Raw genomic sequence first — 115,343 nt, 5'->3', positions numbered from 1 at the left:
CGGCCCGTACGTCGGCGCCCGCGGCCACGGCCGCGTCGATGATCAGGGCGCTGGTGATGCCCGGGATCGGGTCCTCGCGCGCGGGGTAGATGTCGAGGACCACGGAGGCGTCCGCGAGGCCCAGGGCCTGGCCCATCTCCTTGCCGAGTTCCTGCGTGCGGGAGAAGAGGTGGGGCTGGAAGAGGACGAGGATGCGCGAGTCGCCCGCGGAGGAGCGCATCGCCTCCAGGTCCGCGGTCATCTCCGTGGGGTGGTGCGCGTACGAGTCGATGACCTGGACGCCCGCGGCCTCGCCCTTGAGCTGGAGACGGCGCTTGACGCCGGTGTACGAGCCGATGGCCGAGGCGAGGTTGTGCGCCGGGATGCCCAGCTCGATGCCCGCGGCCAGGGCGGCCACCGCGTTGTGGGCGTAGTGGCGGCCGGGGACCGAGACCGTGAAGGTCAGGAACTTGCCGTTCAGGACGACCGTGACCTCGCTGGTCAGGCCGCGCGGGGTGATCTTGTGGATGCGGAGGTCGGAGCCCTCCGAATCGCCGTACGTGACGACCTTCAGGTCGCCCGCGTCGCGCACGCGCTTCGTCAGCTCCGCCGCGCCCGACTGGTCCGCCGCGATCACCAGCGTGCCGCCGGGGACGATCTTGCCCGCGAAGGTCTCGAAGGACTCGTAGATCTCGTCCATCGACGCGTAGTTGGCGTGGTGGTCGAGCTCCACGTTCAGGACGATGGCGACCTCGGGCGCGTACTTGTGGAAGCTGCGGTCGCTCTCGTCCGCCTCTGCCACGAAGATGTCGCCGTCGCCGTGCAGCGCGTTCGAGCCCGGCGCGTCCAGGTCGCCGCCGATCGCGTACGACGGGTCGAGGCCCAGGGTGGAGAGGGTGACGGCGAGCATCGACGTCGTGGTCGTCTTGCCGTGCGTGCCGGCCACCGCGATCGGACGCAGGCCCTCCATGAGGGAGGCGAGCGCGTCCGAGCGGTGGACGACCGGAATACCGAGGTCGGTGGCGCGGGCCAGCTCGGGGTTGTCGGCGCGGATCGCGGAGGAGACGACGACGCAGGTGGCGTCCGACGCGAGGTGCGCGGCGTCGTGGCCGATGTGGACCGTGGCGCCCAGGGTCCGCAGGGCCTCGGCCGTGGCCGACTCCCGCGCGTCGCTGCCGGCGACCTTGGCCCCGCGCTGGGCCAGGATCTTGGCGATGCCCGACATTCCGGCGCCGCCGATGCCGATGAAGTGCGGTCGGTCCATGGCGGTGGGCAGGCCGGGTGCCATACGTGTGTCTCCCCAAGATCCAAGAGTTACGGCAGATGAGCGGCTGAGCAGGGTACGCGCAGCTGAGCAGGGCCCAGACTATTGCCTCGGGCGGACACCGGGCACATCTGAGCCCCGCCTGCCCCCTGCCGGACGCCGCCGGGCTCAGTCCTTCGCGTGGGAGAACAGCTTCAGGACCGGTACGCCCACCTTGTGCCGCGCCCGCGAGGCCCAGTCCCGGTGGAAGAACTCCTCCACGTAGTGCGGGTCGGTCAGCACGATGACCTCGTCCGCGTTCGACTCGTCGACCAGTTGCTTGAGCGCGTCGAGCGGGTGGTCCTCGATCAGCTGGCCCGATGCCTCGCAGCCCGCCGCGCGCAGCGCCGTCAGCGAGACCTCAAGGGCCTTCTGCGCGGGGGCCGTGGCGTCCTGCCCCTCGGGAACGTCGCCTTCCTTGGCCGCCTCGTCGAGCTCCCCCAGAGCCACGTCGTCGATGGCCCGGAGGAGGCGGTCCGCCTGATCGCCGCGGGGCTGGAGCAGCACCCGGAAGCTGACCGTCTCGTCGCCGTGCAAGGTGGTGACGAACTCCACGTCGGCGGACGTCAGGGCCTTCTCGATCATCAATACGCTTGTGAACACGACAGGCGCCCTTCTCATCCGTGGGCTGCCGAGTGTCTGTCTCGACAGCCCCTGCGGAAACCATCCTGCCCCGTGGCCGCACGGGGTCTGCGACTTTTAGTGTGCCCAGCGGAAGCGAAACGGAACGGCCGATTCCGCTGATTGTCAGGTTCGACGGTATCGGGTGAAGAGGAACCCGGCCTCCTCCAGTACGGAAGCCAGTACGAATCGATCCGGCACCGCCAGCGCCGACCCCCAGGCGATCCGCTGCGCGTCCCCCGCGGTCAGCATCGGGGACACCGTCAGACAGAGCTCGTCCAGGGCTCCGGCCGCCACGAACTGGCCGAGCAGCCGGGGTCCGCCCTCGGTGAGCAGCCGGGTCAGGCCGCGTCCGGCCAGGGCGGGCGCGACCCGCTCCGGCTCGACCGCGGTGCCCTCCCCCGCGACCACCACCACGGCGCCCGCCTTCTCGGCCGCCGCGACCCGGTCGGCGGGCGCCGCGGCACCGGTCACCACGAGCGTGGGCACCAGCGGCGAGGTGAAAAGCGGAAGGCTGAAATCCAGGTCGAGGCTCGCGCTGACCACGGCGATCGCGGGCGCCACCGTCTGCCCGGCCGCCGCCCTGCGCTCCGCGAAGGCCTCACGCGCGCGTGCCGGTCGGTAACCCTCCTGGCGGACCGTTTCGGCACCGACGACCACGGCGTCGGCGACCGCGCGCAGGGTGCCGAAGATCCGCATGTCCGTGTCGTTCGAGATGGGGTGCGAGCGGCCGTCGTGCTGGGCCGCCCCGTCCAGCGTGGACACCATGTTGGCGCGCAGCCAGGAGGTCGCGTCCGGGGGGTAGGCGTACGCGTCGGCCAGCTCCCCCAGCCCCCACTCTCGTACTGATGTTTCGTCTGCTCGTACGTACGTTTCGTCTGTCTGGTCGGTCACAGGGAACAGGCGTCGCATGTCCAGCAGTCTTGCACGGCGCTTAGAGTTAGGAACCGTGTCGTCCTCCACCGCCGCCCCCGGGCAGAGCCCCATAGCCGAAGCGGCTCCCCTGTCGCTGTGCGCCCGCGAGCCCCATGTCCCCGCCGACCGCCTGGTCGCCGAGATGGTGCCGCCGCCGCGCTTCGACTCCGTCCGCTTCGATACGTACATCCCGGACCCGAAGCAGCCGAGCCAGACCGAGGCCGTGCGGGTCCTCAGCGGCTTCGCGGCCGGGCTCGGCGGGGCGCACGCCTCCGGAGCGGGCAAGAAGCGCTGGTTCGGGCGTGCCAAGCCCGCGGCGCCCACCGGCCCCCGCGGTGTCTACCTCGACGGCGGCTACGGCGTGGGCAAGACCCACCTCCTCGCCTCCCTCTGGCACGCCGCGCCCGCGGCGCCCGAGCAGAAGGCGTTCGGCACCTTCGTCGAGCTGACGAACCTGGTCGGCGCACTCGGCTTCCAGCAGACCGTGCGCACCCTCAGCGGCCACCGGCTGCTCTGCATCGACGAGTTCGAGCTCGACGACCCGGGCGACACGGTGCTCGTCTCCTCGCTGCTCGCGCGGCTCGTCGACGAGGGCGTGGCGCTCGCCGCCACCTCGAACACGCTGCCGGGCAAGCTCGGTGAGGGGCGGTTCGCGTCCGCCGACTTCCTGCGCGAGATCCAGGGCCTGGCCACCCACTTCAAGTCGCTGCGCATCGACGGCGAGGACTACCGCCACCGGGGTCTTCCGGAAGCTCCCGCTCCGTACTCGGAGGCGCAGGTCACGCAGGCCGCGTACGCGACCGAGGGCGCGAGCCTCGACGACTTCCCGCAGCTGCTCGACCACCTCGCGCGCGTGCACCCCAGCCGGTACGGGGCGCTCACCGACGACCTCCGGGCCGTCTGCCTCACCGACGTGACGCCCGTCCCCGACCAGTCGACCGCCCTGCGCCTGGTCGTGCTCGCCGACCGCCTGTACGACCGTGAGGTCCCGGTGCTCGCCTCGGGTGTGCCCTTCGACCAGTTGTTCAGCGAGGAGATGCTGAACGGCGGCTACCGGAAGAAGTACTTCCGGGCGATCTCCCGGCTCACCGCACTGGCACGGGACGCGAAGAGCCTCGTAAAGCCGTAACGACTCACCGCTACGCGCGTGGTTCCCGCACGCCTAGGCGCGTGGTACACACATCCGGTCATGTTCCTGTCCGCCAGCAGGAGGTCGACCTTTTATGTCCACGACACGACGTCAGGTGCTAGCCCGTACCGGTGCGGTGGGTGCGGGAATCGCCTTCACCGGCGCCCTCACGGAACTCTTCGCGGGCAGCGCCGCCGCGCAGGGCAAGGCCGGATACGGGCCGCTGGTGCCCGATCCCGCCGGGCTGCTCGATCTGCCGAAAGGTTTCCGCTACAAGGTCCTCTCCCGGGAGGGCGGCGACCTGTCCTCCGGTGAGGGCAAGGTGCCGAGCAACTTCGACGGCATGGACGCGTTCCGCGGCAAGCGCGGGGGCGTGCATCTCGTCCGCAACCACGAGAACCGCCACAACGGAAGAACCCCCGTGCCCACGGTCAAGGGCCTCACCTACGACCCGATGGGCAAGGGCGGCTGTACGGCGCTCGCGCTCGACCGCCACAACAACGTCCTGGGCGAGCGCGTCGCCATCGCCGGCACCGCGGTCAACTGCGCGGGCGGGCCCACTCCTTGGGGCACCTGGCTCACCTGCGAGGAGAACGAGGACAAGGCCGGCACGAACGGCTACACCAAGGACCACGGATTCATCTTCGAGGTCGACCCCGTCGAACCGCACCGCACCGGAGCCGTGCCGCTCACCGCGATGGGCCGCTTCCAGCACGAGGCGATCGCCGTCGATCCCCGGCGGGGCGTGGTCTACGAGACCGAGGACGCCTTCCAGAAGCCCTTCGGCCTCTTCTACCGCTTCCTGCCCAAGAAGCCCGAGGGCGGCCGCGGTTCGCTCCGCGCGGGCGGCAGGCTCCAGGCCATGCGCGTACCCGGCGTGCCCGACCTGTCCGCGATCCAGGAGACGGGCGCGTCCTTCGACGGCATCGAATGGGTCGACGTACCCGACCCGCTCGCCGTCCAGACCCCCATCCGCCTCCAGGACTTCGGGCCGAAGGGCATCACGCACGCGCAGAAACTGGAGGGCTGCTACTGGGGCGGCAGCTCCGTCTACTTCGTTTCGTCCTTCGCGCACAGCGCGGAGGGCTCGGCAGCCGACCACTTCGGGCAGATCTGGCGCTACGAACCCTCGAAGCGCCGTCTCACCCTCGTGATCGTCTTCGGCCCGGACACCGACATCCAGCTGCCCGGCGAGTCCCCCGACAACATCTGCCTCGCGCCCAGCGGCGGCCTGATGGTGGCCGAGGACGGCGGCGGCGCACAGCACGTGTACGGCGTGACGCGCCGGGGCGAGGTCTACGCGATGGCCCGCAACCGGCAGAACATCGGCACCCCCGAGGAGCCCGAGTGGGGCGAGTTCGCGGGCGTCTGCTTCTCGCCGGACCGCGACACGATGTACGTCAACTGCTACACCCCCGGCACGACGTTCGCCATCACGGGCCCCTGGCACCGGACCTGACGGCCCCTCACGCGACCTGAGGGTCCTTGACGGGGTGCGCGGTGGTTTGCCGCCGCGCACCCCCGCACCCCGCCCCGCACCCCGCGACCCGCCGCTAGGAACCGATCACCGGGTAGTGGTCGGACAGGTTGGTGTACGTGTACTGCTGGCCCCAACTGGAGACCGTCCAGGGCGCGCTCTGCTCCTTGACCACCTCGTTGCGCCAAGTGGCGGGGCGGGCGTGGCCCTTGCGGTGCAGGACGTAGTCGAGGTCCTCGCGGGGGTCGTCCGGGTAGCGCTCGGACGCGATGGAGTTGTCCTGGGTGTCGAAGGAGTACGGGTGGCCGCCGCGGCCGTCGGCGGGGGCGAAGTTGCCGTCGGCCAGCATCGAGGCGTACTCACCGCTGTGGGAGTCGACGTTCAAGTCGCCCGCCACGATGACCTGTTCACTCGCAGGGATGTTCTTCGCGGCCAGGAAGGCGTCCATCTCCTTGAACTGCAGGGCGCGCGTCGCGGCCGCCTCGCCGGAACCGCAGCCCGGGTCGGTGGACTGGGCGTGGGTGCCGACGACGTGCACCTTCGCGCCGTCGACGTTCAACTGGGCATAGACGAAGCCCTTGTTGGAGTACGAGTCGGAGCCGCAGGCGTCCTTGTAGACGTACTGCTCCTTGCGCACGATGGGCCACTTGCTGAGGACGGTCACCCCGCCGTCCTCCGGGGTCACCGAGGAGTACGCGCCACCGGTGGCGTCCCAGCCGCTCTTGCTGCGGCCCATGACGGGCGTCTGATGCGGGTAGCGGGCCGCCGCGGTGGCCTTCAGCGCGTCGGACGAGGAGTTGTCGAACGCCTCCTGGAGGACGACGACGTCCTTGCCCTGGAAGAAGTCCGCGGCCGGTATGGCCTTGGCGCGGTGGTCCTGGCCCCAGTTCGGGTAGAGGGTCTTGCTGAAGAGGAACGCGTTGTACGAGAGCACCTTGAGTGCGGGAGTGTCGACGGAGGCGGCAGGCGCGTCGGCGGCGGTCGCGGCCGGCGCGACGGCGGTGAGCGTGGCCGCGGCGAGCACGGTGGTGATCGCGGCGGCGTGAGTCCTGCGCAGCGCTGGGTGCGGCACTGAATCTCCTGATGGTGGGGGGTTGTTGGGGGCGTGCACGTGAAATGCGCGTGCACGCGGTGAGTGCGGTGCACGCGGTGTGGCTGATGGGGCGCCGCACATCCAATCAGCCGTGATTACTTCTGGGGATACGTCACGTGAACAAAGAACCCGCGTCGGGGGAGCAGTGATTTTGTGTGTCCCGCCAGGACGGGACAGGGCGCGACAGGACGCAACAGGATGCGAACGGCTGGGCCGACCCGGTGCTCACAGGTCGGCGAGCGCGCTCTCCACCGTGTCGAGCAGCGCCTGCCGGTCGTCCTGGACGCGGGCGAGGACCCGCAGGCCGTAGTACGTGCTCTGCACCCGGCGGGCGACGGTCCGCGCGTCGGCCGTCGACCGGAGCTCACCCGCGCGCCGACCGGCCGTCACGACCGCGCACAGCTCCTCCTCCACCAGGTCGAAGTTGCGGCGGACCGCGTCCTTGACCTCCGGGTCGAGCCCGCCGATCTCGACGGCCGCGTTGATCGCGAAGCAGCCGCGTCCGTCCGCCTCGTCGAGATCGGCGTCCAGGGCGTGGACCATCATGTCCCGCAGCCGCTCCTTGGCCGTGCCTTCACCCCGCAGGATCGCGACCTGCTCGGCAGTGCTCGTCTCGTGGTAGCGCCGCAGTGCGCGCAGATAGAGCTGACGCTTGCCTCCGAAGGTGTTGTAGAGGCTGGAGGGACCGAGACCGGTGCTGTCGCAGAGCGCGCGGGTCGAGGTGCCCTCGTAGCCGTGGCGCCAGAAGGTGTCCATGGCCGCGGTGATGACGCGGTCCTCGTCGAACTCTCGTGGCCTGGCCATGGACCCCAGAGTACGGGTTTTGGAATACGCGTACAAAATACCGCGCCCGCCGTTCTCGCTTCTCGTTCCCCGCTTCGGCTACGCGAGGGCGCCGATGCCCTCGATCTCGATCAGCCAGTCCGGATCGGCGAGTGCTGCGACCTGGACGAAGGACTCCGCCGGGAACGGCGGGGCATAGAACCGCGCGCGGAGAGCCGCGAAGGCGTACTGGTGTGCGATGTCGGTGACGAAGACCGTGATCTTCACGGCCTTGTCCAGACCGGACCCGCCGTTCGTGAGGACGGTGTCCAGATTGGTCAGCGCCCTGTGTGCCTGGGCCTCGAAATCCCCGGCGCCCACCGTGACGCCACGCTCGTCGACCGGCGCCTGCCCCGAGGCGAACACGAGATCGCCCACGCGGATGCCGAGCGATATCCCGGCGGAGGCGTACCAGTCGGGGTCGGCGGTGACGCGGGTGGGGGTGTGGGTTGGGGTGTGACTGAGGGTGTGGCCAGTGTGGCCAGTGTGGCTGGGGGTCGCGGGGGTGGACGTCATGTGATCACTTGCCTCTCGCATCGGATGACTCGTCTCTCGCATCGGATGACTCGCCTCTCGCATCTGGCTCGTTCTTCTCATCGGGCTCGTCTTCCTCATCGGGCTTGCGTCACAGGGGCGCGCGTACGTTCCACCGGCTCCGCCACGCCGCCCCGCTCCGCCCGCTCCAGCCGCCAGGCCCAGAGCACCGCCCCCGTCCCGGCGGTGGCGAGCGCGGCGCCGACCCAGGCCACGGAGGCGTAGCCGAAGCCGGCGTCGATGGTCAGGCCGCCGAGGAGCGGGGCCAGGGTGTTGCCGACGTTGAACGCGGCCGTGTTGGTGGCGCCGACCAGCGTGGGGGCGGCCGGGGCGAGGGTGAACACCCGTGACTGCAGGGCGGGGTTGGTGACGTAGCCGACGAGACCCAGGAGGAACACCAGCACGATCACGACGCCCACGGAACCGGCCGTCAGCGCGAGCAGCGCGGAGAACACGGCGAGTGCCCCGAGCCCCAGGCCGAGGGTCCGCAAGGGGCGGGCCTCGGCCGTGCGTCCGCCGATGGCCAGGCCCACCATCCCTCCGACGCCGAACAGGGCGAGGACCGCCGGCACCCACCCCTCGGGCACTCCGCTCACGTCGGTCAGCAGCGGGGCGAGATAGCTGAAGGTGACGATGACCGCGCCGAAGGCGAAGGCCGTGACGGCGTACGAGAGCCAGAGCTGGGGCCGCGCCATACCGCGCAGCTCCGCCTTCACCGACGTACGCCCGGCCTCGGACCGGCCTCCGGGGACGACGAGCAGCGTGCAGACAAGGCTCACCAGGGTGGCGGCGGCCACCGCCCAGAACGCGGCACGCCAACTGGAGTACTGGCACAGCAGGGTGCCCGCCGGCACGCCGACGACCGTGGCCAGCGTCAGGCCGCCCGCGACCACGGCGACCGCCCTGCTCTTGGCGGCGGGCGGCACGAGGGCGACCGCGGTGGCCACGGCCACGCCCCAGTACCCCGCGTACGCGAGGGCGCTGACCACACGCGTGACGAAGAGGACCCCGTAGCCGGGCGCGAGCGCGCCGATCACGTGGGCGACGACGAAGGCCGCCTGGAGAACGACCAGGGTGGTCCGCCGGGGCCGGCTCAGGGTGGCCACGGCGAGCAGCGGCGCGCCGACGACCATGCCGATCGCGAAGGCTGAGATCAGCAGCCCCGCGTCCGGGATCGACACGCCGAGGTCGGCGGCCATGCCCGGCAGAAGGCCCGACAGCATGAACTCCGAGGTCCCCTGGGTGAAGATGCCGAACCCAACCACGTACACCGCAGGCGGCATTGCTGCTCCTCCTGATCACGAGACTCTTTTTGGAGCACCCGCTCCAAAATCGACGATCAGGACGCTAGCACATTCTGAATCGATCGCTTCAAAATGTGCGCGGCTCGGCGCTCGGCGGATCAGCGGCTGGTGGGCGCTACTTGCCGCACATGGGGACGAGCTGCTTCTCCTCCTCGGTGAGGTCGGGGCCGGGGGAACTGCCGCTCCCGCTGGTCTCGTTGCTCTCCGCGGCCCGGCGTTCCGCGTTCTTCTTGCAGGCCGACGCCTGCACAGCGAGCTGCTCGACCTTGGCCTTCGCCTCCTCGCGGGAGCCCTCGGCGATGACCGACTCGACCTGCTTGCGCTGGTACGGCGGGAGGTATTTGAGTTCGATCTCGGGGTGCTCGTCCTCCACCTTCGACAAACTCATCCAGCCCAGCTCCTGGGTGACTCCCCTGTAGAGCGCGACATGCCCGTCGTGGGCGCCTACGTAGTACCGCGTCTGCGCCCACAGGTAGTAGCCGCCGTACAGGCTGCCGATGAGCGTCAGGACCGCCGCGATGGCGAGGATCATTCCGCGGCGGGACTTACGGGGGACCCTCGCCGTGCCCGAGCCGTCGGCGCGAGGACTGCCGACGGAAGGACCACCGACGGGAGGACCACCGACGGAAGGACCGCCGACGGAAGGCAGCGCCGCCACCACACGGCTCTCCAGCCTCTCCGGCCTCTCCGGCTCCGGCCGGATCCTCGGCGCGGGTGGCGCCAAGGGCGCAGGTGGCGCGGACGGGGCGGCCGCCGCGAGCAAGCCCAGCGCCTGCGCGACGGTCGGGCGGTCGTCCGGCCTCTTCTCCAGCAGCCCCAGGATCAGGGGCGCGAGACGGCCCGCGTACCGCGGCGGAGGGACGAGTTCGTGCGCCACCGCGTACTGCGAGCCGACGACGGTCGCACGGCGGAAGGGCGACACGCCCTCCACAGCCTCGTACAGAGTCGTCCCGAGGGAGAACAGATCGCTCGCCGCATCACCCCTGTGCCCGCGAGCCCGCTCCGGGGAGAGGTACGCCACCGAGCCGATGACCACTCCGGTGCCGGTCAGCCCCGCATCGGCCTCGCTGAAGGCGATCCCGAAGTCGGTGAGCAGGACCCTGTTGTCCGCGCTCACCATCACGTTGGCCGGTTTGATGTCACGGTGCACGATGCCCACCCGGTGCGCCGCCTCCAGCGCCCTCAGGACGGCCGTGGCCACCACCTCGACGGCATCGACCCCCAGCCGCCCCTGACGGAGGCGGTCCTGCAGGGTGGCACCGGTGACGAGCTCCATCACGATCCACGGCACACCGTCCACGATGACGACGTCGTGCACGGTGACGATGTTGGGGTGGTCCCGCAGCCGTGCCGCGTTGCGGGCCTCACGTATGGCGCGCTCCAGGCGGTGTGCCCGGTCCACGGGCGACAGCTCCCACGGCAGGAACAGCTCCTTGACGGCGACGTCGGTCCGGAGCTGCTCGTCATGGGCCCGCCAGACACGGCCCATACCGCCCGCCCCCAGAGTCCGGACGAGCCGATAGCGACCACCGATCAGCTCCCCGGGCTGCGCCCCATGTGTCACGGCCCTCCTCCGCTCACTGTCCGCGAGGACCCTCAAGCTGCCAGCAGAATAGCGGCGCCCCTGCCTGAGATGGCCGAACTCGCTTACGTGGCAGGGGAATTGATGACGTCCGTGCCACACGGGCAATCGCCGTCTCGGCAGTAACTTCCCTCACCCCCGCACAGGGGAGGCGGGACCGGCGGTTCGGCCGTCCGGGGCGGCGTGGAGCGGCACGGGCCGCACCTCACCATTTCATCCTTTTTATGTCGATACGTTCGCCGGATGATCACCCCGACACGAACACTGACCGCGCCGAGACCGGCCACGCGGGGACGGAGGGCGCCGAGGGCACAGAGGCTCACCGTCGGCCGCGTCCTGAGCGCCCTCGCCCTCCCCCTCGCCCTGACCACGCTCGCAGCCTGCGGCACCGACCCCGCGCCCGGCGGCCGCGACCGGGCCGAGCGCCCGACCGTGAGCGCGTCGCCCCGCCCCGCGACCCTCGCCCCCGGCCCCGCCGGCCTCACCCCCGTCTTCAAGAACGCCCCCCGCACCCCCGCGTCCGGCTCCCCCACCGTCGCCCTGACCTTCGACGCCGACATGACGGCCGACCAGGGGCCACGTGCCGCGGCGGGTGAGCGGTTCGACAATCCGGCACTGGTGTCGACCCTGCGGCGCCTGAAGGTGCCCGCGACGTTCTTCATGACGGGGCGGTGGGCCGAGGAGTACCCGGCGCAGGCCAAGGACATCGGCCGGGACCCGCTCTTCGAGGTCGCCAACCACTCGTACAGCCACCACGCCTTCACCGACCGCTGCTACGGGCTGCCGACCGTGCCCGCCTCCCGTATGCGCGACGACGTGGAGCGCGCCTTCGCCGCCTTCCGCAAGGCGGGCGTCGAGCATCAGGTGCCGTACTTCCGCTTCCCCGGCGGCTGCTACGACAACCGGGCGCTGCGCGCGATCGCCCCCGGCGGTGTCACGGCCGTGCAGTGGGACGTGGTGAGCGGCGACGCCTTCGCGACGGACGCCGGCGCCGTGGCCCGGCAGGTACTCGACGGGGTGCGTCCCGGTTCGGTGGTCGTCATGCACTGCACGCGCAGCGCGGCACCCACGACGGAACGTGCCCTGCGGACGATCGTCCCGAAGCTGCGCGAGCGCGGTTTCCGGTTCGTGCGGGTGTCGGAGCAGATCAAGGCGGCGGGCGCGCGGCCCCAGGATCCAGGGTTCTAGTCTGGCGGGCATGGACGACACCGCCGGGCCCGCCGCCACCAGCGACTCCGCCGACGCCACCGAGCCCGCCGGCCCCGCCGCGGGCCCGTTCGCCGAGTGTGTGCTGTGCCGGGAACCCACCGAGTATCCGGAGACGCACAAGGGCGTGACGCTGTGCCCCGTGTGTGAGTGGCACGAGGCACAGCGCACGGCCTGCTCGGGCTGAGCCGCCCACCGCCCTCTCCGACGTCCGGGCGTACTCAGCCCCTGCGCGAGGCCAGCCCGCAGACCGCTGCCACAGCCACCGCCGCGAGCGCCGCCGCCCCGGCGACCGGCAGCACCGACACCGGCACCACGCCCTCCCGCGACCCGGAGACGAGCCCGGTCATGACCGCCTTCGCGGGGGACCCGGTGGTCACCAGGGAGAGCAGCGAGGCGAGCAGCATCACTGGGATCGCCCGGCCCGGCGAGCGCATCAGCGGCCAACTCGTGACGGCGCCGATGGCGGTGCCCACCAGCGCGCTCACGAGCATCGCGAGCAGCCCGCCGCCGCTCGCCGCCAGCCGGTTCACCGCGATCCGGTGATCCGTGCTCGCCGGGTCGCTGATCACGGCCACGACGAGCGTGGCGACGGCGCCGAGCACGGCCGTGGCGAGGAACGCGGACAGCAGACAGGCCAACTGGGCGCGCCAGGGACCGGCCGCCGCAGCCGAGCAACTGCGGGCGGCAGGGGGCTCGTTGGTGACGCAGATCCGCACCAGCCAGGCGGCGACGGGCAGCAGCGCGGCGGCGGCGTACGCGAGGGAGTCGAGGATCGGCTGCCCGCTCTGTACGCCGACGGCTAGGAACGCGGCGTACAGGATGACGGGCGCGAGCCAGCGCTGGGAGCGCAGGAGGAGGGCGGACTGATAGCTCAGCAGGGCGTTCATCGCTCGCCCACCTCGCTCGCCTCGGGAAGCATCTCGCTCGTCGCGGGAAGCACCTCGCTCGCCGCGGGAGTCACGTCACTCGCCGAGGGGCCCGACGCTGCCTCCCCCCGTACCGACACCACATGCCACGGCGGGCGAGCCGCCAGCAGTGCGCGCAGTGCGATGTCCGAGTGGGTCGACGCCACCGTCAGTCGCAGCGCCCCTTCCGCGGAGTGCCCGGTGACGGTGCCGGGAAGGGAGGGCGGTGCGACGCCCGGTGGCCCCTGCGCCTTGATGACGGTCGCGGGTGTCCCCTCGGCGGCCGATCCCGGTGAAGTGCTCCCAGCGGTACGGGCGTTCACCGACGAGCCGACCACCGCGTACGTCGCGTCGACCGCCCCCGAGAGCCGCCGCGGGTCATGGTCGACGAAGACGACGGCGCCGCCCTCCGCGACCCGCTCGGCGACAGCCCGGTCGAGTTCGTCGCGGGCCGCCGCGTCCAGGCCCGTCCAGGCCTCGTCGAGGACGAGCAGCTCCGGGCCCGCGAGGAGCGCCTGGGCCACGGCGACCTTCTGGCTGCTGCCCTTGGAAAGCTCCGACAGGGGCGTACGGGCGTAGCTCCCGGCCCCGAAGCGCTCCAGCCACTCCTCCGCGTCCCGCGCGGCCGCGCCCTTGGCCAGGCCGTGGATGCGGCCCATGTGCGTGAGGTAGCCGACGGCCGTGAACGGCAACGCCGCGGGGAAGCGTTCGGGGACGTACGCCGTGCGCGGCCGACCGACGACGCGGCCCTCGGTCGGGGCGTCGATCCCGGCGAGCAGCCGCAGCAAAGTCGACTTGCCGGTGCCGTTCGCGCCCTCTATCCGCACCAGCGTGCCCGCGCGTATGCCGAAGCTGACGCTTCTCAGCACCCATGGCCCGCTCAGCGCATAGCGCCGCCCCGCCCCGTCGAGCCGCAGCACGGCCCCCACAAGATCACTGTCCATGCCGCCATCCTCGCGCAGGTGTCCGACGCCGCGGCAAGGAACGGGCTCATCGGGCAAAGCCCCTGACCGGCCCGATCTTCCGCCTGGCAGACTGGACGCGTGAGCAGCGACCAGACCGCCGGGAACTCCCAGCCGCAGGACACCCCAGACCCCCAGGACAGCCCCTTCCGCACGGAGAAGACGACACGCGACGAGGCACCGCAGTACGTACTGCCGCTGGTGGCCCGCATCGAGCGCGCCGAGCCTCCGCACCGTACGGACGCCCTGGAGACCGCGGCCCGCGCGGTGCTCGTCATGCTCGGCGACGAGCGGTCCCTCGGCGACGGCGAGTGGGCGCAGGCCATGCGTGACTGGCAGGACGCCAGGATCCGCAAGGTGGTCCGGCGGGCCCGCGGCGCCGAGTGGCGGCGGGCCGAGGCGCTGCCCGGCATCACGGTCACGGGCAAGTCGGCGGAGGTACGCGTCTTTCCCCCGGTGCCGCTGGACGGCTGGCCCAAGGACCTGGCCCGGCTCCAGGTCTCGGGCACGGACCTGGACGACCCGGAGGCGGTGCCGCCCGCGGACGCGACCGCGCCGGTCCTGTGGATGAGCCCCGATGTCGACATGTCGGCGGGCAAGGCGATGGCGCAGGCGGGGCACGGCGCCCAACTCGCCTGGTGGGAGCTGTCGGACGAGGAGCGCGTGGCCTGGCGGGACGCCGGTTACCCGCTCTCCGTGCGCACCCCGGGCGCCGCGCGCTGGAGCGAACTCGTGGCGAGCGGCCTGCCGGTGGTGCGGGACGCGGGCTTCACGGAGATCGCCCCCGGCTCCTGCACCGTGGTCGCCGACCACCCCGCCCTGCACTGAGCCGGCCGGACACGGCGTCGAGGAGATCCACATGGCGAGCGAGCCCCGTGTGAGTGTGAGCGCCGGTGCTGCCGGTGCGGCCGGTGCCAAGCTGGACGGGCGCGTCGAGCGCGGCAATCAGACCCGGCGTCTCGTCCTGCGCCGTACGGTCGACATCGCCTCGGTCGAGGGCCTGGACGCGCTCTCCGTCGGCCGTCTCGCCACCGAGCTGAAGCTCAGCAAGAGCGGGGTCTTCGCGCTCTTCGGCTCCAAGGAGGAACTGCAGCTCGCGACCGTACGCGCGGCGGGCCGCATCTTCCTGGACGCCGTGGTGGAACCGGCCGGGCAGTCGCCGCCCGGCCTGGAGCGCGTACGGCAGTTGTGCGCACGCTGGCTCGACTACTCGGAGCGGCGGGTCTTCCCCGGTGGCTGCTTCTTCCACGGGGTGATCGCCGAGTTCGACGCCCGCGAGGGTGCCGTGCACGACGCGCTGGTCCGTGCCGACCGTGACTGGACCGGCCAGGTGGAGCGCTGCGTCGCCGAGGCGCGCGACACCGGGGAACTGCTCCCGGACACCGATGTCCCCCAGCTCGCCTTCGAGCTCATCGCCCTGATGGAGTCGGCGAACGCGCACTCGGTGCTGCACGACGAGCCGCACGCCTACCGCAGGGCGTCCGTCGCGATCACGACACGACTGCGCGCGGCGGCGACCGACCCGTCGCAGGTGCCCCAACTCCCGTGAGCGCCCGCCCGAATACCCTCCGCCGCCCAACCCGGCAGTGGGGCAATCCGGCACGCGAAACAAGTAGCACGACCGTTCGTTTAGATTTACGCTCCTTGCATGCCTTCACCCATCCCGCGCCGTTCACACCACGGAAAGTGAGCAGTGACCCCCGAATGACGGACCTCATCGCACATGACCTCATCGCACTCGACCGCGCCGCCCTCCAGGAATCCCTTCGCGTCCTGCGCGCGGCCCGCGACGCCGACTGGGCGCGCCCCTCCCCCTGCGCCGGCTGGACGCTGCGCGACCTGGTGGCGCACATGAGCGCTCAGCACCACGGGTTCGCGGCGGCGGCTCGCGGATCGGGCGACGCCCGTACGTACTGGATCGCGCCGGATCTCGGACGCGACCCGGTCAGGGTCTACGAGGAATCGGTGCGCCACGTGCTGGCCGCGTTCGCCGAAGAGGGCGTCATGGAAAGGGGGTTCACGCTTCCCGAGATCGGCGGGACGTTCACGGGGCGGATCGCCGTCGGCTTCCATCTCCTGGACTACGTGGTGCACTCCTGGGACGTGGCGACGACCGTCGGCGTCGGTCTCGAACTGACCGGACCCGTCGTGGATGCCGCGCTCGCCATCGCCCGCCGGGTGCCGAAAGATCCCGAACTCCGGGGACCCGGCGCGGCGTTCGCTCCGGCCCTGCCAACCCCGGAGGACGCCTCGCCCCTGGAGGAGATGCTGGCGCTCCTGGGGAGGTCAGCTACGTCACACGACGGCCGGGCAGAGCGTTGAACATCACGCACGCATCTTCCGTATCCCCTGGTACCAGGAAGTAGCTTGCCTCACGGCAGGTTGACGGGCAGGTCGACGGGCAGGAAGGCACGGCACATTGCGGCGCATCAACGGCACGGCTCTGATCATCGCGGCACTCGTGGTCACATTGGGCGCGCTCGCGTTCCCCATGTGGTCCTACGCCGACCGCTCGGGCACCGGGCAGGCCAATCTGGCCGCCGGTTCCGTGGCCACCCAGTGGGGTCCCCTCTCGGCGGCCGACCGCGATCTCCTGGTGAAGGTGCGGCTGGCCGGGCTGTGGGAGTTGCCCGCGGGCCAGCAGGCCGTGGAGCGCGCGCCGACCGAGGCGATCAAGGAGGCCGGTGACCACCTCATCGTCGGCCACACGGACCTCGACAAGCGGGCCCGCGCGGTCGCGGCGCAGCTCGGCGTGGAGCTGCCGAACCAGCCGACCGCCCAACAGCAGGGCTGGCTGCAGGAGTTGACCGAGGCCGAGGGCATGGAGTACCAGCGGAAGTTCGCGAACCTGCTGCGGGTCGCGCACGGCAAGGTGTTCAGCGTGATCGCGCAGGTGCGCGACAGCACCCGCAACACGCTCATACGGCAGCTGGCCAGCGACTCGAACCAGACGGTCCTCGACCACATCACCATGCTGGAGGCCACCGGACTCGTCGACTTCGACGACATCGCCAACGGCGGCGCCGCGACCGCGACGGCAAGCCCCAGCGGTCCGCCGCCGCCCTCCGGCGTCCCCCCGGTGCCCCCGGCGGCGGGCCCGACCGGCGATGTGTCCACGACGTCACGGCCCTCCCCGGCGCCGCCAGGCGAGGTCAACACGAACCGGCCGGAACCTCAAATGTAGCTCTGAACGTCCCTCCTCAGGGGTTCGGCCGCTTCGGCCGGGGCCATGACTCCTGCACATGTTCACAAGACACGGGCGCGACGCGGGGTCTTGGCGGAGGAGGGGGATCATGAAGCATCTGGGGACCGGAATCGGGTGGCGTCCGGAGATCGCGGACGCCGTGGAACGGATGCCCGGCATCGACTGGGTCGAGGCCGTCTCGGAGAACCTGTGCCCCGGGCACCTCCCCGATTCCCTCCTGCGGCTGCGGGAACGCGGGGTCACGGTGGTGCCGCACGGCGTCTCGCTCGGCCTCGGCGGCGCCGACCGCCCCGACGAGACGCGCCTCGCCGCGCTCGCCGAGCGCGCGCAGGTACTCGGCTCGCCGCTGGTCACCGAGCACATCGCGTTCGTACGCGCCGGGGGCCCGCTGACGGCCTCGCAGCCGCTGGAGGCGGGTCATCTGCTTCCGGTGCCGCGCACCCGCGACGCCCTCGACGTGCTGTGCGAGAACGTGCGCATCGCGCAGGACGCGCTGCCGGTGCCGCTCGCCGTGGAGAACATCGCGGCGCTGATCTCCTGGCCCGGCGAGGAGATGACGGAGGGGCAGTTCCTGTACGAGCTCGTCGAGCGCACCGGCGTACGTCTCCTCATCGACGTCGCCAACCTCCACACGAACCACGTCAACCGCGGCGAGGACCCGTCGAAGGCCCTGGACGAACTGCCGGTCGAGGCCATCGCGTACGTCCATGTCGCGGGCGGCTTCGAGCGGGACGGCGTCTGGCACGACAGTCACGCCCACCCGGTGCCCGAGCCGGTCCTGGCGATCCTGTCGGACCTGGCGAGCCGGGTGAGCCCGCCGGGCGTCCTGCTGGAACGGGACGAGAACTTTCCGGCGCCGAAGGAGCTGGAGCGGGAACTGGAGGCGATACGGGAGAGGGTGCGGACGAAGGCTCCCGCATCCGGTGAGTGTGCTTCCGGCACGGCGCGGGACGCCGGGGAGGGGCCCGACGCGACCACGGCGCCCCCCGCCACCCCCGACATCGCCCGTCAGCGGCTCGCCCTCGCGCAGACCGCGCTTCTTTCCGCCCTGGTGGCCAGGACGCCCGCGCCCGAGGGCTTCGACCGGGCCCGGCTGGCCGTGCAAAGCCGGGCGTTGACCGGCAAGCGGGCGGACGTCGTGGCGAAGGTGGCGCCCGAGTTGCCGGAGATCCTCGGCGAGCGCTATCGCGCGGAGTTCTTCGCGTACGCGCAGACGCGGCCGATGACCGGCGGCTACCGGCGTGACGCGCTGGACTTCGCCGAGCGGCTGCTGCTCGCCGGGCTGCCCGAGGACGCGGAGGCGCGGGGCAGGCTGACCCGGTGGTGGCTCGACCGGTCCGGACCCGCTCCGCTGGACGGGCGGCCGGTGACCCGGTGGCTGCGGGCGGCGCGGTTCGCGCTGCGCCGAGGTTAGAGGAGGCGACAGCCGTGGAGATCCTCTCCATCTGTTTCGCCTTGCTGGTCGCGGCCTCGTCGGCCGCTCTCCTTGTCGGTGTCTCCCGCATTCGGCAGGCCGGGCCGCCGCGGTCCGACGCCCGGCACGGCGCGGTGTTCGACCCTCTGGAAGCCGCCTTCCTGGGCGGCGGCCCCGGCCGGGTCGCCGACGCCGCGATCGCGGCCATGCACGAGGACGGGCGCCTGGTGGTCGCGTTCCCCGGCGTCGTCGCGCTCCGGTCGGCCGAGGTCCGCAACCCGGTGGAGGGCGCGGTGCTCCAGGCGCACGAGGCCGCGCCGAGCGGCGCCCTGCACTGGCTGCGCATCGGCGTGATGCGCAGCCCCGCCGTGCAGGCGATCGGCGACACGCTGGCCCGGCGCGGGCTCATGGTGCGCCCCGAGACCCTTGACCGCCTGCGACGCCGCAAGAACCGGCACAACGCCCTGAGTCTCGTCGGGTTCTTCCTCGTCATCGGGGTCATCGCCGTCGAGGACGGCGACGGCCCCTCATGGGATCCCGTGAGCGCGGCGACGATCCTGCTGATCGTGGCCTGGGTGCTCGGCGCCCTGGTCGGTCTGCTCGCCGGCCGCGTCACCCGCACGCGCGTGACCGCCACGGGCCGGACCGCTCTCGCGGAGTACCGCGCCGCGGGCGCGCTCGCGCCGGGCGCCGCGTACCGCGTGGCCGTCGAAGGCCTGGTCGGCGTCCTCGACCCCGACCTGCGCGCCCAGCTCCAGGCCGCGCACCGCGTGCGGCCGGGACGTACGGCGGCGGCATCCTCGTCGTACGCGAGCTCCGGCACCGGCACCATCGCGTGGTGCGGAGGCACGGGAAGCGGCTCGGCGTGCGGCGGCGCGAGCTGCGGCAGCTCCGGCGGCGGCTGCGGAGGCGGGGGCGGTTCCTCGTCCTGCGGCGGCGGAGGGGGCGGCGGCTGCGGGGGCGGCGCAGGGGGCAGCTCCTAGGCGGCCACCCGCGCACCGGCCGCCGGGGCGCGGGCCCGCATCCGATGCCCCTTACCCGTACGGCAGTTGACGTACTCCGTGCCGTATGGCGCAGGTCCCTCTTCGTGGCGCACTAACGTGCGGTGCCGCAACAGGAGGCGTCATGCGATCCATCAACGGCACCGGCCTCATCGTCGCGGGGCTCGTCGCGACGCTGGCCGCGCTGCTCTTTCCCGTCTGGTCGTACGAGGACAGGTCGGGCACCGGCCAGGACATCCTCGACGCGGACACCGTGTCGACGGAGTTCGGCCCGCTCTCCGCGCTCGACCGGGACTTCATCACGAAGGTGCGGCTCGCGGGCCTCTGGGAGCTCCCCGCAGGACAGCAGGCCGAGGCGCGCGGCACCACCAAGGCGGTGCAGACGGCGGGCGAGCACCTCGTCGAGGGTCATACGTTCCTGGACGCGCGCGTACGCGAGGTGGCGACGCGGCTCAACATGGAACTGCCCAACCAGCCGACCGCGCAGCAGCGTGGCTGGCTCGACGAGATGAGCGACGCGCACGGCGGCGCGTACGACGAGAAGTTCGCCAACATTCTGCGCGCCGCCCACGGCAAGGTCTTCTCGGTGGTCGCCGAGGTCCGCGCGACCACCCGCAACTCGCTGGTGCGCGCGCTCGCGGACGACGCGAACACCACCGTCCTCGACCACATCACGGTCCTCGAAGGCACGGGCCTGGTCGACTTCGACGACCTGGCGCGCGACGCGGCGTCGGCGGGCCCCGTCCCGGTGACCCGCTCCCCCGCCCCGCCGGGGCCTACCGAGTCCCCGGCTCCGGCGACCCCGGTCTCCCCCTCCCCCACCTTCTCGCTGCCTCCACCGGCCTCCCGCCCCAAGCCGAAGGAGGACAGGGAGCCGAAGGAGGACAAGGGACCGTCGAGTAAGGACAAGGGGCGCGACAGCGGCAAGGCGAAGCCCGAGCACCGCAGCAAAGCGGAACGTTACGTACCCGCGATCCCGCGTCCGCATGCTGAATGACCCATGGCGCCGCGCCCGCCCCTCGCATAGAACACCGGCATGTTCTGGCTTCCGCTCCTTCTCGTGGCCTGGGTCGTGACGGGCCTGTCCTGCGCCCGGCTCTGCCTCACCGCGTACCGCGCCGCCCGGCCCGACGCGTCCCCGGGGCAAGGCCATGAACTGACGCTCTACGAAGCCGCGTTCCTCTCCGGCGGGCCGGCCCGCGTCACCGACCTCACGCTGGTGTCGATGGCCCGCGCCCGGCGCCTGCTGCTCGCGCACACCGGCTGGGCGACGGTCGTCGACCCGGTGGGCGGCGACGACATGGAGCGGTCCGTCCTCGGCGCGATAGGGCCCGGCGGGCAGGCGCCGATAGCGCCGGTGCGCCGGGCGGCGGCCGGCGCCGACGCGATGCGCGCCCTCGCCGACCGTCTCGTCGCGGCGGGCCTCGCCCTGCCCGAAGGCTCCTGGTCGGGGATCGCGGGAGCGGTCCGGCAGGTACGGGCGACCGCCGTCGCGGTGATCGCGCTCGGCGCCGTCGCGCTGCTGATGCCGGCCCAGGAGCCGCGGGAAGAGGTGCTCGTCGCGCTCTGGTTCGCGCTGCCCTTCACCCTGAACGCGAGCTGCCTGGCTGTCGCCCGCTTCGAGATCCACCCCTACCCGCGCTGGGCCTCTCCCGCGGGCCAGCTCCTGCTGAGCGCCCTGCCCGCGCGCGGCGGCTCCGACCTCACCGCCGTCGCCGTACGCGGCACCCGCGCCCTCGCCGACCCGGAACTCCGTGCGGCCTTCGCGCACCGGGACACGGCGCATCGGGGTCATTGAGCCCGACACGCCCGACACCGGCGGGGCGGTGCTTTACTTCGCCCATTACCAAACGAATCATCCCTTTTGTTCGAGCAACGCACGGCCGAATGAAGGGATGAAGAGCGATGAGAGCAGCAGCCGCCCTCTACGGAACCGCTGGATCCTTGGTCCTGACCGCACTCGTCGCCGCCCCCACGGGAAGCGCGTCCGCGGCCGACACCACCCCGTACCCGGAAACGCAGGGCACCCATATCGCGGCCCAGCGCGCGCAGGCGGCCGGCCTGCGCTTCGCCGCCTGCCCGAAGGCCGAGGGCCTGCCCCCCTCGGTCAAGTGCGCCACGGTGACCGTGCCGCTGGACTACGCGGACCCGAGCGGCAAGCAGATCCGGCTGACCGTCAGCCGCTCCAAGGCCACCGAGCGGGCCGAACCTCGGCGCGGCAAGTCCGTCAAGCGGCAGGGCGCCCTCGTGTTCAACCCCGGCGGCCCCGGCGGCTCCGGCATGTACTTCCCGATGGTCGGCATGCTGCCCGAGTGGAAGCGCATCGCGGCGGCGTACGACCTCGTGGGCTACGCCCCGCGCGGTGTCGGCCGCTCGGCGCCGATCTCCTGCCAGGACCCCAAGGAGTTCGCCAAGGCCCCGACGCAGTCGCCGACCCACCCCGACACCGCCTACAAACTGCAGCGCGTCAAGCAGGCGAAGGCGTACGCGGAGGGCTGCGTCAAGCGTTCCGGCAAGGCCGTGCGGCACTACACGAGCCTGAACAACGCCCGTGACCTGGACGTGCTGCGGGCGGCGCTCGGCGAGAAGAAGCTGACCTTCATGGGCGCCTCGTACGGCACCTACTTCGGCGCGGTGTACGCCTCGCTCTTCCCCTCACACGTGCGCCGCATGGTCTTCGACTCGGCGGTCAACCCCGACCCCGCGCAGATCTGGTACCGCAACAACCTCGACCAGTCCGCGGCCTTCGAGCGGCGCTGGGCCGACTTCCGCGCCTGGGTGGCCAAGCACGACAAGACGTACCACCTGGGCAAGACCCCCGAAGCGGTGCTGCGCAGCTACGAGAAGGTGCGCGACAAGCTGGCGGCCAAGCCCGCGGGCGGCAAGGTCGGCCCCGGCCAGCTCCAGTCGGCCTTCCTCCAGGCCGGGTACTACGACGACTACTGGCCGGCGCGCGCCTCGGCGCTCTCGGCGTACGTGAAGGGCAATCCGAAGCCGCTGATCGAACAGGCCGCGCCCGAGCCGAAGGCGGCCAAGGAGCAGGAGAACGGCAACGCGGTCTACACGGCGGTCGAGTGCAACGACGCGTCCTGGCCGACGGACTTCAAGACCTGGAACCGCGACAACTCGATGCTCGCGCGCGTGGCGCCCTTCGAGACCTGGGACAACGCCTGGATGAACCTGCCGTGCGCCTACTGGCCCGAGACCCGCAGGCAGCCCCTGGACGTCCGCGCCACGGCGGACGAGCTCGCCCCGACGCTGATCCTGGCTGCCGAGCGGGACGCGGCGACCCCGTACGAGGGCGCGCTGGAGCTGAACCGCAGGCTGGGCGGTTCGGTCCTGGTGACCGAGCGGGACGCGGGCACCCACGGCATCGGCGCCGGGCCCAACAAGTGCGTCAACGGCCACATGGAGGCCTACCTCCTCGAGGGCAGGCTCCCCGTGGAGCGCGCGGCGTGCGCGCCCCACAAGGAGCCCGAGCCGCTGTCCGGCGCGCGGGCGGCGGCTCTCCCCGAGAAGCACTAGCTACCGGCTACAGGGCGCCGAGACGCTCCAGCGGGAACGGCGGCTGGGCCAGCGGCCGCACCGCGAGCCGGGTCAGCGGCAGGGCGTTGTCGTCGCCCGCCGTGCGATTGGCGTGCAGGACGCCGCAGTGCGTGCACCGATGGACGAGAACCCATTCGCCGTCTCCGCGTACGGAGATGGCGAGGGGTTCCATCCGGGCGCCGCAATCCGCGTCCCGGTCGCCGGGGGTGTCGTCGAGGTGACGGCTCCACAGGCAGTTCGGGCAGTGGTTGCGGTGGTCGGTGCCGGGTGCGGTCATCGATACGTCGAGACCGCACTGCAGGCAGCGGAAGGACTGGGCGCGCGCCTCAGTGCGGGCCCGCCGGGAGGTGTTGCGGGACATGGGGTGGATGACTCCAGTGCGTCGCGGAATTGGCTGGCTTCGAGCTGATCCGCGGGGCCCTGGGCATACATTCACCGTTCTCTCTGTCCTTGGCTTCGACCTCTCGATGAAACCCGCACCGGACAGGGCGCGGCAACCGAATTAACGGCGCTCCGAATGACCTAGGCGAGGCCCGCCACGAGGTCCGCCACGGACTTGCGGCGGCCGGTGTAGAACGGCACCTCTTCGCGGACGTGCATACGGGCCTCGGAGGCGCGCAGGTGCCGCATGAGGTCGACGATGCGGTACAGCTCGTCCGCCTCGAAGGCGAGCATCCACTCGTAGTCGCCGAGCGAGAACGAGGCGACGGTGTTGGCGCGCACGTCGGGGTAGCCGCGGGCCATCATGCCGTGGTCCTTGAGCATGCGGCGACGGTCCTCGTCGGGCAGCAGGTACCAGTCGTAGGAGCGCACGAAGGGGTAGACGCTGATGTAGTCGCGCGGCGTCTCGTCGGCCAGGAAGGCCGGGATGTGCGACTTGTTGAACTCGGCGGGGCGGTGCAGCGCCATGTTCGACCAGACCGGCTCCAGGGCGCGGCCCAGTTTGGTGCGCCGGAAGAGGTTGTAGGCCTCCTGCAGCTCGTCGGAGGTCTCGGCGTGCCACCAGATCATGACGTCGGCGTCGGCGCGCAGGCCCGACACGTCGTACGTGCCGCGGACGGTGATGTCCTTGGCGGCGAGCTGGTCGAACAGCTCCTGGACCTCGTCGGCGTAGCCGGCGCGGTCCTCGGGGAGCAGGTCCTTCAGCCTGAAGACGGACCACAGCGTGTAGCGGATGACCTCGTTGAGGTCCTTGGCCTTCTTGCCCGCGTTCGGGCTCTTGGCGGGGGCGTCGTCACTCATGGCCCTATTCTCCTCCGCCGCCGTGCAGGCTCTGCACCGGGTTGCGGGTGAGCTCCTGCACACCGGCCAGGTCACCGCCCAGCTGGTCGACGGCGGCGTAGGCGCTCGCGATGCACGCGGGGATGCCCACTCCGTCGTACGCCGCTCCGCACACCGCGAGGCCGGGCAGCTTGCTCACGTGCTCGCGGACGCGGGCCACGCGCGCGTGGTGGCCGACGGGGTACTGCGGCAGGCCGTCGTGCCAGCGGGTGACGCGGGTGGCGACGGGCTCGGCGTCAAGGCCTGTGGCGGCGCGCAGGTCGCGGCGGGAGAGCTCGACGAGCTCGGCGTCCTCGCGCTCGAGGATCTCCGTCTCGCCGTACCGCCCCACCGATGTGCGCAGCACAAGGAGGTCGGGGTCCTCATCGGCGATCCAGCCCCACTTGCGTGAGGCGAAGGTGGACGCCTTGATGGTGTGCCCGTCGACGGGCGGCACGAGAAAACCGCTGCCTTCGGGGAGGTCGGTCTCACTGCGGCGGTAGGCGAGGGTCATCAGGGCCATGGAGGCGTACTCCACGCCTGCGAGCTCGGCCGCGGCGGCGGGGGCCTCGACGCCGAGGAGCGCGGCGGCGGCGTACGCGGGCACGGCGACCACCACGGCGTCGGCGTCGATGGTCTGCTCGCCCGTGCCGACCTGCCAGCCCCGCGCGGCGCGGCGCAGCTCGGTGACCGGCGACCCGGTGCGGATCTCGCCGCCCCGCGCACGGACCGACTCCGCGACCGCGAGCGGCAGTTGGCCGACGCCGCCCTCGATGCCCATGAAGACGGGCCCGGTCTGCTGATTCCGCGCGGCCCTGGCCTGGATGGCGCGGACGCCCTCCGTGAGGGAGTCGTGGGCGCGGGCGGCCTCGAAGAGCTGCGGGACCGCCGAGCGCATCGAGATGCGGTAGGCGTCGCCCGCGTACACCCCGCCGAGCAGCGGTTCCACGAGGCGGTCGACGACCTCGCGGCCGAGGCGCGCGGCCACGTACTCGCCGACCGCGACGTCGTCGCCGACCTCGGTGGGCGGCAGGTCACGGTCCCGCTCGATGCGCCGGAGCCCTTCGTCGGACAGCACTCCGGACAGGGCCGACGCGTCGCCGGGTACGCCCATGACGTGGCCCTTGGGCATCGGCCGCAGGGCCCCGCGGGTCCAGATCGCCGCGGTCGCCGTGGCGGGCGGCTGCAGCCGGTCGGCGAGGCCCACCTCGCGGGCCAGGGCGACGGCCTCGGGGCGGCGGGCCAGCATCGACTCGGCGCCGAGGTCGACGCGGACGCCCTCGATCTCGCCGGGGAGCAGCTTGCCGCCGAGCCGGTCGGAGGCCTCCAGGACGGTCACGCGGGCGCCGGTGCCGAGCAATCGGTGGGCGGCGGCCAGTCCGGCGATCCCGCCACCGATGACGACGACATGGCCCGTTCGTGTGTCCGTTTCGCGCATGCCTCCACTCTACGAGTCGCGCTTCACGGGTCGCGCGAGTCCCGACCGTGACCCCATCGGGACCGGTCGGCAACCATCGTTCTGCCCCTCCCCCGCGTCAAAGGAGCATCAGTCACCACGACCTTCGGGGGTACGCCGAGATGCACGCGTCCAGCGAAAGCACGTCAAGGCACCGCACGGTCCAGGCGTTGTCGGCTCTCCTGCTGGCCGTCGCCCTCGCGCTCACCGGGTGCTCCGCGGGCGGCGACTCCGGCGGCGACAGCGACAAGGCGGCGGGCAGCGCCGCCCAGGAGGGGGCCGACGCGGGCGGAAACCGGGACTCCAAGGGGGTGGGCGGTGGCCAGGCGGACCAGTCCGGCAAGAAGAAGCCGCCCGAGCTGACCGGCACGCACATCATCCGCACCGCCACCCTGACCGTCCGCGTCAAGGACGTGCCGAAGGCCCTGGACGAGGCCCGAGCCGTGGCCGTCGACGCGGGCGGCGTCGTCGGCGACGAGACCACGGACCGCGACGGCCGCGGACACGAGCGCTCCCGCGTCGTGCTGCGTGTCCCGCAGGACCGGTACGACGAGGTCCTGACGTCGCTGGAGGGCACGGGCAAACTGATCAAGCGCAAGGCCGAGGCGCAGGACGTGACCGATCAGGTCGTCGACGTCGAGAGCCGGATCAAGTCGCAGCGGGCGAGCGTGGCGCGGGTGCGGGAGCTGATGGACAAGGCGACCAAGCTGAGCGATGTGGTCACGCTGGAAGGGGAGTTGAGCTCCCGCCAGTCGGAACTGGAGGCGCTGCTCGCCCGGCAGTCCTCGCTCAAGGACCGTACGAGCATGTCCACCATCACGCTCTCGCTCAGCGAGACGGCGGTGAAGAAGGCGGACGCGGACGACGACGACCCGACGTTCGTGGACGCGCTGGCCGGCGGCTGGAGCGCCTTCGTGACGATGCTGCGGTGGGTGGCCGTGGCCCTCGGCGCGATCCTGCCGTTCGTGGCGGTGGCGGCCCTGCTGTTCCTGCTGTGGCAGCGCCTGGTGCGGCCGCGGCTTGCGCGGCGGCCGGCTGTGGCGACGGCTCCCGCGGTCCCGGAGCGGAAGGGCGAGGGCAAGGGCGACGACGACTAGCGGCCCGTCAACTGCCGCCGGGTCGTAGCGTGTCCGTATGAGGAGCGCGAAGGAACGACTGGTGATCATCGGGGGCGACGCGGCGGGCATGTCCGCCGCGTCGCAGGCACGCAGGCTCAAGGGCCCGGAGGAGCTGGAGATCGTCGCGTTCGAGCGCGGCCACTTCACCTCGTACTCGGCCTGCGGCATCCCCTACTGGGTCGGCGGCGACGTCCCCTCGCGGGACGAGCTGATCGCGCGTACGCCCGAGGAGCACCGGGCCCGCGACATCGACCTGCGGATGCGTACGGAGGTCATGGAGATCGACGTCGAGGGCGCCCGGGTCCGCACCAGGGACCTGGAGTCCGGGGCCGAGTCCTGGACGGCGTACGACAAGCTCGTGATCGGCACCGGCGCCCGGCCGGTGCGCCCCTCCCTGCCCGGCATCGACGCCCCCGGCGTGCACGGCGTACAGACCCTGAACGACGGCCAGGCGCTCCTGGACACGCTGGCGGGCACGGAGGGCCGCAGGGCTGTCGTCATCGGCGCGGGGTACATCGGCGTGGAGATGGCCGAGGCCCTGATCCAGCGCCGGTACGAGGTGACGGTCGTCAACCGTGGCTCGGAGCCGATGTCGACGCTCGACCCGGACATGGGCCGCCTCGTCCATGACGCGATGTCCGGCATGGGCATCGAGATGGTGAACGGCGCCGAGGTCACCAAGATCCTGACCGGTGACGACGGCCGGGTCAGGGCGGTGGCCACCGAGGACGCCGAGTATCCGGCGGACGTGGTGGTGCTCGGCATCGGCGTGCGCCCCGAGACGGAGCTGGCCCGCGCGGCGGGTCTTCCGCTCGGCGAGTACGGCGGGCTGCTCACGGATCTCGCGATGCGGGTGCGCGGCCACGAGAACATCTGGGCGGGCGGCGACTGCGTCGAGGTCCTCGACCTGGTCTCGGGCCGCGAGCGCCACATCGCGCTCGGCACGCACGCCAACAAGCACGGCCAGGTCATCGGCTCGAACGTGGGCGGGAGTTACGCGACGTTCCCCGGTGTCGTCGGCACGGCCGTCAGCAAGGTCTGCGACCTGGAGATCGCCCGCACGGGTCTGCGCGAGAAGGAGGCGCGGGCGGCGGGACTGCAGTACGTGACGGTGACCATCGAGTCGACGAGCCGCGCGGGCTACTACCCCGGGGCGGCCGTGATGACCGTGAAGATGCTCGCCGAGCGCCTCTCGGGACGGCTGCTCGGCGTCCAGATCGTCGGCCGCGAGGGCGCGGGCAAGCGCGTGGACATCGCCGCCGTGGCCCTGACGGCCCGGATGACGGTGGACCAGATGACGGCGCTCGACCTCGGCTACGCCCCGCCGTTCTCACCGGTCTGGGACCCGGTCCTGGTGGCGGCGCGCAAGGCGGTCGCGGCGGTGCGGGCGGCGGCCTAGGACCGCGAGGGGCGGGTCCGCACCGCGGACACGCCCCTCCCCCGCTCCTCACCCATCACATTCAGGCGAGATTTTCAGCCAACTACGAGCCAGCCACGAGCCGACTATGGGCCGCTCACGCAACGACCACGAAACGACTTCGTCAGCGTGCGGTCCGCGTGTGGACATGCTCCACGAGCCGCGTCAGGGCGTCGGGGTCCGTGGTCGGCAGGACGCCGTGGCCGAGGTTGAAGATGTGCCCTTCGAGACCGGACGCGGCGTCCAGGACCTCGTCCGTCTTGGCCTCGATCGCCTCCCGCGTGGAGAAGAGGACCGCCGGGTCGAGGTTGCCCTGCAGCGCCTTGCCGGGACCGACCCGCCGTACGGCCTCGTCCATCGGCACGCGCCAGTCGACGCCGACCACGTCGGCGCCCGCCTCGCCCATCAGACCGAGCAGCTCGCCCGTACCGACACCGAAGTGGATGCGCGGGACGCCGTACGGGGCCACCGCGTCGAAGACCTTCCGCGACGCGGGCATCACGGAGCGGCGGTAGTCGGCGGGGGCCAGCGCGCCCACCCACGAGTCGAAGAGCTGCACGGCGCTCGCGCCCGCCTCGATCTGCACCTTGAGGAAGGCGCCGGTGATCTCCGCGAGCCGGTCGAGCAGGTCGGCCCACAGCTGCGGGTCGCCGTACATGAGCGCCTTGGTGTTCTCGTGGTTGCGGCTCGGACCGCCCTCGACCAGGTAACTCGCGAGGGTGAAAGGCGCTCCGGCGAATCCGATGAGCGGGGTGGACCCCAGCTCGGCCGTCAGCATGCCCATCGCCTCGGTCACGTAACTCACGTCGTCCGGCGTCAGGTCCCGCAGCTGGGCGAGGTCGGCGCGCGAGCGGATGGGGTTCGCGACGACCGGGCCGATGCCCGGCTTGATGTCCAGGTCGACGCCGATGGCCTTGAGGGGGACCACGATGTCGCTGAAGTAGATCGCCGCGTCGACCTTGTGGCGGCGCACCGGCTGCAGCGTGATCTCCGTGACCAGCTCCGGCATCATGCAGGACTCCAGCATGGCCGTGCCCTCGCGCACCTTGCGGTACTCGGGAAGTGAGCGCCCCGCCTGCCGCATGAACCAGACCGGCGTGTGCGGCACGGGCTCACGCCTGCAGGCCTTCATGAAAGCGGAGTCGTACGTCGCTGCATTCTGCTGGCCCGCGGGGCTCTGACTGTTGTTGGCACTCACGCGGAAAGTCTCGCACGGGCCCGCGCGCCCCCCTGCCCCGAGGGACACCCTGCCTTGACCGGGGCCCCTCTCACGGGTGTCTCTCCCTGCGCGAAGCCGCCGTTCCCCTTAATCTTCCCCGCATGGCTGCGGCTCAGGGACAACGGTCGGACGGCGCTGGCGAGATGGAAAGTACGGAGGGGAAGGTGGCGGATTCGGCTCCGTTGCCCTTTCGCGCGGCGGTCGACGCGCTGCGGGGGGCACGGCTTCGGCCCGAGATCGAGATCGACCCGACGCGGCCGCCACAGCGCCTCGCCCCGCATGCGTACGCCCTGGAGGCGGCGGTGGTCGAGGACGACGAGGATCTGGCGGACGGACGGCTCGTCCTGCTGCACGATCCGGCGGGGCACGACGCCTGGCAGGGCACCTTCCGCCTCGTCACGCTCGTCCGCGCGGAGCTGGAACCGGAGATGGCGGCGGATCCGCTGCTCCCCGAGGTCTGCTGGTCCTGGCTGACGGGCGCGCTGCAGGCGCGCGGTCTGGCCTGCGGCGAGCCGAGCGGCACCGTCACGCGTGCGGGCTCGCACTACTTCGGCGGTCTCGCCGAGCGGCCGCCCGCGTCGCAGATCGAGATCCGGGCGTCGTGGACGCCGCGCGAGGGGCACGGCGGGGTGCCGGACACGGCGGCGCATCTCGCGGCGTGGTGCGATCTGCTCTGCCAGATCGCGGGGCTGCCGCCGGTGAACCAGGGGCACGGAGGCGACGGCTCCGTGGTGTCGCTGCCGCAGCGGCGGGGGCCGCAGACGCCTTGACGGGCGGCGGGGCGTTTTTTCTCGAGTGCCCCCGAACAACACCTAGAGCAGCCCCGAACAACACCGAACGGCCCCGAACGGGTTCTGGACGGACACCGGACGATCACGCGGATGAGCGATTCTGAACGACTGCGATTCGGGTTGATCTTCGGATGATCGATCGCATGTCCGAATCGCCCGAATTGTTACTCACCAAATCGTGATCATTCTCTAAAGGCGGACGGGTTTGATGCCGAAGAGGTTGGTGACCTTGAAAGCACGGTTCGTCCCGGCTTCATCCCCGAGCCGGTTCAGTCCCGCACCCCAGGAGGCCTGGTGTCCGTTCTCCTCGAGCAGCCCGCAAGCCTGGTCGCCTACCGCCCGAACAAGCCGACCGCCATGGTCGTCGTGGCCGACCCGCGCGTCCGCTCCACCGTCACCCGCCACCTGTGGGCCCTCGGTGTACGCGACGTGATCGAGGCCTCGTCGATCGCGGAGGCTCGTCCCCGCATCGGCAACCCCCGGGACATCTGCGTCGCAGACGTCCACCTCCCCGACGGCTCCGGCCTGACGCTCCTATCGGAAACCCGCGCTGCGGGCTGGCCGAACGGCCTCGCCCTCTCCGCAGCCGATGACATCGGTGCCGTACGCAACGCCCTCGCGGGCGGCGTCAAGGGCTACGTCGTCACCGGCACCCGCAACAACGTCGGTCTCCCCACCCGCCCCGGCGCCGCGCCCATCGGCTCGGCCGCCGCCCGAATGCACCGCCGCCCGCCGGGCGCACCCAGCCACCCCGGTGGCTACCGAGAGCTGTCCGGCCGTGAGGTGGAGGTTCTCCGCCTCGTCGCGGAGGGTCAGTCGAACAAGGCCATCGGTGTCTCGATGGGGCTCTCCGCCCTGACCGTGAAGAGTCACCTCGCCCGCATCGCGCGCAAGCTCGGCACGGGTGACCGCGCCGGGATGGTGGCGGTGGCCCTGCGCACCGGAATCATCCACTGACTCATTTACACCCCTCGCGCGCCCGTCGACGGAACGTTCCGTCGACGGGCGCTGTGCATACACAGATACCCTTGACAGGTGACCGACGCCCAAGAGACCGCAGCAGACAGCTCACTGCGAACCACCGGAGGCGGCCCTCCGGACGACGTCGAAACGGCGCCGATCCCTTTGGACGAGCCGCGTGATGGCATCCCCCCGGTGGTCGCCGACGAGACCGCCCTCGCAGAGGTGATCGCCGCGTTCGCGGCAGGCAGTGGCCCCGTGGCCGTGGACGCCGAACGCGCGTCCGGCTATCGGTACGGCCAGCGTGCCTATCTCGTGCAGCTGCGCAGGGAGGGCGCGGGCAGTACGTTGATCGACCCTGTCGCGTGCCCCGATCTGTCGGGGCTCGGCGAGGCGATCTCCGGGGCCGAGTGGGTCCTCCACGCGGCCACGCAGGATCTGCCCTGCCTCCGCGAAATAGGCATGATCCCCACCAGCATCTTCGACACGGAGCTCGCCGGGCGCCTCGCGGGATTCCCCCGGGTCGGCCTCGGCGCGATGGTCGAGGGCGTGCTCGGCTTCGTCCTGGAGAAGGGCCACTCGGCGGTCGACTGGTCGACGCGGCCGCTGCCCGACCCCTGGCTTCGCTACGCGGCGCTGGACGTCGAGCTGCTCGTGGACCTGCGCGACGCGCTGGAGAAGGAGCTCGACCGGCAGGGGAAGCTGGAGTGGGCCCGCGAGGAGTTCGACGCGATCTCCTCCGCGCCGCCGGCGCCGCCGCGGGTCGATCCCTGGCGGCGTACGTCGGGCATGCACAAGGTACGGCGCCGTCGCCAGATGGCGGTCGTACGGGAACTGTGGACCGCCCGCGACAAGGTGGCCCAGCGGCGTGACGTGTCGCCCGGCAAGGTGCTCAGTGACGGTGCGATCGTGGAGGCGGCGCTGGGGCTTCCGCCCAACGTGCACGCGCTCTCCGGGCTCACCGGCTTCGGGCATCGCATGGGGCGCCGTCAGCTCGAGCAGTGGCAGGCCGCGGTGGACCGGGCCAGGGCCCTGCCCGACTCCGAGCTTCCGCAGCCCGGAGCGGCCGTTTCCGGGCCCCCGCCGCCCCGCTCCTGGGCGGACCGCGACCCGGCCGCCGCGGCCCGCCTCTCCGCGGCGCGGGCGGCGGTCTCCGCCCTGGCGGAGGAGCTGAACATGCCCCAAGAGAACCTGATCACTCCGGACACGGTCCGCCGCGTCTGCTGGGAGCCACCGGCGCAGGTGGACCCGGAGTCGGTGGCCGAGGCCTTGGCCGCACACGGCGCCCGGCGGTGGCAAATCACCCAGGTGACCCCGGCGCTGGTGACGGCACTTACTTCGGCTTGAGCTGGGGTGGGGGTGGGGTGGCCGGGGTGCCGCGTGGCCGTTACGGGGGCTTCGGTCGACCGGTGGCTTTGGTGGGCGCCGGGGGCCGTCATCTGGGTGGGGTATGCGTGCCGGGTGCGGACTGGTTCGTTGGGGGTGGCCGGGGGTGGAGGGGTGCGCGGCTGCTCCGGGGAGGGGTGCCGGTCTCGTCAAGCGACTGCGGACTGGCTCGTTGAGGGCACCCGGGGGCGGGGAGGTGCGCGGCCGCCCGGGGATGGGTGCTGGTCTCGTCAAGCGGGTGCGGACTGGCTCGTCGGGGGTGACCCGGGGGTGGCAGGGTGCGCGGTCGGCCCGGGAGCGGGTGAGGGTCTCGTCGAGCGGGTGTCTCTCGGACCCGTCCCATCCTGGTTGCGTTGCCCCCTTCGCGGACCTCTCGCCAACCACCTCGTCACGATCTCTCGCCGGAGACTCTCGCGTCAGCCCATCAGCCAGTCGCCAGGTGGGTTACGGAGGGTGCGGGATGCAGCAAAGTCCCGCGAGAAGGAGGCCTGAGGGCGCGGTTCGTGGGACTTCATTGCAATCCGCGCCCGTGGTGCATCGGAAGGGCACGGGGCGCATCGGGAGGGTCGGTGGGTCGTGCATCGGGAGGGCTCGTGGCGCATCGGGGCCTACGCGACGTAGGAGCGCCCTTGACGCCCGGGCCGGAACCACCAACCTCGCGACACCGGATGGCCCCCGGCGCCCACCGAAGCCACCGGCCGACCGAAGCCCCCGTAGCGGCCACGCGGGACCCCCGCCCCCGCCCCAAGTGTGACCTTCGCAACCCCGTAGCAGCGCGCGGCAGCTCTTGGCCGCATAGTTACCGGCAAGTAGCATGGGGTGTGGAAGCGCGCCGGCAGGCGCACCCGCACCCTGGAGGAGAGCCATCGTGCCTCGTACCGTCAGGGACGTCGTCTTCGTTGATGGCGTCCGCACCCCGTTCGGCAAGGCGGGCCCGAAGGGCATCTACCACGAGACCCGTGCGGATGACCTCGTCGTCAAGGCCATCCGGGAGCTCCTTCGCCGCAACCCGGCCCTCGACCCCGCCAAGATCGACGAGGTCGCCATCGCCGCGACCACGCAGATCGGCGACCAGGGTCTGACGCTGGGCCGCACGGCGGGGATCTTGGCCGGGCTTCCGCAGTCCGTGCCCGGGTACTCCATCGACCGCATGTGTGCGGGTGCCCTGACCGCGGTGACCGCCACCGCCGGCTCCATCGCGTTCGGCGCGTACGACGCCGTCATCGCCGGTGGCGTCGAGCACATGGGCCGCCACCCCATGGGCGAGGGCGTCGACCCGAACCCGCGGTTCGTGAGCGAAAAGCTCGTCGACGAGTCCGCCCTCTTCATGGGCATGACCGCCGAGAACCTGCACGACCGCTACCCCACGATCACCAAGCAGCGCGCCGACGAGTACGCCGTGCGCTCGCAGGAGAAGGCCGCCAAGGCGTACGCCAACGGCAAGATCCAGCAGGACCTCGTGCCCGTCTCCGTACGGCGGACCAACGAGGAAGCCGGTGAGACCGGGTGGGGGCTCGCCACCGCCGACGAGCCGATGCGGCCGGGTACGACCCTGGAGAGCCTCGCCGGGCTGAAGACGCCGTTCCGTACGCACGGCCGCGTCACCGCCGGTAACGCCGCGGGCCTCAACGACGGCGCCACCGCGTCGATCATCGCCTCCGAGGACTTCGCCCGGGAGAACAACCTCCCGGTCAAGATGCGGCTTGTCTCGTACGCCTTCGCGGGTGTTGAGCCTGAGGTCATGGGCTACGGGCCTATCCCGGCCACGGAGAAGGCCCTCGCTCAGGCCGGGCTCTCCATCTCCGACATCGGTCTCTTCGAGATCAATGAGGCCTTCGCCGTGCAGGTGCTCGCCTTCCTGGAGCACTACGGCATCGCCGACGACGACGCGCGCGTGAACCAGTACGGCGGCGCCATCGCGTACGGCCACCCCCTCGCCTCCTCCGGCGTGCGTCTGATGACGCAGCTGGCGCGGCAGTTCGAGGAGCAGCCGGACGTCCGCTACGGCCTGACGACGATGTGCGTCGGCTTCGGCATGGGCGCCACCGTCATCTGGGAGAACCCGAACCACAAGGACGCCGGAGGCGACAAGTGAGCAGCTCCACCAGCTCCACCACGGAGCTTCTGAAGGGCGCGGCCGAGCTGTTCCCGGACGAGGTCGTCACGCAGGCGCACGTACGCCACCTCGACCTGCCGGCCGGCGCCGGGCGCTTCGCGCTCATCACGCTGGACAACGGCTTCGACCACACCAAGCCGACCACCTTCGGCCCGGGCTCGCTCGCGAACCTGAACGCCGCGATCGACCAGGTCGAGAAGGAGGCGGCCGAGGGCACGATCGTCGGTGTCGGTGTCACCGGCAAGCCGTTCATCTTCGCCGTCGGCGCCGACCTCAAGGGCGTCGAGATCCTGAAGCGGCACGAGGACGCGCTCGCCATCGGCAAGGGCGGCCACGAGGTCTTCAAGCGGCTCTCCGGACTCGCTGTTCCGTCCTTCGCGTACTACAACGGTGCCGCGATGGGCGGTGGCGTCGAGGTCGGTCTGCACTGCTCGTACCGCACCGTCTCCAAGGCGCTCCCGGCCTTCTCGCTGCCCGAGGTCTTCCTCGGTCTCGTACCGGGCTGGGGCGGCTGCGCGCTGCTTCCGAACCTGATCGGTGCCGACAAGGCCGTCTCGGTCATCATCGAGAACTCGCTGAACCAGAACCGTCAGCTCAAGGGCAAGCAGGTCTTCGAGCTCGGCATCGCCGACGCGCTCTTCGAGGGCGCGGACTTCCTGGAGCAGTCGCTGCTCTGGACGGCCTCCGTCCTCAACGGCTCGCTCACGGTGGAGCGCCCCGAGATCGACCGCGGCGAGGCCTGGGACGCCGCTGTGGCCCGTGGCCGTGGCATCGCGGACTCCAAGGTGCACGGCGCCGCCCCGGCCGCCTACCGCGCCCTGGAGATCATCGAGGCCGCCAAGGACGGTGACCTGCAGAAGGGCTTCGACGCGGAGGATGTCGCGCTCGCCGACCTCATCATGGGGGGCGAACTGCGCAGTGGCATCTATGCGTTCAACCTCGTGCAGAAGCGCGCGAAGCGGCCTGCGGGTGCGCCCGACAAGAACCTTGCGCGTCCGGTCACCAAGGTCGGCGTCGTCGGTGCCGGTCTGATGGCCTCGCAGCTCGCGCTGCTCTTCCTGCGCCGCCTTGAGGTGCCGGTCGTGCTGACCGACATCGACCAGGCGCGCGTCGACAAGGGCGTGGGCTACGTCCACGAGGAGATCGACAAGCTCCTCCTCAAGGGCCGCGTCAACCAGGACAAGGCGAACCGCCTGAAGGGGCTCGTCTCCGGCGTGCTCGACAAGGCCGAGGGCTTCTCCGACGCCGACTTCATCATCGAGGCCGTCTTCGAGGAGATCGGCGTCAAGCAGCAGGTGTTCGCGGAGGTGGAGGCCGTCGCTCCGGCGCACGCCATCCTCGCCACCAACACCTCTTCGCTGTCCGTCTCCGAGATGGCGTCGAAGCTGAAGCACCCCGAGCGGGTCGTCGGCTTCCACTTCTTCAACCCCGTCGCGATCCTCCCGCTCCTGGAGATCGTGCGCGGCGAGCAGACGGACGACGCCTCGCTTGCCACGGCCTTCGGTGTCGCCAAGAAGCTGAAGAAGACCGCGGTCCTGGTGAAGGACGCCCCGGCGTTCGTCGTGAACCGCATCCTCACCCGCTTCATGGGCGAGATCCAGAACGTCATCGACGAGGGCACCCCGGTCGCCGTCGCCGAGAAGGCCGTCGAGCCGCTCGGTCTGCCGATGTCGCCGCTGGTGCTCCTGGAGCTGGTCGGCCCCGCCATCGGTCTGCACGTGTCGGAGACCCTGAACCGCGCCTTCCCGGAGCGCTTCACGGTCTCGCCGAACCTCGCGGCGGTCGTCAAGGCCGGCAAGCGCGGCTTCTACGTCTACGACTCCGGCAAGCCGGAGCTGGACCCGGAGGTCGCCGCTCTCCTCAAGCAGGGCGACACCGTCCTGACCGAGGAGCAGACCCGCGACCGCGTGCTCGACGCCGTGGCGCAGGAGATCGGCCTCATGCTCGACGAGGGTGTCGTCGCCGAGGCGCAGGACATCGACCTGTGCCTGATCACCGGCGCCGGCTGGCCCTTCCACCTGGGCGGCATCACGCCGTACCTGGACCGTGAGGGTGTCAGCGAGCGCGTCACCGGCAAGCGGTTCCTGGCGCCGGGCGTGGCCAGCGTGCCCGCGTAACACCTCCGCATACGGGCGATGCCCGGCCGCCCGAAAGGACGGCCGGGCATCGCCCGTTGTGGCGGTCGTACGGCTACACGCGCGTCCACGCGCCGAGCGCGAGCCCCGACTCCGCCTTCTGCCGCGCGAGCCGCAGGGTTCCGTCGAGGCCGATGGTCGCCATGACCACGCGGCCTTGCGCGTCCAGCGCCAACGCCGGGGAGCCCAGGCAGGGTTCGCCGGTGGCGGCCCACCACGCGCCCGCCTGTTCGTCCTGGGTGGGGTAGGCCGCGATGACCGGGCGGCCGTCGGCGCCCCGGTGGGCGAGGACCGTGCAGTCGTGGCCCTCTATCGTCGCGCGCAGGGCGGCCGTGGGGCCCGGCTCCGGGGCTCCGCCGAGCGGTCGCGCCTCCTCGTCGTCCGAGCGGTGCGCGAGGACACCCCGGCCGCGGACGTCGGTGGCGTAGTACGTGAGGCGGTCCGGGGCCGTCTCCAGGGCCGTGCCCGAGCCGGGGGCCGGGGGCAGCGGGATGTCGTCGGTGCGCTGGAACTCCGCGCCCTGCTTCTCCTGGGTCCAGTGCAGCGTCTTGTTCTCGGCCGGTCCGAAGACCTCCACGCGGCCGGTGGAGGTGGCCAGCGCCGTGATGCCGTCCAGGACCTCGCGGACCTTGAAGTCCTTCCAGCCCTCCCACTTGCCGCCCTTGCCCTCGCGCCGCAGCCGGACGCTGTTCACCGCGTCGCGCACGAAGACGTGGACCGTGCCGGAGGCGTCCACGGCGGCGGTCGGGGCGCCGAGGTGCGGGGCGCGCTCGACCATCTTGGTGTGCGGGTTGCCGAGCGAGCGCCAGTCCATGAGCGGGCGGCCCGACTGGTACTGGACGGCGTGCACGACGTCCACCTCCGTGCCGCCGCCGTCCTTGGGCACCTTGCGCAGGGCAATGAAGTGGACGTACCCGTCGACGCCCTGGGCCAGGGTCAGGTGGGTCAGGTCCGGCGTCTCGAACAGGTCGGGGCCCGTCCAGTCGGGGCCGCCGGGGCGGGTCTCCGTCCAGCGCAGCAGGCCGTCCGCCGAGCGGGCGTAGGCGGTGAGCCTGCCGTCCTTGCCGCGCAGCAGCCAACGGGCGGTCGCGAGGGTGCCGCTCGCCACGTGGACGGCGGCAAAGGCCGTCGGGCGGGAGGATTCCCGCTCGGGTCTGGGGGCGGACCTCTGCGGCATGACTCGGCGCGGACCTTCCTGTGGGCGTGCGTTTCTCCGGCTCGATCAGTCTACGTTTGCGGTGTGCCAGGGTGGCGCCATGAGAACTCTCCTCGTCGTGGACGCCGCCAACGTCGTCGGCTCGGTGCCCGACGGCTGGTGGCGCGACCGGCACGGGGCCGCCGAGCGGCTGCGAGACCGCCTCGTCGCGTACGCCGACGAGGGCATCGCGGGGCATCCGGGGCCGCTGGACGTCGTGCTCGTCGTCGAGGGCGCCGCCCGGGGCGTCGAGTCCGTCGAGGGCGTACGCGTGGTCCCCGCGCCCGGCAGCGGCGACGACCGCATCGTGGAACTGGCCGCCGAGGCCGAGGGCCGCCCGTGCGTGGTGGTCACGGCCGACCGCGAGTTGCGGCGCAGGGTGGGCGAGTGGGGCGCGGAGTCCGTGGGCCCCCGGACGGTACGCGACGGTTGACCTCTCCGCGGCTGCCTCGCGCCCGCCGCCGTCATCGCTCGCCCCGTACGTACACCACCGCTCCCCCCACCCGCGCCACCGGCTCGTACCCGACGGCCAGGACGCGCCGCAGGGACGGCATCCTCTCCGGGGCGAAGGGCTTGCCCCGGGAGTCGTCGACGACGATCGCCGGTGGGTGGTCGGCCAGTTCCCGGCGGAAGACCTTCCACGAGCCCTCGACGGCGTATCTCTCGCCCACCTGCGGCCCGTTCCTGCCCCCGCTGTAGTTGGTGAGCAGCCCCGCCGTGAGGTAGCGGCTCGCGGGCGGGCGGTCGGCGAGCCAGTACGCCTCCGGGTGTATCCCCCAGAACAGCACCCTGTCCTGGGGTGACGTCAGCGCCCGTACGGTCTCCGCGAGGCGCGTGGCGTGCGCCAGTTCGGGGCGCGGCGCCAGCATTCCCCAGGTCAGGAAGAGCGCGCACGCCCCCGCCGAGACCGAGACCGCCGTCAGGGTGCGCTCGCGGGGCAGGATCTGGAGCGCCGCCGTGCCCAACAGGGCGAGGGGCGGCGTCAGTTGCAGGTAGTAGTGGCCGAAGAAGTGGAAGCCGACGAGGACGGCTCCCGCCGATGAGGCGAGCCAGAGCCACAGCTCCGTCGAGCCGGTGCGGGCGATGCGCAGGACCCGCAGGACGGGCGGGATGATCCCGGCGCAGGCCGCGGCGAGGATCGCCGCGTTGGTCAACCCGCGGAAGAGCACGTGGAGTTCGGAGCCGGTGAAGGATGCGTAGGCCCCCGACCCCGTCACCGTCCAGAACAGGAACCCCGCGGGGTCCGTGACCGCGGCCACCGCAAGGACGGGACCGCACAGCCCGATCCCCAGGCGCAGCAGGTCCCTTCGGGCGCCGCCCGCCTGCCACAGCAGCCACACCACCGGCACCAGGACCGCTCCCCCGGTCTGCTTGACCAGGAACGCGCAGGCCACCGCGGCGCCCGCCGCTCCCCAGCGGCGCCGGTCCGCGCACCAGAGGGCGGCCGCGGTGCACGGCAGCATGAAGACCTCGAAGGTCGCCGCCTGGACGTCCTCGGGGTTCAGGCCGACGGAGACGAGAAGGTAGAGCACGCCCGCCGTACGGCCCGCGCCGTCGCCCCAGCGGCGCCTCGCGACACAGACGAGGAGGACGGCGGTCAGGAGCTGGGCCGCGACCGCGAGCACTTTCAGCGGGAGCAGCGTCGCGTCGCCGAAGAGCGCGAACGCCGCCTCGTACAGCCAGGGGACGAGCGGTGGCTTGCGGTCGACGACGGTTTCGTAGAGCTCTCCCCCGTCGGCCAACATCCTTGCCTGGACGGCGAGATAACCCTCGTCCGGGCTCCACAGCGGCCACCGGAAGGAGGGGGCGCGGGTGACGCAGGCCAGTGCGGCGAGGAGTGGCAGCAGGCGCGGCCAGTACGGCGTGGGGGTTCGCTCCGTGCGCGGGCGGGGCAGCCGCGGCCCGTGTACGGAGCGTGGTGATGCGGAGGGCTCGGCGAGCATGAGGTGCACGCTATCCGGCCCCGCAGTTCCCGTCGGAACGGGACATACGGGGCCGGACGATTGGCCGGAAGTCGACCGGTGCGATTACCGGACGTCACCGGTGGACTGCTGCTTGCCGAGCCGGCTGTGCGTGCGCCCGTACACGAAGTACACGACGAAGCCGAGCGCCATCCAGATGCCGAACCGCAGCCAGGTCTCGGCGGGCAGGTTCAGCATCAGCCACACCGAGGCCGCCACCGAGAGGATGGGCACCAGCGGCACCAGCGGGGTACGGAAGGCGCGGGGCAGGTCGGGGCGGGTGCGGCGCAGGATGATGACGCTCAGGGCGACCACGACGAAGGCGAAGAGGGTGCCGATGTTCACCAGCTCGGCGAGTTCGTCGAGGCTGGTGAAGCCCGCGAGGATCGCGATGAGGACGCCGAGCAGGATGGTCGGGCGGTGCGGCGTGCGGTACTTCGGGTGGACGTGGGAGAAGAACCGGGGCAGCAGTCCGTCGCGGCTCATCGCGAAGAAGACGCGGGTCTGGCCGAGCAGCAGGATCATGCAGACGGTGGTGAGGCCGACGGCGGCGCCGAAGCTGATCACACCGCCGTAGAAGGGGTGCCCGGTGGCCTTGAAGGCATCGGCCAGCGGGGCGTCCACGGAGAGTTCGCTGTAGTGCTGCATGCCCGTGACGACGATCGACACGGCGACGTACAGGATCGTGCAGATGAAGAGCGACCCGAGGATGCCGCGCGGCATGTCCCGCTGGGGCAGCTTGGTCTCCTCGGCCGCGGTCGCCACGATGTCGAAGCCGATGAAGGCGAAGAAGACGATGGAGGCCGCCGTGAAGATGCCGAGGACGCCGAAGTTGGTGGGCTCGTAGCCGAACATCAGCTGGATGAGCGGGGAATCGATGCTGTTGCCCGCGGTCACCGCCTCCGCCTTGGGGATGAAGGGCTTGTAGTTGTCGGTGTCGATGAAGAAGGCGCCCGCGATGATCACGATGAGGACGACGGCCACCTTGATGGCGACGATCACCGTGGTGACGCGCGCGGACAGCTTCATGCCGAGGACGAGGACGACCGTGAGGACCAGCACCAGCGCGGTGGCGAGGATGTCGAAGCTGAAGCCCTCGGCCGCATCGGGTCCGGAGAGCGCCGCGGGCAGCTCCCAGCCCGCGTTGTCCATCAGCGAGCGCACATAACCGGACCAGCCGACGGCGACCACCGCCGTGCCGAGCGCGAATTCGAGCACAAGGTCCCAGCCGATGGTCCAGGCGGGCAGCTCACCGAGCGAGGCGTACGAGAAGGTGTACGCCGATCCGGCCACCGGCACGGTGGAGGCGAACTCCGCGTAGCAGAGCGCCGCGAGGGCGCAGACGACACCGGCGACGGCGAAGGCGATCGCGGTGGCGGGCCCCGCGGTCTCCTTGGCCACCGCCCCGGTCAGCACGAAGATGCCGGTGCCGATGACGACGCCGACACCGAAGACCGTGAGGTCGAGGGCGGACAGCGACTTCTTGAGCGCGTGCTCCGGCTCCTCGGTGTCCTGGATGGACTGCTCGATGCTCTTCGTTCTGAAAAGGCTGCTTGCCACGGACGTACCTCCACGCTTGTCGTCCTCGACATGATCGAGAGGGCGAGTACCCCGTAGGCCGTGGCGCGAGCCTATTCACGCGAATGGGCCGGTTCCACCACCCGTACAGGGTGTCGGAACCGGCCCATCGGCGGTGCTCGTTGACGTCAGTCGCGCGCGGGCTCCCCGGCTTCGACGGAGTCCACGGCGGCCGTGCGCTCGAACCGGCCGTCCAGCTTGGCGACCAGACCGGTGACCTGGCGGGAGATGTCCGGGGCGGTGAGCCCGATCTCGGCCATGACCTCCTTGCGCGAGGCGTGGTCCAGGAAGCGCGGCGGGATGCCGAAGTCACGCAGCGGTACGTCGACGCCGGCGTCGCGCAGGGCCTGGGAGACGGCCGAGCCGACGCCGCCGGCGCGGGAGTTGTCCTCGACGGTGACGACCACGCGGTGCTGCTCGGCGAGCGGGGCGAGCGCCTCGTCGACGGGCTTGACCCAGCGGGGGTCGACGACCGTCGTCGTGATGCCCTGCTTGTTCAGGAGGTCGGCGATCTCCAGGCACATCGGCGCGAGCGCGCCCACGGAGACGAGCAGCACGTCGGGCCGGTTGGTGCCCGCCTTGCGCAGGACGTCCATGCCGCCGACCTTGCCGACGGCCTTGACCGCCGGGCCGACCGCGCCCTTGGAGTAGCGCACGACGGTCGGGGCGTCGTGGACCTCGACGGCCTCGCGCAGCTGCAGGCGGACCTGGTCGGCGTCGCGCGGGGCGGCGATGCGCAGGGTCGGCACGCACTGCAGGATCGACATGTCCCACATGCCGTTGTGCGAGGCGCCGTCCGTGCCCGTGACGCCCGCCCGGTCCAGGACGAAGGTGACGCCGCACTTGTGCAGGGCCACGTCCATCAGGAGCTGGTCGAAGGCGCGGTTGAGGAACGTCGCGTACACCGCGAAGACGGGGTGCAGGCCGCCGGTGGCCAGGCCCGCGGCGCTGACCGCGGCGTGCTGCTCGGCGATGCCGACGTCGTAGACCCGGTCGGGGAACGCCTTGGCGAACTTCTGCAGGCCGACCGGCTGGAGCATGGCGGCCGTGATGGCGACGATGTCCTCGCGCTCGTGGCCGAGCTTGACCATCTCCTCGCCGAAGACGGACGTCCAGTCCATGCCGCCCGCCGCGATGGGCAGACCGGTGTCGGGGTGGATGGGGCCGATGCCGTGGAAGTGGTCGGCCTCGTCCTCCTCGGCGGGTTTGTAGCCGCGGCCCTTCTCGGTGATGCAGTGCACGATGACCGGGCCGCCGAAGCGCTTGGCGCGCACCAGGGCGGACTCCAGGGCCTCGATGTCGTGGCCGTCGATCGGGCCGACGTACTTCAGGCCGAGGTCCTCGAACATGCCCTGCGGGGCGATGAAGTCCTTCAGGCCCTTCTTCGCGCCGTGCAGCGTCTCGTACAGGGGCCTGCCGACGACCGGGGTGCGCTCCAGGAGGTCCTTGCCGCGGGCCAGGAAGCGTTCGTAGCCGTCGGTGGTGCGCAGGGTCGCCAGGTGGTTCGCGAGGCCGCCGATGGTCGGGGCGTACGAACGCTCGTTGTCGTTGACGACGATCACCAGGGGGCGGTCCTTGGCGGCGGCGATGTTGTTCAGCGCCTCCCAGGCCATGCCGCCGGTGAGCGCGCCGTCACCGATGACGGCGACGACGTGGTCGTCCTTGCCCCGCACCTCGTTGGCCTTGGCGAGGCCGTCGGCCCAGCCGAGGACCGTCGAGGCGTGCGAGTTCTCGATCACGTCGTGGTCGGACTCGGCGCGCGAGGGGTAGCCGGAGATGCCGCCCTTGGTGCGCAGCTTGGCGAAGTCCTGGCGGCCGGTGAGCAGCTTGTGCACGTAGCTCTGGTGGCCGGTGTCGAAGAGCACCTTGTCCTGCGGTGAGTCGAAGACCCGGTGCATGGCGATCGTGAGCTCGACCACGCCGAGGTTGGGGCCGAGGTGGCCGCCGGTCTTGGACACTGCGTCGACGAGGAAGGCGCGGATCTCGCCGGCCAGCTGGTTCAGCTCCTCCGGGCTGAGCCGGTCCAGATCGCGCGGTCCCCTGATGCGGGTCAGCAGCGGCACCCGTGCCTCCTTGCAGTAGAGCTGTTCAAGCGTTGACCGGATTGTTGCCGGGCCTGTTGAGTCTAATGTTCCGCCGTCGCGGACGGCGTCCGGGCCGTGAGTTCCGCATCACGCGATCGGCGGTGTTTGGACCCCGCACAGAGAGCTGCCCGGCACCGCTCCTTTGCGGTGCCGGGCAGCTCTGCTCTGGGTTCTGGCAGGTCAGGCGCGGCCTGCCGTCTTCTGGGTCTTGCGCGTCACGGAGTCGATCACGACCGTGGCGAGCAGTACGCCACCGGTGATCATGTACTGGACCGGCGTCGCGATGCCTTCGAGCGCCAGGCCGTACTGGATCGAGGTGATGACCATGACACCCAGGAGGGCGTTCCAGGTGCGGCCGCGGCCGCCGAAGAGGCTGGTGCCACCGATGACGGCCGCCGCGATGGCGTTCATCAGGAGGTCACCGGTGCCGGCGCCCTGGTTGGCCGCGGCGATCTTGGAGGCCATGAAGAGGCCGCCCGCCGCCGCGAACGTACCGGCGATCGCGTAGACCGACGTACGGATCAGGGTGACGTTGATGCCCGCGCGGCGGGACGCCTCGACGCTGCCGCCGAGGGCGAAGACCTTGCGGCCGTAGCCGGTGCGGCGCAGCACGAAGTCGGTGCCGACCAGGACCACCAGGAAGAGCACCAGGGCGAGGGGCAGGCCCTTGTACTGGTTGAACATGATCGCGGCGGCGAAGGCCACCACGGCCAGGACCACGGTACGGACGATGATCTCGCTCAGCGGCCTGGACGGGACACCGGCCGCCTCGCGGCGGCGGCTGTCCAGGAAGGAGGAGAGGAAGAAGGCCACGACCGCGACGATCGCGAGGCCGTAGGCCGCGGCGACGTCCGTGAAGTAGTACGAGGTCAGCTTGGCGATCAGGCCTTCGGAGTCCAGGTTGATGGTGCCGTTGTCACCCAGGATCTGGAGCATGAAGCCCTGCCAGAACAGCAGGCCGGCCAGGGTGACGGCGAACGCCGGGGCGCCGATGCGCGCGAAGAAGAAGCCGTGGATGGTGCCGATCACGGTGCCGGAGAGGATGGCGACGATCAGCGCGATCCACTCGGGCGCGCCGTGCGTGACGGCGAGCACGGCGGCGACCGCGCCCGCGACACCGCTGACCGAGCCGACCGACAGGTCGATCTCGCCGAGCAGCAGCACGAAGACGATGCCGACGGCGATCATGCCGGTGCCGACCATGGCCACGGAGATGTTGCTGAGGTTCTCCGCGGTCATGAAGCGCGAGTTCATCGAGGCGAAGATCGCCCAGATGATGACGAGGCCCGCGACGACCGGGATGGAGCCCAGGTCACCGGCGCGCATCTTGCGCTTGAACTCGGTGATGTAGCCCGCGAAGCCCTGCTCGCGGACGAGGAGGCGCGGGTCCACCGCGGTGACGGCGTCGGCAGCGGCCGCCGGGGCGTCGACGGGTGCGTCGTCCGGCGTGGAGGTCTTGTCGATGCTGCTCACTTCTGGGCCTCCCCATTGCGCGCCGCGCGACGGGTCACGGCATTGTCCGTGGCGCCCGTGATGGCGGAGATGATCTCTTCCTGCGAGGTGGACTTCACGTCGAAGACGCCGTTGTTCCGGCCGAGCCGGAGCACCGCCACCTTGTCCGCGACGGCCTTGACGTCCGCCATGTTGTGGCTGATGAGAATGACCGCGTGGCCACGCTCGCGCAGCCGCTCCACCAGGTCGAGGACCTGGGCGGTCTGCTCCACGCCGAGTGCGGCGGTGGGCTCGTCGAGGATGACGAGCTTGGGCTCGCCGAGCATCGAGCGGGCGATCGCCACCGTCTGGCGCTGACCGCCGGAGAGCGAGGCGATCGGGATGCGGACGCTGGGTATGCGGATCGACAGCGTGGTGAGGAGCTCGCGGGCGCGGCGCTCCATCTCGACCTCGTTGAGCACGCCGCGCCTGCGCAGCTCACGACCGAGGTAGAGGTTGCCGACGACGTCGATGTTGTCGCACAGCGCGAGGTCCTGGTAGACGGTCGCGATGCCCAGGTTCTGGGCGTCGTGCGGCTTGTTGATCGATACGGCCTTGCTCTCCCACTCGATGACGCCGTCATCGATGGGATGCACGCCGGCGATCGTTTTGACCAGCGTGGACTTTCCTGCGCCGTTGTCGCCGACCAGGGCGACCACCTCACCGGCGTGGACCTCAAGCTCGACGTCGGTGAGCGCCTGGACGGCACCGAATCGCTTGGAGACCCCGCGCAACGCCAACACGGGCGTAGCGGACACGTGAACCATCTCCTTCGCCGCCTGACCGGCGGGAGGTTGAACAGAAGAGAACGAGAAGAACGAGAAGAACGAGAAGAGCGAGAAGAACGCGAGAACGGAATGACCGAAAAGGCCGGTGCGCGACTGGAGCGCGTTTCTGTCCGGCGCCCCGCCTAGAGCTGCGGGGCTGTTGGAACGAGGCGCCGGACAGGGCCTCAATGGCGGTGAAGTCCCGGGAGGAAGCGGGGACTTACCTCAAAGCGGACTTACTTCAGACCGATCTTGCCGCAGTCGGCCTTGTACTTGGCCGTGCAGATCTCGTCGACGGTGTAGATGCCGTCCTTGATGACGGTCTCCTTGATGTTCTTGTCGGTCAGCGAGACGACCGGCACGAGCACGGTGGGAACGTCCTTGGCGGTGGGGCTGTCGACGGTCGTCTTGGCGATCGAGTCGAGCTTCTCGCCCTTGCCGAGTGCGACGGCCATCTCCGCGGCGACCTTGGCCTCCGCCGGGTAGGACTTGTAGACGCTCATGAACTGCTCGCCCGCGACGATGCGCTGCACACCGGCGAGTTCGGCGTCCTGACCGGTGACCGGCGGGAGCTTGCTGATGCCGGCGGCCTTGAGGGCGGTGATGATGCCGCCCGCCATGCCGTCGTTCGCGGAGTAGACGCCGTCGATCTTGCCCTTGCCGAGGGCCGAGATCGCGCCCTCCATGTTGGCGTTGGCGTTCTCCGGCTTCCACTCCTTGGTGTCGTACGACTTGCCGACCTTGACCTTGCCCTTGAGCACCGACTCGGCGCCCTTCTTGAAGAGCTTGGCGTTCGGGTCGGTGATCGCGCCGTTCATCATCACGATCTGGCCGCCCTTGGCCTTGTCCCCGAGGGCCTCGAGGAGGGCCTTGCCCTGGACGCGGCCGACCTCTTCGTTGTCGAAGGAGGTGTACGCGTCGATGGGGCCTTCGGCGAGGCGGTCGTACGCCACGACCGGGATGCCCGCGTCCTTGGCCTTCTTGACCGAACCGGCGATGGCCTTGGAGTCCACCGCGTCGACGATCAGCACGTCCACCTTGTTGGTGATCATGGTGTCGGCCTGCTGGTTCTGTACGGTCGCGTCCTGCTTGGCGTTGGCGTAGGTGACCTTGGCCTTGCCGTCGGTCAGCTCCTTGATGTGCTTCTCGATCAGCGGCTTGTCGAACTTCTCGTAACGCGCGGTCTGGTTCTCCGGCAGGAGCAGACCTATGTTCAGCGCGTCGCCCTTCTTCGAGCCGGAGCCCGCTTCATCCTTGTCACCGCCGGACTCCTTGGCGCTGCCACAGGCAGCAAGGGTGACGGCCATGGTGGTGGCGGCAACGGCAACGGCGGCACGACGCATACGCGTGTTCATTCGGGAACCTCCCTGACGTGGCCGCGTCGTTGCGGCCGAGGTGGCTCGAAGTCAACTCGGCCGCCACACCAGCGTCAAGGAGTAAATCCTTAACGAGATGACAACGGTGCCATGCGTTATCTAAGTGAAGGCAGGTGCGGTGGCGGGCAGAGAGCCGTCCAAAAGGGTCGAATCGCCCATCTCGCTGAGTGCGAGAGCCAGCGCCCCGAGCACCTCCGCGCGGCCGCCCAGGGCCCCAGGAAGGACGGAGAGCTGCCGGGCGGCGCTGGGGATCGCGTAGCGCCCCACGGACTCCCTGATGGGCCCCAGGACCAGCTCACCGGCCTCCGCGAGGTCGCCGCCGAGGACGACCCTGCTCGGGTTCAGGAGGTTGCAGAGGTTCGCCACACCGCTGCCGATGTGACGTCCGACGTCGGCGATCACCCGACGGCAGCCGGGATCGCCCTCGCGCGCCAGGGCCACCACGCGCTCCATGGTCAGCTCGGTGCCGTGGCTGGACTGGAGCAGCGGCAGCACATAGCGGGCCGCCGCGAAGGTCTCCAGGCAGCCGCGGTTGCCGCAGCGGCAGACCGGACCCGACTCGTCCAGGGTGATGTGCCCGATCTCGCCGGCGGTTCCGCCGGGACCCCGGTAGATCCGCCCGCTGATCACCAGACCGGCGCCGACGCCGCTCGCGACCTTGATGTACGCCAGGTCCTTGACCCCGCGGCCGCTGCCCCAGACCAGCTCGCCGAGCGCGCCGAGGTTGGCGTCGTTGTCGACGTGCACCGGGACGCCGAGGCGGTCCTTGAGCTCCTCCGCGGGCTTGGTGCCGGTCCAGCCCGGCAGGATCGACGTCGAGCCGAGCGTCCCGGACTCCACGTCGATGGGCCCCGGCACGCCGAGGCCGATGCCCGCGATCTTCGCGCGGTCCACACCGGTCACCCCGATCAGCCTGCTGACCAGCTGTTCGGCGCGGTCGAAGCCCTGTGCGGCCGACGCGTCCACGTCCAGCGGCTCGGACTCCTCGGCGAGCACCTGGTGGGCGAGGTTCCCCACCGCCACGCGCAGGTGCGTATGACCGAAGTCCACGCCGATGACGATGCCCGCGTCGCCGCTGAGCGAGACGCTGCGGGCCCTGCGGCCGCCTGCCGAGGTGGGCGTGACCTCGACCGTTCCGCCGTCCTTGAGCTCCCGGACGATGTTGGAGACCGTGGCCGCGGACAGTCCCGTCGTCCTGGCGATCTCCGCCTGAGTGAGCGATCCGGCGAGCCGTACGGCACGTACGACCCGCTCGAGATTGGCCCGGTGCAGCGACGACTGCGACCCCGGAGTCTCCATTGACTCAGCCACCCTTTTCCGTATGACGTAACAGCGACCTCGCTGCCCGTACAAGTTGTGAACTCCAAGCTCTGCTGAACGGGTTGGCGCAGTCAAGTCCTTGACCCAAATCGGCACTCTTGAACAGCCGGACAGGCCGGGTCCAAGTGGCGAGGATGCACCCCAAACCACCCAGACCCGGCCTGAGAGGGCCGATCCGTTACTTGACCGAGCCCGCGGTGAGACCCGAGACGACGTGCCGTTCGATGAAGGCGAACAGCACGATGACCGGCACGATCGCCACCACGGAGGCCGCGAAGAGGTAGTTCCACTCCACGGTGTAGGCGCCGATGAAGTTGTTGATGCCGACGGTCAGCGGCTGCTTGTCGGGCTCGGTGGTGAGCGTGAGGCCCATCACGAACTCGTTCCACGAGGTGATGAAGGTGAAGATCACCGCGGTCACCACGCCCGGCAGCGCGAGCGGCAGCGTCACCTTCACCATGGCGCCGAAGCGGCTGGTGCCGTCCACCATGGCCGCCTCCTCCAGCTCCTTGGGGATGGAGCCGATGTAGGCCGTCAGGATCCACACCGCGAACGCGAGGTTGAACGCCGCGTTCGTGATGATCAGCGTCCAGACCGAGTTGAGCATGTCCAGCTGGTGGAACTCGCGGTAGAGACCGACCAGGAGGGCGGTGGGCTGGAACATCTGGGTGACCAGGACCAGGAGCAGGAAGGCCTTGCGCCCGCGGTAGCGCATGCGCGCCGTGTAGTACGCGGCGGGCAGCGAGACCAGGAGCACCAGGAGCGTCGCCCCGCCCGCCACGAGGAGGGTCACCTGCAGGTTCTGGCCGAGCTCCGACTCCTTCCAGACCTCGATGAAGTTCGACCACTCCAGGTTCTGCGGCAGATACGTCCGGTCCCGCAGCTCCTCCTTGGGCCGGAGCGCGGTGATCACCATCTCCAGGTACGGGGCCAGGAAGATCGCCGCGAGCGCCCAGGCGACCACGGTGATGACCAGGGTGCGCGGCCGGAACGTGCGCTTGGCCTTGGGCCGGGGCGCGGGACTCTTCGGGGACCCCGCGCGGGTCTGGGTCGCGGTGGCCATCAGTCCTCCTCGTTCCATCGGCTGACCTTCAGGAAGATCAGCACGAGCACGACGACCATCGCGAAGTTGACCACGGACATGGCGGCGGATTCACCGATGTCGGTCTCCTTCAGCTTGTACATGAACACCATGGTCGTGGAGGTGTCATAGCCGGGACCGCCCTGCGTCATGGCCCAGATGATCGGGAAGGAGTTGAAGACGTTGATGAGGTTGATGACCACGCCGACCAGGAACGCGGGCCGCAGCATCGGCAGCGTGATGTGCCGGTACGTCTGCCAGGGGCTCGCCCCGTCGATCCGCGAGGCTTCGTAGACCTCGTGCGGGATGGTCTGCAGACCGGCGAGCAGCGTGTACGTGGTGAAGGGCAGCGACACGAAGATCGCGACGGCCATCATCCAGGGCCAGGCCGTCTCCGGTTCGCCCAGCCAGTCCTTCGACTTGTCGATGAGGCCGAGGTCCAGCATCAGCGTGTTGAGCACGCCCGCCGTCTGGTTGAGCATCCACTTGAAGCCGATGGCGGTCATCAGGACGGATGCCGCCCAGGGCGCGATGAGCGCCCAGCGGGTGACGGTGCGGCCGGGGAACTTCTGGTTGAAGAGCTGGGCGAGGGCCAGCGAGAGCAGCATCGTCACGCTCACGACGACGACGGTCCAGATGACCGTCCAGAGCAGGACCGCCCCGAAGTCGCTCTCCTCGAAGAGCTTCTTGTACTTGTCGGTCCCCGCGCTGCCGCGCACGATGCCGGCGATGGAGATGTTGAGGAACGAGGTGCGGATCAGCTCGACGACCGGCCAGATGACCACGGCGAGGATCAGCAGGATGACGGGCGCTATCCAGGGCAGCGGGCCGAGCCGGGCGATGCCGCTGCGACGGCTCACCGGCCTGGGTGCGCGCCCGCTCCGTCCCCGGCCGGCGTCGGCCGGGGGCGGAGGGGCCTTCAGTGACACGACGACTCCTTGTGTACGGAGCGAACGGGAGCTGGCTGCCTGCTACTTGGCCTCGGCCGCCGCCGCTTCCGCCTTCTTCTGCAGGTCACCGAGGACCGCCTTGGGGTCATCGCTCGCGGCCTTGCCGCCGGTCTTCTTCATCTCGGCAGAGATGACGTCCCACGCGGTGTCGCCGAGGGGGTAGAACTTGGCGTTCGGCAGGACCTCGAAGAACGGCTCCAGGTCCTTGTGCTTGCCGTTGGTCTGCATCTCCTTGAGCGCGTCCTGGGTGACGGGCATCAGGTTGTACATCTCGTCGAACTCCAGCATCTTCTTGGAGTACGTGAAGTCCAGGAACTTCTTGACGCCTTCCTTCTCGGCGCCGCCGTCCTTGAACGCCATCATCCAGTCGGCCACGCCGAGGGTGGACTCCAGCGGGCCGTCCTTGCCGGGGATCGGCGCGACGCCGTAGTCGACCTTGCCCGCCTTGGCCATCTGGATCAGGCTCGGGTGGCCGTTGAGCATGCCGACCTTGCCGGCCGCGAAGTCGGCGAAGGCCGTCTTGCGGTCGGTGGAGGCGGGGTTGGAGTACGTGAGGCCGGGCTTGACGAGGTTCTTCTGCAGCCATTCGAAGGTCTCGACGTTCTGCGCGCTGTCGAGCGTGTACTTGCCGCTCGCGTCGGTGTAGCCGCCGCCGTTGCCGAGCTCCCACATCATCGTCTCGCCCTGGGTCTCCTCGGGGCCGAGCGGCAGGGCGTACGGGGTGTCGGCGGCCTTGGAGGACTTGATCTTCTTGGCGGCCGCGGCGACCTCGTCCCAGGTCTTGGGCGGCGTCTTGACGCCCGCCTTCTTCAGGACGGCCTTGTTGTAGAACATGACGCGGCTGGAGGAGACCCACGGGATGCCGTACTGCGTGCCCTTGACCTCGCCGGCCTTGGCGAAGGTGGGTATGAGGTTCTCCTGCGTCTTGGGCGAGAGGACCTCGTCGGCCTTGTAGAGCAGGTCGTCCGCGACCTTGTCGGCGTAGCCGCCGGTCTGCAGCAGGTCGGGCTGGTCGCCCGCCTGGATCATGTTCTTGACCTGCTTGTCGATCTCGTTCCAGTTGATGACCTGGACGTCGACCTTGTAGCCCTTGTTCTCCGCCTCGAAGTCCTTCTTCACGCCGTCCCAGTACTTCTTGGAGGCGTTGGAGGCCTTGTCGCCGTAGTCGGCGGCGACGAGCTTGATGGTCTTGCCGTCGCCGCTGTCGCTGTCACCGCCGCACGCGGTAAGTCCCATGGCCATCGCGAGCGTTGCCGCACCGGTGGCGATCAATCGATTCCTCATGCTGTTCAACCCTTCGACATCGGTGTCGACTTGAACGCGGGCAAAGGTCCCCCCGCGGCGCCGTGGGGCCGACATTACTCACGGCCGGAATTGGCACAACAGGCCTAGACCACTTTCGTGGCCAAGCTGAAATCACCGGCGATCAGGGTCACTTGAGAGCACCCGCGGTGAGCCCGGCCTGCACCTGACGCTGGAAGACCGCGTACACGACGAGCACCGGCAGCATGGCGATCGTCAGGCCCGCGAAGAGCGCTCCCCAGTCGCCCCGGTAACCCTGCGAGACCGCCAGCGAGGCGAGCCCCTGCGGCAGCACGTACCTGCCCTCCTCCTCGTTGTTGAGCAGCAGCGGAAGCAGGTACTGGTTCCACTGGCCGAGGAAGTTGAAGATGCCGATGCTCACCAGGCCCGGCTTGGCCATCGGCAGCATGATCTGGAAGAACGTGCGGGTGTGCGAGGCCCCGTCGACCATCGCCGCCTCCTGGACGCCGGTCGGCAGCGTACGGAAGAAGGAGGTGAGGAAGAAGGTGGTGAAGGGCAGCGAGTACGCGATGTACGCGATCATCAGGCCGGGACGGGTGTCCAGGAGCCCGAAGTTCTCCATGACCGCGAAGAGCGGGACGAGGGCGAGGATGACCGGGAACATCATCCCGCCCGCGAAGAGCATGAAGATCAGCCGGTTGCCCGGGAAGGTGAAGCGGGCGATGACATAGGCCGCCATCGAGCCGAGCAGCATCGTGCCCGTCAGTGAACCCGCCAGGATGATCAGCGAGTTGAGGGCGTACTGCCCGATGCTGGCCGTCGTCCACGCGTTGGTGAAGTTCTCCCAGTGGAAGGACGTCGGCCAGCCCATCGGGTCGCTGAGGATCTCGACCGAGGGGCGGAACGCGGTGAGGGCGACCCAGACGAGGGGGCCCGCCGCGAGCACCACCCACAGGACGAGGAAGGCGTGCGAGAAGACGTTGAGGGTCGCTCCGCCGGCCGAGTCGCCCTCTTGGCGCGGTACGTCGGCGGCGTCGGTGCGGGGCGCGGTGGTCGTGGTCATGATGCAGTGGCTCCCGCGGTCTCAGTATTCGATCCGGTCGCGATTCCCGATCCTCATGACGATCAGCGAGAACGCCATGCTGAGGACGAGGAGGACGACGCCGATGGAGGTGGCATAGCCGTACTGGCCGTCCCGGAACCGTTCGTAGAGGAAGACCGGGGTCACCTTCAGGACGTGCTCGGGCACCATGACCAGGACGATCGCGAACGAGTCGAGCGCCTGGATGCCCATGTAGATCCAGCCGGTCCGTACGGTGTCCCAGATCAGCGGGAGCGTCACGCTGAAGAAGGTCCGCCCCCGGCCCGCTCCGTCGAGCAGCGCCGCCTCGTAGATGTCCCTGGGGATCGCGCCCATCGCGGCGGAGAACAGCACCACGTAGAAGCCGACGAAGCTCCAGGAGAGCACGATCATCACGGCGATGAGGGCGAGCGAGCGGTCACCGCCCAGCCAGGCGGGGCCGTCGATGCCCACCTTGTCGAGACCGCCGTTGATCAGGCCGCTGTTGGTGTTGAAGACGCGGCCCCAGACGACGGCGATGATCGCGACGGACAGGACCTGCGGGAAGAAGTAGACGATCTTGTAGAACGACGAGCCCGCGACACCCGCGATGGCCTGGCCCTTACGGTGCCGGCCACCCGACGTGATCATGTACGCGAAGAACATGCCGAGCACGAGCGTGAGCAGCGGGGCGACGATCGCCAGCGTGATGCTCACCTCCAGGGACTCCCAGAAGCGCTCGTCGTTCCACATCTTCGTGAAGTTGTCGAAGCCGATGAAGTTCGCCACCGGCCCGCCGGACCAGTCGGTGAACGAGTAATAGATCGCCTGGACGAAGGGCGAGATGACGAACAGGGCGTAGAACGCGAGCGGCAGCGACAGGAAGCCCACGATGAAGCGGTACTTGTCGAGCGTCCGGTAGCGCCGGTCGTAGCGCACGCTCTGCGGGGTGAAGCGGGGCGGCAGGAGCACCGCCAGGAGGAACAACAGCCCGTTCGGCGCCTTGGGCGTCCGGTCCGGTGCCTTCTTCGAAGGTGGGGAATCGTCCACCCGGGTGTCAGTCTTCACGCCACTCCGCCCCGCCTCGCTCACGTGCCCGTGTTCTCGGTCGATCCGCCGCTGATCAGGACTTCTTGACCTTGACGACGTCAGGGTCCTTGAGGATCCGGGCCGCGGCCTTCTCCATGATGTCCATGGCCTGCTTGGTGCCGATCTGGCCCAGCATGAACTTGGCGATCATGTTGTTGAAGTCCTCGCGGAACAGCTCGTTGTACCAGTCCATGTGCTTCGCGATGACGACGTTCTTGCCGGCGGCCTTGATCGCCGCCTGCACGCTCGCCACACCGTGCGGCATTTCCTGGCCGTCGATGGCCCCCTTGACCACCGGCAGAGCGGAGAGCTCCTTGAAGTTGTTCAGGGCGGCCTGCTTGCTGTACATCGCCCGCAGCCACTCCAGGCCGCCCTGCCGGTTCTGCGCCTTCTCGGGAACGACGTAGAACTCACCGGCCGGCGCGTTGATCGTGCCGAACGGCATCTTGTCGCCCGAGTCCAGTGACGGGCTCGGGCCGAACGACATCCCGAAGTCCTTCGGCGTGGTGTCCTTGGCCTCGTTCTCCACCCAGGAGCCGTTGGGCACGAAGACGCACTTGCCCTCCTTGGTCCAGGCGGTCTGCATCTCCGTGTGCGCCTCGGTGCCGTCGAAGCCGGTCAGGACGTACTTCTTGGCGACCAGTTCCTCCCATGCCTCGAAGACGTCCTTGACCGCGTCGTTCTTCCAGGCGCCCGGCTCGAGGTAGTCCATGGCCGTGGTGATCTCGCGCCCGCCGCGCTGCGCGAACATCGTGTAGATGCTGAAGAACATGTACCGCGGGTGGCCGCCGGGGTAGCTCCAGCCGTGGATGCCCTTGGCCTTGGCCTTCTTGCAGACGGCCAGCATCTCGTCCCAGGTCTTGGGGTACTCGGAGTCCAGGCCCTCCTCGAGGAGCTTCTTGGAGTAGAAGGTGCCGTAGACCGTCAGCGAGATACCGGCCTGGAAGGTGCCAGGGCCACCGAAGTTGCCGCTCGCCTCGACCGCCGGTTCGAGGATGTCGCGCACCTTGACGTTCGGGTCGTCCCACGACGGCGCGTCGAGCAGCTCGGTGAGGTCCGCCACCTGCTTGTTGGAGACCAGCTTGCCGGGGTTCATCTGGTCGGCGCCGGAGTTGTTGATGACGTCGGCCGTCGGGTTGCCGCGGACGATCTTCGGCTGCACCTGGGTGGCGATCTTCGTCGTCGACTTCTGGCCGGCGTCCGAGTCCGGGTACCGCTTCTTGTACATGTCGGTCACGAACTGGGCGTACTTGTCGCCGTAACCGCCGTTGAAGACGACCACGGCGAGCGCGGCGTCTTCCTTCACACCGAGCGGGTTCTTCTTGGACTTGTCGCCCTTCTCCGCCTTGTTCTCGTCCCCGCCACCGCTCGCGCAGGAGCTCAGGGCGCCCACGGCCGGCACTGCGAGAAGGCTGGTGGCCGCCGCCCTCTTCATCACGTCACGACGGTTGATGCTGGTGGATCCCATGCTCAAGTCCTCGCCTTCTCCAGGACTCAGGCGGCGTACGGGGCTCCCGACAGCTCGCCAGTGGCGAAGGGCCCGACACCGCGGGTCAGTTGAAGCTTTCGTGGTGCGTTGCGTGCGACAACTACATGGCAAGGGCTCGCACCCGCCACTCAGGGTGCCGATAGGTATAGTCCACTTCTCGGCAGCAGAGCAAGATCGAACGCAGCTTGGGCCAGCAGTCTTTCCCGAGTTGAGACCTCGCGGAGACACGGCCTGGTTCGTTCACGGCGTGAGCAAATTCAGCCGACGCGAACGGCGGCGTCCGGGACCCGCCGCCGCTCCCCGGCATTGATCTTCCACGGCACTCACTCGCACCTCATTGGACTTTCTCCCCGGTCCCCTTGGACTTTCCCCCGAGTCTCCTCACCCCTGCCGGCTCCCCCGACGCTTCCAACAGCCTTGACACCACCCACCACTTGCCGCCCTACTGGACCCTGAGCAGCGACTTGACAACGTTGTCCAACTCGCAAGAAGGGGTTCGGGGATGCCGCGCAGATCACGCAGGCCTCGCTTCAGACACCATCGTTCGGCCGCGGTCCTCGGAGCGGCCGCGTTCACGCTCGTCGCGACCTCGCAGGGCGCGGCGGTGGCCAAACCGGACGCACCGCCCAAAGTCGCGCGGGAGTTCGTGTCCTCGTTCGAGGAGGACGACGCCCAGCCCGACTGGCTGAACACCGTGGACACCGGCGCCGACGGCAAGAAGCGGACCGCCGGCGTCAACGGCGCGTTCAGTGCGGGCATACCCGGAAGTGTGAACGACCACGTCACGGAGGTCCGCGCCAGCGGCGAGAACTCCGGCAGCGGCGAGGTCAAGGAGAACCTGGTCGACGGTGAACCCACCAGCAAGTGGCTCACCTTCGCGGCCACCGGCTGGGTGGAGTTCGACCTCGACGAGCCCGCCAAGGCCGTGACGTACGCACTGACGTCGGCCAACGACCACGACGAGCGCGACCCCAAGGACTGGACCCTGCAGGGCTCCACGGACGGCAAGGACTGGAAGGTCCTCGACACCCGCAAGGGTGAGACGTTCGACAAGCGTCACCAGACCAAGAAGTACGACTTCGAGAACGGCACGGCGTACGCCCACTACCGCCTGGAGGTCACCGCCAACAACGGCGCGTCCGACGCCCTCCAGCTCTCCGACGTCCAGCTCTCCGTCGGCGGCACTGAGGCGCCCGTCCCCGAGGACATGCTCTCCCTCGTGGACCGCGGCCCCAGCGGCTCCCCGACCGCGAAGTCGGGCGCCGGGTACACCGGCAAGCGCGCGCTGCGCTACGCGGGCACCCACAAGGTGGACGGCCGCGGCTACTCGTACAACAAGGTCTTCGACGTGAACGTCTCGGTGCGCCGGGACACCGAACTCTCGTACCGGATCTTCCCGTCCATGGCGGAGGGCGACCTCGACTACGACGCCACGAACGTGTCCGTGGACCTGGCCTTCACCGACGGCACCTATCTGAGTGACCTCAAGGCCGTGGACCAGAACGGCTTCGCGCTCTCCCCGCAGGGCCAGGGTGCCGCGAAGGGCCTTTACGTCAACCAGTGGAACAACGTGGCGTCGCGGATCGGGCAGGTCGCGCGCGGCAAGACCGTCGACCGGGTGCTCGTGGCGTACGACTCCCCCAAGGGCCCGGCGAAGTTCCGCGGCTGGGTGGACGACGTCTCCCTGAAGGAGAAGGCCCCGCCGAAGCCGAAGGCCCACCCCTCGGACTACGCGGACACCACCCGCGGCACGAACTCCAGCGGCGCCTTCTCGCGCGGCAACACCTTCCCCGCGACCGCCGTCCCGCACGGCTTCAACTTCTGGACGCCCGTGACCAACGCGGGCTCCCTGAGCTGGCTCTACGACTACTCGCGCGGCAACAACGCGGACAACCTCCCGACGATCCAGGCGTTCAGCGCGAGCCACGAGCCGAGCCCGTGGATGGGTGACCGGCAGACGTTCCAGATGATGCCCTCGGTCGACAAGGACACCCCGTCCGCGTCCCGGACCAAGCGCGCGCTGCCCTTCAAGCACGAGAAGGAGACGGCACGCCCGCACTACTACGGCGTGACCTTCGAGAACGGTCTGAAGGCCGAGATGGCCCCGACCGATCACGCGGCGATGATGCGGTTCACCTATCCGGGTGACGACGCAAGCGTCATCTTCGACAACGTCTCGGAGAAGGGCGGTCTCACCCTCGACAAGGAGAGCGGAGTCGTCAGCGGCTTCTCGGACGTCAAGTCCGGGCTCTCCACCGGCGCGACGCGTCTCTTCGTGTACGGCACCTTCGACTCGCCCGTGACGGCCGGCGGCAAGCTCGAGGGCGGCGGTGGCGGCGACGTCACCGGCTACCTCCGCTTCAAGCCCGGCAAGGACCGCACGGTCAACCTGCGCCTGGCAACCTCGCTCATAAGCCTCGACCAGGCCAAGGCGAACCTGAACAGCGAGATTCCCTCCGGCACGTCCTTCGAGCGCGTGAAGAACCGCGCGCAGAAGAGCTGGGACGACATCCTCGGCAAGGTGGAGGTCCAGGGCGCGAGCGAGGGCCAGCGGACCTCGCTCTACTCCAGCCTGTACCGGCTGTACCTCTACCCCAACTCCGGCTTCGAAAAGGTCACTTCGGCGGACGGCAAGTCGAAGTACCAGTACGCGTCGCCCTTCTCGCCGCAGACGGGTCCCGACACCCCGACGCACACCGGCGCGAAGATCGTCGACGGGAAGCCGTACGTCAACAACGGCTTCTGGGACACCTATCGCACGACCTGGCCCGCCTACTCGCTCCTCACGCCGAAGAAGGCGGGTGAACTCGTCGACGGCTTCGTGCAGCAGTACAAGGACGGCGGCTGGACGTCCCGTTGGTCGTCGCCCGGCTACGCGGACCTGATGACGGGCACCTCCTCGGACGTGGCGTTCGCCGACGCGTACGTCAAGGGCGTGGACTTCGACGCGAAGGACGCGTACGACGCGGCCCTGAAGAACGCGACGGTCGTGCCGCCGAGCAAGGGCGTCGGCCGCAAGGGCATGGAGACCTCCCCCTTCCTCGGCTACACCTCCACCGAGACCCACGAGGGCCTTTCCTGGGCGCTCGAGGGCTACGTCAACGACTACGGCATCGCGCGCATGGGCGAGGCCCTCTACAAGAAGACGGGCGAGAAGCGCTACAAGGAGGAGTCCGAGTACTTCCTCAACCGCGCCCGCGACTACGTGCACCTCTTCGACGACAAGGCGGCGGGAGGCGGCACCGCGCCGGGCTTCTTCCAGGGCAAGGACAAGAAGGGCGACTGGCGCGTCCCGTCCGACAAGTTCGACCCGCGCGTGTGGGGTCACGACTACACCGAGACGAACGCCTGGGGCTACGCCTTCACCGCCCCGCAGGACTCGCGCGGCCTGGCGAACCTGTACGGCGGCCGCAAGGGTCTCGGCGACAAGCTCGACACGTACTTCGCCACTCCGGAGACCGGCTCCGCCGAGTTCGCGGGCTCCTACGGGGGCGTCATCCACGAGATGACCGAGGCACGCGACGTACGCATGGGCATGTACGGGCACTCCAACCAGGTCGCCCACCACGCCGCCTACATGTACGACGCGGCCGGTGAGCCGTCCAAGACGCAGGAGAAGGTCCGCGAGGTCCTCTCCCGCCTCTACACGGGCAGCGAGATCGGGCAGGGCTACCACGGCGACGAGGACAACGGCGAGCAGTCGGCCTGGTACCTCTTCTCCTCGCTCGGCTTCTATCCGCTGGTCATGGGCAGCGGCGAGTACGCGATCGGCTCGCCGCAGTTCACCAAGATGACCGTGCACCTGGACAACGGCCGCGACCTGGTCGTCAAGGCGCCGAAGAACAGCGCGAAGAACGTGTACGTCCAGGGCCTGAAGGTCAACGGCAAGAAGTGGAACTCGACCGCCCTTCCCCACAAGGAGATCGCACGCGGCGGCGTCCTGGAGTTCGACATGGGCCCCAGGCCCTCCTCGTGGGGCACGGGCAAGAACGCCCAGCCGACGTCGGTCACCCAGGACGACAAGGTGCCCTCGCCGCGCGGTGACGCCATCAAGGGTGACGGCGCGCTCTTCGACAACTCTTCGGCCACGGACGCGACGTCCGACGCGGCCGTCGACCTTCCGGTCGCCAAGGAGACGAAGGCCGTGCAGTACACACTCACGTCGTCGACCGACAAGGCCAAGGCGCCGGACGGCTGGGTCCTCCAGGGCTCCACCGACGGCGAGAAGTGGAAGGACCTGGACAAGCGCTCCGGCGAGTCCTTCGCCTGGGACAAGCAGACCCGCGTCTTCACGGTCGACGATCCGGGAACGTACGCGCACTACCGGCTCGTGCCGGACGGCTCCGCGACACTCGCGGAGGTCGAGCTCCTGAGCTGATCCGCTCCGGCGGGTCGACCGGTCAAGCAGCACAGGGGCGGGAGTGGCGAGGCCACTCCCGCCCCTTCTCGCGTTCAGACCTCACGGCGACGGAAGGTCATACGTCCACACACCGCATCGGGTCCCGCGTCCCCTCCCCCTCCGCGAACGCCGCCGCGTAGGCCCGCTCCCCCAGGGTTGCGCGCACGAGGCGTTCGACCTCGGTGTGGGCCTCGTGCAGCGGGCGCAGGCCCGTCAGGGCGACGCCCGTCGTGCGCAGGAGGCGGGCCGCCACCCCCAACAGCCGGGCGGCGCGGGCGTGGTCCCCGGTGGCGGCCACGGCCCAGGCCAGTGCCTCCACGCCCCACACCGTCCCCCAGCGGTCGCCGATGGCCCGCTGCCTGCGCAGGGAGTCACGGAACAGTTCCGCCGCCCGGTGCGGGTCGCCGTGCCGTAGCTCCGCGAGCCCCATGCCCCACAGGGACCAGGAGTGCGCCCAGCCCGCGCCGTGGGCCTCGGCCTCCTTCACGTACTCCCGCCCGGCGGCCAGGGCGGGCTCCCGCTCGCCGAAGAAGGCCGTCGCCATGGCCCAGAGCATCGTGGCCATATGCGCGTCGCCCACCTGGCCGCAGGACCGGAACCCCTCCCTGGCCCGCGCCAGGAGCGGGATGGCCCGTACGTCCCCGTGGATGAGGAAGGCGAAGACGCCTTCCATGTAGGCGAGCACACCCAGTGCCGCGTCGTCGGTGCTGTCCGCGCCGAGCCGCGCGGCATCGGCCAGGAAACGCTCGGCGGCCGACCGGTCCCCCTGGCACAGCGCGATCCAGGCGGCGAGCGTCAGGCAGCCGATCCGCAGCGGGGCGGGGGCCTGCGGGGCGAGGTCGAGGGCGCGGGTCAGCCAGTGCCTGCCCTCTCCGAGCGAGCTGCTGAAGAACCAGTACCGGGTGCGGGTGAGGCTGGCGGCGATGGCGAGGCCCGCCGACGCGTCGCCCTTTCCCGTGACGCAGAAGTCCAGCGCCGCCCGGAGGTTGGGCGACTCCAGGCGCAACCGGGACAGCCATGCGACCTCGTCGGGCCCGCACCACCTCGCCGCCGCCCGCGCGGTCATGTCCGCGTAGTACGCGCCGTGGCGGCGGCGCAGCACGATGTCCCCGCCGAGCTCACGGAGCCTGTCCTGCCCGTACTGGCGCAGGGTCTCCAGCATGCGGTATCTCGCCCGGGGGCCGGTGGTGTCGACGGTGAGCAGCGACTTGTGCGCCAGGGCGGCAAGGACGTCCACGATGTCCTCGCGGGCGGTGTCCTCGCCCGGGCACACCGCCTCGGCCGCCGCGAGGTCGAAGCCGCCCGCGAACACCGACACCCCTGCCCACAAGCTCCGTTCCCGTGCGTCGCACAGGTCGTGGCTCCAGTCGACGACGCCGCGCAGCGTGCGCTGATACCGGGGGCCCGTGCGCGTGCCGGAGTCGGAGAGGAGCCGGAAGCGGTCGTCGAGGCGCTCCAGGATCTCCTCGGCCGAGAGGGTGCCGAGGCGCACCGCCGCGAGCTCGATCGCCAGCGGAATACCGTCCAGACGTCGGCAGAGGCGGCCGACCGCCTCCTGGTTGCGTGCGGTGATCCGGAAGTGCGGGGCGCAGGCCTCGGCGCGGTCGGCGAGGAGCCGCACCGCCTCACAGCGCGTCAGCGCCGGTGGTGCGCCCCGGTCCTGCGGGACGGCCAGCGGCGGTACGGGCAGCAGATACTCCCCCGGGACCCGCAGTGCCTGGCGGCTCGTGGCGAGGACGCGCAGGCCCGGCGCCGAGCGCAGCAGCGTACCGACGAGGTGCCCCGCCGCCTCGGCGACGTGCTCGCAGTTGTCGAGGACCAGCAGGAGGCGCCGCTCCCGCAGGTGCTCGACGAGCACCTGCGTGCCGTGGCGTGAGGACTGGTCGGGGATGCCGAGCGCCTCGGCGACCGCACGGTCCAGGAGCTGAGGCTCGGTCAGCGGCGCGAGGTCGGCGAGCCACGCGCCGTGCGGGAAGGCCCAGGAGGCCTCGGCCGCCGCGCGCAGCGCGAGGCGCGTCTTGCCGACTCCGCCAGGACCGGTGAGCGTGACGAGCCGGGCGCTCTCCAGGAGCTTCCGCGTGGTGCGGAGCATGCTCTCCCGGCCGATGAACGTCGTCGTCTCGGCCGGGAGGTTCCCCTTGGCCCGCGGGGCGTCCGACGACACGGGCGCGGTCAGCGACGGATCCGCGGCGAGCACCCGCTGATGCAGTTGCCACAGCTCGGCGCCCGGGTCGACGCCCAGTTCGTCGAGCAGCAGCGCGCTGACGGTGCGGTAGCACTCCAGGGCTTCGCCCTGCCGGCCCGAGCGGTAGAGGGCCAGCATGCGCTGGGCCCAGAAGCGCTCCTGCAGCGGGTGGGCGGCGGTGAGTTCACGCAGCCGCGGCAGCGCGTCCGCGTGCCGCCCGAGCCGGAGATCGGCGTCGGTACGCAACTCGACGGCGCCGAGGCGGCGTTCGTTCAGGGCGGGTGCGATCTCGCGGCGCAGTCGCTCCGACGGAACGTCCGCGAACGGCTCTCCGCGCCACAGTGTCAGCGCCTCGCCCAGGAGCACCGAGGCTCGCTCCGGCGCCCGCGCGGCCGCCGCGGCCCTGGCCCGTGCGACCAGGGAATCGAACCGGTGCAGGTCCAGGGCCTCGTCGGGCACATCGATGCGATAGCCGTCCGCGCAGGTGCGGATCGGTCCGCCGGACCGGTCGTCCAGGGTGCGGCGCAGCCGCAGGACGTAGTTCTGCAGGGCGTTGCGGGCGCCGTCCGGTGGCTCGTCCCAGAGTCTGTCGATCAGGGTGCCGGTGGCGACGGCCTTGTTGGCGTCCACCAGGAGCGAGGCCAGAAGGACCCGCTGTTTGGCCGCCCGCAGCGCCACGGGTCTGTCGTCGAACAGCACTTCAAGCGGCCCCAGAAGCCTGTACTCGTACCCCGCGATCCGCACCCCAGTCACGTTGCGTCATGATTCCAGTGCGTGGAGTGAGTGTCGAGTGACCGTCAAGTGAGCGGCATGACAGGGCCGCCCGAAAGCATCACAGGTGTGCGGCCGGCGGTGCGCTTCCCGTGCACCGCGCCGCGGATCCAGAAGGAGTTCCACGTATGAACAAGCCTCGCCTCACCGGGCTCACGCTCAAGCTCGCGGCCATGGCGGCGGTGACGCTGCCGGTGTTCGCCGTTATGCCGGGAGCGGCGGCGGCGCCGCGGGAACCGGCGGTGACCGTCATGGCCCTCACGTGCAGCACGGACACCGACGGCTACTGGGGTCACGCGCACTGCAAGAACAACACCAGCGTCGTGACGGCCTTCCGCGTCAAGGTGGTCTGCGGGGAATGGCCGGACGCCCGAGGTGACTGGAAGACGCTGAAGCCCGGCGAGTCCAACGTGTCGAGCGCGCGCTGCCTGGGTGGCACGGGCGTCGGCAGTGTCAGCTGGGAGGAAGGGTGATCTTCCGGTAGCGGGAGACCAGGATCGCGCGGGAGATCAGGATCGCGCGGGAAATAGCTCGACAGCGTGATGTCGCCGTGCCTAAGCTCCACGGCGGCATCGCGTGTCGGTCACCGGCCGGGTGAGGCATGGAGGTGTCGGGAGATGCCTTCTGGAGGCATTCCTTGTCGGTAGAGCTGAATCACACGATCATCCATGCCCGGGACAACCGGGAGTCCGCCGAGTTCTTCGCGGACCTGCTGGGCCTTGAGATCACCTCGGAGTGGGGTCCGTTCATCGCGGTGGAGCTGAGCAACTCCGTCACCCTGGACTTCGCCACCGTCCCCGCGGACAGGATCACCCCGCAGCACTACGCCTTCCTCGTCTCCGAGGCGGAGTTCGGGGCGGCGTACGAGAAGATCAGCGCACGCGGCATCGAGCACTGGGCCGATCCGCATCAGAAGCTGCCGGGTGAGATCAACACCAATGACGGCGGCCGTGGCGTCTACTTCCTGGACCCGTCACGGCACGCCATGGAGCTCATCACCGTGCCGTACGGCGGCTTCCCCGCCTGACCGCGGGCCCGCCGTTCAGGACGGGCAGCTCTTCTCCTTGTCCCCCCGGTACGTCCGGTACAGCGGCAGCTTCTCCTTGTCGGAGCGGGCCACCGGGGGGAACTCGATGATCGGTACGGGCTTGCAGACGGACCACTGGTTGTTCTCGCCGGGGCCGGTGAACCCGTAAGTGCCGCCCGCCCCGACGAGACAGCCGGTGCAGGTGTCGCCACTGAGGGTCGAGTGGGTGAGCGTGCTGTACATGTCCTTGACAGAGGGCAGCCGGTGCGCGGACGTCCTCTTGCCGTCCTCGCTGATCTCGCTGTACGTCCGGTCCGCGGCCGACACGAGGAGAGCGAAGCCGTCGTAGTACATGGCCGCGTACCCGTCCTCCAACGCCTTCGGGCCCAAGTCGTGTTCGTTGTCGATCGTGTTGAAGCGTGCCTGGAACGGGGAGAAGCCCGAGGGCGCGCCGCCGGGGTCGTCCGCCCACGCGGGGTCGAAGGCCGAGGCGTCGACGATCGTGGCGTTGGCCCTGCGCAGACTGCGTTCGATGTCGGCGGAGGTGAGCGTCGGTTCGAGTCCGATGCCGACCTTGAGGATGCGCAGCTTGCCGCTGCGGGTGCAACCGCCCTCATTGGCGAGCCGGTTGATGAAGGCGGGCAGGTCCTGGTCGCGTCCCGCGAAGAAGACGGTGTCCGCCTTGTCGCGGCAGATCCTCGCCACGGCGTCGGCGAAGCGCTGCGGGACCCCCTGGTCCTTGCCGGACGAACCGATGTAGTGGGAGTTGTGGTTCTTCAGGTCGTAGTCCTTGCCGAAGTGCCGCTCGAAGATCTCGCGCAGGTTCTTCGAGTACACGTCGCCCTCGCGGCTGTCCCAGAGCAGCAGGCCCTTCTTCTTCTGCGGATAGCGGTCGACGTAGTGGGACAGGGCGGTGACGAACTGCTCGTTGTTCGGCGACGTCTTGAAGAAGTACCTGAAGTTCATGGAGGCGGCAGTGATGACCGGGCCGACCGTGGGGATGCCGCGTTCGGTGAGCTCGGCGACCGCCTCGCGGGTCTCCGTCGTGCTGCTCGGGATGCCGGTGACGCCGACCAGCGGGGCCTCGGTGTCCCGCGTCATCTCGGCGAGACGGTCGACGACGGGCTCCCATTCGGTGAGGTGTTTGCCGTCGGGGGCGAAGAGCAGCTGATAGTGCGGCCCGCTGGCACTGTTCGCCTGCAGTTGTGCCGCGTGGGCGCCCGCGAGCGCGCGCCGGATCATGTCGCCGGTCATCGCGCTGGAGGCGTCCGAGGTGAAGGGCATCATCAGGGCGATGCGTACGTAGGGAATGCGGGCGCCGCCACCCGGCGGGTTCTCCCACTCCTGCTCGACGCGGGCGTTCTCGTCGGCCACGGCCTCGATGAGGCTCTCGGTCTTCTCGTCCGCGTCGAAGGCCTGGTCGGTGACCCCGATGCACTCCCCGGCGATCTCCTCGAGGCCGTCCCCGCACGGACCGGGGCGCGAGCCGGTCCAGGTGACCAGGCCGGCGACGAGGGCGGCGGCCACCACCGCGGCCACGAGCCATTCGAGGGGGCCCCACTCCTTGGGCGGGTGGTTGAACATCATGACCCCTCACTGGCGGGGACGGGCAGGACCTGCCGTTTGCGGGCGGCCACCGGCCAGTCGCGGGCGGCCCTGCCCAGGGCTGCGTACCAGGTGGGGTGGCGACGGCAGAGGAAGCCGAGTTCGTCGCCCACGGCCTGGCACAGGGTTTCGGCGTCCGGGTCGATCGCCGCGTCGGCGTACGGCTCGGACAGGTACCACAGGGCGTGCAGGAGCCGGTTGATGCTGCGGCCCGCCTCGTCGAGGTGGGTGTAGCGGGCGGCGTGCTCCCCGAGGGCGATCTCCACCCGGTGGTCGCTCCAACCGCCGGTGTCGGCAGGCGAGTTCGCGTCCGTCCCGGTCCGCCTGGCCGGCGGTGTCGGGGCGGTGGCGCAGTGCCGCAGGCATTCCAGCCAGTGCTGCACGCTCTGCTCCGCCTCCTCCGCGCCGAACTCGTCCGCCAGCATGTCCACCACCTGTGCCGCGTTCCCGGCGGCCAGGCTGTGCCGCAGCGCGTCCGCTTCCCCGGAGTCCTCGGTGTCGGAGCGCTGCACGTGGTGCACATGCAGGAAGCGGTGGATCTCGTACCAGCTGTGCGGGTCGTCGGAGGGGGGCGAGGTACGGCGCGCCTCGTGGACGAGGAGCGACTGCAGGAGCCGGCTCTCGACCAGCGGCGCGTCGACGGGGACGGACTGCTGCCACTGGCGCTCCACCAGATACTGGGCCGCCGCGTTGGCGGGCAGTTGCTCGGGCCCGTCGAGACGCAGGTCCTCGGCGAGTGCCTCCGCGGTCGCGTTGTCCCGCGCGAGGCACAGCACGAGGAGCCGGTCACGCTGGCGCCGGTCGGGCAGCAGGTCCTCCAGGAGCACCTGGGTGACGGGGCGCCCCTGCGGGGTGGGCAGGTCGAGCAGGTCCTTGGGGGCCACCGCGCGGTTCTGCCTGGCCGCGTGCACCACGGCGTCGCACAGCACGGTGCTGGCCGCCGGGTGCCCTCCGGTCAGCGAGTGCAGCGCGGACGCCAGGTGCGGGTGGAGCAGCCGCACGGATGCCCGGTCGAGCATCGACAGGACGTCGTCGCGGCTCAGCGGCGTCAGCGGCACGACGAGCAGTCCGGCGGACGGATCGTGTCCCTCGCGCCGCCAGATGGCGGCGGCTTGTTTGCGCCGCGCACCGCCCGCGGCGGGCAGCAGGTCGGCCAGGGCGCGGCGCACCGCTTGCGGCGCCTCCTCGTGCGGGATGTCCCCGAGGCGGGTGGCGACGACGGTGATCCGGTCGCGGTGAGGCCGCCGTGCGTCGGCACGGTGTTCGAGGAGCAGGTGCAAGAAGCGCTGCCCGGCGGGGGCGTGTGCCTCGTCGATGAGGATCAGCGGCCAGGGCTCCCGGTTCATGTGCCGCACCAGGCCGTACGCGGCGGCCACTTCTTCGAGGAAGGCGGCCATGAGGGTCTTCTCGACGGCGCGGCGGTAGTCGCCGCCCCGGTGGAAGCGCCGGCCGATCTCCAGGAGCGCGTCGGGTTTCCCGGTGGCGCCGTCCGGTGTGGTGTGCCGCCGCCCGTACCAGTTCCGGGCCGGGCCGAGCCCGCGCAGGGACTGGAGTTCACGCAGGATCGCCGCGGTGACCGGCAGCGAACCGTCGTCGTCGGCCGGCTCCGTCCCGTCGTCGGCCGCGCTCTTCGCCTCGGCGACGGAGGCCCCGACCCGCTCCGACCACTGCCGCGCCACGTCCCGCTCGCTTCCGGCGATGAGGCCGCAGGCGATCAGGAGCCGGGCGTGCCGGGCGCACACGGCGTCCCGTCCGTCCGCGTCGTCCGCGGACCAGCCGGAGACCGCGAAGAGGCCGGGCAGCAGGACGGGGAACAGGCCGACCCCGGGTGCGAGCGCGCACACGATCCGTTCGAGGACCTGCACGAAGTCGGCGGCGGGCGCGGCAGGGACGTCACCGTCGCGCGCGGGGACGACGGGCACGGCGGCGGGTGCCCCCGGCACCACGGCCCGCACATGGGCCAGCGGGAGCCGCTTGTGGTAGCGCCGCGCGAGCCCGTCAAGGACGGCACTGCGGCCCAGACCGTGCTGCCCGGTGAGCAGCACGACGGGCACATCGTCCCCGAACTCCCGTTTCCTGCGCGCCCGTTCGTCGTACGCCAGACCCGTGAGTGACGGGATGAGTGAGCCCACCAGTGGATCGCGACCGTACAGCAGTGGCGTTTGCGGCTTGCCCATCCGACGACTTCCTGCTTCCCCCTGGGAGCCTTCGGCCACCATCGGGGCGAGGCGCAGCGCTCCCCCGAATACCAGCCGCTGACTGTTGCTCCAACTCCCCTCGGAACAGTGGAACTTACCCCCCTTCACTTCAGGGCTGCGGGTAAATCTCCAGATCGACCCGGTCCGGTAGATTCACCGCCGCCCGTACCTCACCCGGGTACGCGAGCCTGACCCGTCGCAGCCCGGACAGTCCCGCCAGGTGCGAGAGGTCGATGTCGGAGCCCTGGGTGAGATGGATTTCCTCAAGTCCCGGCAGCCTCCTGGCGATGCGCCGCAACGACACGGGCGCACCCGGCTTGGCGTACACGTAGAGGTGCGTGACCTGCGAGACCTGTGCCCTGGGGTCGAAGAGCAGTGTGCTGAGCTGCTCCGGGGAGAGGGTCAGCGTGCGCAGCTCGGGCAGGCGGGCGAGCAGGGCGCCCCACCCGTCCGGCAGCAGCCGCTCGCCCGCTTCGTGCAGGCGCAGTTCCTCGAGTGCCTGGAAGTTGCTGATCTGCGTGAGCTCGACCGTGCCCATCGGCAGCGCGAGGACGCGCAGGTCATTGAGGGCCGACAGGTCGTCGAGCCCGCGCCAGGGCACCTGCAGCCCCAGGTGCAGGGCACTGAGCCGCGGGCACTGGGCGAGTGTGGACAGGGGCTCGAACTGCGGGAGGTCCTCGAGGACGAGGGTGTGCAGCTGGGGCAGCCGGGTGAGCGGCGCGGGCTCCCTGAGGTTGCGGCAGCCCCGCAGGGTGAGGCTTTCCAGCGCGGGGAAGTCCGCGAGCAGGCCGAGGTCCTCCAGTTGCAGCGCGCCGCGCAGCCGGAGCTCGCGAAGGCGCCGCGGGTCGAGCGCCGCGCGTACGGCCTCGGGGGCGAAGTCGCCGTGGATGCCCACGCGTTCGCAGCCGGGCAGGGTCGCGAGGGCGTCGAGTTCGGCGCCCGAGCGCACGGTCACGGGCTGCGAGGGGTCCGCGGTGAGCAGCGGCCGGAGGATCTCGTCGGCGTACACACCGGTCTCGAACCGGTCCCAGTGGCCGAGGAGTTGGGCCCGCACGACGGGCTGACGGGTGTCGAGGAACTCCCGCAGGCGCGGGATGGCGGCGTCTCCGCCGATCTGGCAGATCGCGTGGACGGTCGCGAGCTCCTCGTCGCCGTCCAGGTCCCGCGCCCTGGGCAGCAGGCCGAGCAGCAGCGGCCCCGTGCGGGCGAGGACCCTGGCCTGGCGCAGGCTACGCGGCGGGACCATGCGCGCCGCCTCGGTCTCGATGGTCAGCCGTACATCGGGGTCGAGCCGGGTGGCCTGTTCGAGCGACGCGAGGGCGAGCAGCCGCAGCCTGGCCTGGACCATCGAGTCCTTCTCGCGGTTGGCGCGGTCGCTGAGCCGGATGAGCAGATCGGCGCGTCCCTTGTGATCGCTGTGCGCGACGGCCATCTGCACCACGTCCTCCCACTCGTCCGCATGGGCGTTCTTCACCAGGATGCCGAAGTCCCGCTCTTCGAGCACCGCTTTGGCCCCGAGATAATCCTGAAAGGTGCGGTGGATGAAGTCGACGGCTCCCGAGGCGGGTTCACGGAGTACGCCGGTGCGCTCGATGAGGTACTGCAGGGCGTCCTCGGGCGCTCCCATCTTCTGGAGGCTCGGCACCTGGGGCTGGAGCCTGCGGACCAGGTCCACGGCGTCCGGGCGCTCGATCTGGGTGCGTTCGTTGCGGATCAGCCAGTACGCGAAGCGCTTGAGGGGTTCGGAGGCGGCCTCCTCGCTGAGCGTGGCGTCCGTCTCGCTGATCTTGGGCCGTACGCCGCGCTCTTTGTCGCGCCGTTCGAGCAGCATGGACAGGGCGGCCTTGTAGAGGGCGGCCCGCCCCTCGGGCAGGAAGCCGTGGCGCTCCTCGTGCAGGGCGCACATCAGGCTGCACATGAGCGGGTTGGTGGCGAGCCTGCTCAGTTCCGGCCGGGTGCGCAGGGACTCGATCAGTTTCTCCCCTGTCCCTCCGCGGGCCTTGGTCGCCGTGTGCCACCGCTGGATGAAGCGCCGCAGGTCGTCGGGGCGCAGCGCGTTCAGGGTGAACTCGTGGAAGCCCTCGCGCTCCAGCCAGCCGGGGGCGAGTGCGGAGGGGCGGGTGGTGGCGAGCCACAGGTTGCCGGAGAAGGCGGCGAGGAGCCGGCGCAGCCACTCCCGGGTGCGCGCGCGGTCGGCCTTGGGGATCTCGTCGAGGCCGTCGATGAGCAGGAGCCCGCGGCCGTTCTGGAGCACGCGCGCCGTCCAGCCGTCGGGTTCGCTCCCCGCGTGCGGGCAGCCCGTGCGGCGCAGGAAGTCCTCGGGCAGGGGCAGTTCGGTGCCTTCGCGGACCAGGGTGCGCAGCGGCAGGACGAACGGGACGCGGCCGAGGAGCTGTGGCAGATGCCCCGGCACCGTGTCCTGCCGCGCGGTGGTCAGGGCCAGCCACTGGACGAGCGTCGTCTTGCCCGTACCGGCGACCCCCTGGAGCAGTACGCGGCGGTGACCGACGAGGACGGACTCGACGCTCTCCTCGATCACCGCCGCCCTCCCCTCGGTGTCCAGGTCGGGTTCGTCGTCCGCGGCGGCCGTCGCGACCGCCCGCAGGCTCAGGTAGGCGCTCTCCAGGGGCCACACCTTGCGGTCGGTCTTGCGCAGGTCGACTCCGTAGAGGGTGAGGCTGCCGTGTTCCTTGATGACGTAGTCGGAGTATTTCTCCTCGAAGCGCGCGTCCGCCGTCGTCCAGTCGTCGCCCGAGACCCGGCGCAGGATGACCTCCAACTGCTCGCTCTGGCGCCGCAGTTCGTGGAACTCCTCGAGCTGGGCGCGGGCCGCGAACCCGGGCCGCTGGGTGAAGAACCGCACGAGGTGCACGCAGGCGGTGCGCAGGAGTACGTCGTGGAAGAGCGCCGCGTCACGGGTGAGCAGCCTGCGCGTCTCGGGCCCGGCCTCGCGGGACAGTGCGGCGGCGAGACCTTCGGGCCCGAGCTTGAAGACTCCCACGTCGTCCATGTCGAGCTCGCCGAGGGCGAAGAGCGTACGGGTCAGGGCCTGGCCGACGGCGTCGTGCTCGTCCTCCGCGATCGGCCGCTCGTGCGGTCCCGCCGACCGCACCGCGCGGCGGACCAGCTCCTGTGCGAGCCGGTGCATGTCGTCCTTGCTGAGCGAGGGGTGGTCCCCGGCGAAGGACAGCAGCCCCTTGATGCGTACGGGCCGTTCGGAGTACTCGGCTCCCGGCGCCTTGGGCGGCGGCAGCAACAGCCGCTTCAGCAACGGCACCACGACCGAGGACGCCACTTTGATGCCCACTGCTCCAGCGTCCACAGAATCCCCCGTCGCCGCCGCGCGCTCTTGCCCTACAAAGGGTAGGGCCCGCACCCCCCGGTGAGGGGGATGCGGGCCCAACTGACCTACGGCAATGCTTACTTGCGCCGGGGTCTACTTCCGGATGAGCGAGCGCAGCACGTACTGCATGATGCCGCCGTTGCGGTAGTAGTCCGCCTCGCCGGGGGTGTCGATGCGGACGACCGCGTCGAACTCCACGCCCGTGTCGGTGCTGACCTTGACGGTGCGCGGCGTGCGGCCCTCGTTCAGCTCGGTCACGCCGGTGAAGGAGAAGGTCTCCTCGCCGGTGAGGCCGAGGGTCTCGGCGGACTGGCCCTCCGGGAACTGGAGCGGCAGGACGCCCATGCCGATGAGGTTCGAGCGGTGGATGCGCTCGTACGACTCGGCGACGACGGCCTTGACGCCGAGGAGCGCGGTGCCCTTGGCGGCCCAGTCACGGGACGAACCGGAGCCGTACTCCTTGCCCGCGAGGATCGCGAGCGGGGTGCCGGCCGCCTGGTAGTTCTGCGAGGCGTCGTAGATGAAGGAGACGGGGCCGTCCTCCTTCGTGAAGTCACGCGTGAAGCCGCCCTCGGTGCCCGGCGCGATCTGGTTGCGCAGGCGGATGTTGGCGAACGTGCCGCGGATCATGACCTCGTGGTTGCCTCGGCGCGAGCCGTAGGAGTTGAAGTCGCGACGCTCGACGCCGTGCTCCGTGAGGTACTTGCCGGCCGGGGTGTCGGCCTTGATCGCACCGGCCGGGGAGATGTGGTCGGTGGTGACCGAGTCGCCCAGCTTGGCCAGGACGCGGGCGCCCGTGATGTCGGAGACCGGGGTGGTCTCCATCGTCATGCCCTCGAAGTAAGGGGGCTTGCGGACGTAGGTCGACTGCGGGTCCCACTCGAAGGTGTTGCCGGTCGGGATGGAGAGGGCCTGCCACTGGGCGTCGCCCGCGAAGACGTCCTGGTAGGACTTGTTGAACATGTCCTCGCCGATGGAGTTGGCGACGACGTCGTTCACCTCGGCCTCGGAGGGCCAGATGTCCTTCAGGTAGACGGGGTTGCCGTCCTGGTCCGCGCCGAGCGCGTCCTTGGTGATGTCCACCTTCATCGAACCCGCGATGGCGTACGCGACGACCAGCGGCGGGGACGCCAGGTAGTTCATCTTGACGTCGGGGTTGATGCGGCCCTCGAAGTTCCGGTTGCCGGAGAGGACGGACGTCACGGCCAGGTCGGCGTCGTTGACGGCCTTGGAGACCTCCTCGGGCAGCGGGCCCGAGTTGCCGATGCAGGTGGTGCAGCCGTAGCCGACGAGGTTGAAGCCGACCTTGTCGAGGTAGGGGGTGAGCCCCGCCTTGTCGAAGTAGTCGGTGACGACCTTGGAGCCCGGGGCGAGGGTGGTCTTGACCCACGGCTTGCGGGTCAGGCCCTTCTCGACGGCCTTCTTCGCGACGAGCGCGGCGGCGACCATCACGTACGGGTTCGAGGTGTTGGTGCAGGAGGTGATCGCGGCGACGGTGACGGCGCCGTGGTCGATCTCGTACGTCGAGCCGTCGGGGGCGGTGACCGTGGTCGGCTTCGACGGGACGCCGTTGCTGGTGGCCGGGGCGTCGGACGCCGGGAAGGACTCCTTGCCGGCCTCCTCGTCGTCCGTGACGTAGTTGCGCACGTCCTGGGCGAACTGCTGCGCGGCGTTGGCGAGGACGATGCGGTCCTGCGGGCGCTTCGGACCGGCGATCGAGGGGACGACCGTGGAGAGGTCGAGCTCCAGCTTCTCGGAGAAGTCGGGCTCGGCGGCCGGGTCGAGCCAGAGACCCTGCTCCTTGGCGTACGCCTCGACGAGCGCGACCTGCTGCTCGTCGCGGCCGGTCAGGCGCAGGTACTTCAGCGTCTCGTCGTCGATCGGGAAGATCGCGGCGGTGGAGCCGAACTCCGGCGACATGTTGCCGATGGTGGCGCGGTTGGCGAGCGAGGTGGCGGCGACGCCCTCGCCGTAGAACTCGACGAACTTGCCGACGACGCCGTGCTTGCGCAGCATCTCGGTGATCGTGAGGACCAGGTCGGTGGCGGTGGTGCCGGCGGGCAGCTCACCGGTCAGCTTGAAGCCGACGACGCGCGGGATGAGCATGGAGACCGGCTGGCCGAGCATCGCGGCCTCGGCCTCGATGCCGCCGACGCCCCAGCCCAGCACACCGAGGCCGTTGACCATCGTGGTGTGCGAGTCGGTGCCGACCAGGGTGTCGGGGTAGGCCTGGCCGTTGCGGACCATGACCGTACGGGCCAGCTTCTCGATGTTGACCTGGTGGACGATGCCGGTGCCCGGGGGGACGACCTTGAAGTCGTCGAAGGCGGTCTGGCCCCAGCGCAGGAACTGGTAGCGCTCCTTGTTGCGGCCGTACTCCAGCTCGACGTTCTGGCCGAAGGCGTCCGCCGTGCCGAACTTGTCGGCGATCACGGAGTGGTCGATGACCAGCTCGGCCGGGGAGAGCGGGTTGACCTTGTCCGCGTCGCCGCCGAGCTCCTTGACGGCCTCACGCATGGTGGCGAGGTCGACGACACAGGGCACGCCCGTGAAGTCCTGCATGATCACGCGGGCCGGCGTGAACTGGATCTCCTGCGAGGGCTGGGCCTGGGAGTCCCAGCCGCCGATCGCACGGATGTGGTCGGCGGTGATGTTCGCGCCGTCCTCGGTGCGGAGCAGGTTCTCAAGGAGGACCTTCAGGCTGTAGGGCAGCCGCTCGGAGCCCTCCACCTTGTCCAGCTTGAAGATCTCGTACGACTCGTCGCCCACGCGCAGCGTGCTGCGGGCGTCGAAGCTGTTCGCCGACACGACAGTCTCCTTCATATATGTGCGCGTTGAATCACATCCTGCCGCCACGACTCCTCGTCGATCCGCTAAGGTAAGGCTTAGTTAGGTAACCCTTACCGAGTGGCGGCTTCTGGTGCGCCTCGGCAGATATCTCGATGTCGAGATAACTCTAGTACATCACCCGCGCGTACGACGAGGCGCGCCCGCCTGCCCGCATGCCGAAGGGAGCACGGAGAACTCCAGCGCACGCAGCCGACCGGATCCGCGACCACCTCGTACGCGGCGATCCGGCCGTCGTCGACCCTGATCAGCAGGGCCAGGACCAGGCGTCCGTGCCGTCGGTGACCCCGCCACGTATTACCAGGGCGGCGCGCAGGGGTACGTCGACTGTCCGGCCGCGGGCTGAGCGCGCGAGGAGTCACGCACCAGGAGGCCCGCCGGTACGACGACGGGGCCCGGCGGCGGTCCGGGGGCGCCCTCGATCAGGTCGACGAGGAGGCCGACCGCGGCGCGCGCCGTCCGCTCCGGGTCAAGGGTCACCGTGGTCACGGGCGGGAGCGTCGCCGCGTACCCGGGGTCCTCGCTCGCGCACACCACCCGCAGCTCGTCCGGGACCCGCAGTCCGAGGCGGGCCGCGGCGGCCAGGAGCTGCCGGCCGCCCGGGTCGTACGCCGCGTACACGGCGTCGGCGCGGTCCGGGCCCTTCAGCAGCGCGTCGAACGCGCGCCCTTGGCCGTCCGTCACGTCGAAGGGCACGACCAGCGGACCGGCGCCGCGCTCCGCGCACCATCCGGCGTACGCCGCCGTCACCGCGCGCGCGTAGTGCTCGTCGCCGTGGCCGGACTGCAGGGCGACGCGGCGGGCGCCGGACGCGGCGAGATGGTCGAGGACCTCGCGGGTGGTGGCCTCGTGGTCGTTGTCGACCCAGCGGTCGCCGGGGCGCGGGTCGCCGGGGACGCCGTCGAAGACGAGCGGGATGCCGCGGGCACGCAGCGCGTGCACCATCGGGTCGCCGCGCGGGCTGTCCATGATCAGCATGCCGTCGACGGCGAGGCTGTGCCACGTGTCGTCGGCGGCGCGGTCGGCGGGCAGCGTGGTGAGGGCGTAGCCGCGTGCGTGGGCCGCGGAGGTGGCCGCGGTGACGGCGCGCGAGAAGTAGGCGACCTCCGTGTAGTTCCAGGCGGTGGGGAACGTGGTCACGGCGATGCCGAGCGTCCGCGTGCGCGGGACGGTGCGGCGGGTTCCGTAGCCGAGGGCGGTGGCGGTCTCCCGCACCCTGCGGCGGGTGTCGGCGCCGAGGCGGCCCGTGCCGTTCAGGGCGTGCGAGACCGTCGCGGTCGATACCTCCGCCGCACGGGCTATGTCGGTGAGGGTGGGCCCTGGCACGGCGGTCATCCTACGGATTCCCTGTGCCAGGGGGCAGTGCCTCCACGGAATCCGTTGTGGTGGGCGGCTTCTGGTTAACGCGTTACTCGCGGAGTGTGCCGGGTGCGGGTCGACGGTTCGTCCCCGTGCCGCCGCTTCAGGGCGGGCCTTTCCCCCCCCCACTCACCCGATCACCCCGAGGAGCCCCGATGCCGTCCGCGCACATCCCTCGCCGTACTCTCCTCGCCGCCGCCGGCGCCACCGGCGTCGTCGCCCTGGCCGGCGCCTCCGAGGCCGTCGCGTCGCCCCGCCGCTCCGCCGCCCTCGTCGTGCACAACTCCCGTGTGTTCAGCGGTACTCGGGGGCACGCCTCCGCGCAGGCCGTCGCCGTCGGGCGGGACGGGAAGATCCTCGCCGTCGGGCGCGACGCCGCCCTCAAGCGGTTCATCGGGCGGGACACCGAGGTCGTCGACGGGCGTGGCGGCACCCTCATGAGCGGCATCCACGACGGGCACGCCCACCCGATGGGCGCCGCCGACCGTTCGCTCAAGCCGTCACTGGCGGGGGCCGAGCAGACCGTCGAGGAGCTGCGCACGACGCTCACCGGGTTTCTGAAGGACTCCGGCGACCAGGAGCCCGACGGGTGGCTCGTGGTGGAGGACTGGAACCCGGTGGGTCTGCTGCCGCACGGAACCGCGCCGCACCACTCCATGCTCGACGCCCTGCCGACCCGGCGGCCCGTGGTCCTGATCGGCGGCGACGGGCACAACCTCTGGGTGAACCAGCGCGGCCTGGACATCGCGGGGATCACCGCCACCACTCCGGAACCGGCCGGCGGCAAGATCGTCAAGGATGCGGACGGCAAGCCCAGCGGTGTGCTCAAGGACGACGCGCAGCCCCTGGTGACCCGGCACGTCCCCGAGCCGGATCGCGAGCAGCTCGTGGCCGCCGCCGCGAAGATCTTCGCCGAGGCCGCCGCGTCGGGGATCACCACTTTCATGGAAGCGGTCGTCGGCAAGCGCGAGCTGAGCGTCTATCAGACGCTCGCCGAACGCGGCGCCCTGCCACAGCGCGTCGTGCCCGCGCTGCGGATCGACTCGGACCTGACCAAGGACCCGAAGGCGGCCCTGGAATTCGCGCGCGGGCTGCGGCGCGACTTCGGTGACGTACGGGGACTTCGCTTCGGCACCGTCAAGGTCTTCCTCGACGGGGTCATCGAGTACCCGGCGCAGACCGCGGCGCTTCTGAAGCCCTATCTCGACAAGGACGGCAGGCCCACCGACCACCGCGGAGACCTGTACGTGTCGGCGGCGGACTACGGCCGGCTCACCGCCGCCTTCAACGAGGACGGCTGGCAGATGCACGCGCACGCCATCGGCGACCGCGCCGTGCGCACCTCCCTCGACGGGTACGCGTACGCCCTGCGCGCGACCGGGGCGCGCGGCCTGCGCAACACCACCGCCCACCTCCAACTCGTCGACCCCGCCGACCTGCCCCGCTTCGCCCGCCTCGGCGTCATCCCCTGCATGCAGCTCCAGTGGGCCACCCGCAACACCTGGACCATGGACGCCCTGCTGCCCTACATCGGTGCCGGGCGGCACCGTTGGCAGTACCCGGCGCGCAGCCTTCAGCGGCACGGGGCGCGGCTCGCCGGTGGCTCGGACTGGCCTGTCGATCCGCTCCAGGTGTGGAACCAGGTGCGTACCGCCGTCGACCGTTTCGGGGCCGATGGCGAGGGTGCCCTGTACCGCGAGGAGGAGGGCCTCAGCCGCTCGTCCGCCCTGCTCATGCACACCCTCGGCACGGCGCGACAGCTCCGTATGGACCACCTGACGGGGTCGGTGGAAACGGGAAAGTCGGCCGATCTGGTGCTGCTGGACCGCGATGTGACGCGGTGTCCGGTGGCCGATATCAGCTCCTCCGAAGTGCGTCTGACGTTGACCGGAGGCACAGTGGTGCATGACGCCGACTCGTCGGCCGGGCGCGCTGCCGCCGCCCGGGTGACGCGCGCGGCGGCCATGCCCCGGCTCACGGCGCAGGCCGCGGTGCACGGGGGGCGGCACGCCTCGTGCGGATGCGGCTGACCTGGCACGGGCATGTGGCGTACGGAAACGACGTACGGGAACTTCCGTACGGAATCGGTTGTTTCCCGCACCGAATCGGTCGTTTCCCGGATGGCCTACCCCAGCGCGTGCGTCATCTCATATCTGAGATAACCTGCGGAACATGGCAGACGATTACCTCGTACGTATCGGCAAGCTCATCCGCGACGCCCGTCAGCACAGGGGCTGGACGCAGTCGCAGCTCGCCGAGGCGCTCAGCACAAGTCAGAGCGCCGTGAACCGCATCGAGCGCGGCAACCAGAACATCAGCCTTGAGATGATCGCCCGTATCGGCGAGGCTCTCGACAGTGAAATCGTCTCGCTCGGGTACGCGGGGCCCATGCATCTGCGCGTGGTCGGCAACCGCCGGCTCTCCGGATCGATCGACGTCAAGACGAGCAAGAACGCCTGCGTGGCGCTGCTCTGTGCCTCCCTGCTCAACAAGGGACGCACGGTGCTGCGCCGCGTGGCGCGCATCGAGGAGGTCTACCGCCTCCTCGAGGTCCTCGGTTCGATCGGCGTCCGCGCCCGTTGGATCAACGACGGGGTCGACCTGGAGATCGTGCCGCCGGCCAAGCTCGACATGGAGGCGATCGACGCGGAGGCCGCGATCCGGACCCGCTCGATCATCATGTTCCTTGGTCCGCTGCTGCACCGCATGGACCGCTTCAAGCTGCCGTACGCGGGCGGTTGCGACCTCGGCACCCGCACGATCGAGCCGCACATGATCGCGCTGCGCCGCTTCGGTCTCGACATCGCCGCGACCGAGGGGCTCTACCACGCGGAGGTCGCGCGTGACGTCGTCCCGGACCGCCCGATCGTGCTGACCGAGCGCGGCGACACCGTGACCGAGAACGCCCTGCTCGCCGCGGCGCGCAGCGACTGCACGACCGTCATCCGCAACGCCTCGTCGAACTACATGGTCCAGGACCTGTGCTTCTTCCTGGAGGCGCTCGGCGTCAAGGTCGAGGGCATCGGCACGACGACCCTCACGGTGCACGGCGTGCCGGACATCGACGTGGACGTGGACTACTCGCCGTCCGAGGACCCGGTCGAGGCGATGAGCCTGCTCGCCGCGGCGGTCGTCACGGAGTCCGAACTGACCGTCAAGCGCGTCCCGATCGAGTTCCTGGAGATCGAGCTCGCGGTCCTGGAGGAGATGGGGCTCGACCACGACCGCACGGCGGAGTACTTCGCCGACAACGGCCGTACGCGCCTGATCGACCTCACCGTCCGGCCCTCCAAGCTGGAGGCGCCGATCGACAAGATCCACCCGATGCCGTTCCCCGGCCTGAACATCGACAACGTCCCCTTCTTCGCGGCCATCGCGGCGGCGGCGCAGGGCAAGACGCTGATCCACGACTGGGTCTACGACAACCGCGCGATCTATCTGACCGACCTGAACCGGCTCGGCGGACGCCTCCAACTCCTCGACCCGCACCGGGTCCTGGTGGAGGGCCCGACCCGCTGGCGCGCCGCCGAGATGATGTGCCCGCCCGCGCTGCGGCCCGCCGTGGTCGTGCTGCTCGCGATGATGGCCGCCGAGGGCACGTCCGTCCTGCGCAACGTGTACGTGATCAACCGTGGCTACGAGGAGCTGGCCGAGCGGCTCAACTCCGTGGGCGCGCAGATCGAGACGTTCCGGGACATCTAGCACGCTCCGGGAGATCGTCTCTCCCGCTACGACTGGGCAACGATCGCCGGTGGTCACTGGAGATGCGCCAGGGCGCGGTGTTGGGGTGGGCGCATGAGAGATCGCGCGCCCGTTCCCGGCATCCGCGCCCTTGTCGCGTGCGTGCTCTGTGCCTCGCTGGCCCTGCTCACGGCGGGGTGCGGCGAGCAGGCCTCCGGCGACGGCAAGGACGCGCGGAGCTCCAAGGGCGGCGGCAATCCCGTGTCGACCCCGACCGCTTCGCGTCCGGTGCCCTCCGACGGCAAGGGCTCCAAGGACCCGGACGACATCAACGGCGACGGTCACCGCGACCTGCTCGTCGCCGTGCCGTCCCGCGACGAGAACAAGGAAGGGCGGACCGGCGTCGTCTTCGGCTCCGCGAAGGGGCTCGACCCCTCGACCCACGCCGTGTACGACTACGCCCCCGGCACCGTCGTCACCGCCGACCTGGACGGCGACGGCTATCCCGACTTCGTCCACAGCGACTGGGTCGAGCATCGGGAGGTGCTGAACGTGGACTGGGGCAGTCCGAGCGGGCCCGAGACCGACGGGACGGCGACCCGCCTCAGGACACCCGGCGGCGATCCGGGCGACACCCTGACCAGGCCGGTGCGGGGCGACTTCGACGGGGACGGCCACCACGACATCGCGGCGCTCCGGCAGGACGGGTCCGTGACCCTGCTGTACGGCCCCTTCGCCCGCTCCGGCGCCCCGGCCCGCACCGACACCCGGCCCCGCGGGGGCGGCTGGCTGGCCGCGGACGACATCGCCCCCTCGGGCAAGCCGCGCGCGACCGGCCTCCTCGTCCACGTGGGCGACGACGGGGAGCAGACGAGCGGGGTGCTCTACCCGGCGCGCGACAAAAGTGGCCTCTCCCGCACGTCCGTCGCCTTGCGCAAGGGCAACGCGGTGGCGTTCGGCGACTTCGACGGGGACGGGGCCCGGGATCTGGCCATCGGCGACAACGGAAGCCGCAACAACGAGCCGGACACGGGAGAGGACCCGGAGACGATCGCCTCGCTCGCGGTCTACCCCGGCAAAGGCGGCGCCCCGGTCACGCACAAGATCCCGCCGAGCCGCAACTCCTACTACGGGCCCGGCGGTTACACGTCCGCGGACCCTGACGGCGACGGCAAGGACGGCATCCTCGTCGCCACGGACAAGGGTGCGCTGCTGCTGGAGGGCGAGAAGGGCCGCACCAAGGTGCTCCGGGAGGGCCCGGCCCGCGTCGACGGCAAGAAGACCCCCGCAGAGTGGCGGCACGCGCGCCCGTACGCCGCGGCCGACTTCGACGGCGACGGCAAGGAGGAGCTGATCCTGAACTGGGGCAAGGGCACGCTCTTCGGCCTCTACGGCGAACGCCCCACGCACTGGTGGCTCACCAACGGCACAACACCGCGGGACAAGACGGCCTTCACCACAACATCCTTCACGGGCCGCAACTGAGCGGCCCCACAAGAGGCGCGGGGCACGCGCAACAGGCCCCACCGGCCCGCAGGCGCCTCACCACACCCGCCCGGCAGACCGCCTGGGCGCCCCACAAGGGGCGCGGGGAACTGCGCGATCAGCCCCCACCGGGCCCGCGCCACGCGGATCAGTCGATGACCGCCACCCCGTCCAGTTCCACGAGGCACTGTTCGTCCCAGAGTCGGACCGCGCCGATCACCGCCATGGCGGGGTAGTCGCGGCCCGCCAACCGCTTCCAGATGCGGCCCAGTTGGGGCGCCTGGGCGCGGTAGTCCGCGACGTCCGTGGCGTAGACGGTGACGCGGGCGAGGTCGGCCGGGGTGCCGCCCGCGTGGCGCAGGGCGGTGAGCAGGTTGGTCAGCGCACGCTCGAACTGCTCGGGCAGGGTGGTGCCGGTGACCTTGCCGTCGCCGTCGAGCGCGGTCTGGCCCGCGAGGAAGACGAGACGGCCGCCGGTGACGGTGACGGCGTGCGAGAACCCGGTGGGCGGGGAGAGTTCGGCGGGGTTGACGCGTTCGAGGCTCATGCGGTGGGCTCCTCGGCGGTGGCGGGCAGGGTCGTGGGGTGAGCAGCTGACGGCTGAGCGGCGGACGGCTGAGCAGTGGACGGCTGAGCGGCGGGCGGCTGTGCGGCGTACAACTCCTTGGCGATGATGGTCCGTTGGACCTCGCTCGCCCCTTCGTAGATGCGCGGCGCCCGCACCTCCCGGTAGAGGTGCTCCAGCAAGTGCCCCCGCTGCAAGGCGCGTGCGCCATGCAGTTGCACCGCCGCGTCCACGACGTACTGCGCCGTCTCCGTGGCAAGGAGCTTCGCCATCGCGGCGCGTCGGGCGATGTCCGGTTCGCCGCGGTCGTACGCGGCGGCTGCCGCGTGCACCATCAGGCGGGCCGCCTCGGTCCGGGTGGCCATCTCGGCGACCTGGTGGGCCACCGCCTGGAGATCCTTCAACTTGCCGCCGAACGCGTCCCGTTCGGCGGTGTGCGCGAGGGTGGCGTCCAGGGCTGCCGCCGCCATGCCGACCGCGAACGCGCCGACGCTGGGGCGGAAGCGGTTGAGGGTGGTCATGGCGACGCGGAAGCCGCGGTCGGGTTCGCCGAGCACGTCCTCGCCGGTGACGGTCACGCCGTCGAAGGCGAGTGCGCCGATCGGATGCGGGGAGAGCATGTCCAGGGGCGTGCCGGTGAGGCCCGCGCGGTCGGCGGGCACGAGGAAGGCGGTGACGCCACGGGCTCCGGCGCCGGGGGTCGTGCGGGCGAAGACGGTGTAGAAGTCGGCTTCGGGGGCGTTCGAGATCCAGCACTTCTCGCCGGTGAGCCGCCAGGCGGACGGGCCGTCCGGTGCGGCGCTCAGCGCGAGCGCGGCGGCGTCCGAGCCCGCCCCGGGCTCGGAGAGCGCGAAGGCGGCGACGGCGTGCCCCGCACGGGCGGGCGCCAGCCACTGTTCGCGCTGCCGCGCGGTGCCGAACGCGGCCACGGGGTGCGCGCCGAGCCCTTGCAGGGCGAGCGCGGTCTCGGCCTCCGTACAGGCGTAGGCGAGAGACTCGCGCAGGAGGCAGAGCCCCAGGGCGCCGGATGTGGCGTGCGGGGCGCGGGACGGAGGGCCGGCGCCGGCCCCCTCCCCCGCGAACAGCCGGTCGAGGAGACCCAGTTTCCCCAGCGCCTCCACGAGCGGTCGGTTCACGCGCCCCGGCTCACCCTTCTCCGCCAGCGGGCGCAGCCGCTCGTCCGCCAGTGTGCGCAGCTCCGCACACCAGGCCGTTTGTTCCGGATTGAGCGAGAATGCCGTCATGCCGGGCCCCTCCTCTATCGCGCACCGTTGACTGCCGTCACCAACACGATACGCTCGTTGCGCGAGCTCACCACAAGCCCGAACGGCAAGGGGGCGACCCGCTGTGGACGCCAAGAGTGCACTCCGACTCCACCCATCGGCTCACGTGGACACCTTCGCCCGGGATCATCTCCCGCCGCCGGAGCAGTGGCCCGCGTTCGTCCACGACCGGCCCGAGCTGCACTACCCCGATCGCCTCAACTGCGGCGCCGAGCTCCTGGACCACACGGTGGAGCGGTTCGGCGGCGACCGGCCCGCGTTCCGCTCGGGCTCCGGCGACGTGTGGACGTACGACGAGCTGCGGCGCCACGTCGACCGGATCGCGCACGTCCTGACCGGCGAGCTCGACGTCCTGCCCGGCCAGCGCGTCCTGCTGCGCGGCCCCACCACGCCTTGGCTCGCGGCCTGCTGGCTCGCGGTGATGAAGGCGGGCGCGGTCGCGGTCACCGTCCTGGCCCAGCAGCGCCCGAACGAACTGGCCACGATCTGCGAGATCGCCGAGGTCCGCCACGCCCTGTGCGACGCCCGCGCCGTGGACGACCTGATCAAGGCCGGGATACCGGGGCTCGGCGTCACCACCTTCGGCGGGGAGGCGGACGACGACCTGACGGCGCGCGCCGCCCGGCAGCCGGAGGTCTACGAACCCGTCGCCACCTCCGCCGACGACGTCGCGCTCATCGCCTTCACGTCCGGCACCACGGGCCGCCCCAAGGGCTGCATGCACTTCCACCGTGACGTGCTCGCCATCGCCGACACCTTCGCGCGCCATGTCCTGAAGCCGGGCCCCGACGACGTGTTCGCGGGCAGCCCGCCGCTGGGTTTCACCTTCGGGCTCGGCGGCCTCGTCATCTTCCCGCTGCGCGCCGGCGCCTCCTCGCTCCTGCTCGAACAGTCGGGGCCGAGGCAACTGCTGCCCGCGATAGCCGAGCACGGCGTGACGGTGCTCTTCACGGCGCCGACCGCCTACCGCGCGATGCTCGACGAGCTGGGCAAGCCGGACGCCCCGGACGTCTCCACCCTGCGGCGCTGCGTCTCCGCGGGCGAGAACCTGCCCGCCGCCACCTGGCAGGCCTGGCACGAGCGCACCGGGCACCGCATCATCAACGGCATCGGCGCCACGGAGCTGCTGCACATCTTCATCTCCGCCGCCGACGAGGCGATCCGCCCCGGCACCACGGGCCGCCCCGTCCCGGGCTGGCACGCGCGCGTGGTCGACGACTCGGGTGCCCCGGTGCCGGACGGCGAGCCCGGCCTGCTCGCCGTGCGCGGCCCGGTCGGCTGCCGGTATCTGGGCGACGAGCGGCAGCTCCAGTACGTACGCCACGGCTGGAACGTCACCGGGGACACCTACGTCCGCGACGCCGACGGCTACTTCACCTATGTGGCCCGCGCGGACGACATGATCATCTCGGCCGGTTACAACATCGCGGGCCCGGAGGTCGAGGAGGCCCTCATGCGTCACCCGGACGTCCTGGAGACCGCCGTCGTGGGGCTCCGCGACGAACTGCGCGGCCAGAAGGTCGTCGCCTACGTCGTCCCGCGCGCGGGCGCCGAACGGGACCCGGACCGGCTGCGCGAGTTCGTCAAGGGCGAGCTCGTGCCGTACAAGTGCCCGCGCGAGATCGTCTACCTGGACGCGCTGCCCCGCACCGCGACAGGCAAGCTGCAGCGGTTCCGGCTGCGGGAGCCCGGGACCGTAGAGTGATCACGTGTCCGAGCAGCACACTCCACGGTCCCTGATCGTCACCTTCTACGGCGCCTACGGGCGCGCGGCCCCCGGCCCGGTGCCCGTCGCCGAGCTGGTCAGGCTCCTCGCCCCGGTCGGCGTGGACGCCCCGTCCGTGCGCTCGTCCGTGTCCCGGCTCAAGCGGCGCGGGCTCCTCCTCCCCGCGCGGACGGCCGCGGGCGCGGCGGGGTACGCCCTGTCGCCGGACGCCCGTCAGCTCCTGGAGGACGGCGACCGGCGCATCTACGCCTCTCCCCCGGCCGCGCGGCAGGACACCGGCTGGGTGCTCGCCGTCTTCTCCGTGCCGGAGTCCGAGCGCCAGAAGCGGCACGTGCTGCGCTCGCGCCTCGCCGGACTCGGCTTCGGGACGGCCGCTCCGGGGGTGTGGATCGCCCCCGCGCACCTCTACGAGGAGACGCGGCACACCCTGGAGCGCCTCCAACTCGCCTCGTACGTCGACCTGTTCCGGGGCGAGCACCTGGGCTTCGCGGCGACGGCGGAGGCGGTGGCCCGCTGGTGGGACCTGTCCTCCATCGCCAAGGAGCACGAGGCGTTCCTCGACCGGCACGAGCCGGTGCTCAGGACCTGGCAGGGACGCACTGACACCCCGGCGGACGAGGCGTACCGCGACTATCTCCTCGCCCTGGACTCCTGGCGCCGACTCCCGTACGCCGATCCGGGCCTGCCGGGTGAACTCCTGCCGGACGGATGGCCCGGCGACCGTTCCGCCGAGGTGTTCACGGCACTCGACGGACGGCTGCGGGACGCGGGGGCGGGGTTCGTCAACTCCCCAGCGTGAGGCGGGGCTTGGGGCCGTCCGTACGCCCCGTCTGCGGGCGGCGGCTGCCCGCGCCGTACTGCACGGGCCAGGCGACGCCCGGTCCGGTGTAGCCCTGCTCGGCCGCCGCGTGCAGGGTCCAGTGCGGGTCGTACAGATGCGGGCGCGCGAGCGCGCACAGGTCCGAACGGCCCGCCAGGATCAGCGAGTTGACGTCGTCCCAGGAGGAGATGGCGCCGACGGTGAGGACGGGGACGCCGGTTTCGTTGCGGATGCGGTCGGCGAACGGGGTCTGGTAGGAGCGGCCGTACGCGGGACGTTCGTCGGAGACGACCTGGCCCGTGGAGACGTCGATCGCGTCGGCGCCGTGCGCGGCGAAGGCACGGGCGATCTCGACGGCGTCGTCCGCGGTGGTGCCTCCGTCGGACCAGTCGGTCGCGGAGATACGGACGGTCATGGGCTTGGCCGCGGGCCACAAGTCCCTTGTCGCGTCGAAGACTTCGAGGGGGAAGCGCAGCCGGTTCGCCAGGGAGCCGCCGTACTCGTCCGTCCTGTGATTGGTCAGCGGCGAGAGGAAGCCCGAGAGCAGATAGCCGTGCGCGCAGTGCAGTTCGAGGAGGTCGAATCCACCGCGCTCGGCCCGCCGGGCGGCGTCGGTGAACTGCTCGCGGATCTCGGCGAGCCCGGCCCGGTCCAGCTCGTGCGGGCGCTGACTGTTCGCCTTGTACGGGAGGGGCGACGGCGCGACCAGCGGCCAGTTGCCCTCGTCGAGGGGTTCGTCGATGCCCTCCCACATCAGCCTCGTCGAGCCCTTGCGGCCCGAGTGGCCGAGCTGGACGCCGATCGCGGTGCCGGGCGCCTGGGCGTGCACGAAGTCGGTGATCCGGCGCCAGGCTTCGGCCTGCCCGTCGGTGTAGAGGCCCGCGCAGCCCGGCGTGATGCGGCCGCGCTCGCTGACGCACACCATCTCGGTCATGACCAGGCCCGCGCCGCCGAGCGCCCGCGCGCCCAGGTGGACGAGGTGGAAGTCGCCGGGGACGCCGTCCACCGCGGAGTACATGTCCATGGGGGACACGACCACGCGGTTGCGCAGGGTGAGGTCGCGCAGGCGGAAGGGCGTGAACATCGGCGGCGTACCGTCCGGGCAGCCGAACTCGCGCTCGACGGACTCGGTGAAGTGGGCGTCGCGCAGCCGGAGGTTGTCGTGGGTGACGCGGCGGCTTCGGGTGAGCAGGTTGAAGGCGAACTGGCGCGGCGGCTGGCCGAGGTAGTCCGGGAGCCGCTCGAACCACTCCAGGCTCGCGCGGGCCGCGCGCTGCGTGGACTCGACGACGGGACGGCGCTCCGTCTCGTACGCGGCGAGGGCCTCGGGGATGCCGGGCTGCTCCTGGAGGCAGGCGGCCAGCGCGAGCGCGTCCTCGACGGCGAGCTTGGTGCCGGAGCCGATGGAGAAGTGGGCGGTGTGGGCGGCGTCGCCGAGCAGCACCGTATTCCCGTGCGACCAGCGCTTGTTGACGACCGTGCGGAAGTTGATCCAGGCGGAGTTGTTGCCGCGCAGGGAACGGCCGTCGAGCGCGTCGGCGAAGATCTTGGCGCAGCGTTCGGTCGACTCGCGCTCGTCGAGCTCCGCGAACCCGGCCGCCTCCCACACCTCTTCGCGCATCTCGACGATGACGGTGGACTGACCGGTGGATTCGCCGGTGCCCGCCGTGGTGAACGGATAGCCGTGCAGCTGCATCACGCCGTGCTCGGTCTCGGCGATCTCGAAGCGGAAGGCGTCGAAGGCGAAGTCGACGGCGAGCCAGATGTAGCGGCAGCGGTGCGTCTCGACGCTCGGCCCGAAGGCCTCGGCGTGCGCCTCGCGCGTGAGGCTGTGCACGCCGTCCGCCGCGATCACCAGGTCGTACGCGGCGGACAGCTCGGCTGCGGGCGGCGCCTCGGCACGGAAGCGCAGGTCGACGCCGAGGTCCCGGCACCGCTCGTGCAGGATGCCGAGCAGCCTGCGCCGCCCGAGCGCCGCGAAGCCGTGCCCGCCCGAGGTGTGCCGGGTCCCCCGGTGCACGATGTCGATGTCGTCCCAGCGCACGAACTCCGCCTGGAGCGCGGCATAGACGACGGGGTCGGCGTGCTCGATGCCGCCGAGCGTCTCGTCCGAGAGGACGACCCCGAAGCCGAAGGTGTCGTCCGGGGCGTTGCGCTCCCAGACGGTGATCTCGCGTTCCGGGTCGAGGCGCTTGAGGAGGGCCGCCGCGTACAGCCCGCCGGGGCCGCCGCCGATGACGGCGATGCGGTGCGCCTCGGGCCGCGTCGCGCCCATCTCAGCGCCCCTGCCACTTGGGCGGGCGCTTCTCCGTGAACGCCGCGTGGAACTCCTTGTAGTCCTCGCCGGTCATCAGGAGGGCCTGGGTCGCCGCGTCCAGCTCCACGGCGGCGGCGAGGGGCATGTCCAGTTCGGAGGTGAGCAGCGCCTTGGTCTGCGCGTGGGCGAGGGCGGGGCCGTCGGCGAGGCGGCGGGCCAGTGCCTGTGCGGCCTCGGGGGCCTTGCCCTCGTCCGTCAACTCGCTGATGAGGCCGATCCGTTCGGCTTCGGGGGCGCGCACGGGGTCGCCCAGCATCAGGATGCGGGTGGCGTGGCCGAGTCCGACGACGCGGGGCAGGAGGTACGCCGCCCCCATGTCGCCGCCCGACAGGCCGACCCGCGTGAAGAGGAAGGAGAACCGCGCCGAGGGGTCCGCCACCCGGAAGTCGGACGCGAGGGCGAGCACGGCGCCCGCGCCCGCGGCCACCCCGTGCACGGCGGTGACCACCGGGAAGGGGCACTCGCGGAGGGCGCGCACGACCTGTCCCGTCATGCGGTTGAAGTCGAGGAGCTGCGCGGTGTCCATGCCGAGGGTCGCGCCGATGATCTCGTCGACGTCACCGCCCGAGCAGAAGCCGCGCCCCTGGCCGCCGAGTACCAGGGCGCGCACGGACTTGTCGCGGGACAGCTCGGCCAGGAGATCGCGCAGGTCGGCGTAGGCGCCGAAGGTGAGCGCGTTCAGCTTGTCGGGGCGGGCGAGGGTGACCGTGGCGACCCCGTCGTCGACCTCGAAGCGCAGGTGCTGCCAGTCGGGGGTGCGGGGGGCGGAGCCGGTGAAGGGACTCATGGCGACGTGCGGCCTCCTCGGTAGGGGCGGCGGCGGTCCAGCTCTTGACGTTTGCGCTGCCTCTCGAAGTTATCACCCGTCCGTGACTGTCGTCACGAGCGCGCGATAAACGACGTGCCTCACAAGCCCCGACGGGAACTTAAATCTGGATATGCACGTCTTTTCACATGAGGCACCCATGGGCCGGACGTCCCGGAAATGCCCGACCGTCGACCCTGTCGACATAGCGCTTAAGATTCGTACGGTTGAAAGCAGGACCGCCTGCTGCCCTGAACGGACACGCCTTGCCCGAACCCTCCGCTCCCACCTCGTGGCGCATCGCGCTGCCGCACACCACCGCGGCAGTACCGATCGCCCGTGCGCTGGTGCGTACCGCGCTCACGGAGATCGAGTCGCCCGCCGACAGCGATACCGCCGAGCTGCTCACGGCCGAGCTGGTGGCGAACGCGGTGGAGCACACCTCGGGGCACGACCCGATAGAGCTCGTCATCGAGCTCCTGCCGACCGGCTGCCAGGTCGAGGTCCATGACTCGAACCCGCTGCCGCCCGGCGATCTCAGCGATCCCGGTCCGATGTGCGAACCCGACCCCTGGCAGGAGCACGGGCGCGGCCTGCTCCTGATCCGCACCCTCAGCTCGTCCTGCGGTCACCGCCCGACCGGGTCCGGCAAGGCGGTCTGGTTCACGCTCCCCGCGGCGTAGCCGGCTCGGCGTCGGCGGCCTTGCCGAGCCGGGAGTGACGGCGTCCGTACAGCGCGTACACCAGGGAGCCCACGACCAGGAACACGGCGAACTGCACCCACGTCGTCCAGCCCGTTCCCCAGATCAGATAGAGGCAGAAGCCCACGCCCAGGACCGGGCTCACCGGGTAGAACGGCACCCGGAAGGTGCGCTTCAGGTCCGGCGCCGAGCGGCGCAGCGCGAGCACCGCGACATTCACCACGACCATGATCGCCAGCGTGCCGATCGTCGTCAGGTTGACCACCACGTCGAGCGACGAGAAGGCGGCCGGGACGGCGAAGACCGCGGCGACGATCCAGGTGTTGGCGACCGGCGTCGACGTCTTCGGCGACACGCGCTCGAAGACGCGCGGGATGAGTCCGTCGCGGGACATCGACATCAGGATGCGGGTCTGCCCGTACATCACGGCGAGGACCACGGACGCGATGGCCACGACGGCGCCGAAGGCGATGATCCCGCCGCCGACCGCCGAGTCGGTGACCTGGTTGACGACCAGCGAGAGCGCGGCGGGCTTGTCGGCGACCGCGTCCGCTCCCAGTGCGCCGATGGCCCCGAGGGCGACGGCGACGTACAGCAGCGTGGCGACTCCGATGCAGATCAGGATGGCGATCGGGATGTTCCGGCGGGGGTTCTTGACCTCTTCGCCCGCCGTGGTGATCGCGTCGAAGCCGATGAACGAGAAGAAGGCGAGCGAGGCGCCCGCGGTGATGCCGGAGGCTCCGGCGCCCGCGAAGGGGGTGAGGTTGCCGGCCTTGAACGCGGTGAACGCGATCGCGAGGAACAGCAGCAGAATCCCGATCTTGAGCATGGCCATGGCGGCCGTCGCCCGCGCGCTCTCGCGGATGCCGCGCACGAGCAGCACGGCGGCAAGGAGGATCACGACCACGGCGGGCAGGTTCACGATGCCGCCCTCGCCGGGCCCCGCGGACAGCGCGTCGGGCAGGTGCCAGCCGGTGAGGCTTTCGAGCAGCTCGTTCAGGTACTGGCTCCAGCCGACCGCCACGGCGGACACGGAGACGCCGTACTCCAGAAGCAGGCACCACCCGACGAGGAACGCGGTGCGCTCGCCGAGCGAGGCGTACGCGAAGGAGTACGAACTGCCGGAGACCGGGATCGCGCCGCCCAGCTCGGCGAACGAGAAGGCGGTGAAGATGCAGGTGATGGCGGCCAGGATGTACGAGACGGCTACCGCGGGGCCCGCCTCGGCGACGCTGTCGGAGAGGCCGACGAAGATGCCGGTGCCGACGATCGCGCCGACGCCGAAGCACACGAGCTGGAACAGGCCCATGGTGCGCTTGAGGCCGTGGCCTTCCAGGTCGGCGCCTGATTCGGCGACGAGGAGTTCGGGGGACTTGATGCGGAGTCCTGCCGGACCGGTCGAGCGCATGCGGTGGTTCTCATTTCGGTGGTGCTGGGGCGCGGCGGGGGGTTGTGCCGCAAAAAAGCAGGGCCGGGGGAAGGTGTTCCCCGGCCCCACCTGTGTGAGCGTGCTGGTAACGCGTTCAGGCGAGCGTGGCGACGAGGACCGCCTTGATCGTGTGCAGGCGGTTCTCGGCCTCGTCGAAGACGACGGAGTGCGCCGACTCGAAGACCTCGTCGGTGACCTCGAGAGAGCTTAGTCCGTGCCGGGCGTGGATCTCGCGGCCGACCTTCGTGCCCAGGTCGTGGAAGGCCGGGAGGCAGTGCATGAACTTCACGTCGGCGTTCCCCGTGGCCCGCAGGACGTCCATGGTCACGGCGTACGGAGCGAGGGCCGCTATGCGCTCGTCCCAGACCTCCTTGGGCTCGCCCATGGAGACCCAGACGTCGGTCACGACGAAGTCGGCGCCGGCGACGCCCTCGGTGACGTCCTCGGTGAGCGTGATCCGGGCGCCGCTGCCCTCGGCGAGCTCGCGGGCCCGCGCGACGATCTCGTCGGCGGGCCAGTAGGCCTTCGGCGCCACGATGCGTACGTCCATGCCGAGGAGCGCCGCGGTGACCAGGTACGAGTTGCCCATGTTGAGACGGGCGTCGCCGAGGTAGGCGAAGGTGATCTCGGTGAGGGGCTTCGCGCTGTGCTCGGTCATCGTGAGCATGTCGGCGAGCATCTGGGTGGGGTGCCAGTCGTCGGTCAGGCCGTTGTAGACGGGCACGCCCGCGTGGGCGCCGAGCTCCTCGACCGTGGACTGGGCGTCGCCGCGGAACTCGATGGCGTCGAACATCCGACCGAGCACCCGGGCGGTGTCCTTCACGGACTCCTTGCTGCCGATGTGGGACCCGGCCGGATCGAGGTACGTCGTCGACGCGCCCTGGTCGGCGGCGGCGACCTCGAAGGAGCAGCGCGTCCGCGTGGAGGACTTCTCGAAGATCAGCGCGATGTTCCTGCCACGCAGACGCTGTGTCTCGGTCCCCGCCTTCTTGGCCGCCTTCAGCTCGGCGGCGAGATCGATCAGGCCGCGGAACTCCTCGGCGGTGAAGTCCAGCTCCTTGAGGAAGTGGCGGCCGGTGAGGTCGATGGCCATGATGGCGCTCCAGGGGTACGCGTACGGGGACACTGGAAGTCTATACGACGCTCCACATTTCTATACAGAGACATTGTCCCGCAGGTCCTGCGAGGCCGCCCGCCCCGCTGCCCGGCACCGGCTCAGTCGACGGCGTCCCGCTGCACCGGACAGCTCATGCACCGCGGACCGCCCCGGCCGCGCCCCAGCTCACTGCCCCGGATCTCGATCACCTCGATGCCCTCCTTGCGCAGATGCGTGTTCGTCGTCGAGTTCCTCTCGTACGCCACGACGACGCCCGGCTCGACCGCCAGCACGTTGCAGCCGTCGTCCCACTGCTCCCGCTCGGCCGCGTGCACGTCCTGCGTGGCGGTGAGGACCCGGATGCCGGGCAGCCCGAGGGCCGCCGCGATCGCCCGGTGCATGTGCTCGGGCGGATGGTCGGTGACCTTCAGCTCCCGGCCGTCGACGCCCGGCTCGATGGTGTACGAGCGCAGCATGCCCAGGCCCGCGTACTGCGTGAAGGTGTCGCTGTCGACCATCGTCATCACCGTGTCGAGATGCATGAACGCGCGTCTCTTCGGCATGTCCAGGGCCACGATCGTCTGCGCCGAGCCCGCCGCGAAGAGCTTGTGCGCGAGCATCTCGACCGCCTGCGGCGTGGTGCGTTCGCTCATGCCGATGAGAACCGCGCCCCGGCCGATCACCAGGACGTCGCCGCCCTCGATGGTGGAGGGGTAGTCCGACTGCCCCTGGGACCACATGTGGAATTCCTCGGCCCGGAAGAGCGGGTGGTGCTGGTAGATCGCCTCGAAGTGCACGGTCTCACGCTGCCGCGCGGGCCAGCGCATCGCGTTGATGGAGACACCGTCGTATATCCACGCCGAGGTGTCGCGCGTGAAGAGGTGATTGGGCAGCGGACCGAGCAGGAAGTCGTCCAGATCCATGCAGTGGAAGCGCACGGAGGTCGGCTCGGGGTGGCGTTCGAGGAACTCGCGCTTCGTCATCCCGCCGATCAGCGCTTCGGCGAGCTCGGCCGACGGCAACGTCTCGAACGCGGCCCGCAGATGATCCGTCGCCAGCGGGCCGTACTCCTTCTCGTCGAAGACCCGGTCGAGCACGAGCAGGCGTGCCCCGGGCACGTCCATCGCCTCGGTCAGCAGGTCGCCGAAGAGGTGGACGGCCACCCCGCGGTCGCGCAGCACGTCGGCGAATCCGTCATGTTCCTGGCGGGCCCTGCGGACCCACAGGACGTCGTCGAAGAGCAACGCGTCCTTGTTGGTCGGCGTGAGCCGCTTGAGCTCCAGATCAGGGCGGTGCAGGATCACGCGGCGCAGCCGCCCGGCCTCGGAGTCGACATGGAATCCCATGGAGTCCATCTTTCCCCTGCCGGACGGCCGACGCCCGTCGTTGACCAAACCCCGGGCCTCGTTGGCCGGAGCCCGGGGTCTCGGCGGCTGGAGCCCCGGGTCTCGTCGGCTAGAGACGCGGGTCCACCGGCTCCGACTCCAGGGCCAGGACCGCGAACACCGCCTCGTGCACGCGCCACAGCGGCTCACCGGCCGCGAGGCGGTCCAGGGCCTCAAGCCCGAGGGCGTACTCCCGGATCGCCAGCGAGCGCTTGTGGCCCAGGAAGCGGCCCCGCAGCTTGTCGAGGTGGTCGGGGCGGGTGTACTCCGGGCCGTAGATGATCCGGAGGTACTCGCGTCCGCGGCACTTGATGCCGGGCTGCACGATCCTGCCCTTCGCGTCCCTGACCAGCGCCTCGACCGGCTTGACGACCATGCCCTCGCCGCCGCGGCTGGTCATCTCCAGCCACCAGTCGATGCCTGCCTGGACCGACGCCTCGTCGCCCGTGTCGACATAGAGCCGCCGGGTGGTCTGGAGGAGCCCGGTACCGTCGTGCTCCACCATGCGGTCGATCAGGCCGAGCTGTTCGTCGTGCGGGAGAGCGGCGAGGCTGCGTCCCTGCACGGCCAGGATCTGGAACGGCGCGAGACGCACGCCCTCCAGGCCCTCGGTCGGCCAGCAGTAACGGCGGTAGGCGTCCGTGAACGCGGCTGCGTCCATGGCTCGTTCCCGCTGCTTGGCCAGGAGTCCGCCGGTCTCCACCCCGCGCGCCGCCGCCGCTTCCAGGGCGGCGATCGCGCCGGGGAAGACGGCTCCGGACGCGGCACCCACGGCGGCGTACTGCGTGCGGAGCAGACCGGAGGCCTTCAGCGACCAGGGCATCAACTCCGCGTCGAGCAGCAGCCAGTCCGTGTCCAGCTCCTGCCACAGGCCCGCCTCGGTGACGGCGGTGCGCACGCGCCCGAGTATCTCCTCGGTGACCTCCGCGTCGTTGAAGAAGGGGCGGCCCGTACGCGTGCACAGCGAGCCGGTCGGGCCGTCCACACCGAAGCGCTCGCGGGCCACGTCCGCGTCGCGGCACACCAGGGCCACGGCGCGCGAGCCCATGTGCTTCTCCTCGCACACGACCCGGCCGACCCCGTCACCGGCATACGACGCGAAGGCCTCGGCCGGGTGCTCCAGATAGCCCTCACGCTGCGATGTCGCGGTGGGCGCCATCGTCGGCGGGAGGTACGGAAGGAGCCTCGGGTCGACGGCGAACCGGCTCATGACCTCGAGCGCCGCCGCCGCGTTCTCCTCGCGCACGGCGACTCGTCCCGCGGTTGGGGTCTCCCCTGCTCGAACGGAGTTGAGAGCTAGGGGAAGGGTCTCCACGGCGCGGCGGCCGTGCACGTCGTTCAGGTCGAGCGGCCGTCCGTCGTGACCGCCGGGAGCCTCGGTGCGCAGCGGCTTGGCCGGTTCGTACCAGACCCGCTCCGCCGGTACGTCGACCAGCTCGCGCTCCGGCCAGCGCAGCGCGGTGAGGCTGCCGCCGAACACGGCGCCGGTGTCCAGGCAGATGGTGTTGTTCAGCCAGGTCGCGGTCGGCACGGGGGTGTGGCCATAGACCACGGCGGCGCTGCCGCGGTAGTCCTCCGCCCACGGGTAGCGCACGGGCAGGCCGAACTCGTCGGTCTCACCGGTCGTGTCGCCGTACAACGCGTGCGAGCGCACCCGGCCCGACGTGCGCCCGTGGTACTTCTCGGGCAGGCCCGCGTGGCAGACGACGAGCTTGCCCCCGTCCAGGACGTAGTGCGAGACGAGGCCGTCCACGAACTCGCGCACGCTCGCGCGGAACTCCTCGCTCTCGGCCTCCAACTGCTCGACGGTCTCGGCGAGTCCGTGCGTGTGCTGGACCTTGCGGCCCTTGAGGTAACGGCCGAGCTTGTTCTCGTGGTTGCCCGGTACGCACAGGGCGGTGCCGTCGCCGACCATCGACATCACGCGGCGCAGCACGCCCGGGGAGTCCGGGCCGCGGTCGACGAGGTCGCCGACGAACACGGCCGTACGCCCTTCGGGGTGCGTGCCGTCGACGTAACCGAGCTTGCCGAGCAGGGTCTCCAGCTCGGAGGCGCAGCCGTGGATGTCGCCGATGATATCGAAGGGGCCGGTGAGGTGTGAGAGGTCGTTGTAGCGCTTCTCGGTGACGATGGTGGCGTGGTCGACCTCCGCCACTCCCCTGAGGACGTGGACCTTCCTGAACCCCTCGCGCTCCAAGTGCTTGAGCGAGCGCCGCAGTTCGCGCTGGTGGCGCTGGATGACGCGGCGGGGCATGCCGGCCCGGTCGGCGCGCTGTGCGTTGCGCGCGGCGCAGACCTCCTCGGGCACGTCCAGGACGATGGCGATGGGCAGGACGTCGTACTGCCTGGCGAGCTCGATCAGCTGCTTGCGGCTCTCGCTCTGCACGTTGGTCGCGTCGACGACGGTGCGCCGGCCCGCGGCGAGGCGCTTGCCCGCGATGTAGTGCAGCACGTCGAAGGCGTCGCGGCTCGCGCCCTGGTCGTTCTCGTCGTCGGCGACGAGGCCGCGGCAGAAGTCGCTGGAGAGCACCTCGGTGGGCTTGAAGTGCTTGCGGCCGAAGGTGGACTTGCCGGAGCCGGTGGCGCCGACGAGGACGACGAGGGAGAGATCGGTGACGGGCAGCACCCGCCCCGCGTGAGCGGCGGCTGTACTGGTGCCGGCGCTGGTGCTGTCGCTGGTTTCGTTCGTCATGCCGCCTGCACCTCCTTCGCGTTCTTGTCGGTCTGGTCGGCCCTGCTGGCCTGGACGGTCTTGTCGGTCTGGTCGGTCTGGGTGAAGACGGCCATCTGGGTGGGCGGGCCCACCTCGGGGTCGTCGTCCCCGACGGGCACGAACTCCACCCCGTACCCGTGCCGTTCGGCGACCTGGCCGGCCCACCCCCGGAACTCCTCGCGCGTCCACTCGAACCGGTGGTCGCCGTGCCGGACATGCCCGGCGGGGAGCGTCTCCCAGCGGACGTTGTACTCGACGTTCGGCGTCGTCACGAGCACGGTGCGCGGGCGCGCCGAGCCGAACACCGCGTACTCCAGGGCGGGCAGCCGCTCCTCGTCGAGGTGCTCGATGACCTCGCTGAGCACGGCGGCGTCATACCCCTTGAGCCGCTTGTCGGTGTACGCGAGCGAGCCCTGGAAGAGCTTGACGCGCTCGGCCTGCCGCTCTCCCATGCGGTCGAGCTTCAGCCGTCGCGAGGCGATGGTCAGCGCCCTCATCGACACATCGACACCGGCGATCTCGGTGAACCGGGTGTCCTTGAGCAGCGCCTGCACCAACTGGCCCTGCCCGCACCCGAGATCGAGCACGCGCCCGGCCCCGGCCGCCGCCAGCGCCGCGAGTATCGCCTCACGCCGCAGCACGGCGAGCGGTACGGCCTTGTCCGCGCCCTCTTCGGCGTCCGGCTCGGCGCCCTCGCCATCGGCCGCCTCGTCGACAACGTCGTCGACCGCGTTGTCGAGGGCGTCGACATCCGTGTCGTCCGCGTCGGCGAGCCGCACCAGCTCGAGCCGGTGCATGGCCTCCCTGGTCAGCGACCAGCGCCGCGCCAGATAGCGGCTGGTGATGACCTTCTGCTCGGGGTGGTCCGCGAGCCAGCCCTCACCGGCACGCAGCAGCTTGTCGACCTCGTCCGGTGAGACCCAGTAGTGCTTGGCGTCGTCGAGCACCGGGAGGAGGACATAGAGGTGCCGAAGCGCCTCCCCGAGGGTCAACTTCCCGTCGGGCACGTCGAGTACGAGGTGGACGTACCGCGAGTCGCCCCACTCGGGGAACTGCTCGTCCAACGGCACGCGCGTCACCGTGACCGTCCAGCCCAGCGGCTCGAACAGCTTGCGCACCAGGTCCGCGCCGCCACGCGCCGGCAGCGCGGGCACCTCGACGTGCAGCGGCAGCGGCTGCCTCGCCCGCTCGGGCCTCGCGTTGCACACCCCGCGCATGGCGCTGGAGAACACCGCGCTCAGGGCCACGGCGAGCAGCGAGGAAGCGGCGTAGGGCCGGTCGTTCACATACTGCGCGAGCGCGGCGTCGGGTGCCCCGCCCCGCCCCTTCCCCTTGCCCCGCCGCACCAGCGCCACGGGGTCCACCTCAAGCAGCAGCGCGGCGGTGCAACGCTCCACGGACGCCTCGGGGTACAGGACGTGCGCGGTGCCGTACGACGTGGAGAAACGCTGCGCCTTGTCGGGATGCTTGTGCAGCAGGAACCCGAGGTCGGTCGCGGGGCTGTCAGGGGTACCGGAGGTACTGATCGTCAGGAACACGGGTATGCCTCGAAACGCAATCTGAACTGCGGAAACTTACGGGTTGCGGCTCCAGCGCGCCTCTAGACCGTACAGCGGACACCACTGACTCACTCAGGGGTTTTTCGCCCCCTCGTGACCCGTCAGCCCTCCGCCCAGCCGTGGCTCCTGCCGTGCTGCACCAGGTGCTCGCGGAGCTGCTTGATCTGCTCCCCGGTCATCCACGGAGCCGCCTCAAGGAGCAGCTCGGTCACCTCGAACGAGTACTCCGCGACGCTGAGCACATCGCAGGTCGGCTCCTCGCCGTCGTCGAACCCGGCGGCCGACGCCTGGACGGACGGCGGCACCTGGGCCCGGCCGCCCGCGAACGGCGCTGCCGTATGCGCCTGCGCCCCCGCGGGGAGCCGGACGGACGACGCCTTGGGCCCGCGCTCACCCTCCTCGATCTCGAACTCGACCCGCGCCCCCGTGTGCACCAAGGGCTCCGGGATCAGCAGGTCGTTGGCATGCAGGAACACGTCCTCCCCACCATGCTCCGGGGCGATGAACCCGTACCCCCGCGCGCCGTCGAACCGGACAACTCTGCCAGCGACCATCTCGTCCCCAACCCCCACCGCGACACCGTCCCCGGGCCCCTCGCCCGGACAACCAGTGCCGAAGCCTAGCCTCCGGGCCCCCGCGCCACACGGCCGCGCGGCCCCTCACGTGCCTGGGGCGACCCGCCGCAACACGGCTCACGGACGACTGAAACCGCATCGGCCGTCCGGGCAAGATGGCTGTATGGACCTTCGAATCTTCACCGAACCGCAGCAGGGTGCGACCTACGACACGCTCCTCCGCGTCGCCAAGGCCACCGACGACCTCGGCTACAGCGCCTTCTTCCGCTCCGACCACTATCTCGTGATGGGCTCCTCCGACGGTCTTCCCGGCCCCACGGACGCCTGGATCACCCTCGCCGGACTGGCCCGTGAGACCCGGCGCATCCGGCTCGGCACACTGATGACGGCTGGCACCTTCCGGCTGCCCGGCGTCCTCGCGATCCAGGTCGCGCAGGTCGACCAGATGTCGGGCGGCCGCATCGAGCTCGGCCTCGGCTCGGGGTGGTACGAGGCCGAGCACGCCGCGTACGGAATTCCCTTCCCGAAGGAGAAGTTCGGCCGCCTGGAGGAACAACTCGCCATTGTCACCGGCCTGTGGGAGACCCCGGTCGGCGAGCGCTTCACCTTTGACGGCACCTACTACCAACTCTCCGATTCCCCCGCTCTTCCCAAGCCCGCGCAGCCCAAGGTGCCCGTCCTCATCGGCGGCCACGGCGCCAAGCGGACACCCGCCCTCGCGGCCCGCTACGCGAGCGAGTTCAACATTCCCTTCGCCTCTCTCGCCGATACCGAGCAGCAGTTCAAGCGCGTGCGCGCCGCCGCGGAGGAGATCGGCCGCAACTCCGACGAACTCACGTACTCCAACGCCCTGGTGGCCTGCGTCGGCAAGACGGACGCGGAGGTGAAGCGCCGTGCCGACGCCATCGGACGGGAGGTGGACGACCTGAAGGCGAACGGGCTGGCGGGCTCCCCGGCCGAGGTCGTGGAGAGGATCGCCGCTTACCAGGCCGTCGGCTCGCAGCGCATGTACCTCCAGATCCTCGACCTGGACGACCTCGACCACCTGGAGCTGATCTCCTCGCAGGTCATGTCGCAGCTGACCTGACCGCGCCGCGGCCGCCCCTGGGTCGAGCCGTGCCGGTGGAGTCGGCCCCTGCCGCGCTCGTGTCAACTCCACCGGCCCCCGCGGTCGCGTGCCGCCCCGGCCGGGTGAAATTCCGTCAACCAGGCATCCGGTGTGGCCCCGCCCCAGTGACCCGCCACCGCGGATGATCGTTGGCTCGGGCGGAGCCGGACCGCCCGGCACCCGCGCCGGGGGCAGCCGCTGGTGCGTCGCTCGCATCAGCTGCCCTCCACCACCTGGAGGGCGAGGGCCGAGGAGGCCGCCATGTCCAAGGAAGCCGTACCCGAGCAGGAGGCCGCGCGCGAACCGTCCGTGCCCGAGCAGCATGGCCCACCCCCCAAGGGCCTGCTCCAGCAGATGGAGGAGCTGATGGCCGCGCTCAACGCGGACCTGACGCAGCTCGACGCGGATCTGCAGCAGTCCACGACGGCCGACGGCACCACGCCCGCCGCCTCTCGTCCCCCGGCGGGCGACGAGCCCCACCGCTTCTGACGGCACCGGGACTCCCCCGGCACGACCCCGGATCATGGCGACCCCGCCGCCGAGTCGGGCTCGGGCAGGCTCTGTTCGCGCACCGCGAGCCTGCGCAGCATCTCGAGCACCCGGTCCCTCGACTCGTCGGCGGCGTCGATCGCTTCCATGCACTGCCAGTACACCCCCTCGTCGTCCGCGCCCATGGCCACACCCACCAGCGCGATCCCCACATCGCCGAGCAGTTCGTCGAGCCCGCGCAGCACCTCGTGCGCCTGGCCGATGACCGTGAGCCGCGCCGCCCGGATGCCCTCCGTCCCGAGGCCAGGGGTGACCAGGACCCCAAAGCCCCTGCCGCCGACCTCGCTCAGGCCGAGCGCCTCCCCTCGTAACTCCGGAGGCCCCGCGATCGCCAGCCGGCTGCCGATCGCCTGCGCGAGGGCCTGGGACTGCCACACCTCGGCAACGATGTCCAAGGGGTCCTGGCTCCGCGCCAGTGCGTGCCTGCTCGCCTCGATGAGCCGCATCGCCTCCATGCGCACCCCCACCCATCCCGCGCGCACACCCACCGCACGTTCGCCCGAACTCCCTTGCTCACTACCCAGAGTGAGTGCCAGCGGGACGAAAAGCCAGAGCAACCAGGAAATCTGTGGACAAGTTATCGACTGTGGACAATGCGTCCACTCCAGAGAGTGACAAATCTACGCACCATAGATCTGTGCGCACGGCACTCACCCCGCGGGAAAACGCCGCTCGTTCCGGTCGATCTTCGCGTCGAGCGCCGCCAGCGCGTCGATGCCGAGCACCTCGCAGAACTGCAGCAGGTAGGCCAGCACGTCGGCGACCTCGTCCGTCACCCGGTGCGCCGATTCCGGGTCCTCCATCACCCGCGCCGACTCGTCGGGGGTCAACCACTGGAAGATCTCGACCAGTTCGGAGGCCTCCACGCTCAGCGCGGCGGCCAGGTTCTTCGGCGTGTGGTACTGCTCCCAGTCCCGCTTCGCCGCGAAGTCGGCCAGCCTGCGCTGCAGTCCCGCTACATCAAGTTCCGTCACGCCCCCAGGTCTACCATCGCGGCCCCGCCCACCAGCGCGCCCCATGACGCGTCGCTCACCGTCCCGACGAGGCGGATGTGGCCGCGCTCGCAGGTGCCCGACGCCAGTTCGGCGAGTGCGCGCTTCTGCCGCTGGTCGAGGAAGTGGTCGAGTCCGTCGGCCAGCACGGTGAGGCTCTGGTACACCGACGGCACCTCGGCCACCGGGTCCACCTCCAGCACCCCGGGCCCGGTGAGCAGCACCAGGGCCAGCGCCAGATACCGCAACTCGCCGTCCCCGAGCCGCCCGACGGGAGATCTGATGCCGCCGCCCCGGTCGATGAGCGCATGGACCGACCCGTCGTCGGCCACCTCCGCGAAGACGTCCGCGACCGGCCCCGCGCACCCCGCCCGTACCGCGCTCACCAGCCGCGCGTGCCGGTGGCCGCACTCCTGCCGCGTACGGAGAAGCACCTCGGCGAGGTTGTCGCAGCCGCTCAACAGGCGCCCCGCGCCGATCAGTCCGGGCGGCACGGGCAGCCGCATGAGGCCGGGCCGGGGAGCGCACGGGAACACCGAGCGCAGCGCGACCACCACCTGCTCGGCGGCGGCGAGCACCAGGCGCTGCCCCTCGGTCTTGCCCGCGACCCGCAGCGGCAGCAGCGCCGTGCCGAGCCGGTCGTCCGGCAGCGGACCGCGCGTCACCGGCGTCATGCCCGCCGTGTGCCAGGCGGCCTGCACCGCCCGCCGCCCCGGGTCACGCAGCGCCGTCTCCAGGAGCGTGAGCCCGCCCCGGGTCAGCCGCTCGCCCACGACGCGCAGTTCGGGCTCGGCCTGGACCGCGACATCGAGCCGCACCGCCCCGACGGGACCGTCGACCGTGCAGCCGATGCGGAAACCGCGCCGGTGCTGTCCGTCGCCCCGTGCGCGGTCGGGCACGCAGGCCACGGGATCGGCGAAGACGTCGACGAGTTCCTCGCCCGCACCGAGCCTCGCCAGCGCCTCGTACGCGGCGAGCGCGGTGGTCTTGCCGCTTCCGCTCGGCCCCGCGACGAGGGTCAGCGGCCCGAGCGGGAACACGGCGCTCCGGTGCGAGGCGAAGGCAGAGAGACGCAGTTCGGTGACGCGGCTCCGGTCCGGACCCGACGGTGGCTCGGCGCCCGCCTCCGGGAGGTGCACAGTCATGTCCGGACGGTAGGCGGACACGGCTCTGGTGAACCGTTCCGTCCAAGTGACCTTCCTACGAATGAGGGATTCCGCGCGGAGGCCGCCGAACTCCTGTGTCCTCCCCCGCGCCCCCTGCGCCCTCCCCTACGTCCGCTGCGTCCGCTAGGACTGTGCCGCCGCGACAAGCCCCTGCACTTCGGTGCCGGGCGGCGCGAGGAGGAAGACGTTCTTGTCGACCCGGTGCATCCCGCAGCCGAGGCCGAGGACAACGCCGCTGCTGAAGTCCAGTACGCGCTTGGCGACTTCCGTCTCCGCCCCGGTCAGGTCGAGGAGGACCGGGATCTGCGCCATCACGGTCTCTGCGACCTCGCGGGCGTCCGCGAAGATGTTCACCCGCATCACCACAAATCGCCGCCGCGCCTCGGTCTCCGCGTCGGGCATCGCACGGTGGCCGGGCCAGGACGGCCATTCGTTGCGGCTGCGCAGCGGTACGACCTGGGCGAGCCCTTCCCACTGTTCATCGGTGACGTCGTGGCTGTTCAACGCTCCACCCCGTCCTGGCTCGCACTCGATATCTGCACTGGCTCATTCTTACGCGACCTCACCCGTTCAGCCCAACAGCGACACGGAGCGAGCGAACCAGTGTGCCAGTGCCGGCGGGTCAGTGTCCCAGGAGTCCCACAAGCCCTTCGGTCAGACCGGCGCGCCAACAGGCCCAGTCATGACCGCCGTTGTACGCGTTCAGGGTCACCCGGCAGTCGCGCGAGCGCAGGGCCTCGTACAGCTCGCGATGATGATCAAGAATTTCTTTCTCGTGCAGTCCGACGTCCAGGCGCACGGTGAGGGGCCGGGAGGCACCGACGGGCCGGGAGGCGCTGGCGTCGAGACCCGATACGGGCGCGGACTGGGACAGGACGTTGCCGAACCGTTCCGGCCGCAGGAGCCCCGCGTACAGGGAGGTCAGTCCGCCGAGGCCCTGGCCCGCGACGAGCGTGCGCGCGGGGTCGGTGGTGAGGGGCAGTCGGCCGGCCGCCCACGGCAGCAGTTCGTCGGCGAGGAAACGCACATGGCTGTCGTGCGCGCCCAGTTCCCGGGTACGCGTGGCCCGGTCGACGGCGTCCGGGGCGAGGACCGCGAGCGGCGGCACGGTGCCCTCGGCGACGAGGGCGTCCAGGGTGTCCTGGAAGCCGAGCCGCCCGAACCACATGTCGCCGTCGTTCAGGACGAGCACCGGCAGTTCGACCCTCGGACCGCCCGGCGGCGGCAGGTACGCCCACACGTCCCGCTCGGCGCCCAGCACCCCGGCGGGCAGCCGGTGCCGCTCGACACTTCCGCGGGGCACACCGGCGGGCCGTCCGGCCTGGGGCGGGGCGGGCACCCGCGGGAGTTCGTACACGGAGAAGTCGCGGTCCGGCCAACGCCCCGGCATCCTGCGGCGGTTGAGCGGGTCGGGCGCGGCGTGCGCGGAGAGGGAGAGCAGCCGCCGCTGGAGGAGTTCGGCGGACGCGGGCGGTTCGCCGGGCGAGATGTCGGCGGCCATGCGGTACGAGCCGCGGTGGTCGGCGCGCAGGCGGTGGGTGAGGTGCCAGATGTCCGTGCCGGGCAGCGGGCCGAGCCGGGACGCGGCGAGGTCCGCACGGTCGGTGATGCCTTCGGCGACGAGCAGGACCTGCCGGGTGGCGCGGTGACCCCGCCACAGGAACGTCACGGCGCGGTGGTCCGGATCATCGTCGAGCGCCTCGACCAGGGGCGTGCCACGGCTCGCGGCCTCCGCCCAGAACTCCTCCAGGACGGCGGTACGTCCTGCTTCGTCGGCCTCAGCGGCACGGGTGGCCGCGCGTTCGACGAGGGGCACGGCGCCCGCGATTCGGCGGGGCGCCGCGTCGGCCGCGTACACCCCCGTGGTGACACTCATCCGCACACGAAGAGGACCCGCATCGTTCCCCGCCTTCCTGGCCCAGCCCACGACAACATCAACTTAGCCAAGCCTAACCTAAGTCGCATGGGGTCGCGGGGAGCACCGCCGGGCGGGCCGGATCAGCTCCTCAGCGGCCGGAAGAAGGTCCGCAGCTCCCGGGCCACCTGCTCGGGCTCCTCGTGCGCCATGAAGTGCCCGCCGCGCTTCGGGGTGCTCCAGTGGCGCAGGTCGGTGAAGGCGCGCTCGGCCAGGCTCCTGGGGTAGTCCGCGTAGGCCGGTTCGTGGCTGAGGGTGATGGCTCCGGGGACGGTGATGGGCGGCACCGGCTTGTTCCGGGGGTAGTCGTAGTACTGGCGGAAGGACGAGCCGATGCTGCCGGTGGCCCAGTACAGGGTGGCGACGGTGAGCAGCGTGTCCTTGTCCCAACGGGCCTCCAGATCGCCGCCGCAGTCGCTCCAGTCGCGGTACTTGTCGGCGATCCAGGCGACGAGTCCCGCCGGCGAGTCCATCAGGGCCGCGGCGATCGTGTCCGGACGGGTGCACATGATCTCGCTGTAGCCCTGGTCTCCCACGTCGTACGCGGCCAGCGCGTCGAGATACGACCGCTCCTCGGCGGTCGGCGGCTCCGCGTCGAACTGCTCCGTGATCACGGCGGAGGTGATGTGCACCCCGGCCACGGTCCGCGGATAGAGGGCGCCGAGCCACTGTGTGACCCCGCCGCCGATGTCTCCGCCGAAGGCCCCGAAGCGTTCGTAGCCCAGCGTCTCGGTCATCAGCTCGTGCCAGATCTCGGCGACGCCCCTGCGGGTGAACGGCTCGCGCGGCAGCTCGGAGTGGACGAAGCCGGGCAGCGAGGGGATCACCACGTCGAAGGCGTCGGCCGGGTCACCGCCGTGCGCGCCCGGGTCGGCCAGGCGCTCCGCGACCCGCAGCATCTCCACGAAGCTGCTCGGCCAGCCGTGGCTCAGGACCAGCGGCAGCGGCGCGGGGGCGCCCTCGGGGCGACGGCCCCGCAGACGTACGAAGTGCACGCGCCGTCCGGCGACTTCGGCGACGTACTGGGGAAAGGCGCTGAGCCGGGCCTCGGCGGCGCGCCAGTCGAAGCCGTCCGCCCAGTAGGCGACGAGTTCGCGGAGGTAGCCGGGGTCGACGCCCGCCGCCCAGTACGTGGAGTCGGAGGGCTGCGTGAAAAGGGTGCGTTCGAGGCGCGTGCGCAGGTCGTTCAGTACGTCGTCGGAGACGGAGGTCCGGAAGGGTACGGGGTCGGCCGGCATTGGTTCCTTCGATACGGGATCAGGGGCACCCCAGCGCCGCGGCGCCGCAGCGACGGCTTCGCGGCGGGGGCAGGCGCCCATGATGCGCGACACGCAAGAATCTGCCCATGGATTTTGATACGACGGATGCCTACCTGCGCCGCATCGGCGCCGAGCGCCCCGCCGCTCCCACCACGCGGGCCCTGCACGACCTGCACCTCGCGCACCTGCGCGCCGTCCCCTTCGAGAACCTCTCCATCCACCTCGGCGAGGACATCGACCTGACCGAGGACTCCTTGGTCGCGAAGGTCGTCGGCGCCCGCCGCGGCGGCTTCTGCTACGAACTCAACGGCGCCTTCGCCGCGCTGCTCACCGCGCTCGGCTTCGAGGTGACCCTGTTGCAGGCCCGGGTGTACGACGGCGAAGGACGGCCCGGCGTCCCCTACGACCACCTCGCGCTGCGCGTGCGCACCTCCGACGGCGACGACCTGCTAGCGGACGTCGGCTTCGGCACGCACAGCCACTTCCCGCTGGCCTACGGCGAGCGCGGCGACCAGCAGGACCCAGGCGGCGTCTTCCGCATCACCGGGACCCCCGAGGGCGACCTGGACGTCAGCAGGGACGGCAAGGCGCAGTACGTGGTCGACCCGCGCCCGCGCGCCCTCGGTGACTTCACGTCCGGCGCCTGGTGGCACCGCACCTCGCCCCGGTCCCACTTCACGCGGTCGCTGGTCTGCTCGATGCTCACCGAGGCCGGACGGATCACCCTCAGCGGCCGCACCCTCACGACGACGGAGGCCGGGGAGCGGCACACCGCCGAACTGGCCACGGACGCCGACGTGCTCGACGCGTACGCCACGCACTTCGGCATCGCCCTCAAGGAGGTGCCACGGGTGCGGGAGACCTCTTGACCGTTCCTCCCATCGACCGTTCCTCCCATCGACCGTTTCCCCCATCAACCGTTTCTCCCCTTGACCGTTCCTCCAACGCTGCCGCATCTGCCATGGAGGAACGCCCAGAAGTGTTGTAGATGCCAGGTGATGCGGCCTATCGTGTCGCGCATGCAGTCCTACACCATCGGCCAGGCGGCACGCCTGCTCGGCGTCAGTCCCGACACCGCTCGTCGCTGGGCGGACGCCGGGCGGGTCGCCACGCACCGGGACGAAGGCGGCCGTCGGCTCATCGACGGCCGTGATCTCGCCGCGTTCTCCGTCGAGGTCGCGCAGGGGCAGACACAAGGAGCGGGCGGCGAGGAAGAGGTGCCGTACACCTCGGCCCGCAACGCCTTCCCCGGCATCGTCACCGCCGTGAAGCTCGGCGATGTCGCGGCCCAGGTCGAGATCCAGGCAGGTCCGCACCGGCTCGTCTCGCTCCTGACCCGGGAGGCCGTGGAGGAGCTCGGTCTGGAGGTCGGCATGCAGGCGACCGCCCGCGTGAAGTCCACCAGCGTGCACATCGACCGCACCTGACCCCTGGTCCGCAGGCCGGGGTCCGCCCCTGGTCTCCGCAGGCCGGGGTCCGCCCCTGATCCGCACGCCAGGGCCCGCCACTGATCCGCACCCCCGGGTCCCGGTCCACCTCCACCACCACGGGCCGGACCGCGCCGCCGGCCCGGCTTCTAGGAGTTCACGCTCATGTCCCCAGCTCTCACGCCCGTCCGGCGCCGCGCCGCGGCCGCCGCGCTGACGGCCGCCCTGCTCGTCCCGCTCGCCGCCTGCGGCAACGACAACAGCAAGGACGACAGCGGCAAGGAGGCCGCGGGCGCCGCCGCCCCGAAAGCCGATCTCACCGTGCTCGCCGCCTCCTCGCTCACCGATGTCTTCAAGACTGCGGGTGCCGAATACGAGAAGGAGCACCCGGGCACGAAGGTCAACTTCTCCTTCGCCGGTTCGCAGGAACTGGCCGCCCAGGTCAAGCAGGGCGCCCCGGCCGACGCCCTGGTCACCGCGGACACCAAGACCATGGACGGGCTCGGCGCCGACACCGGGAAGCCGACCGTCATCGCCAAGAACCGCCTGGTCATCGCCGTCGGCGCGGGCAATCCGAAGAAGGTCACCGAGCTGAAGGACCTCTCCGACAGCAAGCTGAAGGTCGTCCTCGCCGCGTCCGAGGTGCCCGTCGGCCGCTACGGCAAGCAGATCCTGGACGACCAGGGCGTCGACGTGAAACCGGTCTCGCAGGAGCCCAACGTCCGCGCGGTCCTCAGCAAGGTCGAGTTGGGCGAGGCCGATGCCGGGCTCGTCTACAAGACCGACGCGGCCACCGCCGCCGACAAGGTCGACGCGGTCAAGATCCCTGACGGCGAGAACGCGATCGCCGCGTACCCCGCGGCCACCCTGAAGACCTCGGAGCACGCGGAGGCCGCGACCGCGTTCGTGAAATGGCTCTCCACGCCCGCCGCGCAGAAGATCCTGCGGGGCGCGGGCTTCGAGAAGCCGTAGCCACCGCTCGGAAAGCCGTGGCCCCACGTTGCCGGGAGAGGACGACATCGCCCGGCAGGATGGAGCCGCACCCGCCGAGGTGAGGGGGCCGACCGCCTCCCCGGTCGGGGTGGTCCGGCCGTCTCCCGGACCGCCCCTGACGCCCCCTCACCTCGCGAACCAACGCGAACCAACCCGCGCGCACCCCAGGGACCACGATGAAACGCCTGCGCGGCCGCACCGCCGGCCCCCGCACCACCGGCCCCCGCACCCCGATCGCCCTCGCGATCCCCGCGCTGCTCGCCGTCGCGTTCCTGATGCTCCCGCTGATCGGCATCCTCGCCCGTACGGAATGGGGCGAACTCGGGGCCCATCTGACCAGCGAGGGGACCACGCAGGCACTCCAACTGTCCCTCGTCGTCTCCCTCTGGGCGCTGGTGCTCTCGCTGCTGCTGGGGGTTCCGCTGGCCTGGCTGCTCGCCCGCGTCGACTTTCCCGGCAAGGCGGTCGTACGTTCCCTCGTGCTGCTCCCGATGGTGCTGCCGCCCACCGTGGGCGGCGTCGCCCTGCTGCTCGCCTTCGGGCGGCGCGGGCTGCTCGGGCAGTGGCTCGAGGACACGTTCGGGATCACCCTGCCGTTCCACACGTCCGGCGCGGTGGTCGCCGCGACGTTCGTGGCGATGCCGTTCCTCGTCATCAGCCTCGAAGGCGCGCTCGGCGGACTCCGCCCCCGTTACGAGGAGACCGCGGCGTCCCTGGGCGCCTCGCCCGTACGGGTGTTCCGGACCGTCACGCTGCCCATGGTCGCTCCCGGGCTCATCGCCGGAGCCGCCCTGACCTGGGCGCGGGCCCTCGGCGAGTTCGGCGCGACCATCACCTTCGCGGGCAACCTCCCCGGCACCACCCAGACCCTCCCGCTCCAGGTGTACCTGCTGCTCCAGGACTCCCCCGAGGCCGCGACCTCCGTGTCGCTGCTGCTGCTCGCCATCGCCATGGCGGTGCTCGTCGCGCTGCGCGGCCGCTGGATGGGCACTCCGGGCGACCGGCGCAAGGGGCGATACGAACGGTCGCCGCAGGAGGCGGCTTCGCCCGCGCTTCCCCCAGCCCTCGCACCGGAGACCCCGGCGGTCGAATCGCAGCCTCCGCCCGCGCCCCCGTCACCCTCCCCGTCGCCGGAGCAGTGGTCCCTGCACGCCGAGGTCACCGGCTTCAACCAGCTCATCCTGGACGCCGCGCCGGGCACCACCATCGCCGTCGTCGGGCCCAACGGCGCGGGCAAGACCACGCTGCTGCGCGCGCTCCTCGGCCTCACCCCGCGCGCCCACGCCGAGCTCAGGCTCGGCGACACCGACGTGACAGGGCTTGCGCCGCACCGCCGCCACGTCGCCTGGGTCCCGCAGGACGGCGCCCTCTTCCCGCACATGAGCGCCCTCGCCAACACGGCGTACGGACCGCGCGCCCTGGGTGTCCCGCGAGCCGAGGCCCGGCGGCGCGCCCAGGAGTGGCTCGACCGGCTCGGCGTCGGACACCTCGCGCACCGCAAACCGGCGCAGGTCTCCGGCGGTCAGGCCCAACGGGTGGCGCTGGCAAGGGCGTTGGCGGCCCGGCCCCGGCTGCTCCTGCTGGACGAACCGCTCGCCGCCCTCGACCAGACCACCCGGGCCCACGTGCGCCACACCCTGCGCACGCACCTCGCCTCCTTCGGCGGCGTCTGCCTGATCGTCACGCATGATCCCGTCGAGGCGGTGTCCCTGGCCGACCGGGTTCTCGTACTGGACCAGGGGCTCGCCCTCCAGGACGAGGCGCCCGCGGAAGTGACCCGGCATCCGCGCTCCCCCTGGGTCGCCAGGATGCTGGGCCGCAACGCCTGGCCCGGCACCGCGGGACCCGAGGGGCTCGCTCTGCCCGGCGGAGGCACCCTGGTGATCGCCGACCCGCTGCCGCCGGGCACCGAGGCCCTGGCGATCATCGCCCCGGAGGCGGTCTCCGTGCACCGCGACAGACCCACCGGCAGCCCCCGCAACGTCTGGCCCGGCACCATCCGCGAGATCACCACCAGCGGCAGCAGGCTCCGGCTCCTGATCACCTCGCCCCAGGCCCCCGACCTCGTCGCCGAGATCACCCCGCAGGCCGCCGCCGAACTGGGCCTCGCCGACGGCACGCGGGTGTGGACCAGCGTGAAGGCGACGGAGGTCACCGTCGTGCCCACGTGAGGCGGCCGTGGGCGGCGACCACACGCCTCACCAGGGCGGCGTCGACTCCGGCGCGGCCGTCGGGAGGAGTCGAAACCATGCGGGGATCATCGACTCCCGCAATCGCGCCGCGCAATGAACTATCGAGTTGTCGAGCGATTGGAACGACTTCAGTCAACAGTGATCACCACGGCCGCGCCGCCTCGCGCGGACCCTAGGGTCTGCCCCATGGATGCCAGTTCTGTGACCAGGACGGTCTCCGTCACCCGTCTGAATTCCGGGGATCACGCATGCCTCGGATTCGACGACGACGAAACCCGCTGGGAACTCCGTGCCGCGTACGCCGACATCGGCCTGTCGCGCGGCGAGCAAGTGGTGTTCTTCACCGACCGTGCCACCACACCCGCCGTCGCGGCCGAGCAGCTCAGCGCCGGCGGATTTCCGCTGGGGTCCGCGCTCATGGACGGCCGCCTGGTCGTGGTCAACGAAGTCCCGGGGTTCGATCCGGTCACCGGCTTCGACCCCGTGGAACGCGCGGCCACCTGGGTGGAGCTGACCGACAAAGCACGCCACGACGGCTTCTCCGGGATCCGCGCGGTCGGCGACATGGGGTGGGCCACCGACCCGGGCGTCGACCAGGATCTCCTGGTCGAGTACGAGAGCGGACTCTCCCCGCTCTTCGCCGACATCGGGTTCACCGCCCTCTGCGAGTACGACCGGCGCAAGTTCGACGAGGACCTCCTGGACCGGGTCTGCCGCGCCCACCCCAAACAGATACTGCGCCACCTCGGCGCCCTGGACATCGCCCGGATCGGCACCGAACTGCGGGTCGCCGGAGACGCCGACCTCGCCACGCGCGAGGAGTTCGACTCGGCGCTCGCGCGCGCCCTGAGCGGCCCGGACCGTCCGCACCTGCTCGACCTCTCCGAGCTGTGCTTCATGGACGTACACGCCGCGTCGACGCTGGTGCGGCTCGCGGGCGGGCTGCCCCGCGACCACCTGCTGGCGGTCCGCTCACGGCCCGAGCAGGACAGAGTGATGCGGCTCTGCGGAGCCCTCGAAGTGCCTCAACTGGTCTTGGGCGAAGGGTGATCCGCGAAGTGATCCTCAACCGCGGCATCGGCAACGACGACAACGGCGGTGACCCGGCCCCGCACCGGGAGCACATCGACGCCACCCTCACCCCGGCACCGGGCAGGACGACCCTCCTGGAACTCCCCTTCACCATGGCCGACTTGGCCCGTCTGCGATTCCTGGTCACCCGCCGCGCCGAGGACGCGGGCCTCTGCGACCCCCGGCTCAGCGACTTCGTGCTCGCCGTGCACGAGGTCGCCAGCAACGCCGTCGTACACGGCGGCGGCAAGGGCCGCATCCATCTCGCGCACACGGCCGAGGGCCTGCGGTGCGTGATCGGGGACAGCGGCCCGGGGCTGCCCAGGGCGGAGCCGTGCACGGCGGCGGCCCTCCCCGACGGCGACGAGGCCGAGAGCGGCAGGGGCCTGTGGCTGGCCCAGGCCCTCGCGGACCGCGTCGACATCACGGTCTGCCCGGCCGGAACCACGGTAACGCTGGTAGCACTACTGTCCTGACACCCGACCCCACACAACCGCCACCCCTCACGCCGACGCCCGCTCGACCAGCACCGGACGGAACACCACGGACAGCGGCGCGCGCCCCGGCCGCTTGATCCGCCCCAGAAGCAGCCGCGCCATCTCGGCGGCCATCTCCTCCACCGGCTGCCGGACCGTGGTCAGAGCGGGTTCACACGCGTCGGCGGCCTCGCTGTCGTCGAAGCCGACCACCGCCACGTCCAGCGGCAGCCGTCTGCCCGCCCGCAGGAGGGTCTGCAGCGCACCCTGCGCCATGAGGTCCGACGCGACGAACACACCGTCCAGGTCCGGGCGTTCGGCGAGGAGCCGCCGCGTGGCCTCGGCGCCGCCCACCCGGGTGAAGTCGCCCTCCGCCCAGGGCGCTTCGGTGATGCCGTGCGCCGCCAGCGCGTCACGGAAACCCTGGAGGCGCTCCTGGGCGGCCGGCATGTCCTGCGGTCCCGCGACGCTGCCGATCGCGCGGCGGCCCCCGGCCACCAGACGGTCGACGGCCAGCCGTGCCCCCGCCCGCTGGTCCACCTCCACATACGGCAGCGGAACCGTCTGGGCGGGGCGTCCCGCGAGCACGGCGGGCAGCCCGGTCTCCGCGAGCAGCCGGGGCAGCGGATCGGAGGCGTGCGAGGAGACGAGCACCGTCCCGTCCACATGCCCCTGGCGCAGGTACGAGAGGAACTGGCGGCGCGAGGTGTCGTCGTCCACCAGCATCAGGACCAGCTGGACCCCGGCCGGGCGCAGCACGTCCAGAAGGCCGCCGACCACCCTGCCGAAGTGGGGGTCGGTGAACATCCGGCCGACGAAGGGAGCCTCGACCGGCCGGCGCTCGCGCTCCGACACGACCAGGGCGATGGAGTCGGTCCGCTGGGTCACCAGGGAGCGGGCGGCCTGGTTGGGGACGTAGCCGGTGGCCTCGACCGCCTCCTCCACCTGGCGGCGCAGCACCGGGTCGACGGTGGGCGCTCCGTTCACGACCCGGGAGACGGTGGCGCGCGAGACCCCCGCCGCCCGGGCCACGTCCTCCAGGGTCACGGGGCGGGCGGGGCGCGGGGCGTCGGCAGTCACGGGGTCTTTATAGCAACCGGGGTGGGTGGGCGTTCGGCTCTCCTTGCCTGATGCGGGGGCAAGTCCGCTGGCGGCAACGGCCGTTGGGGGCACCACTCCACCACCGGACATATCACTCACGTACGGGCGATTGGCGCCAACTTGCCCACACGTGCACCTAGTTGACTTCTGCCCGTCCAGTCGACGCGACATCGTGCGCACCCCCTTGACGCGCCTTGCCCCAGACACAACTATCCAACGCGAGAGAGCGCTCTCTCAGCGATCACCGTTCAGGTTCTGAACGAATCTCTGAACGAAGTCCGGAATCTGAACCGACCGCGCACGGCACCGCTCCGCCCCATCGATCCGGAGCGGCGCCGCCCCCACCAACAGCACCTCAGCACCTCAGCACCTCAGCGTGCCAACCGCCCAGCCGACAGAAGGACGTGCCATGTCTGAGCACCAGCCTGCGCCCGCCGCGAGATCCACCCTCTCCCGCCGCTCCGCCCTGGCCGCCGCTCTGGCGGTCCCGGCCACCGGGATGCTCGCCTCCCAGGCAGTCGCCGCCCCCGACGCGCCCCCGGCGCAGGCCCCCGCCGCCCGCCGCCCGCGGCCCGCGAACGCCTTCGCCCCCGACTTCGGTCCGAACGTCATCGTCTTCGATCCGTCCACCGGCGGCATCCAGGGGAAGCTGGACGAGATATTCAGGAAGCAGGAGTCGGCGCAGTTCGGCACCGACCGCTACGCCCTGCTGTTCAAGCCCGGCAACTACAGCGGTCTCAACGCCCAGATCGGCTTCTACACCTCGATCATGGGCCTGGGGCTCTCCCCCGACGACACCCACTTCAACGGCGACGTCACCGTCGACGCGGGCTGGTTCAACGGAAACGCCACTCAGAACTTCTGGCGTTCGGCGGAGAACCTCTCCCTCTCCCCGGTCAGCGGCGCCAACCGTTGGGCGGTCTCCCAGGCCGCCCCCTTCCGCCGCATGCACATCCGCGGCGACCTGAACCTCGCCCCCGACGGCTACGGCTGGGCCAGCGGCGGCTACATCGCCGACAGCCGCATCGACGGCACCGTCCAGCCGTACTCCCAGCAGCAGTGGTACACCCGCGACAGCTCGATCGGCGGCTGGCTGAACGCGGTGTGGAACATGGTGTTCTCCGGGGTGGAGGGCGCGCCCGGCGACTCCTTCCCCAACCCGCCCTACACGACCCTGAACAACACCCCGTACTCCCGCGAGAAGCCCTTCCTCTACCTCGACGGCGCCGAGTACAAGGTCTTCCTGCCCGCCCTGCGCACCAACGCCCGCGGCACCAGCTGGGGCCACGGCACCCCGCAGGGCCAGTCCCTCTCCCTCTCCGCCTTCTACGTCGCCAAGCCGGGCGACAGCGCGGCCACCCTCAACGCGGCCCTCGCCCAGGGGCTGCACCTCCTGCTCACCCCCGGCATCTACCACCTCGACCGGCCGATCGAGGTCAAGCGGGCCAACTCCGTGGTCCTCGGCATCGGTTACGCCACCCTCATCCCGGACAACGGGGTCACCGCGGTGAAGACCTCCGACGTCGACGGGGTGCGGCTCGCCGGGTTCCTGGTGGACGCCGGGCCGCAGAACTCCAGGACGCTCGTCGAGATCGGCCCGGCGGGCGCGAAGAACTCGCACGTCGGCAACCCGACCACCGTCCAGGACGTGTTCATCCGCATCGGCGGCGCGGGCGCGGGCAAGGCCACCACCAGCATGGTGGTCAACAGCCGCCACACCATCGTCGACCACACCTGGGTCTGGCGCGCCGACCACGGCGACGGCGTGGGCTGGGAGACCAACCGGGCCGACTACGGCGTGGTCGTCAACGGCGCGGACGTCCTTGCGACCGGCCTGTTCGTAGAGCACTTCAACAAGTACGACGTGCAGTGGAACGGCGAGCGCGGGCGCACGATCTTCTACCAGAACGAGAAGGCGTACGACGCCCCCAACCAGGCAGCCATCCAGAACGGCAGCCTGCGGGGCTTCGCCGCCTACAAGGTCGCCGACTCGGTCAACACCCATGAGGGTTGGGGCCTGGGCAGCTACTGCTTCTACAACGTCGACCCGACCATCGTGCAGGAACACGGCTTCGCGGCGCCGAACAAGCCGGGCGTGAAGTTCCATCACCTGCTCGTCGTCTCGCTCGGCGGCAAGGGTCAGTACGCGCACGTCATCAACGCGATCGGCGCTCCCACGTCGGGCTCGAACACCGTGCCGTCCACGGTGGTCTCCTTCCCCTGAACGGGCCGGCGTCCTGACCCAGGCACCACGAAGGACTCTGGCGGGCGCCGCGTCGTCGGTGACGCGGCTCCCGCCGGCCCGCGGGGTCCGGGCCCGACCCGGTTCGGGGGAGGCATCCGGCCCTTCGGGCGCTACGCTCGAAGCCGTCCTGGACCGGCGGCTCCCGAGGGGGCAGCGTGTCAACGATGGTGATGACCGGCGGGACTTCGGGCTTCGAAGCGATCGCCGCGCGACGACTGACGCGGCCGGGCGAGGCCCGGCTGATCCTGGGGGCGCGCCGTCCGGCGGCCGGTGGCGGAACCCTCCCGCTCGATCTGACGGAGCTCGATTCGGTGCGTGCCTTCGCGGCGGCGGTCCGCCGGCGCCTGGGCGGGGCTCCCGTCGACGCCCTGGTCCTGAACGCGGGCGTGATCCGCCCCGACGTCACCGGCAGAACGGCGGACGGCTTCGAGCCGACGTTCGCGGTCAACCACCTCGCGCACTATCTCCTGGTGCGGCTGCTGCTGCCCGTCCTGCGGGACGGGGCGCTCGTCGTGCAGACCACGAGCGGTACGTACGACCCCGCCACCGGGGCCGGTCTCACGCCGCCGCGCCACGCGGACGCGGAGCTGCTCGCCCACCCCGAGCTCGACCCCGGGCGTGACCCCCGGCCGCGCAAGGCGGGCGAGCACGCGTACACCGCGTCCAAGCTGTGCGCCGTGCTCACCGCCCGGTCCTTGTCGGGGCTTCCGGACCACCGCCTCACCGCGCTCGCCTTCGATCCGGGGCAGGTCTTCGGGACGGGCCTGGCCAAGGATCTCGCGCTGCCCCTCCGGGCGGCCTGGTCGCTCCTCGGCACACCGGCCCTCGGGTGGCCGCTGCGCAGGCTCAACCCGCACTTCAACACCCGTACGGCGGCGGGGAACGCCCTGGCCGACCTGGTGCTCGGCACCGCGAAGCCACCGGACGGCCGCGTGCTCGCCGCCCTGCGCAAGGGGCGGCTCAGCTGGCCGGACGTGTCGGAGCTCGCCCGTAAGGACGAGGTGGCGCGGGCGCTGTGGGAGGACAGCGCGAGGCTGGTCGGCCTGGCGCCGGCCCCGGGCTGAGACCCGCGGCGGGCCGCGGGCTCAGAAGGCGTACCTGACGCGCAGCCACGGCGCGTGCTCGGTCAGCAGTTCTTGGACGCGGGCCAGGGAGTTCCGCTTGATCTCCTGGTTGTAGCGGACGTTGAGGGCCCCGTTCTGGGAGCGCTTCGTCTCCTGGGCCTCCGGCTGCCACAACACGTCCTCGGCGCGGGGGTGCCAGCCCAGGTTGACCTCGTGGAGCGCCTGATTGTGCGTCAGCATGATGACCTCGGCCGCCGCCTGCTCCTTCACGCGGGCGGGCAGGACGTCGTCGAGGTGGTCTAGCAGCTCGGCCCAGTCCCGCTGCCAGCCCGGCCGCAGCACGACCGG

General features: G+C 70.9%; 91 protein-coding genes and 1 pseudogene (2 of these 92 running past the window's edge). 40 read left to right on the top strand and 52 right to left on the bottom strand.

Annotated elements, in window-relative coordinates; genetic code table 11:
• The 3 genes from murC to ACWFRU_RS09210 form a co-directional block, all read right to left on the bottom strand.
• Positions 1-1,267: the 5' portion of a UDP-N-acetylmuramate--L-alanine ligase gene (gene murC / locus ACWFRU_RS09220; protein WP_453685486.1), read on the bottom strand. It extends 128 nt beyond the left edge of the window; only the first 1,267 of its 1,395 coding nucleotides appear in the window; its start codon is at positions 1,265-1,267; its stop codon lies off the left edge, out of view.
• Positions 1,268-1,411: 144 nt separating this feature from the next.
• A complete protein-coding gene (locus tag ACWFRU_RS09215) occupies positions 1,412-1,867 on the bottom strand; it encodes an indole-3-glycerol phosphate synthase (RefSeq protein ID WP_453685863.1) in 456 nt (151 codons plus the stop codon).
• 162 nt (positions 1,868-2,029) lie between these two features.
• Positions 2,030-2,815: a pyrimidine reductase family protein gene (locus ACWFRU_RS09210; protein ID WP_453685485.1), complete on the bottom strand. Its 786-nt coding sequence runs from the start codon at positions 2,813-2,815 to the stop codon at positions 2,030-2,032.
• A 37-nt stretch (positions 2,816-2,852) separates the two neighbouring features.
• On the opposite strand from ACWFRU_RS09210, the gene zapE reads away from it, so the two are divergent.
• Positions 2,853-3,947, top strand: coding sequence for a cell division protein ZapE (gene zapE, locus ACWFRU_RS09205; protein ID WP_453685484.1), 1,095 nt, complete (start codon positions 2,853-2,855; stop codon positions 3,945-3,947).
• A gap of 94 nt (positions 3,948-4,041) precedes the next feature.
• Positions 4,042-5,406: an alkaline phosphatase PhoX gene (locus ACWFRU_RS09200; protein WP_453685483.1), complete on the top strand. Its 1,365-nt coding sequence runs from the start codon at positions 4,042-4,044 to the stop codon at positions 5,404-5,406.
• 94 nt (positions 5,407-5,500) lie between these two features.
• Here ACWFRU_RS09200 and sph read toward each other — a convergent pair whose 3' ends face one another.
• From sph to ACWFRU_RS09175, 5 genes are all read right to left on the bottom strand, one after another.
• Positions 5,501-6,496, bottom strand: a complete 996-nt coding sequence (gene sph / locus ACWFRU_RS09195) for a sphingomyelin phosphodiesterase (protein WP_453685482.1) — start codon at positions 6,494-6,496, stop codon at positions 5,501-5,503.
• Between the two features lie 246 nt (positions 6,497-6,742).
• On the bottom strand, positions 6,743-7,321 hold the full coding sequence (locus tag ACWFRU_RS09190; protein WP_453685481.1) for a TetR/AcrR family transcriptional regulator: 579 nt from the start codon (positions 7,319-7,321) through the stop codon (positions 6,743-6,745).
• A 78-nt stretch (positions 7,322-7,399) separates the two neighbouring features.
• Entirely contained in the window at positions 7,400-7,855 is a 456-nt protein-coding gene (locus ACWFRU_RS09185) for a RidA family protein (protein ID WP_453685480.1), read from the bottom strand.
• Positions 7,856-7,950: 95 nt separating this feature from the next.
• Entirely contained in the window at positions 7,951-9,156 is a 1,206-nt protein-coding gene (locus ACWFRU_RS09180) for a Cmx/CmrA family chloramphenicol efflux MFS transporter (RefSeq protein ID WP_453685479.1), read from the bottom strand.
• A 136-nt stretch (positions 9,157-9,292) separates the two neighbouring features.
• Positions 9,293-10,741 (bottom strand): serine/threonine-protein kinase, encoded by a 1,449-nt coding sequence (locus ACWFRU_RS09175; RefSeq protein WP_453685478.1) that lies wholly within the window; start codon positions 10,739-10,741, stop codon positions 9,293-9,295.
• A gap of 261 nt (positions 10,742-11,002) precedes the next feature.
• Here ACWFRU_RS09175 and ACWFRU_RS09170 point away from each other — a divergent pair, with 261 nt between their 5' ends.
• Positions 11,003-11,947: a polysaccharide deacetylase family protein gene (locus ACWFRU_RS09170; RefSeq protein ID WP_453685477.1), complete on the top strand. Its 945-nt coding sequence runs from the start codon at positions 11,003-11,005 to the stop codon at positions 11,945-11,947.
• A gap of 10 nt (positions 11,948-11,957) precedes the next feature.
• On the top strand, positions 11,958-12,152 hold the full coding sequence (locus ACWFRU_RS09165; protein WP_453685476.1) for a hypothetical protein: 195 nt from the start codon (positions 11,958-11,960) through the stop codon (positions 12,150-12,152).
• A 34-nt stretch (positions 12,153-12,186) separates the two neighbouring features.
• On the opposite strand, the gene ACWFRU_RS09160 is transcribed toward ACWFRU_RS09165, so the two are convergent.
• Positions 12,187-12,855, bottom strand: coding sequence for an ABC transporter (locus ACWFRU_RS09160; RefSeq protein WP_453685475.1), 669 nt, complete (start codon positions 12,853-12,855; stop codon positions 12,187-12,189).
• Positions 12,852-13,817: an ATP-binding cassette domain-containing protein gene (locus ACWFRU_RS09155; protein WP_453685474.1), complete on the bottom strand. Its 966-nt coding sequence runs from the start codon at positions 13,815-13,817 to the stop codon at positions 12,852-12,854. Before ACWFRU_RS09155 ends, ACWFRU_RS09160 begins: the two co-directional genes overlap by 4 nt.
• A 99-nt stretch (positions 13,818-13,916) precedes the next feature.
• Between ACWFRU_RS09155 and ACWFRU_RS09150 the strand changes: the two genes are divergently transcribed.
• The 9 genes and pseudogenes from ACWFRU_RS09150 (at position 13,917) to ACWFRU_RS09110 (ending at position 22,980) form a co-directional block, all read left to right on the top strand.
• On the top strand, positions 13,917-14,663 hold the full coding sequence (locus ACWFRU_RS09150; protein ID WP_453685473.1) for a peptidyl-tRNA hydrolase: 747 nt from the start codon (positions 13,917-13,919) through the stop codon (positions 14,661-14,663).
• A 31-nt stretch (positions 14,664-14,694) separates the two neighbouring features.
• On the top strand, positions 14,695-15,384 hold the full coding sequence (locus tag ACWFRU_RS09145; RefSeq protein ID WP_453685472.1) for a TetR/AcrR family transcriptional regulator: 690 nt from the start codon (positions 14,695-14,697) through the stop codon (positions 15,382-15,384).
• A 155-nt stretch (positions 15,385-15,539) separates the two neighbouring features.
• A complete protein-coding gene (locus ACWFRU_RS09140; protein WP_453685471.1) occupies positions 15,540-16,157 on the top strand; it encodes a TIGR03086 family metal-binding protein in 618 nt (205 codons plus the stop codon).
• 97 nt (positions 16,158-16,254) lie between these two features.
• The gene (locus ACWFRU_RS09135; RefSeq protein ID WP_453685470.1) at positions 16,255-17,019 is read left to right on the top strand and encodes a DUF4142 domain-containing protein; all 765 of its coding nucleotides are present in this window, start codon (positions 16,255-16,257) and stop codon (positions 17,017-17,019) included.
• 109 nt (positions 17,020-17,128) lie between these two features.
• Positions 17,129-18,454 carry a DUF692 domain-containing protein gene (locus ACWFRU_RS09130; RefSeq protein WP_453685469.1) on the top strand — a complete coding sequence of 442 codons (1,326 nt, stop codon included), beginning with the start codon at positions 17,129-17,131 and terminating at the stop codon, positions 18,452-18,454.
• A 14-nt stretch (positions 18,455-18,468) separates the two neighbouring features.
• A complete protein-coding gene (locus ACWFRU_RS09125) occupies positions 18,469-19,437 on the top strand; it encodes a TIGR04222 domain-containing membrane protein (RefSeq protein ID WP_453685468.1) in 969 nt (322 codons plus the stop codon).
• Positions 19,438-19,579: 142 nt separating this feature from the next.
• Positions 19,580-20,314 (top strand): annotated as a pseudogene (locus ACWFRU_RS09120) (DUF4142 domain-containing protein); the annotation flags it as partial.
• 177 nt (positions 20,315-20,491) lie between these two features.
• The gene (locus ACWFRU_RS09115; protein WP_453685467.1) at positions 20,492-21,253 is read left to right on the top strand and encodes a TIGR04222 domain-containing membrane protein; all 762 of its coding nucleotides are present in this window, start codon (positions 20,492-20,494) and stop codon (positions 21,251-21,253) included.
• 107 nt (positions 21,254-21,360) lie between these two features.
• A complete protein-coding gene (locus tag ACWFRU_RS09110) occupies positions 21,361-22,980 on the top strand; it encodes an alpha/beta hydrolase (RefSeq protein ID WP_453685466.1) in 1,620 nt (539 codons plus the stop codon).
• 7 nt (positions 22,981-22,987) lie between these two features.
• On the opposite strand, the gene ACWFRU_RS09105 is transcribed toward ACWFRU_RS09110, so the two are convergent.
• The 3 genes from ACWFRU_RS09105 to hemG all read right to left on the bottom strand — a co-directional run bounded on the left by ACWFRU_RS09105 (position 22,988) and on the right by hemG (position 25,699).
• Positions 22,988-23,362, bottom strand: coding sequence for an RNHCP domain-containing protein (locus ACWFRU_RS09105; RefSeq protein ID WP_150215590.1), 375 nt, complete (start codon positions 23,360-23,362; stop codon positions 22,988-22,990).
• A 161-nt stretch (positions 23,363-23,523) separates the two neighbouring features.
• Positions 23,524-24,243: a hydrogen peroxide-dependent heme synthase gene (gene hemQ, locus ACWFRU_RS09100; protein ID WP_453685465.1), complete on the bottom strand. Its 720-nt coding sequence runs from the start codon at positions 24,241-24,243 to the stop codon at positions 23,524-23,526.
• Positions 24,244-24,247: 4 nt separating this feature from the next.
• Positions 24,248-25,699, bottom strand: coding sequence for a protoporphyrinogen oxidase (gene hemG / locus ACWFRU_RS09095; RefSeq protein ID WP_453685464.1), 1,452 nt, complete (start codon positions 25,697-25,699; stop codon positions 24,248-24,250).
• A gap of 140 nt (positions 25,700-25,839) precedes the next feature.
• On the opposite strand from hemG, the gene ACWFRU_RS09090 reads away from it, so the two are divergent.
• Positions 25,840-26,814 carry a DUF4349 domain-containing protein gene (locus ACWFRU_RS09090; protein ID WP_453685463.1) on the top strand — a complete coding sequence of 325 codons (975 nt, stop codon included), beginning with the start codon at positions 25,840-25,842 and terminating at the stop codon, positions 26,812-26,814.
• A 37-nt stretch (positions 26,815-26,851) separates the two neighbouring features.
• A complete protein-coding gene (locus ACWFRU_RS09085; RefSeq protein WP_453685462.1) occupies positions 26,852-28,234 on the top strand; it encodes an FAD-dependent oxidoreductase in 1,383 nt (460 codons plus the stop codon).
• A gap of 142 nt (positions 28,235-28,376) precedes the next feature.
• On the opposite strand, the gene hemE is transcribed toward ACWFRU_RS09085, so the two are convergent.
• Complete coding sequence (gene hemE / locus ACWFRU_RS09080; RefSeq protein WP_453685461.1) at positions 28,377-29,450, bottom strand: uroporphyrinogen decarboxylase; 1,074 nt, start codon at positions 29,448-29,450, stop codon at positions 28,377-28,379.
• A gap of 122 nt (positions 29,451-29,572) precedes the next feature.
• On the opposite strand from hemE, the gene ACWFRU_RS09075 reads away from it, so the two are divergent.
• The 5 genes from ACWFRU_RS09075 (at position 29,573) to ACWFRU_RS09055 (ending at position 36,841) form a co-directional block, all read left to right on the top strand.
• On the top strand, positions 29,573-30,241 hold the full coding sequence (locus ACWFRU_RS09075) for a DUF3000 domain-containing protein (RefSeq protein ID WP_453685460.1): 669 nt from the start codon (positions 29,573-29,575) through the stop codon (positions 30,239-30,241).
• Positions 30,242-30,556: 315 nt separating this feature from the next.
• Positions 30,557-31,219, top strand: a complete 663-nt coding sequence (locus ACWFRU_RS09070) for a response regulator transcription factor (protein ID WP_160507754.1) — start codon at positions 30,557-30,559, stop codon at positions 31,217-31,219.
• 78 nt (positions 31,220-31,297) lie between these two features.
• The gene (locus ACWFRU_RS09065) at positions 31,298-32,569 is read left to right on the top strand and encodes an HRDC domain-containing protein (protein ID WP_453685459.1); all 1,272 of its coding nucleotides are present in this window, start codon (positions 31,298-31,300) and stop codon (positions 32,567-32,569) included.
• 907 nt (positions 32,570-33,476) lie between these two features.
• Positions 33,477-34,703, top strand: coding sequence for a thiolase family protein (locus ACWFRU_RS09060; RefSeq protein ID WP_453685458.1), 1,227 nt, complete (start codon positions 33,477-33,479; stop codon positions 34,701-34,703).
• The gene (locus tag ACWFRU_RS09055) at positions 34,700-36,841 is read left to right on the top strand and encodes a 3-hydroxyacyl-CoA dehydrogenase NAD-binding domain-containing protein (RefSeq protein ID WP_453685457.1); all 2,142 of its coding nucleotides are present in this window, start codon (positions 34,700-34,702) and stop codon (positions 36,839-36,841) included. Before ACWFRU_RS09060 ends, ACWFRU_RS09055 begins: the two co-directional genes overlap by 4 nt.
• Before the next feature lie 73 nt (positions 36,842-36,914).
• On the opposite strand, the gene ACWFRU_RS09050 is transcribed toward ACWFRU_RS09055, so the two are convergent.
• Positions 36,915-38,036: a hypothetical protein gene (locus ACWFRU_RS09050; protein WP_453685456.1), complete on the bottom strand. Its 1,122-nt coding sequence runs from the start codon at positions 38,034-38,036 to the stop codon at positions 36,915-36,917.
• Positions 38,037-38,115: 79 nt separating this feature from the next.
• Between ACWFRU_RS09050 and ACWFRU_RS09045 the strand changes: the two genes are divergently transcribed.
• On the top strand, positions 38,116-38,487 hold the full coding sequence (locus tag ACWFRU_RS09045) for an NTP pyrophosphohydrolase (RefSeq protein ID WP_453685455.1): 372 nt from the start codon (positions 38,116-38,118) through the stop codon (positions 38,485-38,487).
• A 31-nt stretch (positions 38,488-38,518) separates the two neighbouring features.
• Here ACWFRU_RS09045 and ACWFRU_RS09040 read toward each other — a convergent pair whose 3' ends face one another.
• From ACWFRU_RS09040 to ngcE, 13 genes are all read right to left on the bottom strand, one after another.
• On the bottom strand, positions 38,519-39,997 hold the full coding sequence (locus ACWFRU_RS09040) for an ArnT family glycosyltransferase (RefSeq protein ID WP_453685454.1): 1,479 nt from the start codon (positions 39,995-39,997) through the stop codon (positions 38,519-38,521).
• 84 nt (positions 39,998-40,081) lie between these two features.
• Positions 40,082-41,575, bottom strand: coding sequence for an amino acid permease (locus ACWFRU_RS09035; RefSeq protein WP_453685453.1), 1,494 nt, complete (start codon positions 41,573-41,575; stop codon positions 40,082-40,084).
• A gap of 146 nt (positions 41,576-41,721) precedes the next feature.
• Entirely contained in the window at positions 41,722-43,656 is a 1,935-nt protein-coding gene (gene dxs / locus ACWFRU_RS09030; RefSeq protein WP_453685452.1) for a 1-deoxy-D-xylulose-5-phosphate synthase, read from the bottom strand.
• A gap of 201 nt (positions 43,657-43,857) precedes the next feature.
• A complete protein-coding gene (locus tag ACWFRU_RS09025) occupies positions 43,858-45,150 on the bottom strand; it encodes a sugar ABC transporter permease (RefSeq protein ID WP_453685451.1) in 1,293 nt (430 codons plus the stop codon).
• The gene (locus ACWFRU_RS09020) at positions 45,147-45,935 is read right to left on the bottom strand and encodes an ATP-binding cassette domain-containing protein (protein WP_363209857.1); all 789 of its coding nucleotides are present in this window, start codon (positions 45,933-45,935) and stop codon (positions 45,147-45,149) included. Before ACWFRU_RS09020 ends, ACWFRU_RS09025 begins: the two co-directional genes overlap by 4 nt.
• A gap of 236 nt (positions 45,936-46,171) precedes the next feature.
• Positions 46,172-47,290 carry a sugar ABC transporter substrate-binding protein gene (locus tag ACWFRU_RS09015; protein ID WP_453685450.1) on the bottom strand — a complete coding sequence of 373 codons (1,119 nt, stop codon included), beginning with the start codon at positions 47,288-47,290 and terminating at the stop codon, positions 46,172-46,174.
• A 120-nt stretch (positions 47,291-47,410) separates the two neighbouring features.
• The gene (locus ACWFRU_RS09010; RefSeq protein ID WP_363209859.1) at positions 47,411-48,610 is read right to left on the bottom strand and encodes an ROK family transcriptional regulator; all 1,200 of its coding nucleotides are present in this window, start codon (positions 48,608-48,610) and stop codon (positions 47,411-47,413) included.
• Between the two features lie 199 nt (positions 48,611-48,809).
• Positions 48,810-49,694 (bottom strand): carbohydrate ABC transporter permease, encoded by an 885-nt coding sequence (locus tag ACWFRU_RS09005; RefSeq protein ID WP_453685449.1) that lies wholly within the window; start codon positions 49,692-49,694, stop codon positions 48,810-48,812.
• The gene (locus ACWFRU_RS09000; RefSeq protein ID WP_453685448.1) at positions 49,694-50,641 is read right to left on the bottom strand and encodes a carbohydrate ABC transporter permease; all 948 of its coding nucleotides are present in this window, start codon (positions 50,639-50,641) and stop codon (positions 49,694-49,696) included. The genes ACWFRU_RS09005 and ACWFRU_RS09000 overlap by 1 nt, the downstream gene beginning before the upstream one ends.
• Before the next feature lie 42 nt (positions 50,642-50,683).
• On the bottom strand, positions 50,684-51,946 hold the full coding sequence (locus tag ACWFRU_RS08995; protein ID WP_453685447.1) for an ABC transporter substrate-binding protein: 1,263 nt from the start codon (positions 51,944-51,946) through the stop codon (positions 50,684-50,686).
• Between the two features lie 148 nt (positions 51,947-52,094).
• Positions 52,095-52,988 (bottom strand): carbohydrate ABC transporter permease, encoded by an 894-nt coding sequence (locus ACWFRU_RS08990; RefSeq protein WP_453685446.1) that lies wholly within the window; start codon positions 52,986-52,988, stop codon positions 52,095-52,097.
• A gap of 21 nt (positions 52,989-53,009) precedes the next feature.
• Entirely contained in the window at positions 53,010-53,924 is a 915-nt protein-coding gene (locus ACWFRU_RS08985) for a carbohydrate ABC transporter permease (protein ID WP_453685862.1), read from the bottom strand.
• 184 nt (positions 53,925-54,108) lie between these two features.
• On the bottom strand, positions 54,109-55,542 hold the full coding sequence (gene ngcE / locus ACWFRU_RS08980) for an N-acetylglucosamine/diacetylchitobiose ABC transporter substrate-binding protein (RefSeq protein WP_453685445.1): 1,434 nt from the start codon (positions 55,540-55,542) through the stop codon (positions 54,109-54,111).
• A 523-nt stretch (positions 55,543-56,065) separates the two neighbouring features.
• Between ngcE and ACWFRU_RS08975 the strand changes: the two genes are divergently transcribed.
• Positions 56,066-59,941, top strand: a complete 3,876-nt coding sequence (locus ACWFRU_RS08975) for a GH92 family glycosyl hydrolase (RefSeq protein ID WP_453685444.1) — start codon at positions 56,066-56,068, stop codon at positions 59,939-59,941.
• 97 nt (positions 59,942-60,038) lie between these two features.
• Here the strand turns inward: ACWFRU_RS08975 and ACWFRU_RS08970 are convergent, their stop codons facing one another.
• On the bottom strand, positions 60,039-62,900 hold the full coding sequence (locus ACWFRU_RS08970; RefSeq protein ID WP_453685443.1) for a BTAD domain-containing putative transcriptional regulator: 2,862 nt from the start codon (positions 62,898-62,900) through the stop codon (positions 60,039-60,041).
• Between the two features lie 146 nt (positions 62,901-63,046).
• On the opposite strand from ACWFRU_RS08970, the gene ACWFRU_RS08965 reads away from it, so the two are divergent.
• Positions 63,047-63,391, top strand: a complete 345-nt coding sequence (locus tag ACWFRU_RS08965; protein ID WP_453685442.1) for a hypothetical protein — start codon at positions 63,047-63,049, stop codon at positions 63,389-63,391.
• Positions 63,392-63,555: 164 nt separating this feature from the next.
• Positions 63,556-63,945 (top strand): VOC family protein, encoded by a 390-nt coding sequence (locus tag ACWFRU_RS08960; RefSeq protein ID WP_453685441.1) that lies wholly within the window; start codon positions 63,556-63,558, stop codon positions 63,943-63,945.
• Positions 63,946-63,960: 15 nt separating this feature from the next.
• On the opposite strand, the gene ACWFRU_RS08955 is transcribed toward ACWFRU_RS08960, so the two are convergent.
• The 5 genes from ACWFRU_RS08955 to ACWFRU_RS08935 form a co-directional block, all read right to left on the bottom strand.
• Entirely contained in the window at positions 63,961-65,532 is a 1,572-nt protein-coding gene (locus ACWFRU_RS08955) for an ABC transporter substrate-binding protein (RefSeq protein ID WP_453685440.1), read from the bottom strand.
• Positions 65,529-67,727, bottom strand: coding sequence for an ATP-binding protein (locus ACWFRU_RS08950; protein WP_453685439.1), 2,199 nt, complete (start codon positions 67,725-67,727; stop codon positions 65,529-65,531). Before ACWFRU_RS08950 ends, ACWFRU_RS08955 begins: the two co-directional genes overlap by 4 nt.
• A 130-nt stretch (positions 67,728-67,857) precedes the next feature.
• Positions 67,858-71,055 carry an NACHT domain-containing protein gene (locus tag ACWFRU_RS08945; RefSeq protein ID WP_453685438.1) on the bottom strand — a complete coding sequence of 1,066 codons (3,198 nt, stop codon included), beginning with the start codon at positions 71,053-71,055 and terminating at the stop codon, positions 67,858-67,860.
• 129 nt (positions 71,056-71,184) lie between these two features.
• Complete coding sequence (gene acnA, locus ACWFRU_RS08940; protein ID WP_453685437.1) at positions 71,185-73,899, bottom strand: aconitate hydratase AcnA; 2,715 nt, start codon at positions 73,897-73,899, stop codon at positions 71,185-71,187.
• A 336-nt stretch (positions 73,900-74,235) separates the two neighbouring features.
• Positions 74,236-75,273 carry a LacI family DNA-binding transcriptional regulator gene (locus tag ACWFRU_RS08935; protein ID WP_453685436.1) on the bottom strand — a complete coding sequence of 346 codons (1,038 nt, stop codon included), beginning with the start codon at positions 75,271-75,273 and terminating at the stop codon, positions 74,236-74,238.
• Positions 75,274-75,452: 179 nt separating this feature from the next.
• On the opposite strand from ACWFRU_RS08935, the gene ACWFRU_RS08930 reads away from it, so the two are divergent.
• From ACWFRU_RS08930 to ACWFRU_RS08920, 3 genes are all read left to right on the top strand, one after another.
• Entirely contained in the window at positions 75,453-77,327 is a 1,875-nt protein-coding gene (locus ACWFRU_RS08930; protein ID WP_453685435.1) for an amidohydrolase, read from the top strand.
• Positions 77,328-77,469: 142 nt separating this feature from the next.
• Complete coding sequence (locus ACWFRU_RS08925; RefSeq protein ID WP_453685434.1) at positions 77,470-78,999, top strand: helix-turn-helix domain-containing protein; 1,530 nt, start codon at positions 77,470-77,472, stop codon at positions 78,997-78,999.
• A 93-nt stretch (positions 79,000-79,092) separates the two neighbouring features.
• The gene (locus tag ACWFRU_RS08920) at positions 79,093-80,463 is read left to right on the top strand and encodes an FG-GAP repeat domain-containing protein (RefSeq protein WP_453685433.1); all 1,371 of its coding nucleotides are present in this window, start codon (positions 79,093-79,095) and stop codon (positions 80,461-80,463) included.
• Positions 80,464-80,611: 148 nt separating this feature from the next.
• Here ACWFRU_RS08920 and ACWFRU_RS08915 read toward each other — a convergent pair whose 3' ends face one another.
• Positions 80,612-81,010, bottom strand: a complete 399-nt coding sequence (locus tag ACWFRU_RS08915; RefSeq protein ID WP_453685432.1) for a RidA family protein — start codon at positions 81,008-81,010, stop codon at positions 80,612-80,614.
• Entirely contained in the window at positions 81,007-82,272 is a 1,266-nt protein-coding gene (locus ACWFRU_RS08910; protein ID WP_453685431.1) for an acyl-CoA dehydrogenase family protein, read from the bottom strand. Before ACWFRU_RS08910 ends, ACWFRU_RS08915 begins: the two co-directional genes overlap by 4 nt.
• A gap of 103 nt (positions 82,273-82,375) precedes the next feature.
• On the opposite strand from ACWFRU_RS08910, the gene ACWFRU_RS08905 reads away from it, so the two are divergent.
• Positions 82,376-84,016 (top strand): AMP-binding protein, encoded by a 1,641-nt coding sequence (locus ACWFRU_RS08905; protein ID WP_453685430.1) that lies wholly within the window; start codon positions 82,376-82,378, stop codon positions 84,014-84,016.
• Positions 84,017-84,020: 4 nt separating this feature from the next.
• Positions 84,021-84,836: a PaaX family transcriptional regulator gene (locus ACWFRU_RS08900; RefSeq protein ID WP_453685429.1), complete on the top strand. Its 816-nt coding sequence runs from the start codon at positions 84,021-84,023 to the stop codon at positions 84,834-84,836.
• On the opposite strand, the gene ACWFRU_RS08895 is transcribed toward ACWFRU_RS08900, so the two are convergent.
• Together ACWFRU_RS08895 and ACWFRU_RS08890 are read right to left on the bottom strand one after the other, a co-directional pair.
• The gene (locus ACWFRU_RS08895; protein WP_453685428.1) at positions 84,820-87,132 is read right to left on the bottom strand and encodes a bifunctional salicylyl-CoA 5-hydroxylase/oxidoreductase; all 2,313 of its coding nucleotides are present in this window, start codon (positions 87,130-87,132) and stop codon (positions 84,820-84,822) included. The two genes, ACWFRU_RS08900 and ACWFRU_RS08895, sit on opposite strands and share 17 nt — an antisense overlap.
• Position 87,133: 1 nt before the next feature.
• Complete coding sequence (locus tag ACWFRU_RS08890; protein WP_453685427.1) at positions 87,134-87,961, bottom strand: enoyl-CoA hydratase family protein; 828 nt, start codon at positions 87,959-87,961, stop codon at positions 87,134-87,136.
• Positions 87,962-88,245: 284 nt separating this feature from the next.
• Here ACWFRU_RS08890 and ACWFRU_RS08885 point away from each other — a divergent pair, with 284 nt between their 5' ends.
• Positions 88,246-88,662, top strand: a complete 417-nt coding sequence (locus ACWFRU_RS08885) for an ATP-binding protein (protein ID WP_453685426.1) — start codon at positions 88,246-88,248, stop codon at positions 88,660-88,662.
• Here ACWFRU_RS08885 and ACWFRU_RS08880 read toward each other — a convergent pair.
• The 6 genes from ACWFRU_RS08880 to ACWFRU_RS08855 form a co-directional block, all read right to left on the bottom strand.
• A complete protein-coding gene (locus ACWFRU_RS08880) occupies positions 88,643-90,088 on the bottom strand; it encodes an amino acid permease (protein WP_453685425.1) in 1,446 nt (481 codons plus the stop codon). The two genes, ACWFRU_RS08885 and ACWFRU_RS08880, sit on opposite strands and share 20 nt — an antisense overlap.
• Positions 90,089-90,203: 115 nt before the next feature.
• Positions 90,204-91,202 carry an ornithine carbamoyltransferase gene (gene argF / locus ACWFRU_RS08875; protein ID WP_453685861.1) on the bottom strand — a complete coding sequence of 333 codons (999 nt, stop codon included), beginning with the start codon at positions 91,200-91,202 and terminating at the stop codon, positions 90,204-90,206.
• A gap of 122 nt (positions 91,203-91,324) precedes the next feature.
• On the bottom strand, positions 91,325-92,551 hold the full coding sequence (locus ACWFRU_RS08870; RefSeq protein WP_453685424.1) for an arginine deiminase: 1,227 nt from the start codon (positions 92,549-92,551) through the stop codon (positions 91,325-91,327).
• Positions 92,552-92,660: 109 nt separating this feature from the next.
• Entirely contained in the window at positions 92,661-95,282 is a 2,622-nt protein-coding gene (locus tag ACWFRU_RS08865; protein ID WP_453685423.1) for a polynucleotide kinase-phosphatase, read from the bottom strand.
• Positions 95,279-96,841 (bottom strand): 3' terminal RNA ribose 2'-O-methyltransferase Hen1, encoded by a 1,563-nt coding sequence (locus tag ACWFRU_RS08860; RefSeq protein ID WP_453685422.1) that lies wholly within the window; start codon positions 96,839-96,841, stop codon positions 95,279-95,281. Before ACWFRU_RS08860 ends, ACWFRU_RS08865 begins: the two co-directional genes overlap by 4 nt.
• 122 nt (positions 96,842-96,963) lie before the next feature.
• Positions 96,964-97,416, bottom strand: a complete 453-nt coding sequence (locus ACWFRU_RS08855; protein ID WP_453685421.1) for a cold-shock protein — start codon at positions 97,414-97,416, stop codon at positions 96,964-96,966.
• A 184-nt stretch (positions 97,417-97,600) separates the two neighbouring features.
• Between ACWFRU_RS08855 and ACWFRU_RS08850 the strand changes: the two genes are divergently transcribed.
• On the top strand, positions 97,601-98,524 hold the full coding sequence (locus tag ACWFRU_RS08850) for an LLM class F420-dependent oxidoreductase (protein ID WP_453685420.1): 924 nt from the start codon (positions 97,601-97,603) through the stop codon (positions 98,522-98,524).
• Between the two features lie 282 nt (positions 98,525-98,806).
• Positions 98,807-99,034, top strand: coding sequence for a hypothetical protein (locus tag ACWFRU_RS08845; RefSeq protein ID WP_453685419.1), 228 nt, complete (start codon positions 98,807-98,809; stop codon positions 99,032-99,034).
• A 32-nt stretch (positions 99,035-99,066) separates the two neighbouring features.
• On the opposite strand, the gene ACWFRU_RS08840 is transcribed toward ACWFRU_RS08845, so the two are convergent.
• The 6 genes from ACWFRU_RS08840 to ACWFRU_RS08815 form a co-directional block, all read right to left on the bottom strand.
• Positions 99,067-99,549 carry a DUF6099 family protein gene (locus tag ACWFRU_RS08840; RefSeq protein WP_453685418.1) on the bottom strand — a complete coding sequence of 161 codons (483 nt, stop codon included), beginning with the start codon at positions 99,547-99,549 and terminating at the stop codon, positions 99,067-99,069.
• A gap of 195 nt (positions 99,550-99,744) precedes the next feature.
• Complete coding sequence (locus ACWFRU_RS08835) at positions 99,745-100,068, bottom strand: nucleotide pyrophosphohydrolase (RefSeq protein WP_453443289.1); 324 nt, start codon at positions 100,066-100,068, stop codon at positions 99,745-99,747.
• Positions 100,065-101,231, bottom strand: a complete 1,167-nt coding sequence (locus tag ACWFRU_RS08830) for an ATP-binding protein (protein WP_453685417.1) — start codon at positions 101,229-101,231, stop codon at positions 100,065-100,067. The genes ACWFRU_RS08835 and ACWFRU_RS08830 overlap by 4 nt, the downstream gene beginning before the upstream one ends.
• 144 nt (positions 101,232-101,375) lie before the next feature.
• Positions 101,376-101,756, bottom strand: a complete 381-nt coding sequence (locus tag ACWFRU_RS08825; RefSeq protein WP_160507707.1) for a cell division protein SepF — start codon at positions 101,754-101,756, stop codon at positions 101,376-101,378.
• Between the two features lie 118 nt (positions 101,757-101,874).
• Complete coding sequence (fes, locus tag ACWFRU_RS08820) at positions 101,875-103,128, bottom strand: enterochelin esterase (RefSeq protein ID WP_453685416.1); 1,254 nt, start codon at positions 103,126-103,128, stop codon at positions 101,875-101,877.
• A 122-nt stretch (positions 103,129-103,250) separates the two neighbouring features.
• Positions 103,251-104,405 (bottom strand): epoxide hydrolase family protein, encoded by a 1,155-nt coding sequence (locus ACWFRU_RS08815; protein ID WP_453685415.1) that lies wholly within the window; start codon positions 104,403-104,405, stop codon positions 103,251-103,253.
• Positions 104,406-104,512: 107 nt separating this feature from the next.
• Here ACWFRU_RS08815 and ACWFRU_RS08810 point away from each other — a divergent pair, with 107 nt between their 5' ends.
• The 6 genes from ACWFRU_RS08810 (at position 104,513) to ACWFRU_RS08785 (ending at position 110,585) form a co-directional block, all read left to right on the top strand.
• Complete coding sequence (locus ACWFRU_RS08810) at positions 104,513-105,295, top strand: arylamine N-acetyltransferase family protein (RefSeq protein WP_453685414.1); 783 nt, start codon at positions 104,513-104,515, stop codon at positions 105,293-105,295.
• A 150-nt stretch (positions 105,296-105,445) separates the two neighbouring features.
• On the top strand, positions 105,446-105,853 hold the full coding sequence (locus ACWFRU_RS08805; RefSeq protein WP_451211184.1) for a TOBE domain-containing protein: 408 nt from the start codon (positions 105,446-105,448) through the stop codon (positions 105,851-105,853).
• Between the two features lie 165 nt (positions 105,854-106,018).
• Complete coding sequence (gene modA, locus ACWFRU_RS08800; protein WP_453685413.1) at positions 106,019-106,825, top strand: molybdate ABC transporter substrate-binding protein; 807 nt, start codon at positions 106,019-106,021, stop codon at positions 106,823-106,825.
• 197 nt (positions 106,826-107,022) lie between these two features.
• Positions 107,023-109,017 carry an ABC transporter permease gene (locus ACWFRU_RS08795; RefSeq protein ID WP_453685412.1) on the top strand — a complete coding sequence of 665 codons (1,995 nt, stop codon included), beginning with the start codon at positions 107,023-107,025 and terminating at the stop codon, positions 109,015-109,017.
• A 207-nt stretch (positions 109,018-109,224) separates the two neighbouring features.
• The gene (locus tag ACWFRU_RS08790; protein ID WP_453685411.1) at positions 109,225-110,088 is read left to right on the top strand and encodes an MEDS domain-containing protein; all 864 of its coding nucleotides are present in this window, start codon (positions 109,225-109,227) and stop codon (positions 110,086-110,088) included.
• A gap of 8 nt (positions 110,089-110,096) precedes the next feature.
• Positions 110,097-110,585, top strand: a complete 489-nt coding sequence (locus ACWFRU_RS08785; RefSeq protein ID WP_453685410.1) for an ATP-binding protein — start codon at positions 110,097-110,099, stop codon at positions 110,583-110,585.
• A gap of 27 nt (positions 110,586-110,612) precedes the next feature.
• Here ACWFRU_RS08785 and ACWFRU_RS08780 read toward each other — a convergent pair whose 3' ends face one another.
• Positions 110,613-111,665 carry a LacI family DNA-binding transcriptional regulator gene (locus ACWFRU_RS08780; protein WP_453685409.1) on the bottom strand — a complete coding sequence of 351 codons (1,053 nt, stop codon included), beginning with the start codon at positions 111,663-111,665 and terminating at the stop codon, positions 110,613-110,615.
• A 430-nt stretch (positions 111,666-112,095) separates the two neighbouring features.
• Here ACWFRU_RS08780 and ACWFRU_RS08775 point away from each other — a divergent pair, with 430 nt between their 5' ends.
• Together ACWFRU_RS08775 and ACWFRU_RS08770 are read left to right on the top strand one after the other, a co-directional pair.
• Complete coding sequence (locus ACWFRU_RS08775; RefSeq protein ID WP_453685408.1) at positions 112,096-113,910, top strand: coagulation factor 5/8 type domain-containing protein; 1,815 nt, start codon at positions 112,096-112,098, stop codon at positions 113,908-113,910.
• Between the two features lie 185 nt (positions 113,911-114,095).
• Positions 114,096-114,995: an SDR family NAD(P)-dependent oxidoreductase gene (locus ACWFRU_RS08770; RefSeq protein WP_453685860.1), complete on the top strand. Its 900-nt coding sequence runs from the start codon at positions 114,096-114,098 to the stop codon at positions 114,993-114,995.
• A 21-nt stretch (positions 114,996-115,016) separates the two neighbouring features.
• On the opposite strand, the gene ACWFRU_RS08765 is transcribed toward ACWFRU_RS08770, so the two are convergent.
• On the bottom strand, positions 115,017-115,343 hold the final stretch of the coding sequence (locus tag ACWFRU_RS08765; RefSeq protein ID WP_453685407.1) for a spore photoproduct lyase family protein. Its footprint extends 861 nt past the window's final position; 327 of the gene's 1,188 nt are visible here — the last part of the coding sequence; the start codon falls outside the window, past its right edge; its stop codon occupies positions 115,017-115,019.

The organism is Streptomyces sp. NPDC055099 (assembly GCF_053607685.1).
This window is presented reverse-complemented; position numbering and strand designations above follow the sequence as displayed.

Bases quoted from the DNA above. Each gene is read 5' to 3' on its own strand.
- ACWFRU_RS09215 (WP_453685863.1), bottom strand. From the start codon at position 1,867: ATGATCGAGAAGGCCCTGACGTCCGCCGACGTGGAGTTCGTCACCACC.
- ACWFRU_RS09210 (WP_453685485.1), bottom strand. From the start codon at position 2,815: ATGCGACGCCTGTTCCCTGTGACCGACCAGACAGACGAAACGTACGTA.
- ACWFRU_RS09200 (WP_453685483.1), top strand. From the start codon at position 4,042: ATGTCCACGACACGACGTCAGGTGCTAGCCCGTACCGGTGCGGTGGGT.
- ACWFRU_RS09190 (WP_453685481.1), bottom strand. From the start codon at position 7,321: ATGGCCAGGCCACGAGAGTTCGACGAGGACCGCGTCATCACCGCGGCC.
- ACWFRU_RS09185 (WP_453685480.1), bottom strand. From the start codon at position 7,855: ATGACGTCCACCCCCGCGACCCCCAGCCACACTGGCCACACTGGCCAC.
- ACWFRU_RS09180 (WP_453685479.1), bottom strand. From the start codon at position 9,156: ATGCCGCCTGCGGTGTACGTGGTTGGGTTCGGCATCTTCACCCAGGGG.
- ACWFRU_RS09170 (WP_453685477.1), top strand. From the start codon at position 11,003: ATGATCACCCCGACACGAACACTGACCGCGCCGAGACCGGCCACGCGG.
- ACWFRU_RS09165 (WP_453685476.1), top strand. From the start codon at position 11,958: ATGGACGACACCGCCGGGCCCGCCGCCACCAGCGACTCCGCCGACGCC.
- ACWFRU_RS09160 (WP_453685475.1), bottom strand. From the start codon at position 12,855: ATGAACGCCCTGCTGAGCTATCAGTCCGCCCTCCTCCTGCGCTCCCAG.
- ACWFRU_RS09155 (WP_453685474.1), bottom strand. From the start codon at position 13,817: ATGGACAGTGATCTTGTGGGGGCCGTGCTGCGGCTCGACGGGGCGGGG.
- ACWFRU_RS09145 (WP_453685472.1), top strand. From the start codon at position 14,695: ATGGCGAGCGAGCCCCGTGTGAGTGTGAGCGCCGGTGCTGCCGGTGCG.
- ACWFRU_RS09140 (WP_453685471.1), top strand. From the start codon at position 15,540: ATGACGGACCTCATCGCACATGACCTCATCGCACTCGACCGCGCCGCC.
- ACWFRU_RS09130 (WP_453685469.1), top strand. From the start codon at position 17,129: ATGAAGCATCTGGGGACCGGAATCGGGTGGCGTCCGGAGATCGCGGAC.
- ACWFRU_RS09115 (WP_453685467.1), top strand. From the start codon at position 20,492: ATGTTCTGGCTTCCGCTCCTTCTCGTGGCCTGGGTCGTGACGGGCCTG.
- ACWFRU_RS09110 (WP_453685466.1), top strand. From the start codon at position 21,361: ATGAGAGCAGCAGCCGCCCTCTACGGAACCGCTGGATCCTTGGTCCTG.
- ACWFRU_RS09105 (WP_150215590.1), bottom strand. From the start codon at position 23,362: ATGTCCCGCAACACCTCCCGGCGGGCCCGCACTGAGGCGCGCGCCCAG.
- hemQ (WP_453685465.1), bottom strand. From the start codon at position 24,243: ATGAGTGACGACGCCCCCGCCAAGAGCCCGAACGCGGGCAAGAAGGCC.
- hemG (WP_453685464.1), bottom strand. From the start codon at position 25,699: ATGCGCGAAACGGACACACGAACGGGCCATGTCGTCGTCATCGGTGGC.
- ACWFRU_RS09090 (WP_453685463.1), top strand. From the start codon at position 25,840: ATGCACGCGTCCAGCGAAAGCACGTCAAGGCACCGCACGGTCCAGGCG.
- ACWFRU_RS09085 (WP_453685462.1), top strand. From the start codon at position 26,852: ATGAGGAGCGCGAAGGAACGACTGGTGATCATCGGGGGCGACGCGGCG.
- ACWFRU_RS09075 (WP_453685460.1), top strand. From the start codon at position 29,573: ATGGCTGCGGCTCAGGGACAACGGTCGGACGGCGCTGGCGAGATGGAA.
- ACWFRU_RS09050 (WP_453685456.1), bottom strand. From the start codon at position 38,036: ATGCCGCAGAGGTCCGCCCCCAGACCCGAGCGGGAATCCTCCCGCCCG.
- ACWFRU_RS09045 (WP_453685455.1), top strand. From the start codon at position 38,116: ATGAGAACTCTCCTCGTCGTGGACGCCGCCAACGTCGTCGGCTCGGTG.
- ACWFRU_RS09040 (WP_453685454.1), bottom strand. From the start codon at position 39,997: ATGCTCGCCGAGCCCTCCGCATCACCACGCTCCGTACACGGGCCGCGG.
- ACWFRU_RS09020 (WP_363209857.1), bottom strand. From the start codon at position 45,935: ATGGTTCACGTGTCCGCTACGCCCGTGTTGGCGTTGCGCGGGGTCTCC.
- ACWFRU_RS09015 (WP_453685450.1), bottom strand. From the start codon at position 47,290: ATGAACACGCGTATGCGTCGTGCCGCCGTTGCCGTTGCCGCCACCACC.
- ACWFRU_RS09010 (WP_363209859.1), bottom strand. From the start codon at position 48,610: ATGGAGACTCCGGGGTCGCAGTCGTCGCTGCACCGGGCCAATCTCGAG.
- ACWFRU_RS09005 (WP_453685449.1), bottom strand. From the start codon at position 49,694: ATGGCCACCGCGACCCAGACCCGCGCGGGGTCCCCGAAGAGTCCCGCG.
- ACWFRU_RS08995 (WP_453685447.1), bottom strand. From the start codon at position 51,946: ATGAGGAATCGATTGATCGCCACCGGTGCGGCAACGCTCGCGATGGCC.
- ACWFRU_RS08990 (WP_453685446.1), bottom strand. From the start codon at position 52,988: ATGACCACGACCACCGCGCCCCGCACCGACGCCGCCGACGTACCGCGC.
- ngcE (WP_453685445.1), bottom strand. From the start codon at position 55,542: ATGGGATCCACCAGCATCAACCGTCGTGACGTGATGAAGAGGGCGGCG.
- ACWFRU_RS08975 (WP_453685444.1), top strand. From the start codon at position 56,066: ATGCCGCGCAGATCACGCAGGCCTCGCTTCAGACACCATCGTTCGGCC.
- ACWFRU_RS08965 (WP_453685442.1), top strand. From the start codon at position 63,047: ATGAACAAGCCTCGCCTCACCGGGCTCACGCTCAAGCTCGCGGCCATG.
- ACWFRU_RS08955 (WP_453685440.1), bottom strand. From the start codon at position 65,532: ATGATGTTCAACCACCCGCCCAAGGAGTGGGGCCCCCTCGAATGGCTC.
- ACWFRU_RS08950 (WP_453685439.1), bottom strand. From the start codon at position 67,727: ATGGGCAAGCCGCAAACGCCACTGCTGTACGGTCGCGATCCACTGGTG.
- ACWFRU_RS08935 (WP_453685436.1), bottom strand. From the start codon at position 75,273: ATGACCGCCGTGCCAGGGCCCACCCTCACCGACATAGCCCGTGCGGCG.
- ACWFRU_RS08930 (WP_453685435.1), top strand. From the start codon at position 75,453: ATGCCGTCCGCGCACATCCCTCGCCGTACTCTCCTCGCCGCCGCCGGC.
- ACWFRU_RS08925 (WP_453685434.1), top strand. From the start codon at position 77,470: ATGGCAGACGATTACCTCGTACGTATCGGCAAGCTCATCCGCGACGCC.
- ACWFRU_RS08920 (WP_453685433.1), top strand. From the start codon at position 79,093: ATGAGAGATCGCGCGCCCGTTCCCGGCATCCGCGCCCTTGTCGCGTGC.
- ACWFRU_RS08915 (WP_453685432.1), bottom strand. From the start codon at position 81,010: ATGAGCCTCGAACGCGTCAACCCCGCCGAACTCTCCCCGCCCACCGGG.
- ACWFRU_RS08910 (WP_453685431.1), bottom strand. From the start codon at position 82,272: ATGACGGCATTCTCGCTCAATCCGGAACAAACGGCCTGGTGTGCGGAG.
- ACWFRU_RS08895 (WP_453685428.1), bottom strand. From the start codon at position 87,132: ATGGGCGCGACGCGGCCCGAGGCGCACCGCATCGCCGTCATCGGCGGC.
- ACWFRU_RS08890 (WP_453685427.1), bottom strand. From the start codon at position 87,961: ATGAGTCCCTTCACCGGCTCCGCCCCCCGCACCCCCGACTGGCAGCAC.
- ACWFRU_RS08880 (WP_453685425.1), bottom strand. From the start codon at position 90,088: ATGCGCTCGACCGGTCCGGCAGGACTCCGCATCAAGTCCCCCGAACTC.
- argF (WP_453685861.1), bottom strand. From the start codon at position 91,202: ATGGCCATCGACCTCACCGGCCGCCACTTCCTCAAGGAGCTGGACTTC.
- ACWFRU_RS08870 (WP_453685424.1), bottom strand. From the start codon at position 92,551: ATGGGATTCCATGTCGACTCCGAGGCCGGGCGGCTGCGCCGCGTGATC.
- ACWFRU_RS08865 (WP_453685423.1), bottom strand. From the start codon at position 95,282: ATGACGAACGAAACCAGCGACAGCACCAGCGCCGGCACCAGTACAGCC.
- ACWFRU_RS08855 (WP_453685421.1), bottom strand. From the start codon at position 97,416: ATGGTCGCTGGCAGAGTTGTCCGGTTCGACGGCGCGCGGGGGTACGGG.
- ACWFRU_RS08850 (WP_453685420.1), top strand. From the start codon at position 97,601: ATGGACCTTCGAATCTTCACCGAACCGCAGCAGGGTGCGACCTACGAC.
- ACWFRU_RS08845 (WP_453685419.1), top strand. From the start codon at position 98,807: ATGTCCAAGGAAGCCGTACCCGAGCAGGAGGCCGCGCGCGAACCGTCC.
- ACWFRU_RS08840 (WP_453685418.1), bottom strand. From the start codon at position 99,549: ATGGAGGCGATGCGGCTCATCGAGGCGAGCAGGCACGCACTGGCGCGG.
- ACWFRU_RS08830 (WP_453685417.1), bottom strand. From the start codon at position 101,231: ATGACTGTGCACCTCCCGGAGGCGGGCGCCGAGCCACCGTCGGGTCCG.
- fes (WP_453685416.1), bottom strand. From the start codon at position 103,128: ATGAGTGTCACCACGGGGGTGTACGCGGCCGACGCGGCGCCCCGCCGA.
- ACWFRU_RS08815 (WP_453685415.1), bottom strand. From the start codon at position 104,405: ATGCCGGCCGACCCCGTACCCTTCCGGACCTCCGTCTCCGACGACGTA.
- ACWFRU_RS08810 (WP_453685414.1), top strand. From the start codon at position 104,513: ATGGATTTTGATACGACGGATGCCTACCTGCGCCGCATCGGCGCCGAG.
- ACWFRU_RS08805 (WP_451211184.1), top strand. From the start codon at position 105,446: ATGCAGTCCTACACCATCGGCCAGGCGGCACGCCTGCTCGGCGTCAGT.
- modA (WP_453685413.1), top strand. From the start codon at position 106,019: ATGTCCCCAGCTCTCACGCCCGTCCGGCGCCGCGCCGCGGCCGCCGCG.
- ACWFRU_RS08795 (WP_453685412.1), top strand. From the start codon at position 107,023: ATGAAACGCCTGCGCGGCCGCACCGCCGGCCCCCGCACCACCGGCCCC.
- ACWFRU_RS08790 (WP_453685411.1), top strand. From the start codon at position 109,225: ATGGATGCCAGTTCTGTGACCAGGACGGTCTCCGTCACCCGTCTGAAT.
- ACWFRU_RS08775 (WP_453685408.1), top strand. From the start codon at position 112,096: ATGTCTGAGCACCAGCCTGCGCCCGCCGCGAGATCCACCCTCTCCCGC.
- ACWFRU_RS08770 (WP_453685860.1), top strand. From the start codon at position 114,096: ATGGTGATGACCGGCGGGACTTCGGGCTTCGAAGCGATCGCCGCGCGA.